Annotated in this window: 101 protein-coding genes and 4 pseudogenes (1 of these 105 cut by a window edge); 41 read left to right on the forward strand and 64 right to left on the reverse strand. The window is 73.0% G+C overall.

Annotation, left to right across the window (positions count from 1 at the left end):
- From C2142_RS39885 to C2142_RS16010, 13 genes and pseudogenes are all read right to left on the reverse strand, one after another.
- Positions 1 to 124, reverse strand: a pseudogene (locus C2142_RS39885) (NADH-quinone oxidoreductase subunit K); the annotation flags it as partial.
- A 260-nt stretch (positions 125 to 384) separates the two neighbouring features.
- Positions 385 to 1,176, reverse strand: a pseudogene (locus C2142_RS15955) (NADH-quinone oxidoreductase subunit J); the annotation flags it as partial.
- Between the two features lie 14 nt (positions 1,177 to 1,190).
- Positions 1,191 to 1,802, reverse strand: coding sequence for an NADH-quinone oxidoreductase subunit NuoI (gene nuoI / locus C2142_RS15960; RefSeq protein ID WP_148643262.1), 612 nt, complete (start codon positions 1,800 to 1,802; stop codon positions 1,191 to 1,193).
- A 6-nt stretch (positions 1,803 to 1,808) separates the two neighbouring features.
- A complete protein-coding gene (gene nuoH, locus C2142_RS15965; RefSeq protein ID WP_148643263.1) occupies positions 1,809 to 3,140 on the reverse strand; it encodes an NADH-quinone oxidoreductase subunit NuoH in 1,332 nt (443 codons plus the stop codon).
- On the reverse strand, positions 3,137 to 5,707 hold the full coding sequence (locus C2142_RS15970) for an NADH-quinone oxidoreductase subunit G (RefSeq protein ID WP_148643264.1): 2,571 nt from the start codon (positions 5,705 to 5,707) through the stop codon (positions 3,137 to 3,139). The genes nuoH and C2142_RS15970 overlap by 4 nt, the downstream gene beginning before the upstream one ends.
- A complete protein-coding gene (gene nuoF / locus C2142_RS15975; RefSeq protein WP_148643265.1) occupies positions 5,704 to 7,065 on the reverse strand; it encodes an NADH-quinone oxidoreductase subunit NuoF in 1,362 nt (453 codons plus the stop codon). Before nuoF ends, C2142_RS15970 begins: the two co-directional genes overlap by 4 nt.
- A complete protein-coding gene (gene nuoE, locus C2142_RS15980) occupies positions 7,065 to 7,865 on the reverse strand; it encodes an NADH-quinone oxidoreductase subunit NuoE (RefSeq protein ID WP_148643266.1) in 801 nt (266 codons plus the stop codon). Before nuoE ends, nuoF begins: the two co-directional genes overlap by 1 nt.
- Complete coding sequence (locus C2142_RS15985) at positions 7,862 to 9,244, reverse strand: NADH-quinone oxidoreductase subunit D (RefSeq protein ID WP_148643267.1); 1,383 nt, start codon at positions 9,242 to 9,244, stop codon at positions 7,862 to 7,864. The genes nuoE and C2142_RS15985 overlap by 4 nt, the downstream gene beginning before the upstream one ends.
- Positions 9,244 to 9,957, reverse strand: coding sequence for an NADH-quinone oxidoreductase subunit C (locus tag C2142_RS15990; RefSeq protein WP_148643268.1), 714 nt, complete (start codon positions 9,955 to 9,957; stop codon positions 9,244 to 9,246). Before C2142_RS15990 ends, C2142_RS15985 begins: the two co-directional genes overlap by 1 nt.
- Entirely contained in the window at positions 9,954 to 10,508 is a 555-nt protein-coding gene (locus C2142_RS15995; RefSeq protein ID WP_148643269.1) for an NADH-quinone oxidoreductase subunit B, read from the reverse strand. Before C2142_RS15995 ends, C2142_RS15990 begins: the two co-directional genes overlap by 4 nt.
- A gap of 115 nt (positions 10,509 to 10,623) precedes the next feature.
- Complete coding sequence (locus C2142_RS16000) at positions 10,624 to 10,983, reverse strand: NADH-quinone oxidoreductase subunit A (protein ID WP_014137597.1); 360 nt, start codon at positions 10,981 to 10,983, stop codon at positions 10,624 to 10,626.
- 677 nt (positions 10,984 to 11,660) lie between these two features.
- Positions 11,661 to 12,374 carry a response regulator transcription factor gene (locus C2142_RS16005; RefSeq protein WP_148643270.1) on the reverse strand — a complete coding sequence of 238 codons (714 nt, stop codon included), beginning with the start codon at positions 12,372 to 12,374 and terminating at the stop codon, positions 11,661 to 11,663.
- On the reverse strand, positions 12,371 to 13,453 hold the full coding sequence (locus C2142_RS16010; RefSeq protein ID WP_148643271.1) for an ATP-binding protein: 1,083 nt from the start codon (positions 13,451 to 13,453) through the stop codon (positions 12,371 to 12,373). Before C2142_RS16010 ends, C2142_RS16005 begins: the two co-directional genes overlap by 4 nt.
- Before the next feature lie 190 nt (positions 13,454 to 13,643).
- Here C2142_RS16010 and C2142_RS16015 point away from each other — a divergent pair, with 190 nt between their 5' ends.
- Positions 13,644 to 14,252 carry a hypothetical protein gene (locus tag C2142_RS16015; RefSeq protein WP_241002608.1) on the forward strand — a complete coding sequence of 203 codons (609 nt, stop codon included), beginning with the start codon at positions 13,644 to 13,646 and terminating at the stop codon, positions 14,250 to 14,252.
- 13 nt (positions 14,253 to 14,265) lie between these two features.
- On the opposite strand, the gene C2142_RS16020 is transcribed toward C2142_RS16015, so the two are convergent.
- A complete protein-coding gene (locus C2142_RS16020; protein ID WP_148643272.1) occupies positions 14,266 to 15,243 on the reverse strand; it encodes a DMT family transporter in 978 nt (325 codons plus the stop codon).
- Between the two features lie 233 nt (positions 15,244 to 15,476).
- Positions 15,477 to 16,139: a CatB-related O-acetyltransferase gene (locus C2142_RS16025; RefSeq protein ID WP_148643273.1), complete on the reverse strand. Its 663-nt coding sequence runs from the start codon at positions 16,137 to 16,139 to the stop codon at positions 15,477 to 15,479.
- A gap of 112 nt (positions 16,140 to 16,251) precedes the next feature.
- On the opposite strand from C2142_RS16025, the gene C2142_RS16030 reads away from it, so the two are divergent.
- The 4 genes from C2142_RS16030 to C2142_RS16045 all read left to right on the forward strand — a co-directional run bounded on the left by C2142_RS16030 (position 16,252) and on the right by C2142_RS16045 (position 18,919).
- The gene (locus C2142_RS16030) at positions 16,252 to 16,869 is read left to right on the forward strand and encodes a TetR/AcrR family transcriptional regulator (protein WP_241002609.1); all 618 of its coding nucleotides are present in this window, start codon (positions 16,252 to 16,254) and stop codon (positions 16,867 to 16,869) included.
- Positions 16,870 to 17,046: 177 nt separating this feature from the next.
- Complete coding sequence (locus tag C2142_RS16035; protein WP_148643275.1) at positions 17,047 to 17,766, forward strand: peptidylprolyl isomerase; 720 nt, start codon at positions 17,047 to 17,049, stop codon at positions 17,764 to 17,766.
- Between the two features lie 73 nt (positions 17,767 to 17,839).
- Positions 17,840 to 18,169 carry a MazG-like family protein gene (locus C2142_RS16040; protein ID WP_148643276.1) on the forward strand — a complete coding sequence of 110 codons (330 nt, stop codon included), beginning with the start codon at positions 17,840 to 17,842 and terminating at the stop codon, positions 18,167 to 18,169.
- A 210-nt stretch (positions 18,170 to 18,379) separates the two neighbouring features.
- The gene (locus C2142_RS16045) at positions 18,380 to 18,919 is read left to right on the forward strand and encodes a hypothetical protein (protein WP_148643277.1); all 540 of its coding nucleotides are present in this window, start codon (positions 18,380 to 18,382) and stop codon (positions 18,917 to 18,919) included.
- Positions 18,920 to 19,026: 107 nt separating this feature from the next.
- Here the strand turns inward: C2142_RS16045 and C2142_RS16050 are convergent, their stop codons facing one another.
- Entirely contained in the window at positions 19,027 to 20,316 is a 1,290-nt protein-coding gene (locus tag C2142_RS16050; RefSeq protein WP_148644817.1) for a geranylgeranyl reductase family protein, read from the reverse strand.
- Positions 20,317 to 20,520: 204 nt separating this feature from the next.
- Between C2142_RS16050 and C2142_RS16055 the strand changes: the two are divergent.
- Positions 20,521 to 20,817 (forward strand): annotated as a pseudogene (locus C2142_RS16055) (MarR family transcriptional regulator); the annotation flags it as partial.
- Between the two features lie 228 nt (positions 20,818 to 21,045).
- On the opposite strand, the gene C2142_RS16060 reads toward C2142_RS16055, so the two are convergent.
- From C2142_RS16060 to C2142_RS16085, 6 genes are all read right to left on the reverse strand, one after another.
- Positions 21,046 to 21,744, reverse strand: a complete 699-nt coding sequence (locus C2142_RS16060; protein WP_148643279.1) for a demethylmenaquinone methyltransferase — start codon at positions 21,742 to 21,744, stop codon at positions 21,046 to 21,048.
- A 169-nt stretch (positions 21,745 to 21,913) separates the two neighbouring features.
- Positions 21,914 to 22,501, reverse strand: coding sequence for a hypothetical protein (locus C2142_RS16065; RefSeq protein WP_148643280.1), 588 nt, complete (start codon positions 22,499 to 22,501; stop codon positions 21,914 to 21,916).
- Positions 22,502 to 22,842: 341 nt separating this feature from the next.
- Positions 22,843 to 23,490 (reverse strand): hypothetical protein, encoded by a 648-nt coding sequence (locus C2142_RS16070; protein ID WP_148643281.1) that lies wholly within the window; start codon positions 23,488 to 23,490, stop codon positions 22,843 to 22,845.
- A gap of 49 nt (positions 23,491 to 23,539) precedes the next feature.
- Positions 23,540 to 24,763 carry a cyclic dehypoxanthinyl futalosine synthase gene (gene mqnC / locus C2142_RS16075; RefSeq protein WP_148643282.1) on the reverse strand — a complete coding sequence of 408 codons (1,224 nt, stop codon included), beginning with the start codon at positions 24,761 to 24,763 and terminating at the stop codon, positions 23,540 to 23,542.
- A gap of 227 nt (positions 24,764 to 24,990) precedes the next feature.
- Complete coding sequence (locus C2142_RS16080) at positions 24,991 to 26,778, reverse strand: serine/threonine-protein kinase (protein ID WP_148643283.1); 1,788 nt, start codon at positions 26,776 to 26,778, stop codon at positions 24,991 to 24,993.
- A 266-nt stretch (positions 26,779 to 27,044) separates the two neighbouring features.
- The gene (locus C2142_RS16085; RefSeq protein WP_148643284.1) at positions 27,045 to 27,959 is read right to left on the reverse strand and encodes a menaquinone biosynthesis protein; all 915 of its coding nucleotides are present in this window, start codon (positions 27,957 to 27,959) and stop codon (positions 27,045 to 27,047) included.
- Between the two features lie 322 nt (positions 27,960 to 28,281).
- Here C2142_RS16085 and C2142_RS16090 point away from each other — a divergent pair, with 322 nt between their 5' ends.
- Complete coding sequence (locus tag C2142_RS16090; protein WP_057227626.1) at positions 28,282 to 28,485, forward strand: cold-shock protein; 204 nt, start codon at positions 28,282 to 28,284, stop codon at positions 28,483 to 28,485.
- 1,081 nt (positions 28,486 to 29,566) lie between these two features.
- On the opposite strand, the gene C2142_RS16095 is transcribed toward C2142_RS16090, so the two are convergent.
- Both C2142_RS16095 and C2142_RS16100 read right to left on the reverse strand, forming a co-directional pair.
- Positions 29,567 to 30,025 (reverse strand): hypothetical protein, encoded by a 459-nt coding sequence (locus C2142_RS16095; RefSeq protein ID WP_148643285.1) that lies wholly within the window; start codon positions 30,023 to 30,025, stop codon positions 29,567 to 29,569.
- A 291-nt stretch (positions 30,026 to 30,316) separates the two neighbouring features.
- Entirely contained in the window at positions 30,317 to 31,678 is a 1,362-nt protein-coding gene (locus C2142_RS16100; RefSeq protein WP_148643286.1) for a dicarboxylate/amino acid:cation symporter, read from the reverse strand.
- Between the two features lie 457 nt (positions 31,679 to 32,135).
- Here C2142_RS16100 and C2142_RS16105 point away from each other — a divergent pair, with 457 nt between their 5' ends.
- The gene (locus C2142_RS16105; protein WP_148643287.1) at positions 32,136 to 33,350 is read left to right on the forward strand and encodes an MFS transporter; all 1,215 of its coding nucleotides are present in this window, start codon (positions 32,136 to 32,138) and stop codon (positions 33,348 to 33,350) included.
- Between the two features lie 168 nt (positions 33,351 to 33,518).
- Here the strand turns inward: C2142_RS16105 and C2142_RS16110 are convergent, their stop codons facing one another.
- The 5 genes from C2142_RS16110 to C2142_RS16130 all read right to left on the reverse strand — a co-directional run bounded on the left by C2142_RS16110 (position 33,519) and on the right by C2142_RS16130 (position 37,522).
- A complete protein-coding gene (locus tag C2142_RS16110) occupies positions 33,519 to 33,758 on the reverse strand; it encodes a hypothetical protein (protein WP_148643288.1) in 240 nt (79 codons plus the stop codon).
- 132 nt (positions 33,759 to 33,890) lie between these two features.
- Positions 33,891 to 35,135: a LacI family DNA-binding transcriptional regulator gene (locus tag C2142_RS16115; RefSeq protein WP_148643289.1), complete on the reverse strand. Its 1,245-nt coding sequence runs from the start codon at positions 35,133 to 35,135 to the stop codon at positions 33,891 to 33,893.
- Positions 35,136 to 35,172: 37 nt separating this feature from the next.
- A complete protein-coding gene (locus C2142_RS16120; RefSeq protein WP_241002610.1) occupies positions 35,173 to 35,508 on the reverse strand; it encodes a DUF4229 domain-containing protein in 336 nt (111 codons plus the stop codon).
- Between the two features lie 153 nt (positions 35,509 to 35,661).
- A complete protein-coding gene (locus tag C2142_RS16125; protein ID WP_148643290.1) occupies positions 35,662 to 36,189 on the reverse strand; it encodes a GNAT family N-acetyltransferase in 528 nt (175 codons plus the stop codon).
- 22 nt (positions 36,190 to 36,211) lie between these two features.
- On the reverse strand, positions 36,212 to 37,522 hold the full coding sequence (locus C2142_RS16130) for an MFS transporter (protein WP_148643291.1): 1,311 nt from the start codon (positions 37,520 to 37,522) through the stop codon (positions 36,212 to 36,214).
- 124 nt (positions 37,523 to 37,646) lie between these two features.
- On the opposite strand from C2142_RS16130, the gene C2142_RS16135 reads away from it, so the two are divergent.
- Positions 37,647 to 38,624: a helix-turn-helix domain-containing protein gene (locus tag C2142_RS16135; protein ID WP_148643292.1), complete on the forward strand. Its 978-nt coding sequence runs from the start codon at positions 37,647 to 37,649 to the stop codon at positions 38,622 to 38,624.
- Between the two features lie 374 nt (positions 38,625 to 38,998).
- On the opposite strand, the gene C2142_RS16140 is transcribed toward C2142_RS16135, so the two are convergent.
- A complete protein-coding gene (locus tag C2142_RS16140; RefSeq protein WP_148643293.1) occupies positions 38,999 to 39,541 on the reverse strand; it encodes an ATP-binding protein in 543 nt (180 codons plus the stop codon).
- A gap of 584 nt (positions 39,542 to 40,125) precedes the next feature.
- Here C2142_RS16140 and C2142_RS16145 point away from each other — a divergent pair.
- The gene (locus tag C2142_RS16145) at positions 40,126 to 40,962 is read left to right on the forward strand and encodes a sigma-70 family RNA polymerase sigma factor (protein WP_208693250.1); all 837 of its coding nucleotides are present in this window, start codon (positions 40,126 to 40,128) and stop codon (positions 40,960 to 40,962) included.
- On the forward strand, positions 40,959 to 42,140 hold the full coding sequence (locus C2142_RS16150; RefSeq protein ID WP_148643294.1) for a zf-HC2 domain-containing protein: 1,182 nt from the start codon (positions 40,959 to 40,961) through the stop codon (positions 42,138 to 42,140). Before C2142_RS16145 ends, C2142_RS16150 begins: the two co-directional genes overlap by 4 nt.
- Before the next feature lie 50 nt (positions 42,141 to 42,190).
- Here the strand turns inward: C2142_RS16150 and purU are convergent, their stop codons facing one another.
- Together purU and C2142_RS16160 are read right to left on the reverse strand one after the other, a co-directional pair.
- Positions 42,191 to 43,057, reverse strand: a complete 867-nt coding sequence (gene purU, locus C2142_RS16155; protein WP_148643295.1) for a formyltetrahydrofolate deformylase — start codon at positions 43,055 to 43,057, stop codon at positions 42,191 to 42,193.
- Positions 43,058 to 43,281: 224 nt separating this feature from the next.
- A complete protein-coding gene (locus C2142_RS16160) occupies positions 43,282 to 43,716 on the reverse strand; it encodes a hypothetical protein (RefSeq protein ID WP_241002611.1) in 435 nt (144 codons plus the stop codon).
- A 341-nt stretch (positions 43,717 to 44,057) separates the two neighbouring features.
- Here C2142_RS16160 and C2142_RS16165 point away from each other — a divergent pair, with 341 nt between their 5' ends.
- Positions 44,058 to 45,272, forward strand: coding sequence for an ABC transporter substrate-binding protein (locus C2142_RS16165; RefSeq protein ID WP_162002484.1), 1,215 nt, complete (start codon positions 44,058 to 44,060; stop codon positions 45,270 to 45,272).
- A gap of 155 nt (positions 45,273 to 45,427) precedes the next feature.
- On the opposite strand, the gene C2142_RS16170 is transcribed toward C2142_RS16165, so the two are convergent.
- Positions 45,428 to 46,549 carry a hypothetical protein gene (locus C2142_RS16170; protein ID WP_148643298.1) on the reverse strand — a complete coding sequence of 374 codons (1,122 nt, stop codon included), beginning with the start codon at positions 46,547 to 46,549 and terminating at the stop codon, positions 45,428 to 45,430.
- A 184-nt stretch (positions 46,550 to 46,733) separates the two neighbouring features.
- On the reverse strand, positions 46,734 to 48,110 hold the full coding sequence (locus C2142_RS16175) for a transcriptional regulator (protein ID WP_148643299.1): 1,377 nt from the start codon (positions 48,108 to 48,110) through the stop codon (positions 46,734 to 46,736).
- Positions 48,111 to 48,433: 323 nt separating this feature from the next.
- Between C2142_RS16175 and C2142_RS16180 the strand changes: the two genes are divergently transcribed.
- Positions 48,434 to 49,132 carry a bifunctional DNA primase/polymerase gene (locus C2142_RS16180; protein ID WP_174315707.1) on the forward strand — a complete coding sequence of 233 codons (699 nt, stop codon included), beginning with the start codon at positions 48,434 to 48,436 and terminating at the stop codon, positions 49,130 to 49,132.
- 501 nt (positions 49,133 to 49,633) lie between these two features.
- Here C2142_RS16180 and C2142_RS16185 read toward each other — a convergent pair.
- Entirely contained in the window at positions 49,634 to 50,326 is a 693-nt protein-coding gene (locus tag C2142_RS16185; protein WP_148643301.1) for a metal-dependent transcriptional regulator, read from the reverse strand.
- A gap of 221 nt (positions 50,327 to 50,547) precedes the next feature.
- On the opposite strand from C2142_RS16185, the gene C2142_RS16190 reads away from it, so the two are divergent.
- The 3 genes from C2142_RS16190 to C2142_RS16200 all read left to right on the forward strand — a co-directional run bounded on the left by C2142_RS16190 (position 50,548) and on the right by C2142_RS16200 (position 53,392).
- Complete coding sequence (locus tag C2142_RS16190; RefSeq protein WP_148643302.1) at positions 50,548 to 51,312, forward strand: SIS domain-containing protein; 765 nt, start codon at positions 50,548 to 50,550, stop codon at positions 51,310 to 51,312.
- Between the two features lie 177 nt (positions 51,313 to 51,489).
- Positions 51,490 to 52,407: a DUF4231 domain-containing protein gene (locus tag C2142_RS16195; RefSeq protein WP_162002485.1), complete on the forward strand. Its 918-nt coding sequence runs from the start codon at positions 51,490 to 51,492 to the stop codon at positions 52,405 to 52,407.
- A 103-nt stretch (positions 52,408 to 52,510) separates the two neighbouring features.
- Positions 52,511 to 53,392, forward strand: coding sequence for an alpha/beta hydrolase (locus C2142_RS16200; protein WP_148644819.1), 882 nt, complete (start codon positions 52,511 to 52,513; stop codon positions 53,390 to 53,392).
- Between the two features lie 15 nt (positions 53,393 to 53,407).
- On the opposite strand, the gene C2142_RS16205 is transcribed toward C2142_RS16200, so the two are convergent.
- The 12 genes and pseudogenes from C2142_RS16205 to pdxH form a co-directional block, all read right to left on the reverse strand.
- Positions 53,408 to 54,373, reverse strand: a complete 966-nt coding sequence (locus C2142_RS16205; protein WP_206670981.1) for a D-glycerate dehydrogenase — start codon at positions 54,371 to 54,373, stop codon at positions 53,408 to 53,410.
- 43 nt (positions 54,374 to 54,416) lie between these two features.
- Entirely contained in the window at positions 54,417 to 55,478 is a 1,062-nt protein-coding gene (fxsT, locus tag C2142_RS39890; protein ID WP_241002612.1) for an FxSxx-COOH system tetratricopeptide repeat protein, read from the reverse strand.
- Positions 55,420 to 58,404 (reverse strand): annotated as a pseudogene (gene fxsT, locus C2142_RS16210) (FxSxx-COOH system tetratricopeptide repeat protein); the annotation flags it as partial. The pseudogene fxsT (C2142_RS16210) and the gene fxsT (C2142_RS39890), both read right to left, overlap by 59 nt.
- Positions 58,401 to 58,559 carry a hypothetical protein gene (locus C2142_RS16215; protein WP_153882785.1) on the reverse strand — a complete coding sequence of 53 codons (159 nt, stop codon included), beginning with the start codon at positions 58,557 to 58,559 and terminating at the stop codon, positions 58,401 to 58,403. The pseudogene fxsT (C2142_RS16210) and the gene C2142_RS16215, both read right to left, overlap by 4 nt.
- The gene (locus C2142_RS16220; RefSeq protein ID WP_148643304.1) at positions 58,556 to 59,920 is read right to left on the reverse strand and encodes a TIR-like protein FxsC; all 1,365 of its coding nucleotides are present in this window, start codon (positions 59,918 to 59,920) and stop codon (positions 58,556 to 58,558) included. The genes C2142_RS16215 and C2142_RS16220 overlap by 4 nt, the downstream gene beginning before the upstream one ends.
- A 147-nt stretch (positions 59,921 to 60,067) precedes the next feature.
- Entirely contained in the window at positions 60,068 to 60,868 is an 801-nt protein-coding gene (locus C2142_RS16225; RefSeq protein ID WP_148643305.1) for an AAC(3) family N-acetyltransferase, read from the reverse strand.
- Positions 60,869 to 61,262: 394 nt separating this feature from the next.
- The gene (locus C2142_RS16230) at positions 61,263 to 63,710 is read right to left on the reverse strand and encodes an FxsB family cyclophane-forming radical SAM/SPASM peptide maturase (protein ID WP_148643306.1); all 2,448 of its coding nucleotides are present in this window, start codon (positions 63,708 to 63,710) and stop codon (positions 61,263 to 61,265) included.
- A gap of 41 nt (positions 63,711 to 63,751) precedes the next feature.
- A complete protein-coding gene (locus C2142_RS16235; RefSeq protein WP_148643307.1) occupies positions 63,752 to 63,934 on the reverse strand; it encodes a hypothetical protein in 183 nt (60 codons plus the stop codon).
- A gap of 223 nt (positions 63,935 to 64,157) precedes the next feature.
- A complete protein-coding gene (gene fxsT / locus C2142_RS16240) occupies positions 64,158 to 68,216 on the reverse strand; it encodes an FxSxx-COOH system tetratricopeptide repeat protein (protein ID WP_148643308.1) in 4,059 nt (1,352 codons plus the stop codon).
- Positions 68,213 to 69,613: a TIR-like protein FxsC gene (locus C2142_RS16245; RefSeq protein ID WP_162002486.1), complete on the reverse strand. Its 1,401-nt coding sequence runs from the start codon at positions 69,611 to 69,613 to the stop codon at positions 68,213 to 68,215. Before C2142_RS16245 ends, fxsT (C2142_RS16240) begins: the two co-directional genes overlap by 4 nt.
- Positions 69,614 to 69,707: 94 nt before the next feature.
- Positions 69,708 to 69,893 carry a hypothetical protein gene (locus tag C2142_RS16250; RefSeq protein ID WP_162002487.1) on the reverse strand — a complete coding sequence of 62 codons (186 nt, stop codon included), beginning with the start codon at positions 69,891 to 69,893 and terminating at the stop codon, positions 69,708 to 69,710.
- 166 nt (positions 69,894 to 70,059) lie between these two features.
- Positions 70,060 to 70,692: a pyridoxamine 5'-phosphate oxidase gene (gene pdxH / locus C2142_RS16255; RefSeq protein WP_148644821.1), complete on the reverse strand. Its 633-nt coding sequence runs from the start codon at positions 70,690 to 70,692 to the stop codon at positions 70,060 to 70,062.
- A gap of 416 nt (positions 70,693 to 71,108) precedes the next feature.
- On the opposite strand from pdxH, the gene C2142_RS16260 reads away from it, so the two are divergent.
- Together C2142_RS16260 and serC are read left to right on the forward strand one after the other, a co-directional pair.
- A complete protein-coding gene (locus C2142_RS16260) occupies positions 71,109 to 72,209 on the forward strand; it encodes a citrate synthase 2 (protein ID WP_148643310.1) in 1,101 nt (366 codons plus the stop codon).
- 133 nt (positions 72,210 to 72,342) lie between these two features.
- The gene (gene serC, locus C2142_RS16265) at positions 72,343 to 73,461 is read left to right on the forward strand and encodes a phosphoserine transaminase (RefSeq protein WP_148643311.1); all 1,119 of its coding nucleotides are present in this window, start codon (positions 72,343 to 72,345) and stop codon (positions 73,459 to 73,461) included.
- A gap of 213 nt (positions 73,462 to 73,674) precedes the next feature.
- Here serC and C2142_RS16270 read toward each other — a convergent pair whose 3' ends face one another.
- Positions 73,675 to 74,442: an SDR family oxidoreductase gene (locus tag C2142_RS16270; RefSeq protein ID WP_148643312.1), complete on the reverse strand. Its 768-nt coding sequence runs from the start codon at positions 74,440 to 74,442 to the stop codon at positions 73,675 to 73,677.
- A gap of 84 nt (positions 74,443 to 74,526) precedes the next feature.
- Here C2142_RS16270 and C2142_RS16275 point away from each other — a divergent pair, with 84 nt between their 5' ends.
- Entirely contained in the window at positions 74,527 to 75,135 is a 609-nt protein-coding gene (locus tag C2142_RS16275; protein ID WP_148643313.1) for a TetR/AcrR family transcriptional regulator, read from the forward strand.
- A 233-nt stretch (positions 75,136 to 75,368) separates the two neighbouring features.
- Here C2142_RS16275 and thpR read toward each other — a convergent pair whose 3' ends face one another.
- Positions 75,369 to 75,956 carry an RNA 2',3'-cyclic phosphodiesterase gene (gene thpR / locus C2142_RS16280; protein ID WP_148643314.1) on the reverse strand — a complete coding sequence of 196 codons (588 nt, stop codon included), beginning with the start codon at positions 75,954 to 75,956 and terminating at the stop codon, positions 75,369 to 75,371.
- 113 nt (positions 75,957 to 76,069) lie between these two features.
- Here thpR and C2142_RS16285 point away from each other — a divergent pair, with 113 nt between their 5' ends.
- Positions 76,070 to 76,588 carry a GNAT family N-acetyltransferase gene (locus C2142_RS16285; protein ID WP_148643315.1) on the forward strand — a complete coding sequence of 173 codons (519 nt, stop codon included), beginning with the start codon at positions 76,070 to 76,072 and terminating at the stop codon, positions 76,586 to 76,588.
- Positions 76,589 to 76,686: 98 nt separating this feature from the next.
- On the opposite strand, the gene C2142_RS16290 is transcribed toward C2142_RS16285, so the two are convergent.
- Positions 76,687 to 77,976 carry an MFS transporter gene (locus tag C2142_RS16290; RefSeq protein WP_148644822.1) on the reverse strand — a complete coding sequence of 430 codons (1,290 nt, stop codon included), beginning with the start codon at positions 77,974 to 77,976 and terminating at the stop codon, positions 76,687 to 76,689.
- 358 nt (positions 77,977 to 78,334) lie between these two features.
- Complete coding sequence (locus C2142_RS16295) at positions 78,335 to 78,769, reverse strand: MarR family transcriptional regulator (RefSeq protein WP_148643316.1); 435 nt, start codon at positions 78,767 to 78,769, stop codon at positions 78,335 to 78,337.
- 126 nt (positions 78,770 to 78,895) lie between these two features.
- Between C2142_RS16295 and C2142_RS16300 the strand changes: the two genes are divergently transcribed.
- Both C2142_RS16300 and C2142_RS16305 read left to right on the forward strand, forming a co-directional pair.
- Entirely contained in the window at positions 78,896 to 79,345 is a 450-nt protein-coding gene (locus C2142_RS16300; protein WP_241002613.1) for a VOC family protein, read from the forward strand.
- A 329-nt stretch (positions 79,346 to 79,674) separates the two neighbouring features.
- Positions 79,675 to 80,457: an MHYT domain-containing protein gene (locus C2142_RS16305; protein ID WP_148643317.1), complete on the forward strand. Its 783-nt coding sequence runs from the start codon at positions 79,675 to 79,677 to the stop codon at positions 80,455 to 80,457.
- 66 nt (positions 80,458 to 80,523) lie between these two features.
- Here C2142_RS16305 and C2142_RS16310 read toward each other — a convergent pair whose 3' ends face one another.
- Entirely contained in the window at positions 80,524 to 82,236 is a 1,713-nt protein-coding gene (locus C2142_RS16310; RefSeq protein WP_148643318.1) for a hydrogenase maturation protein, read from the reverse strand.
- A gap of 206 nt (positions 82,237 to 82,442) precedes the next feature.
- The gene (locus C2142_RS16315) at positions 82,443 to 83,345 is read right to left on the reverse strand and encodes a DUF4231 domain-containing protein (protein ID WP_162002488.1); all 903 of its coding nucleotides are present in this window, start codon (positions 83,343 to 83,345) and stop codon (positions 82,443 to 82,445) included.
- Between the two features lie 284 nt (positions 83,346 to 83,629).
- On the opposite strand from C2142_RS16315, the gene C2142_RS16320 reads away from it, so the two are divergent.
- Genes C2142_RS16320 through C2142_RS16330 form a run of 3 tightly spaced genes read left to right on the forward strand, consistent with a single transcriptional unit; the run spans position 83,630 to position 85,814 of the window.
- Positions 83,630 to 83,959 (forward strand): hypothetical protein, encoded by a 330-nt coding sequence (locus C2142_RS16320; protein ID WP_206670982.1) that lies wholly within the window; start codon positions 83,630 to 83,632, stop codon positions 83,957 to 83,959.
- Positions 83,959 to 85,296, forward strand: coding sequence for a putative T7SS-secreted protein (locus C2142_RS16325; protein WP_148643320.1), 1,338 nt, complete (start codon positions 83,959 to 83,961; stop codon positions 85,294 to 85,296). The genes C2142_RS16320 and C2142_RS16325 overlap by 1 nt, the downstream gene beginning before the upstream one ends.
- A 23-nt stretch (positions 85,297 to 85,319) precedes the next feature.
- Positions 85,320 to 85,814 (forward strand): SitI3 family protein, encoded by a 495-nt coding sequence (locus C2142_RS16330; protein WP_148643321.1) that lies wholly within the window; start codon positions 85,320 to 85,322, stop codon positions 85,812 to 85,814.
- A 181-nt stretch (positions 85,815 to 85,995) separates the two neighbouring features.
- Here C2142_RS16330 and C2142_RS16335 read toward each other — a convergent pair whose 3' ends face one another.
- The 3 genes from C2142_RS16335 to C2142_RS16345 all read right to left on the reverse strand — a co-directional run bounded on the left by C2142_RS16335 (position 85,996) and on the right by C2142_RS16345 (position 88,188).
- Positions 85,996 to 86,415: a PIN domain nuclease gene (locus C2142_RS16335; RefSeq protein WP_148643322.1), complete on the reverse strand. Its 420-nt coding sequence runs from the start codon at positions 86,413 to 86,415 to the stop codon at positions 85,996 to 85,998.
- Positions 86,412 to 86,612 (reverse strand): type II toxin-antitoxin system VapB family antitoxin, encoded by a 201-nt coding sequence (locus tag C2142_RS16340; protein WP_148643323.1) that lies wholly within the window; start codon positions 86,610 to 86,612, stop codon positions 86,412 to 86,414. The genes C2142_RS16335 and C2142_RS16340 overlap by 4 nt, the downstream gene beginning before the upstream one ends.
- Positions 86,613 to 86,727: 115 nt before the next feature.
- Complete coding sequence (locus C2142_RS16345; RefSeq protein WP_148643324.1) at positions 86,728 to 88,188, reverse strand: NCS2 family permease; 1,461 nt, start codon at positions 88,186 to 88,188, stop codon at positions 86,728 to 86,730.
- Between the two features lie 245 nt (positions 88,189 to 88,433).
- Between C2142_RS16345 and C2142_RS16350 the strand changes: the two genes are divergently transcribed.
- From C2142_RS16350 to C2142_RS16360, 3 genes are read left to right on the forward strand one after another with little or no spacing between them, the layout of a single operon-like run.
- On the forward strand, positions 88,434 to 88,760 hold the full coding sequence (locus C2142_RS16350; protein WP_148643325.1) for a DUF2530 domain-containing protein: 327 nt from the start codon (positions 88,434 to 88,436) through the stop codon (positions 88,758 to 88,760).
- A 52-nt stretch (positions 88,761 to 88,812) separates the two neighbouring features.
- Positions 88,813 to 91,371: an HAD-IC family P-type ATPase gene (locus C2142_RS16355; RefSeq protein WP_148643326.1), complete on the forward strand. Its 2,559-nt coding sequence runs from the start codon at positions 88,813 to 88,815 to the stop codon at positions 91,369 to 91,371.
- 19 nt (positions 91,372 to 91,390) lie between these two features.
- Positions 91,391 to 91,615 (forward strand): hypothetical protein, encoded by a 225-nt coding sequence (locus C2142_RS16360; protein ID WP_148643327.1) that lies wholly within the window; start codon positions 91,391 to 91,393, stop codon positions 91,613 to 91,615.
- 37 nt (positions 91,616 to 91,652) lie between these two features.
- Here C2142_RS16360 and C2142_RS16365 read toward each other — a convergent pair whose 3' ends face one another.
- The gene (locus tag C2142_RS16365; protein WP_241002614.1) at positions 91,653 to 94,958 is read right to left on the reverse strand and encodes a molecular chaperone Hsp90; all 3,306 of its coding nucleotides are present in this window, start codon (positions 94,956 to 94,958) and stop codon (positions 91,653 to 91,655) included.
- A gap of 154 nt (positions 94,959 to 95,112) precedes the next feature.
- On the opposite strand from C2142_RS16365, the gene C2142_RS16370 reads away from it, so the two are divergent.
- Positions 95,113 to 95,490: a hypothetical protein gene (locus tag C2142_RS16370; RefSeq protein ID WP_148643328.1), complete on the forward strand. Its 378-nt coding sequence runs from the start codon at positions 95,113 to 95,115 to the stop codon at positions 95,488 to 95,490.
- A 52-nt stretch (positions 95,491 to 95,542) separates the two neighbouring features.
- On the opposite strand, the gene C2142_RS16375 is transcribed toward C2142_RS16370, so the two are convergent.
- Positions 95,543 to 96,424 carry a DUF3027 domain-containing protein gene (locus C2142_RS16375; protein ID WP_148644826.1) on the reverse strand — a complete coding sequence of 294 codons (882 nt, stop codon included), beginning with the start codon at positions 96,422 to 96,424 and terminating at the stop codon, positions 95,543 to 95,545.
- A 297-nt stretch (positions 96,425 to 96,721) separates the two neighbouring features.
- Here C2142_RS16375 and C2142_RS16380 point away from each other — a divergent pair, with 297 nt between their 5' ends.
- The 4 genes from C2142_RS16380 to C2142_RS16395 all read left to right on the forward strand — a co-directional run bounded on the left by C2142_RS16380 (position 96,722) and on the right by C2142_RS16395 (position 100,638).
- Positions 96,722 to 98,392 carry an MFS transporter gene (locus tag C2142_RS16380; RefSeq protein ID WP_241002615.1) on the forward strand — a complete coding sequence of 557 codons (1,671 nt, stop codon included), beginning with the start codon at positions 96,722 to 96,724 and terminating at the stop codon, positions 98,390 to 98,392.
- 117 nt (positions 98,393 to 98,509) lie between these two features.
- Positions 98,510 to 99,043 carry a hypothetical protein gene (locus tag C2142_RS16385; RefSeq protein ID WP_148643329.1) on the forward strand — a complete coding sequence of 178 codons (534 nt, stop codon included), beginning with the start codon at positions 98,510 to 98,512 and terminating at the stop codon, positions 99,041 to 99,043.
- A 10-nt stretch (positions 99,044 to 99,053) separates the two neighbouring features.
- Positions 99,054 to 99,800, forward strand: a complete 747-nt coding sequence (locus C2142_RS16390) for a futalosine hydrolase (RefSeq protein ID WP_148643330.1) — start codon at positions 99,054 to 99,056, stop codon at positions 99,798 to 99,800.
- Positions 99,793 to 100,638, forward strand: coding sequence for a 1,4-dihydroxy-6-naphthoate synthase (locus C2142_RS16395; protein WP_148643331.1), 846 nt, complete (start codon positions 99,793 to 99,795; stop codon positions 100,636 to 100,638). The genes C2142_RS16390 and C2142_RS16395 overlap by 8 nt, the downstream gene beginning before the upstream one ends.
- 69 nt (positions 100,639 to 100,707) lie before the next feature.
- Here the strand turns inward: C2142_RS16395 and C2142_RS41585 are convergent, their stop codons facing one another.
- The gene (locus C2142_RS41585; protein WP_148643332.1) at positions 100,708 to 101,091 is read right to left on the reverse strand and encodes a cold-shock protein; all 384 of its coding nucleotides are present in this window, start codon (positions 101,089 to 101,091) and stop codon (positions 100,708 to 100,710) included.
- Positions 101,092 to 101,554: 463 nt separating this feature from the next.
- On the opposite strand from C2142_RS41585, the gene C2142_RS16405 reads away from it, so the two are divergent.
- A complete protein-coding gene (locus C2142_RS16405) occupies positions 101,555 to 101,788 on the forward strand; it encodes a hypothetical protein (RefSeq protein WP_148643333.1) in 234 nt (77 codons plus the stop codon).
- Between the two features lie 83 nt (positions 101,789 to 101,871).
- Here C2142_RS16405 and C2142_RS16410 read toward each other — a convergent pair whose 3' ends face one another.
- Positions 101,872 to 102,504, reverse strand: a complete 633-nt coding sequence (locus tag C2142_RS16410; protein WP_148643334.1) for an HAD family hydrolase — start codon at positions 102,502 to 102,504, stop codon at positions 101,872 to 101,874.
- Between the two features lie 90 nt (positions 102,505 to 102,594).
- Here C2142_RS16410 and C2142_RS16415 point away from each other — a divergent pair, with 90 nt between their 5' ends.
- The 4 genes from C2142_RS16415 (at position 102,595) to C2142_RS16430 (ending at position 106,763) form a co-directional block, all read left to right on the forward strand.
- Positions 102,595 to 103,647, forward strand: a complete 1,053-nt coding sequence (locus C2142_RS16415; RefSeq protein ID WP_148643335.1) for an iron ABC transporter permease — start codon at positions 102,595 to 102,597, stop codon at positions 103,645 to 103,647.
- A 218-nt stretch (positions 103,648 to 103,865) separates the two neighbouring features.
- Positions 103,866 to 104,912: an iron chelate uptake ABC transporter family permease subunit gene (locus tag C2142_RS16420; RefSeq protein ID WP_148643336.1), complete on the forward strand. Its 1,047-nt coding sequence runs from the start codon at positions 103,866 to 103,868 to the stop codon at positions 104,910 to 104,912.
- Entirely contained in the window at positions 104,912 to 105,733 is an 822-nt protein-coding gene (locus C2142_RS16425) for an ABC transporter ATP-binding protein (protein ID WP_148643337.1), read from the forward strand. Before C2142_RS16420 ends, C2142_RS16425 begins: the two co-directional genes overlap by 1 nt.
- Positions 105,734 to 105,794: 61 nt before the next feature.
- Positions 105,795 to 106,763, forward strand: coding sequence for an iron-siderophore ABC transporter substrate-binding protein (locus C2142_RS16430; protein WP_148643338.1), 969 nt, complete (start codon positions 105,795 to 105,797; stop codon positions 106,761 to 106,763).
- A 122-nt stretch (positions 106,764 to 106,885) separates the two neighbouring features.
- Here the strand turns inward: C2142_RS16430 and C2142_RS16435 are convergent, their stop codons facing one another.
- The 3 genes from C2142_RS16435 to C2142_RS16445 are packed head-to-tail and all read right to left on the reverse strand — an operon-like array spanning position 106,886 to position 109,568.
- Positions 106,886 to 107,326, reverse strand: a complete 441-nt coding sequence (locus C2142_RS16435; RefSeq protein ID WP_241002616.1) for an NUDIX domain-containing protein — start codon at positions 107,324 to 107,326, stop codon at positions 106,886 to 106,888.
- Positions 107,323 to 108,579, reverse strand: coding sequence for a DegT/DnrJ/EryC1/StrS family aminotransferase (locus C2142_RS16440; RefSeq protein WP_148643339.1), 1,257 nt, complete (start codon positions 108,577 to 108,579; stop codon positions 107,323 to 107,325). The genes C2142_RS16435 and C2142_RS16440 overlap by 4 nt, the downstream gene beginning before the upstream one ends.
- Positions 108,576 to 109,568, reverse strand: coding sequence for a Gfo/Idh/MocA family oxidoreductase (locus C2142_RS16445; protein ID WP_148643340.1), 993 nt, complete (start codon positions 109,566 to 109,568; stop codon positions 108,576 to 108,578). Before C2142_RS16445 ends, C2142_RS16440 begins: the two co-directional genes overlap by 4 nt.
- A 154-nt stretch (positions 109,569 to 109,722) precedes the next feature.
- On the opposite strand from C2142_RS16445, the gene C2142_RS16450 reads away from it, so the two are divergent.
- The 3 genes from C2142_RS16450 (at position 109,723) to C2142_RS16460 (ending at position 112,360) form a co-directional block, all read left to right on the forward strand.
- A complete protein-coding gene (locus C2142_RS16450; RefSeq protein WP_148643341.1) occupies positions 109,723 to 111,036 on the forward strand; it encodes a helix-turn-helix transcriptional regulator in 1,314 nt (437 codons plus the stop codon).
- Positions 111,037 to 111,284: 248 nt separating this feature from the next.
- Entirely contained in the window at positions 111,285 to 112,145 is an 861-nt protein-coding gene (locus tag C2142_RS16455; protein ID WP_148643342.1) for a helix-turn-helix transcriptional regulator, read from the forward strand.
- An 11-nt stretch (positions 112,146 to 112,156) separates the two neighbouring features.
- Positions 112,157 to 112,360 (forward strand): DUF397 domain-containing protein, encoded by a 204-nt coding sequence (locus C2142_RS16460; RefSeq protein ID WP_148643343.1) that lies wholly within the window; start codon positions 112,157 to 112,159, stop codon positions 112,358 to 112,360.
- A gap of 223 nt (positions 112,361 to 112,583) precedes the next feature.
- Here the strand turns inward: C2142_RS16460 and C2142_RS16465 are convergent, their stop codons facing one another.
- Positions 112,584 to 113,256: the 3' portion of a hypothetical protein gene (locus tag C2142_RS16465; RefSeq protein ID WP_148643344.1), read on the reverse strand. Its footprint extends 212 nt past the window's final position; 673 of the gene's 885 nt are visible here — the last part of the coding sequence; the start codon falls outside the window, past its right edge — the gene reads right to left on this strand; its stop codon occupies positions 112,584 to 112,586.

Genomic DNA, 113,256 nt, shown 5'->3' on the forward strand with positions numbered 1-113,256 from the left:
CAGGTTCGAGGCGTATCAGCTCGACGCACATGAACAGGACGATCGCGTTCCGCCGGATCAGCACGCCGGAGGCGCCGATGGTGAACAACAGGGCGGAGAGATAGAGGTAGTTGACCGGATTCACTCCGCGCCCTCCTCGTCGTGGCCGTTCGACGCGGTGTGGTTGTTGGTCCCCGCCGGTTCCAGCTCCTTGTGCGGGCCCTTGCCGGGGCCGTTGCCCGGGCCGTTGCCGGGGCCGTTGCCCGGGCCGTTGCCCGGGCCGTTGCCCGGGCCGTTGCCCGGGCCGTTGCCCGGACCGTTGCGCGGGCCGTTGCCCGGACCGTTGCCCGGGCCGTTGCCCGGACCGTTGCGCGGGCCGGTCACCGACGGGCGCTCGGACGGCGCGCGGCCCAGCCAGTCGGCGGTGGTCGACTCCAGCTCGGCCATCCGCCGGAGCATCTCCTGGCTGACGTCGCGGATCTGGCCGCGCTCGCGCAGCGTCCCCATCACCGAGTCCTCGGCGGCCGTGCCGTCCGGCAGCAGGCCGGGGACGTCCACCGCGTTGTGCCGGGCGTAGACGCCGGGCGCGGGCAGCGGCGGGACCTGGATGTTGTCCAGGATCCGCTGGGCCGCCAGCTCGCGCTGGGTCTTCGGGGCCTTCACGTGCTCGCGGTGGGTCAGCACCATGGCGCCGATCGCGGCCGTGATCAGCAGCGCGCCGGTGACCTCGAAGGCCCAGACGTACTTGGTGAAGATCAGCCGGGCCAGGCCCTGGACGTTGCCCTCGGCGTTGGCCTCGGCGAGGCCGGTGAAGGTGTCCAGCTTGGCGTTGGCGATGCCCGCCATCAGCAGCACGCCGAAGCCCAGCCCGCAGAGCACCGCGGCGAACCGCTGGCCCTTGAGCTGCTCCTTCAGCGAGTCGGCGCTGGTGACACCGACCAGCATGACCACGAAGAGGAAGAGCATCATGATCGCGCCGGTGTAGACGACGATCTGCACCACACCCAGGAAGACCGCGCCCTGGGCCATGTAACAGACCGCCAGGGCGAGCATGGTGGCCGCCAGGCAAAGCGCGCTGTGCACGGCCTTCTTCATCAGCAGCATGCCCAGCGCGCCGCCGACGGCGATCACCGCGAGCACCCAGAACTGGACGGCCTCGCCGGTGGAGGTCGCGCCCGTCACGGCGGCGAGGTTCAGCGTGGAGGAGGCGGTCACTGCTGGGCCTCCTTCTCCCGGTCGGTGCGCTCCTGCTGGACCGTCCCCGGCGCCGCCGCGGTGATCTCGCCCCGGTAGTAGGCGCCCTCGTCGGCGCCGGGGAAGATCGCGTGCGGGCTGTCGACCATGCCCTCGGAGAGGCCGACCAGCAGCTGCTCCTTGGTGAAGATGAGGTCCCGGCGGGAGGAGTCCGCGAGCTCGTACTCGTTGGTCATGGTGAGCGCGCGGGTCGGACAGGCCTCGATGCAGAGGCCGCAGAGGATGCAGCGGGCGTAGTTGATCTGGTAGACCGCGCCGTACCGCTCGCCGGGCGAGTAGCGCTCGTCCTCGCGGTTGTCCGCGCCCTCGACGTAGATCGCGTCGGCCGGGCAGGCCCACGCGCAGAGCTCGCAGCCGATGCACTTCTCCAGGCCGTCCGGGTGCCGGTTCAGCTGGTGGCGGCCGTGGAAGCGCGGAGCGGTGGGCTTCTTCTGCTCCGGGTACTGCTCGGTGAGCCGCTTCTTGAACATGGCCTGGAAGGTCACGCCGAAGCCGGCGGCCGGCCCGAGGACGGAAGGCTTGTCGGGCCGGTCTGGCCGGTCGCCGCTGCCGTTCTGGTCGGACGACATCTCGGTTCAGCTCCCTTCGGAATGGTCGGCCCCGTTGAGGGCGTCCTGGAGTTGCTTCGGGGCGCGGCTGCGCCGGCGCGGGACCGGCTGGAGCTCCTGGCCGGGCAGCGGCGGCACCGGGTACCCGCCCGCCATCGGGTCGAACTTCCCCGCGGACGGGGCCGCCTCCTCCGGCTCGGGCTTGCGCTTCACGACGTCCCGCACCAGGGCGAGCAGCAGGATCGCGCCGGCCGGGGCACCGACGTACAGCACCACCTCGCCGAAGTCGTAGCCCTCGTTCCGCAGCGCCCGGACGCTGGAGACCATGACCAGCCAGACCAGCGAGACCGGGATCAGCACCTTCCAGCCCAGCTTCATGAACTGGTCGTAGCGGAGCCGGGGCAGGGTGCCGCGCAGCCAGATGAAGAAGAAGAGCAGCAGCTGGATCTTGAGGATGATCCAGAGCATCGGCCACCAGCCGTGGTTGGCCCCCTCCCAGAAGGTGGAGACCGGCCAGGGCGCGCGCCAGCCGCCCAGGAAGAGGGTGGACGCGACCGCCGAGACGGTGACCATGTTGACGTACTCGGCCAGCATGAACATCGCGAACTTCAGCGAGGAGTACTCGGTGTTGAATCCGCCGACCAGCTCGCCCTCGGCCTCCGGGAGGTCGAACGGCGCCCGGTTGGTCTCCCCGACCATCGCGATGATGTAGACGATGAAGGAGACCGGCAGCAGCACCGCGAACCAGGTCGGCTGCTGCGAGGCGACGATCTCCGAGGTGGACATCGACCCCGAGTAGATGAACACCGCCGCGAAGGAGAGGCCCATCGCGATCTCGTAGCTGATCATCTGCGCGGACGAACGGATCCCGCCGAGCAGCGGGTACGTCGAACCGGACGACCAGCCGGCCAGCACGATGCCGTAGATGCCGACCGAGGCCGTCGCCAGGATGTAGAGCAGCGCCACCGGGAAGTCGGTCAGCTGGAGCGGCGTCCGGGTGCCGAAGATCGACACCTCGTCACCGGCCGGGCCGAACGGGATCACCGCGAAGGCCATGAACGCGGGGATGGCGCAGACGATCGGGGCCAGGACGTAGACCGCCTTGTCGGCGCCCGTGACCACCAGGTCTTCCTTGAGCGCCAGCTTCACGCCGTCCGCGAGCGACTGCAGCATGCCCCAGGGGCCGTGCCGGTTGGGGCCGATGCGCAGCTGCATCCAGGCCACGACCTTGCGCTCCCAGACGATCGCGATCAGCACCGTACCGACCAGGAAGGCGAAGCAGAAGACCGCCTTCAGCAGCACCAGCCACCAGGGGTCGCGGCCGAAGAAGCCCAGGGTCTCGTACGCGGCGAGGTTCACAGCTCCTCCTCCGGGGTCGGGTCGGCCTCAGTGCTGGGGGCGTTGGGGGCCGCGGTGTCGGCCGCGGTGTCGGCCGCGACGGTGGCGGCGACGGTGGCGGCGGCGATGGTGACCAGGTGGCCCACGGTGGTGCCGAGGGTGCGATGGGCGCCGCCCGGAGTGGAGTTGAGCGGGATCCAGACCGTGCGGTCCGGGATGTCCTTGGTGATCTCCAGCGGCAGCGTCAGCGACCCGGCCGGACCGGTCAGCCGCAGGGCGGCGGACGGCCCCTCCGTCACGCCGACCTCCTCCGCGGTGACCGGCGAGATCCGGGCGACCGCCCGGTGCCTGGTCCCCGCGAGGTGCGGGTCCCCCTGCTGGAGCGTGCCGTTGTCCAACAGCTGCCGCCAACCCGCGAGCACCGCCTGGCCGGTGGCCGGCCGGGGCAGCAGCCCCGGGTGGGTGGCCGGGTCGGTGGCCCGGTCCCCCGCCCACGGCGCGAACCGGTCCAGCTCCAGCCGAGCGGCCCGGACGTCGGGCAGACCGAGCCGGTGGCCCAGCGCGTCGGCCAGCATGTTCAGCACCCGGCCGTCCGGGTGGAGGTGACGGCCCATCTGCTGGTCGGGCTTGAGCGCGGCCTCGAACATCCGCACCCGGCCCTCCCAGTCCAGGAAGGTGCCGGCCTTCTCGGCGACCGCGGCCACCGGCAGCACCACGTCGGCGTGCGCGGTGACGGCGGACGGGCGCAGCTCCAGCGAGACCACGAACGGCACGGCGGCCAGCGCCTCCTCGGCGAGCGCCGGGTCCGGCAGGTCGTCCGGGTCGACACCGCCGACGAGCAGCGCGCCGAGTTCGCCGCCGAAGGCCGCGGCGAGGATGTCCTCGGTGTCCCGGCCGGGCCGGGCGGGGAGTTCGGCCACCCCCCAGGCGGCGGCGGCCTCGGCCCGCGCGGCCGGCGCGGAGACCGGACGACCGCCGGGCAGCAGCCCCGGCAGTGCGCCGGCCTCGACCGCGCCGCGCTCGCCGGCCCGGCGCGGGACCCAGGCGAGCCGGGCGCCGGTGGCGTGGGACAGCCGCAGGACGGCGGTCAGTGCGCCGGGGGTGGCGGCCAGCCGCTCGCCGGCCAGGATGACGGCGCCGGGGGTGCGCAGCAGCTCGGCGGCGCGGCCGGCGTCGTCGTTCAGCGGCTCGTCGGCGGCGAGCGCGGCCAGCCACTCGGCCTCGGTGCCGGGGGCTGCGGGCAGCAGCGCGCCGCGCAGCTTGGTCAGGCCCCGGGAGCCGTAGGCGGCGATCGAGAACACCTTGAGGCCGCCGGCGCGGGTGGCCTTGCGCAGCCGCAGGAAGACGATCGGCGACTCCTCCTCGGGCTCGAAGCCCGCGAGCAGGACGGCCGGGGCGCCCTCCAGCTCCTGGTAGGTGACGCCGTCGCCGTCGAGATCGGTGCCGTGCCCGGCCACGACGGCGGCCAGGAAGGCCGCCTCCTCGCCGCTGTGCGGGCGGGACCGGAAGTCGACATCGTTGGTGCCGAGCACCACCCGGGCGAACTTGGCGTAGGCGTAGGCGTCCTCGACGGTGACCCGGCCGCCCGTGAGCACACCGGCCCGGGCGCCGCGCAGACCCTCGGCCGCCTTGGCCAGCGCCTCCGGCCAGGAGGCCGGGGCCAGTTCACCGGTGCCGGCGTCGCGGACGAGCGGGGTGGTGAACCGGTCGCGCTGCTGGGCGTAGCGGAAGGCGAACCGGCCCTTGTCGCAGCTCCACTCCTCGTTGACCGCCGGGTCCTCCCCCGCCAGCCGGCGCAGCACCTTGCCGCGCCGGTGGTCGGTGCGCTGGGCGCAGCCGGAGGAGCAGTGCTCGCAGACGCTCGGCGAGGAGACCAGGTCGAACGGGCGGGAGCGGAAACGATAAGCCGCCGAGGTGAGAGCACCGACCGGGCAGATCTGGATGGTGTTGCCGGAGAAGTAGGAGTCGAGCGGCTCGGCGTCGCCGGTGCCGACCTGCTGGAGGGCGCCGCGCTCGACCAGGTCGATGAACGGGTCCCCGGCGATCTGCTGCGAGAAGCGGGTGCAGCGGGCGCAGAGCACGCAGCGCTCGCGGTCCAGCAGCACCTGGGTGCTGAGCGGGATCGGCTTCTCGTAGGTGCGCTTCATCCCCTCGAAGCGGGAGTCGGTGTCGCCGGTCGACATCGCCTGGTTCTGCAGCGGGCACTCGCCGCCCTTGTCGCAGACCGGGCAGTCCAGCGGGTGGTTGATCAGCAGCAGCTCCATCACGCCGCGCTGCGCCTTCTCGGCCACCGGGGAGCTGACCTGCGTACGGACCACCATGCCCTCGGCCACCGGGATGGTGCAGGAGGCGACCGGCTTTCGCTGGCCCTCGATCTCGACGATGCACTGCCGGCAGGCGCCGACCGGATCGAGCAGCGGGTGGTCGCAGAAGCGCGGGATCTGGGTGCCGATCTGCTCGGCGGCCCTGATCACCAACGTCCCCTTGGGGACCTGCACTTCGACGCCGTCGATGGTGAGCGTGACCAGCTCGACCGCGGGCTTGTCGCCCGTGTCGCCCGTGGAGGTGGATGGCTCTGTGATCGTCACGCGTGCACCTCCCTTTCGGTGGCGGACTGGTGGCCGGGGCGGGGGCCGTCGGCCCAGACGGTGGAGGCGGCCGGGTCGAACGGGCAGCGGCGCTCGGCGAGGTGCTGCTCGTACTCGGCCCGGAAGTGCTGGAGCGAGGAGACGATCGGGCTGGCCGCGCCGTCGCCCAGGGCGCAGAAGGACTTGCCGTTGATGTTGTCGGCGATGTCGAGCAGCTTCTCCAGGTCGCCGTCGACGCCCTCCCCGGACTCGATCCGCTTGAGCAGCTGGACCAGCCAGTACGTGCCCTCGCGGCACGGCGTGCACTTGCCGCAGGACTCGTGGGCGTAGAACTCCGTCCAGCGGGTCACGGCCCGGACGACGCAGGTGGTCTCGTCGAAGATCTGCAGCGCCTTGGTGCCGAGCATCGAGCCGGCCGCGCCGACCCCCTCGTAGTCGAGCGGGACGTCGAGGTGCTCGTCGGTGAACATCGGGGTGGACGAGCCGCCCGGCGTCCAGAACTTGAGCCGGTGCCCGGCCCGGATGCCGCCGCTGATGTCCAGCAGCTGGCGCAGGGTGATGCCGAGCGGGGCCTCGTACTGGCCGGGGTTGGTGACGTGGCCGGAGAGCGAGTAGAGCGTGAAGCCCGGGGACTTCTCGGTGCCCAGGCCCTTGAACCACTCCTTGCCCCTGGCCAGGATCGGCGGCACCGAGGCGATCGACTCGACGTTGTTGACCACCGTCGGGCAGGCGTAGAGGCCGGCGATGGCCGGGAACGGCGGGCGCAGCCGGGGCTGGCCGCGGCGCCCCTCCAGCGAGTCCAGCAGGGCGGTCTCCTCGCCGCAGATGTACGCGCCGGCGCCGGCGTGCACGGTGATGTCGAGGTTGGTGCCGGAGCCCAGGATGTCCTTGCCGAGCAGCCCGGCCCCGTACGCCTCGGCGACGGCGGCCTGGAGGCGGCGGAGCACCGGGACGACCTCGCCGCGCAGGTAGACGAACGCGTGGTCGCAGCGGATCGCGTAGGACGCGATGATCATGCCCTCGATCAGCGAGTGCGGGTTGGCGAACAGCAGCGGGATGTCCTTGCAGGTGCCCGGCTCGGACTCGTCCGCGTTCACCACCAGGTAGTGCGGCTTGCCGTCGTTCTGCGGGATGAACTGCCACTTCATGCCGGTGGGGAAGCCGGCGCCGCCGCGGCCGCGCAGGCCGGAGTCCTTGACCAGGGCGATCACGTCGTCCGGGGGCATGGCGAGGGCGGCCTTCAGGCCCTCGTAGCCGGCGTGACGGCGGTAGGTGGCGAGCGTCCAGGGGCGGCTGTCGTCCCAGGACGCGGAGAGCACGGGGGTGAGCAGCTTCTCGGCCGGCTCGGCTGAGGTCATCACGCTTCGGTCCCTTCGTGGCCGGTGCCGTCGCGGTGTGTGCCGTCGTTGCGGGTGCCGTCGCTGCGAGTGCCCTCGTGGCGGGGGGAGACGACCTTGGTGCCGGCGGTGCCGGGCAGGGCCTCGCCCTTGGCCAGGCGCAGCCCGGCCAGCGACGGCGCGCCGCCCGCTCCGGACTCGTCCACGACGCCGGCGCGCTCGTCGGCGAAGCCGGCCAGGATCCGGGCGGACTCCTTGAAGCTGCAGAGCCGGGCGCCACGGGTGGGCCGGACCTCCTCGCCCGCGCGCAGGTCGTCGACCAGCTGACGGGCGCTCTCCGGAGTCTGGTTGTCGAAGAACTCCCAGTTGACCATCACCACGGGGGCGTAGTCGCAGGCGGCGTTGCACTCGATGTGCTCGATCGAGATCTCGCCGTCCTCGGTGGTCTCGTTGTTGCGGATGCCGAGGTGCTGCTGGAGCTCGTCGAAGATCTGGTCGCCGCCGAGCACCGCGCAGAGGGTGTTGGTGCAGACCCCGAGGTGGTACTTCCCGGCCGGCCGGCGCCGGTACATGGTGTAGAAGGTCGCGACGGCGGTCACCTCGGCGGTGGTGAGGTCCAGCTGCTCGGCGCAGAACCGGATGCCGGTCGCGCTGACGAAGCCCTCCTCCGCCTGCACGAGGTGCAGCAGCGGGAGCAGCGCGGACCGGGCCACCGGGTAGCGGCCGATCAGCTCCGCGGCGTCGGCGGCGAGACGCGCGTGCACCTCCTCGGGGTACGGCCTGGCCGGCAGTGCCGGCAGTCCGAGTTCCACGTTGCTCACCGGTCCACGCCTCCCATCACCGGGTCGATCCCGGCCACCGCGACGATCACGTCGGCGACCTGGCCGCCCTCGCACATCGCCGCCATCGTCTGCAGATTGGTGAACGACGGGTCCCTGAAGTGGACCCGGTACGGGCGCGTCCCGCCGTCGCTGACCACGTGCACGCCCAGCTCGCCCTTGGGCGACTCGACCGCCGCGTACGCCTGGCCGACCGGGACCCGGAAGCCCTCGGTGACCAGCTTGAAGTGGTGGATCAGCGCCTCCATCGAGGTGCCCATGATCTTGCGGATGTGGTCGAGGGAGTTGCCCATCCCGTCCGGGCCGACGGCCAGTTGGGCGGGCCAGGCGATCTTCTTGTCGGCCACCATGACCGGGCCTGGACGCAGCCGGTCCAGGCACTGCTCGACGATCCTCAGCGACTGGCGCATCTCCTCCAGCCGGATCAGGAAGCGGCCGTAGGAGTCGGCGCTCTCGGCGATCGCGACCTCGAAGTCGTAGTCCTCGTAGCCGCAGTACGGGTCGGTCTTACGCAGGTCGTGCGGCAGGCCGGTGGCGCGCAGGATCGGGCCGGTGGCACCGAGGGCCAGGCAGCCGGGCAGGTCGAGGAAGCCGACGTCGACCAGGCGGGCCTTGAACACCGGGTTGCCGGTGGCCAGCTTGTCGTACTCGTGCATCCGCGAGCGGAGCGTCCTGACCGCCTCGCGGATCTGGTCGACCGCGCCGGGCGGGAGGTCCTGGGCGAGGCCGCCGGGACGGACGTAGGCGTGGTTCATCCGCAGGCCGGTGACCAGCTCGAAGACGTCCAGGATGAGCTCGCGGTCGCGGAACCCGTAGATCATCAGGGTGGTGGAGCCGATCTCCATGCCGCCGGTGGCCAGGCAGACCAGGTGGGAGGAGATCCGGTTGAGCTCCATCATCAGGACGCGGATGACGCTGGCGCGGTCCGGGACGTCGTCGGTGATGCCGAGCAGCTTCTCGACCGCCAGACAGTAGGCGGTCTCGTTGAACAGCGGGGTCAGGTAGTCCATCCGCGTCACGAAGGTGGTGCCCTGGACCCAGCTGCGGAACTCCATGTTCTTCTCGATGCCGGTGTGGAGGTAGCCGATGCCGCAGCGCGCCTCCGTCACCGTCTCGCCGTCGATCTCCAGGATCAACCGCAACACGCCGTGGGTGGACGGGTGCTGGGGGCCCATGTTGACGATGATGCGCTCGTCGTCGGCCCGGCCGACCGCCTCGACCACCTCGCCCCAGTCCCCGCCGGTGACGGTGAAGACCCGGCCCTCGGTGGTCTCGCGGGACGCCGCGGCCTCCGCCGCCGCCTCCTCGGCCGCCGCTGCCGCCGCCGCCTCTTCGGCCTTCTCGTAGTGCTGAGTACTCATCAGCTGTACGACCTCCGCTGGTCGGGTGCCGGGATCTGGGCGCCCTTGTACTCGACGGGGATGCCGCCGAGCGGGTAGTCCTTGCGCTGCGGGTGGCCCAGCCAGTCGTCCGGCATCATGATCCGGGTGAGCGCGGGGTGCCCCTCGAAGACCAGGCCGAAGAAGTCGTAGGCCTCCCGCTCGTGCCAGTCGTTGGTCGGGTAGACGCTGACCACGGACGGGATGCGCGGGTCGGCGTCCGGAGCGGTCACCTCCAGCCGGAGCAGCCGGCCGTGGGTGATCGAGCGCAGGTGGTAGACCGCGTGCAGCTCACGGCCCTGGTCGCCCGGGTAGTGGACGCCGCTCACGCCGAGGCAGAGCTCGAAGCGGAGCGCGGGGTCGTCGCGCAGCGTGCGGACGGTCTTCAGAAGGTGCTCGCGGGCGACGTGGAAGGTGAGCTCGGCACGGTCGACGACGGTCTTCTCGATCACCTCCGCCGGGTCGAGGCCCTGCTCCTCCAGCGCCCCCTCCAGCTCGTCCGCGACCTCGTCGAACCAGCCCCCGTAGGGGCGTTGGCTCGCGGGCGGCAGGGCGATCGGGGCCGCGAGGCCGCCGAAGCCGGAGGTGTCACCGCTGCCCTTGGCGCCGAACATGCCCTGGCGCCGGCCGACCACCTCGACCGGGATCTCGCGGTGCGGCTTCTCGCGCCGGGTCTCGGGTACCTGGTCGTTCATCGCAGCTGCCCCCGCATCTCGCTCACCGGGGTGGCCTTCAGGGCGAGCGCCTCGCCCAACTCCTCGGCGCGGCGGCGGTTCGCGCCCAGCGGCTCGTGCTGGATCTTGTCGTGCAGCTTCAGGATCGCGTCCATCAGCATCTCCGGGCGGGGCGGGCAGCCGGGCAGGTAGATGTCCACCGGGACGATGTGGTCGACGCCCTGCACGATCGCGTAGTTGTTGAACATGCCGCCCGAGGAGGCGCAGACACCCATCGAGATGACCCACTTCGGGTTGGCCATCTGGTCGTACACCTGGCGCAGCACCGGGGCCATCTTCTGGCTCACCCGCCCCGCCACGATCATCAGATCGGCCTGCCGGGGGGAGCCCCGGAAGACCTCCATGCCGAACCGGGCCAGGTCGTAGCGGCCGGCGCCGGTGGTCATCATCTCGATCGCGCAGCAGGCCAGTCCGAAGGTGGCCGGGAAGAGCGACGCCTTGCGCACCCAGCCCGCGGCCGTCTCCACACTCGTGAGCAGAAAGCCGCTCGGCAGCTTCTCCTCGATTCCCATCAGATCCCTCTCAATGCCCTCGGTGCCCTCAAGTCCTGTGGTTCGTCCGTTCGTTCGGGTCGCTGCACCCCGCCGGGCTTGTCCGCCCGTTCACAAAGTCAGCGGCGCCCCGCGCTCAGTCCCACTCCAGGCCGCCGCGACGCCAGACGTAGGCGTAGGCGACGAAGACGGTGGCGATGAACAGGAGCATCTCGACCAGCCCGAAGATCCCCAGGGCGTCGAAGCTCACCGCCCACGGGTAGAGGAAGACGATCTCGATGTCGAAGACGATGAAGAGCATCGCCGTCAGGTAGTACTTGATCGGGAACCGACCGCCGCCCACGGGCTGCGGGGTCGGCTCGATGCCGCACTCGTACGCCTCCAACTTGGCCCGGTTGTAGCGCTTCGGGCCGGTCAGTGAGGCCATCACGACCGAGCCGACCGCGAACGCCGCCGCGATGGCACCGAGTACGAGGATCGGCGCGTAGGCATTCATAGCCCCCGCTCCCTCCGTCCAGTCGTCCTTGACTGCAGATCGGAACCGACGGGTCACGCTGTGGTGGACCCGCGATCCAGTTCCCGAGATCCACCTCATGTGAGGCAGTTCACAAAGCCTGGAACGAGCGCATCCTATGCCCGTCGGCTTGTGATCTGCGACACGCAGTTCACGACGATCTTTGTGATCTACGCCACCCCTGGAATGGTGGCGAAAGTGAACATGCCCAGAGTTGTCAACACAAAGAAGTCAAACAGTCACAACCAGTCGCATTTCTCTGCGAAGCGGCTGGTCAGGGCCGCACTCCTATATCAACTATGCTCCGCTCAACGCAAATTTCTGGGCGCAATGTTGACGTGTTATAGCGCCTCACTCGCAGGGGTGGCAGGCCTCCGAACGCCCGCTTGACCCTTCGTTCACAAGCGCGCGAGCGGGCCCCGGGGCGGGTGCGGTGGCGGTGTGGTGGCGCCTGCTGCTGGATGCGGTGGCGGGTCGGGTCGGGTGCGCTGGCGGGTGCGCTGGCGCCTGCTGCTGGGTGCCATTGCCGAGTGCCGGGTGTCTGCTTCGCTGGCTGCCGGCTTCGTCGGCGCTCGCTGTACGGATGCGCGGCGGCAGGGCGGCAGGGTGGGTGGTGGAGGGCAGGGTGGGACGGTGGGGACCGTCAGACCAGGGCTTGGCTAGGAACCGGCCTCCCAGACCCAGGCGGCGATGCCAACGCGGTTCCGGGCACCGATCTTGCGCTGGATTGTGGCCAGGTGGTTCTTCACCGTCCCGGCAGTGATGAACAACTGCGCGCCGATCTCCGCGTTGGTCGCCCCGCCGGCGACGAGCTGGGCGATCTCCCTCTCTCTCGGAGTGAGTTCCTCGATGAACTCGGGGCCCGGCCGGTCCTGCCCGCCCTGCGTCTCCCTCCTCTCCTGCCTGCCCCTTCTCCCCTGGTCCAGGCGTCCCGGTCCCTGGCGATCGTGCTCCTGCCCCTGCTGCGACAGCTGCCGCAGCAGGCGGACGGTCACCTGCGGGCTGACCAACGCGTCCCCGGCGACCGCCGCCCGGACCGCCTCCGCGAGCAGCGCCGGGCCCGAGCGCTTCAGCAGGAACCCGGCCGCACCGGCGCGGATCGCCGTGTGCACGTACTCGTCCAGGTCGAAGGTGGTGACCACGACCACCCGGAACTCCCCGCCCAATTGCCTGGTCAACTCCAGCCCGTCCAATCGGGGCATCCGGATGTCCGCGAGGATCACGTCCGGCCGCAGCCGACGAGCCTCCTCCACCGCCACCGCACCGTCCTCGGCCTCACCCACCACCTCGATGTCCGGCTGAGCGTCCAGAATGATCCGGTACGCGCTGCGGATCGCCTCGTCGTCATCGGCGAGAAGGACTCGGATGCTCATCGGCCCTCCAAGGGCATCGTTGCGGTGACTCGCCAGCCGCCGGTCTTCTCCCGCCCGGAGGAGAGCGTCCCGCCCAGCGCCTCGACCCTGGCCGCCAGCCCGGCCAGTCCGCTGCCGCCGCGACGGACCTCCCCGAGGCGCGGCCCGGTTGTCTGCGGACCGCCACCGTCGTCCTGCACCATGACCTCCAACCGCCGGCCCTCGCGCCGTACCTTGACGTCCACCACTCGCGCGGCGGGCGCGTGGCGCCGGACGTTCGTCAGCGCCTCGACCACGATCCGGTACGCCGTCGCCGCCACCTCCCGGGGTACGCCGACCTGTTCCGCCGGGGTGTCCAGCCGGACCGTGGCACCACCGGACTCCGCGAACCGATCAGTGAGATCGGTGAGTTCGGCCAGGCCCGGCTGCGGCCCTCGCTCCGGACCGTCCGGCTCCTCGCTGCGCAGCAGGTGGACCGTCCGGTCGAGCGAGGCCAGCGCCTGCAGCCCGGCCTTCTCTATCCGCTCGAACAGGGCTGCCGCCCGGGCCGGGTCGGAGGCGGCCAGCACCATGCCCGCCTGCGCCTGGGCGACCATGCCACTGACATCGTGCGCGACGAAGTCGTGCAGGTCATGGGCGAGTTCCAGCCGCTGGACACGACGGGCAGCGGCCACCGAGCGCCGCCTGGTCTCGTCCAGTCCTCGCAGGTACAGCCCGGCCAGCACCACCGGCAGCGTGAAGGCCGAACCGAACCCGAAGAGGGTCAGTGCGTCCAGCGGGCCACCGACGATCACGTCGAACCGGGACGGCCAGAGCGCGACCGCGCCGCCGACCATCCAGGCCGCCACCGCCGACCGCCTCCCGTCCTCGGCCCGCAGCGCCAGCACCACCAACAGGAGCAGGGAGGCGAGTTCGAGCAGGCCGACCAGGCCGGGCCAGCGGTCCGCCTCGGCCCACCGGCCGGCGGCCCAGACGCCCGCCGTGGTCGCCACCGAAACCGCACCGGCCGCACCGGTCACGGCCACCACCCCGTACCGCCCGCGTCCCGCCCAACCGATCAGCAGGACCACCGGGACCGCCAACGCCAGGATCTGACTCATCGTCGCCTCCTTTCCTGCGGTCAGCCTACGGACTTCAACTCCCGGCCGCCTGTGCCGATCGGCATATTTGCGCACACCTTCTGAGCAGCGAGAACAGCCCGATCGGCATCTGCCGCAGACCGCAACGGACCGCCAGGCTTGACCCCATCGAACCGGCCGCAGGGGCCGGTCGAGAGGGGAGCCCACAGCCATGAGCACCGTCACCCGCACCCCGGCCGCGCATCCGAACAGGGCCGGGACCACGACCGATGCCGCCGCCGTTTCCGGCGGGCGCGCGTCGGCCACCACCAAGGCCCCCGTTCCGCGGTGGGCCGAGCTGGCCGCCAAGGCCACCGTCTGGACCACCGTGCCCTCCGGGCTCTGGCGGATCGTGTTCGGTCTCGGCATCCCGGTCGGCTTCAGCGGCGGAACCGCAGAGTTGGCCGCCCGGTACAACCCCGGCTGGGGCACCGTGTACGTGGTGGTCCTGAGCGCCCTGGCCGAATCGCTCGCCTTCCTCACCGTCGGCCTGGTCCGCCCCTGGGGCGAGGTGGTGCCCGGCTGGATCCCGCTGATAGGAGGCCGCAGGGTCCACCCGCTCGCCGCGATCGTCCCGGCCGTACTCGGCTCCGTGATCCTGACCCGGCTCGGCATGGCGGCCCTGTTCGGCGGCTGGAGCAGCAGCATGAGCGACCCCGAAGCCCCGCACGGCTTTGCCGGGCTCGTCATGACCCTCTGCTACCTGCCGCTGGTCGCCTGGGGTCCGCTGCTCGCGCTCGTCACCTTCGCCTACGCCCGCCGCACGCTGGGGCGCCGATGACGAAGACGTCGCGCTATACCGCAGCCGAAGCCGAAGTCGGCTCCGTCTCCTCCTCGGCCACCGCCGCCCGTGCTGCACCCCGCGCTTCGTCCCCGACCGCGTCCCGGGCCGGGGCGACGGCGGTACGGCGCCCCCATTCGGTGGCGACCAGGACGAGAGCGCCGCCCAGGAGCGCGAGCGGGCCGAGGTGGTTGCCGGCGAGCGCGATGCCAAAGACGGCGGCCCAGAGCGGTTCGGTGCCGAGCAGCAGGCTGACCCTGGACGGCGAGGTGGTGCGGACGGCCCACATCTGCACGAAGAAGGCGAACAGCGTGCAGAGCAGGGCGAGATGCAGCAGCCAAGCCCACTGGGCGGGGCCGTACGAGGCGGCGACCGTCCACGGCAGTGGCCCGGCGAACGGCGCGACGACGGCGAAGACCACTGTCGCGGTCGCAAGTTGGACCCAGGTGAGGGCCAACGAGTCGGTGTCCCGGATGGACCGGAGGCGAGCCATCGTCAGTACGTGCACGGTCCGCACCACCGCGGCACCGAGCACCAGCAGATCGCCCAGCGACGGCGTCTTCAGCCCACCGCCCCCGGTGAGCAGGGCGACGCCGATCACCGCCAGCCCGGCCGCGGCAAGGAAGGCCCGCGGCAGCGGCGTCCGGGCAAGCGCGCTCTCCGCGAGAGGAGTGAACACCATGGTGAGACTGATGATCAGACCAGCATTGGTGGCCGAGGTGTGCACCGCGCCGTAGGTCTCCAGCAGAAAGACGCCGCCGAGCACCAGCCCCAGCACCGCGCCGCCCAGCCACTCGGCCCGGCCCATCCCCCGCAGCCCCCGCCACGCCGCCAGTCCCAGCACCGGCAGCACCAGGCCGAACCTCAGCACCAGCATCGCCACCACCGTCCCCGGCTCGGCCACCTGCTGGACGGCCAGAAAGCTCGATCCCCACACCACTGCCACCAGCAGTACAGGCACATCACGCAGGAAGGACGACGAACCACGCATGGACAGGAACCCTCCGGAGCGAACGGAACCGACGAGGAGATTCCCGTACGACATCGGACGGATCTCGGGCCAGGACAGGCCCCCCACCAAGGGCCCGCCATCTTCGCGCACCCGACCGCCGGCGATCAACGGTTTTCGGGCGCCGTCCGTCGCCGGACCCTTGCGCTCCCGCGCTGCGCGTATCCCGTTCCGAGCGCCCGACCTCCCATCGCCCGACCGCCCACCGCCCGACCTCAGCGGGCCAGCAGACCGTGGGCTGCGGCGATGGCCTCGATGTCGGCGGGAGTGCCGGACATGACGGCGCGGACGTGTTCGGTGACGAGTTCGACCGGCCAGTCCCACCAGGCGGCGCGCAGCAGGCGGTCGACGTCCGCATCGTCGAAGCGCCGGCGGATCGGGCGGGCGGGGTTTCCGCCGACGACGGTGTACGGCTCGACATCGGAGGTGACCACGGAACCGGCGGCGATGATCGCGCCGTCGCCAATCCGGACACCGGGCAGGACGGTGGCGCCGTAGCCGAACCAGACGTCGTTGCCGACCATGGTGTCACCCCGGCTCGGGAGGCCCGTGACGATGTCCAGCGTCCGCTCGGTCCAGGTGCCGCCGAACATGGTGAAGGGAAAGGTGGAGACTCCGACGGTGGGGTGAGCGGCGCCGGCCATCAGGAATCGGGTGCCGGTGGCGATCGCGCAGTACTTGCCGATCACCAGCCGCTCGGGCCCGTAGGCATAGAGGACGTTGCGCTCCTCGAACCGGGTGGCACCGTCCGGGTCGTCGAAGTAGGTGTACTCGCCGACCTGGATGCGCGGGTCGGTGACCAGTGGGCGCAGGAGCACGACGCGGTCGTGGCCGGCGAGCGGGTGAAGCACGGTGTGGTCGGGGATGGTGGCAGCCATGGAACTCCTTGGGCAGCTCGACGAACATCGCAAAATGCGACATGAGTCGCATTAAGATGAGAATGACATGGCGGCACCGCCACAGCAAGTCTTAATGCGACTGGAGTCGACTTTGAGCAATGAAGCCCGAACCCCCACCCCTCGCCCCGGCGGGCGCAGCACCCGGGTGCGCGAGAACGTCGTCGCCGCCACGCTGGCCGAGGTCACCGAGAAGGGTTACGACGGCCTGACCGTCGACGCGGTCGCAGCCCGCTCCGGCGTCCACAAGGCCACCCTGTACCGCCGCTGGAACGGGGTGGACGGTCTGGTCGCGGATGCACTCACCGCCTCCGCCGACCAGCACTGGCCACTCCCCGACACCGGCGACCTCGCCGGTGACCTCCGCCGCATCACCCACGAGGTCTACGCCGTCTTCACCGACCCCGAACTCGGCCCGACCCCGACCGCACTGATCACCGCCGCCCAGCACTCCGACATCGGCGCAACCGCCCTCCGCGCATTCTTCGCAGCACGCCACCGACAAGCCGCCACGGTGGCCGAACGCGCCGTCGAACGCGGCGAGCTGCCCGCCGGCACCGACGGCGCCGAGGTGATCCGGGCTGCCACCGCACCGCTCTACTACCGCCTGTTCGTCACCGGCGAGCCACTGGACGCCCGCACCGCCGAGCGAGCAGCCGACGCCGCCACCCTCGCCGCCCGCGCAGGCCTGTTCGCCGCAGAGGCCGACTGACCCCACACCGCCCGCCCCGCACCACCCACCCCAGCCCATCCGCCCCAGCCCATCCGCCCCGGCCCGCCCCGCACCACCCACCCCGCACCATCCACCCCGGCCCGCTCGCGCCCCCCGCGCTGCGCCGCCCGCCCCCGACGTCTACCGGAACCACCCTGCGCCGTGGATGATGTCGCCATGACAACATCGCCGTCCACCACCCCCCGGAAGGCCCGTCAAGTGAAGCGCAAGCACTGGGCGTTGTTCGCCGTCGCCACCGTCCTCCCGCTCGTCGCGACCACCGGCACCGCCGCCGCGGAGACCCCGCCGGGCGCGGCCCAGACTCCGGCCGCGCCCGCCACTTGCACGTACACCCCGGCAGTGCCGGCCGACAACTTCAAGGGCATCCCGGTCTTCGACGCGAAGAAGGCCGCCAAGCCCTACAGTGCGACGCTGAAGACCAGCCAGGGGGCGATCACCTTCCAGGCCCTGACCGCGGAAGCCCCCTGCACCACCTTCTCGTTCCGTTTCCTCGCCGAGCACGACTACTTCGACCGCAGCCACTGCCACCGCCTCACCACGCAGCGGATCTTCGTCCTCCAGTGCGGCGATCCGACCGGGACCGGCAGCGGCGGCCCCGGCTACTCCTTCCCGGACGAGAACCTGACCGGCGCCACCTACCCCGCCGGCACCGTGGCCATGGCCAACGCCGGTCCGAACACCAACGGCAGCCAGTTCTTCTTCGTCTGGAAGGACACCAAGCTCTCCCCCGCCTACACCCCGTTCGGGCGGATCACCGCCGGCCTCGACGTCCTGCAGAAGATCGCGGCGGGCGGCGAGGACGACCAGAACAATCCGGGCGACGGGTTCCCCACCCTCCCGGTGAACATCCGCAACGTGAAGATCAGCTCCCGCTGAACCGGCCCGCCCGGCGACCGCCAGGCTCCCGTACGGTGGTCAGCGTCACCGAAGCCGTACGGGAGCCGCGCGCATGGACAACAGGATCTGGGAGAGCGTCGACCACCTGGTCGCCTGGCTGGACGACGAGAGCCGGCTCTCCACCCAGGAGGAACGGCTGCTCCGCATCCTCAAGCTGTCCGAGGAGGTCGGCGAGGTCGGCGCCGCAGTGGTAGGAGCCACCGGGCAGAACCCCCGCAAGGGGGTCACCCACACCTGGGAGGACGTCCAGAACGAACTCTGCGATGTCGTCTTCTCCGCCCTCGTCGCCCTCCGCACCCTCACTCCGGACGCCGCCCAGGTCTTCGCCGACCGCCTCGCGTACGTCGAGCAGCGCTCCGCCGCCAGCCGCCGCCCGGAGTAGCCACGCGCACGGCGAGCACGGCGATCACTGCACACACACCTCGCGCCCGGCCAACGCCACGGACATCCCGCGCACCCCGGCCGTCGTGGCCGCGGGCACCTCGCGGCCCAGCACCACCGCGCAGCCCGCAATCTGAGTAGTTCTACGGATGACCCGGCCCCGCCAGGCCCCCTACGGTCGTCGGTAGCGGACGAATCCTGGGGGCATCGGATGGCGGCCAAGACCGGCGGGTGGATCGGCGAAGCGGTGCCCGGGGCGCGGCGGCGGCCCGGGATCCGGCGGGCGCTGGTGTGGGGAATCGGGGTCTGCCTGGCATTCACCGTCGTCGCCGTCGGCTGGATCGCGCAGGTGATGATGGCGACCGTCCACCCACCCGAGACCGACGCCGACCGGGCCGAGAAACTGGCAACCCTGCACTACCGGCAGCACCCGGGCAAGGGGCGGTACTACGTCCCGGCGGAGGCCGTGTTCGGTCGACTGCCCGACGGAACGCGGGCGGGCTACCTCCACTACCAGGTGCAGGCCGGCCCGGACTCCAACGTGGACGACTTCCTCCGGGTCTACGACCTCCCGCAGCCCGGCGCACCGGTGCCACTCCCGGACGATCTGCGGGCGGCGTTTCCCGGGGAGGAGCCGGCAGAGGCTCCTCTGGTGCGGCAGGCGGGGACGGACAAGCGGCAGATCTTCGTCGTCACCGCGGCAGCCGGCTCACCACAAGGCGCCGACATCTACGTACGTGCCACCGGCTGAACCGCCCCCGCCCCTGCCCTGGCCCTGGCCCCGCCCCGGCCCTGGCCCAGCCGGGGCCGGGGGACGGCGGCGGCACCCGTCACCAGTCACCCGTCACGCGTCACGCGTCACGCGTTCGGGGCGACCCGGGCGAGGCCGTTGATGATGCGGTCCATGGCGTCGCCACCCTGCGGGTCGGTCAGATTGGCGAGCATCTTGAGGACGAACTTCATCAGCATCGGGTGGGTCAGGCCGCGCTGGGTGGCGAGCTGCATGACCTTGGGGTTGCCGATGAGCTTCACGAAGGCGCGGCCCATCGTGTAGTAGCCGCCGTAGACGTCCTTGAGGATGCGCGGGTAGGCCTGGAGGGCGCGCTCACGACCGGCGTCGGTGACCCGGGCGTTGGCCTGGACGATGACGCCGGCGGCGATCTGCCCGGATTCCATCGCGTAGGCGATGCCCTCGCCGTTGAACGGGTTGACCATGCCGCCGGCGTCGCCGACGAGCAGCAGGCCGCGGGTGTAGTGCGGCTGCCGGTTGAAGGCCATCGGCAGGGCGGCGCCGCGGATCGGGTCGGTCATGTTCTCCGGGGTGTAGCCCCACTCCTCCGGCATGCTCGCGCACCAGGCCTTGAGCACCTCGCGCCAGTCCAGCTCGCCGAAGGCGGGCGAGGAGTTGAGGATGCCGAGGCCGACGTTGGAGGTGCCGTCGCCCATGCCGAACACCCAGCCGTAGCCGGGCAGCAGCTTGCGCTCGCCGCCGCGGGTGTCCCACAGCTCCAGCCAGGACTCGAGGTAGTCGTCGTCGTGGCGCGGGGAGGTGAAGTACGTCCGGTAGGCGACGCCCATCGGGCGGTCCTCGCGGCGGTGCAGGCCCATGGCGAGCGAGAGCCGGGTGGAGTTGCCGTCGGCGGCGACGACCAGCGGGGCCCGGAACGTCACCTCGCGCTTCTCCTCCCCGAGCCGGGCAGTGACGCCGACGATCCGGCCGGTCCGGTCATCCAGCACCGGGCCGCTGACGTTGCACCGCTCGTACAGCCGCGCACCCGCCTTCTCGGCCTGACGGGCGAGCAGCTCGTCGAAGTCGGCGCGCTTGCGCACCAGGCCGTAGTCGGGGAAGGCCGACAGCTCCGGCCAGTCGAGTTCGAGCCGGACGCCACCGCCGATGATCCGCAGGCCCTTGTTGTGCAGCCAGCCGTTCTCCACCGACACGTCGATGCCCATGTCGACCAGCTGCTTGGTGGCGCGCGGGGTCAGGCCGTCACCGCAGACCTTCTCGCGCGGGAACGAGGTCTTCTCCAGCAGCAGGACGTCGAGGCCGGCCTGGGCCAGGTAGTACGCGGTGGTGGAGCCGGCCGGGCCTGCGCCGACCACGATGACGTCCGCGGTGCTCTCCACGGGGCTGTCCGGCTTCGTCAGGTCGGCTGCGGTCTCGGACACGGTGGGTACTCTCCTGGAGCTGCGGCTGGGGGACGGCGGCTGTCCCCGGCAGTCTAGTTGCCGTCCTCGGGACCGGATCCGACGGCGGCACCAGCCGCGGACGAACGGCCGGACGCCGAACCGACTCCCGAACCGGCTCCCCAAGCGGCTCCCGAACCACCACCCGTCCCAGCACCGGATCAGCAGCTCGCGGAGGTGTTCCAACTGGACGCCTCCACCGTGAACCGGCAGGCGGCGGCGATGCTGCGCGCCGGCGTGGTCCAGCGGATCCCGGACCCGGACAGCGGGGTGGCCCGCAAGTTCGCCATCACCCCGGCCGGGGACGAGGCCCTCACGGCGGACCGCAGCCGTCACCAGGACGGACTCGACCGGGTGCTGAAGGGCTGGACGGAAGCCGAGGTGGCCGAGCTGGCCAGGGCACTGACCCGGCTCAACCGCTCGATCGAGGACCTTCAGGGCGTGGTCTGGCCCCGCGGCTGACCAGCTCCCCCCGGCCACGCCCACCGGGCCGACCGCCGACCGCCGACCGCCGACCGCCGACCGCCGACCGCACACGGTCTCACCGGCCCCCGCCCAACGGGACCCGGCCAACGCGATCCACCCAACGGGACCCGGCCGGCAAGACACGGCCGACGGGACCCCGCCAGCAAGACGCGACCGGCGGGCCCGCCACAAGGCGCCGGGCCCGCCGGAAAGCGCAGGGACGTCCTACGCGGAGACCTTGTAAGCGCGGTGCAGCGCGACGATCCCGCCGGTCAGGTTGCGCCAGGCGACCTTGGACCAGCCGGCCTCCTGGAGCTTCGCGGCCAGCTCGGGCTGGTCCGGCCAGGCGCGGATGGACTCGGCAAGGTAGACGTACGCGTCCGGGTTGCTGCTGACCGCGGTGGCGACCGGCGGCAGCGCGCGCATCAGGTACTCGGTGTAGACCGTGCGGAACGGCGTCCAGGTCGGCGTCGAGAACTCGCAGATCACCAGCTTGCCGCCGGGCTTGGTGACCCGGAACATCTCGCTCAGCGCGGCGTCGGTGTCGTGGACGTTGCGCAGCGCGAAGGAGATCGTCACCGCGTCGAAGGTGTCGTCCGCGAACGGCAGGCTGGTGGCGTCCCCGGCGGTCAGCGGAAGCTCGGGGTGGCGGCGCTTGCCCTCGGTGAGCATGCCCACCGAGAAGTCGCACGGGACGACCTTGGCCCCGGCCTCGACGAAGGGCAGCGAGGAGGTGCCGGTGCCGGCACCGAGGTCGAGCACGAGGTCCCCCGGTCCAGCGGCCACCGCCTCGGCCACCGCCCGGCGCCAGGCGCGCGCCTGGCCGAGGGAGATCACGTCGTTGGTGCGGTCGTACTTGGCCGCGACGTCGTCGAACATGGCGGCGACTTCGTGCGGCTGCTTGTCCAGAGAGGCTCGGGTCACGCCCCCATTGTTCACCCTGGCACCGACGACCCGGGCAAGGGGGCACGCCGCCCGGCGCACAAGACCCCGGCGCCCGGCCCCGGCACCGGCCCCAGGCCCAGCCCCACAGCGGGCCCCGGTCCCGGCGCCGACCCCAGCACTGGCCCCAGCACAGGCGTCAGCGCAGGCCTCAGTGCAGGCCGCGCCGCCCGCCCGCACGGCGCTTGCGGCGCGAGCGCTTGCCCTGCGTTATCGCGGGCATCCCGTCCGGCAGCGCGCCCGCGGCGAGCGCGACGGTGGTGGCGAAGCGGCCCTGACCGCTCCGGATGGCGACCGCCCGGCGGTGCCGGCGGATCCGCAGCACGCAGACGAGGAAGAGCAGCCCGGCCACCGGCACACTGATCCGGGCCAGGCCGACCCCGACCGGCTGCGGGTAGGTGTCGCCGCAGATCCGGACCGCGCCCGGGTCGTCGGCGGCGTGCTCCAGGCAGACCGCGTCGCCGACCTTGGTGCCGTCGGCCAACGGCAGCGCGGCCGCGGTGTGCGACTGGCCGGCGGCCCGGTAGCTGACGGTGGAGTACGAGCCGCCGCCGGTGGGCAGCTGGGTGACGACGCCGTCCACTCTCACCGGGTTGGCGCCAATCCGGTCGGCCTGCTCGGCCTGACGCCAACCGAGCAGGCACATGCCGACGGCCAGCACGGCGCTGAGCACGGCGGTGAGGTACCAGCCACGGCCCAACCGCGGGGAGCGCGGCGGGGGGACGGTCGCGGATCGCATGGTTCCTGTCCTGGCTTGCCTTCGGGACCTGGGACGGGGCCCCGCCACCCGCGGGGGCGGGCGGTGTGTGGTGAGGGTACGGAGTGAGCTGTCCGGGATCGTATCCGCTGGCGGGCCCTCAGGTCACGGCGAAGGGTGAATCAGGCGATATGGCCGGAAGAGGAGTTCGACGGCACACGAAGGAAGTCCCCTGTACTGCACGGGAGTCCGGCTACCCGCGGGTAGCCGGAGACTGCCGGACAACTCTCGACCAACGCCCGACACTCGACCGGCACTCGACCCTCGACCAGCAGCCACCAGCGCCCAGCACCCAGCCACCGGCTCCCGCCCGCCACCGGCGATCAGCGCCGCCGGTACACCAACCGCCCGGCCAGCACGGTGGCCAGACACCCACCGGGGCGCAGCGCATCCCCACCGGCCGCCGCCGCGCCCTGCCCCGCAGTCAGCGCGAACACCGCGAAGTCCGCCGGCCCGTCATCCGTCAGCCGGCCGTGCGCCGCCGCCCCGAGCGGCAGCACGGCGAGCGGGTCCAGCGGGCCCTCGTCCCCGACCGAGCCGGGCAGCGCAGCCAGCCCCGAGCGGGCTACCGCCGTCCGCACCGAGGCGCGCTCGAACGGGCCGGCCACCGCGGTCACCCCGAACCCGAGCATCCGCTGCAGCCCGCGCCGGGCGCTCGCGCCACAACGCGCCTCGTCCGTCGTACCGGCCAGGCCCCCGAACACCGGCTCGTCCCCGACCCCCTCGCGCGGGTCCGGGTGGTACGCGCACTCCAGCAGCCAGTGTCCGTACGGGTTGCGCAGACCGGCCGTGAGCAGGGCGTCGCCCCAGTCCCGCAGCCGCGCCCCCGGGTGGGCGGCGGCCAGCGCCCGGTACGGGCCGAGGGCGGCGATCCGCCCGTCACGCACCAGCACCGCCCCGTCGGAGAGCGGCGGGGCGGTGGGGTCGGCCGGGTCGGGCAGCACGAGGGCCGCCCGGTGCAGGGTCAACACGGCAGCACGGTCAACATGACGGCGGGATCAAAACGGACGAGGGAAGCCCTCAGCCGTTGTTGAGGATCTTCAGCTCGGGGTGCGCGGTGCCGCCCTCGATCGCGGTGGAGGCGATGTGCGAGGCGACCCGCGGGTCGACCGGGTCGTTGGCCGGGTCGTCCAGCACCCGCAGGTGCTCGTACGTGGTGGAACGCTGGGCCGGGACGCGGTCGGCGGAGCGGATCAGGTGGATCAGCTCGGTGAGGTTGGAGCGGTGCTTGGCGCCGGCCGCCGAGACCACGTTCTCCTCCAGCATGACCGAGCCCAGGTCGTCGGCGCCGTAGTGCAGCGACAGCTGGCCGGCCTCCTTGCCGGTGGTCAGCCAGGAGCCCTGGATGTGGGCGACGTTGTCGAGGAACAGCCGCGCGATCGCGATCATCCGCAGGTACTCGAAGACCGTCGCCTGGGTCGAGCCCTTCAGGTGGTTGTTCTGCGGCTGGTAGGTGTACGGGATGAAGGCCCGGAAGCCGCCGGTGCGGTCCTGCACGTCGCGGATCATCCGCAGGTGCTCGATCCGCTCGGCGTTGGTCTCGCCGGTGCCCATCAGCATGGTGGAGGTGGACTCCACGCCCAGGCCGTGGGAGACCTCCATGATCTCCAGCCAGCGTTCGCCGGACTCCTTGAGCGGCGCGATCGCCTTGCGCGGCCGCTCCGGGAGCAGCTCGGCGCCGGCGCCCGCGAAGGAGTCCAGGCCCGCCTTGTGGATCCGGGTGATGGCCTCCTCGATGGAGACGCCCGAGATCCGCGACATGTGCTCGACCTCGGACGCGCCGAGCGAGTGGATCACCAGCTGCGGGAAGTCCGCCTTGATGGCCGCGAAGGCGCGCTCGTAGTACTCCACGCCGTAGTCCGGGTGGTGGCCGCCCTGGAACATGACCTGGGTGCCGCCCAGCTCGACCGTCTCCGCGCAACGGCGCAGGATCTCGTCGAGATCGCGGGACCAGCCCTTGTCGCTCTTCGGCGGCACGTAGAAGGCGCAGAACTTGCACGCCGTCACGCAGACGTTGGTGTAGTTGATGTTGCGCTCGATGATGTACGTCGCGATGTGCTCGGTGCCGGCGTAGCGGCGGCGGCGCACCGCGTCGGCGGCGGAGCCGAGCGCGTGCAGCGGCGCCGAGCGGTACAGCTCCAGCGCCTCCTCCGGAGTGATCCGGCCGCCGGCCGCGGCCCGGTCGAGCACGGCCTGCAGGTCGGTGCTGGGCGCATCGAGGGTGGTCGCTGCGAGCTCGGACACCTGGCGGCCTTCTCTCTCTCGGGTACTGCTGCGTGTTCCAGTGCTTCCGGAGGCTTCCGGGTACGGCCGAACCAGCCTACGCCAGGGCATTCCGGCCGCTGCGTCAGCCCGCTGCCCCGGCTCGCGCCGACCCGTCGCCCGGTCACGCAGGCACACCGGCACACCGGCACACCGGCACCCCGCCCCGCCCGCCCTTCAGCCCGCGTGCCGCTCCACCCGCCCTCCCCTCAACCCGCCCTCCGCATCGTCCCGGCTGGGTTCCCGGCGGGCGGGTCGGCAGAGGTGAAGCGGATGGTCCCGTCGCTCTGGAGGGTGAGCGTCTCCGTGTTGGACCCGCCGGTACACGCTCCCGGGATCGAGGAGCGGACCAGCCGGGAGGTGAACACCAGCTTCTCCGGCGACGCCGAGTTGAGCGTCCAGGCCCCCTCGCAGGCGATGGAGAGCAGGCCGGTGACGGCGTTGCGGCTGGTGGTGTTCTCCTGCCCGATCGCGGCCGGGCCGATCACCAGCGTGGTGGTGCCGGCGGGCAGCCCCTTCTCGCTGGTCATCTCCCCGCTCCACGTGCCGAGGAAGACGGCCGGCACGACGCTGGGGCCCCCGGGCTTGGCGGCGGTGGACGCGGCGGCCGCCGACGGGGTGGTCGCGGGCGGGGTGGTCGCGGGCGGCGGCTGGGTGACGCCGGTCGTGCCGGCCGGCGTGGAGGCGGCCGTAGTGGTGGGCGTGGTCGCCAGGTCCTGACTCCCCGACCAGTCGAAGAGCCCGAACTCGAAGGCCACGAACGCCAGTACGGCCGCCGTCACCCCCACGACCGCGACCGCCCAGCGCGGCGCCTGCCGCTCCTTCACCCACTGCGCCCGTTGTTCGGGCAGCGGCAACGGCCCCGTCCAGGGCCCCAGCCCGACCGGTCCCCCGGCACCGACCTGTCCTCCGGCACCGACCGGTACCCCGCCGCCGACCGGTACCCCGCTGCCGGCCGTGGGGGTCCACAGCGGCGGCACCTCCGCCGGAGCGCCGGCCGGAGCGCCGAGCGGCGCGACGGGAGCAGCCGGAGGAGCCGGAGAAACCGGAGAGGCCGGAGCGCCGACCGGAGCAGCGGGTCCGTCCTCCGGATCCCCCTCCAGGTCCAGCAGCCCGACCGCGCTGCGTCCGACCGCCGCCGCCAGGGCGGGCGGCAGCCAGCCGCCCCGCCCCAGCCGGACGGTGGCCCCGCCGTCGGCGTCCAGCCGGTCCCGCAGCTGCCGCGGGGTCGGACGGGCCGCCGGATCCTTGGCCAGAGAGGCGAGCACGACGGAGCGGAGGGGTTCGGCCAGCCCGGAGAGGTCCGGCTCCTCGTGCAGCACCCGGTAGAGCAGCACCGCCACGCTCACGCCCTCGCCGAAGGGGTGGACCCCGGTGGCCGCGAAGGCGAGCACCGCGCCGAGCGAGAACACGTCGCTGGGCGCCCCTGCGGGCAGCCCGTTCGCCTGTTCCGGCGACATGAAGCCGGGCGAGCCCACCACGTAACCGGACCGGGTGAACCCACTGGTCGCGTCCAGCGCCCGGGCGATGCCGAAGTCGATCAGCCGGGGCCCGTCCAGGGTGAGCAGCACGTTCGACGGTTTGACGTCCCGGTGCACCAGGCCCAGCCCGTGCACGTGCTCCAGCGCCTCGGCCAGCCCGACCCCGAGCGCCCGCGTGGCGGCTTCCGACAGCGGCCCGAACTCCCGGACGGCGCCGCCGAGCGCCGGCCCGGCCACGTACCCGGTGGCCACCCACGGGTGCTCGCCCTCGGTGTCCGCGTCCAGCACGGGCGCGGTCCAGGCTCCGCCGACCCGGCGGGCCGCGGCGACCTCCTGCCGGAACCGGGCCCGGAACTCGGCGTCCTCGGCCAGCTCGCCGCGGACCACCTTGACCGCCACCGTGCGCCCGCCGGCCGTCCGGCCGAGGTAGACCCGGCCCATCCCGCCCGCGCCGAGCCGCCGCAGCAACCGGTACCCGCCCACCTGGCGCGGGTCGTCCGCCCCCAGTGCCTGCATCCCGCACGCTCCCCTCGCCCGCCGGCCCGACCGGCCGCCCGGCATCGCCGCAGCCGCCGATGCCGCGTGCAGACGCTACCGGGCGGCAAGGCTCCGAAGTGCCACATCCCGTGGCACTTCCGGCGGGCAGGGGCCGGCCCCCGGCCGAAGCAGCCGGGGCCGGGCCACGACCGCCGCGGCCAGGGTCAGGCCTCGACCAACACGTCCCGGGGTCAGGCCAGGGCCAACTCGGCCCGGGGTCAGGCCACGGCCAACTTGGCCTGGGGTCAGGCCACGACCGCCGCAGGCTCGGGCTCCAGCAGCCGGACCTCGACGTCCGGGGCGAAGCCGCTGTCGTGGGCGACCCGGCGGGCGAACTCGGCCACGCCGGCCAGCTGCCGCTCACCGAGCGAGAAGTCCAGCGCCTCGCTGAAGTACCGCTCCAACACCCCGGCGTCGAACGCCTCCCAGCGGGCCGCGTGCTCGGCCACCTCGCCGGCCTCGACCAGGGAGAGGTCGCGGGACTCCAGGAAGGCCCGGTGCACCGCCGCCGTCAGTTCGGGGCGGCGCTCGGCGAAGTCGCGGCGGGCGGCCCAGACGGCGAAGACGAAGGGCAGGCCGGTCCACTCCTTCCACATCTCGCCGAGGTCGTGCACCGCGAGCCCCTTCGCGGCCGCCTGGCCCAGGTACGCACGCAGCGCCGGGTCGCCGATCAGGACGGCGGCGTCGGCCTCGGCGAGCATGGCGTCCAGGTCGGGCGGGCAGCTGAAGTACTCCGGCCGCACCCCCTCACGCTCCTCCAGCAGCAGCCGCGCCAGCCGCACCGAGGTCCGGCTGGTGGAGCCGAGGGCGACCTTGCGGCCGTCCAGCTCGGCCAGCGGCAGCTTGCTGACGATCACGCAGGACATCACCGGGCCGTCGCTGCCGACCGCGATGTCGGGGAGGACGAGCAGTTCGTCCGCGTGCCGCAGGTACTCCACGCAGGTGATCGGACCGATGTCCAGCGAGCCGCCGACCAGCTGGTCGCTCAGCTTCTCCGGGGTGTCCTTGGTGAGGTCCAGATCGAGCAGATTGCCGGTTCTGGCCAGGCCCCAGTAGAGGGGGACGCAGTTCAGGAACTGAATATGTCCGACCCGCGGCCTGACCGGGGTGTTCTCCCGGTGCTCCCGGTGCTCCTGCGTCTCCGCATCCGCTACCGCCACTGCGCCGCTCCCTTGCTGTTCGTGCGCCTCCACGCACCGTACGCCTGCCGTTCGGGAAGCCTCGCACCGGCCTTACGACACGCCCGATCCACCCCTCAAGTCACCTCTGGTCGTGACAGCGCACGCATGCTAGCGTTGCTGTCAGTTGCAGTTTGATTCCCCTTGCAGTACTTGAAGCCTGCGGAGCATGTAACCGCAGGCTTTTTGTAGTTTTTCAGCAATATCGAAAAACTCCGGACCCGTCCGGAGGCAGGGCGATCAGCGCAGCGGACCGGGTGCCACACGGTGTGGCCCCCAATACGTCCCTCGCAAGGAGAACGGCATGGCTCAGGGAACCGTCAAGTGGTTCAACGCTGAGAAGGGCTTCGGCTTCATCGCCCAGGAGGGCGGCGGCCCCGACGTCTTCGTCCACTACTCCGCCATCAACGCGAACGGTTTCCGCTCGCTGGAGGAGAACCAGGCGGTCAGCTTCGACGTCACCCAGGGTCCGAAGGGCCCGCAGGCGGAGAACGTCACCGCTATCTGATCATCCTCTGATGACCTGATCGCTCGGGACCCCTCGGGTCCGCCGGCGGCCCTCTGGCCGTCACCATGAGCACAAGAGCAGTACCCAAGGGGGCCCGACCATCTGTCGGGCCCCCTGCCTCTTGTCCGGTCGAGGACGCCGGCCCGCCACCGCCACCGTCCACGGTCACTCGCCGCGGTCCGGCAGCCGCGGGCCCTCCCGGATCTCACGCACCCCGGATCTCACGTACCCCGGATCTGACGCCCCGGATCTCACGCGGTGACCTCCCGGCCAAGCCCGCCGCCGAAGCCCCGCCTCCCCTGCGACCGCCCGGAGCCGACGCCTCCAGGCCTGGCGCTTGGCCCGCCGACGGAGTCGGAAAGGCAAGGGGTGCGGCCGCACTTCACCCGGAACGCGCCATTCACAACACTCGGCAGTCACCGACGGTCATTGAAATGCCGGAGGGGCCGCCGCAAACTGCGGGCGTGAAGGTGGCCCAATCGGCCACAAAGAACAACAGCAAAGACGCGAACAGCAACTTCAGGTCAAGAATTACACTTCCCGGACTGAGGCCTTCGAACTCATTCCGACTTCAGCGAGTGGTGACCACGTCAGAACCGGACGCCGCGGTGGCGCGCGCCACGGCCTGCGAACCTCCCGTCAGAACGGAGGAGGACCCTGAGGCGCCGGTCCCCGGCAGCTTCGAGGAAGCCGCCGATTGGATCACTGGGGCGCAGGCGTGGCTCAACGACGCCATGAAGACGGTCGCCGAACACCCGTCATCGGATGCACTGAAGGATTTCGCGCTCGCCGCAGCCCCCACGGGCGACGCAGACCAGGTGGGCGGGCACGTCACCGGGTGCCGGAGCTGCCAGGAGGCGGTCACCCACGTCCGGAGCACGGGCGATTTCGCACAGCGGATCGCCCTCCCTGTACTAGCCGCCTCCCCGTACTGGTCGCTTCCCCGTTCCAGCGCCCGCTCTGCATCGTCCGGGGTGAGGCCGCATGAGACACGTACACATCGGCGCAGACGCACTCGGCCTGGGGCTGGTCGTCCGACTGACCGCCGGGAACAAGGCTCTCGATGTCGTCACGGCAGCACCTAGGCGATGCCGACCAGCTTGCGGACGATGTCGTCCTTGGGAGGCGCCTCAAGCTTGTCGTTCATCATCTGGGTGAATTCATTCACCAGATCGCGCACCTGAGCCTCGTCGTCGGCCTGGACGAACCTGTTGATGATCTCCGGTGAGGCCTGGCTGGCGTTCTCGGCGTTCTGCTTCTTGGCGTCTTCGATGGTCGAGTCCGACGCCACCTTCGCGGCCCAGAGGATCTTCTGGTCCTTCCCGAAGGAGATCGAGCTCGGCATCTGCCCGCTGACCGCCGAGAGCAGGAGCACGACGCCCACCACGAACAGCCCGCCGACCCCCACGCTGTTCGTGTCCTTCTTGAAGGTGGCGATTCCGCCGGCCACCAGGGCCACGACGCCCACCAGCCCCATCAGCCATCGAATCGCCGGGTGGATTTCGAATCGAAGGGGATTCCCGGAGGTCTGCTCCGACATTCCGTCCCGCCTTCCGCAACGGCAACTTCCCGGACGGCCGAGTTCGCGCCTTCCAGGCTCACCCGATACCGAATCTCCCACTCTTAACACGGGCGGTGACCCCCTCGGTCGTCGCCCCGCCCTGCCCCCGGGCACACGTCCGGGGATCCGTCAGGACAGCCCAGCAGCCACCTGGCCCTTGCACGCCCGCAGCGGGAGCAGCGGCTCCCCCGCCCCACGACGAAGCCGCCTCCACGACGAAGCCCGCCCCCGTGCCGGAAGGCGTGGGGGCGGGCTCCAGCGGTACGGGCGTCAGGCGGCGGCGGGCGCCTTCACGGAGGCCTGGGCCGGGATGACGGCCGACTGGGCATCCTCGTAGAGGTCGCCGTGCGGGTTGTTGTAGGCGGCCAGGTCGAGGGTCTTCTCGCGGGCCGCGACCAGGATCGGGACGACAGCTTGACCGGCGACGTTGGTGGCGGTCCTCATCATGTCGAGGATCGGGTCGATGGCGAGCAGCAGGCCGACGCCCTCCAGGGGCAGGCCCAGCGTCGACAGGGTCAGGGTCAGCATGACGATCGCGCCGGTCAGACCGGCCGTGGCGGCCGAGCCGATGACCGAGACGAAGGCGATCAGCAGGTAGTCCTTGATGCCGAGGTCGATGCCGTAGACCTGGGCGACGAAGATCGCGGCCAGCGACGGGTAGATCGCGGCGCAACCGTCCATCTTGGTCGTGGCGCCGAACGGGACGGCGAACGAGGCGTACTCGCCCGGGACGCCGAGGCGCTCGGTGACGCGGCGGGTGACCGGCAGGGTGCCGACGGAGGAGCGGGAGACGAAGGCCAGCTGGATGGCGGGCCAGGCGCCCTTGAAGAAGTTGACCGGGTTGAGGCCGCCGGCGAACTTCAGGAGCAGGGAGTAGACGACGAACAGCACCAGCGCGCAGCCGACGTAGATGTCGACGGTCAGCGTCGCGAACGGCTTCAGCAGGTCCCAGCCGTACTTGGCGACGGACTTGCCGATCAGGCCGAGGGTGCCGAGCGGGGAGAGCCGGATGACCCACCAGAGGGCGGTCTGCACCAGTTCCAGCACGGACTCGTTGAGCTTGAGGATCGGCTCGGCCTTGGCGCCGAGCTTGATGATCGCCGCGCCGACCACGACCGCCAGGAAGACGATCTGGAGGACGTTCACCTGGGTGAAGGCGTCGACGATGTTGGTCGGGAAGATGCCGGTGAGGAAGTCGATCCAGGTGCCGGTGGACTTCGGCGGCTTGAGGCCCTCGGTCTTGAGGTTGGTGCCCTCGCCCGGGTTGGTCAGCAGGCCCAGGCCCAGGCCGATCGCGACCGCGATCAGCGAGGTGACCAGGAACCAGAGCAGGGTGCGGACGGCGAGGCGGGCCGCGTTGGTGACGTTCCGCAGGTTGGCGACGGACACCACGATCGCGGTGAAGACCAGCGGCGGGACGGCCAGCTTCAGCAGCTGGACGAAGATCCTGCCGATCGTCTCCAGGGTGGTGGCCAGCCAGGAGATGTCGGCCGCGCGGGCCAGGTAGCCGAGACCGATGCCGAGCACGAGGCCGGCGACGATCTGGACCCAGAAGGGGGTCTTGCCAAGCTTCGAGCTTCGCAGCCTGGCGAGCACGGACGGCGACGAGGTCGCCTCGGGCGCTGTGGACATGACGGTGCGACTCCGGGGGAGGGCGTTGCTGACGGTGAAGTGAGGCGGGGAAGGCGGCACGGCGCGCGGGCCGGACGGGGAGGGGTCGGCCCCCGGTCAGGGGCGTGCCGCCTGAATACAGCTCATGGCGCGACAACGGCGCGGGCTGTCCACAGCACCCGGCAGGCAGCACCGGCGGGCGGCGCCGGGCATCGAGCCCTGGCCGTTCGTCCGGGGTGCTCCTGAGGTGGTCATGGCCGACACGTTAGCAGTAAAGGTTTGAGATGTTCAAAGTAGTTGTTTGAGATACAGGCGGCGGTGCGATCAATTCCGGACACGAACGAGGCTGACGCACCATCAGATCTTCCGCCGGCCCGACGGCCGCCCCGGCAGTCACCTCGATTGACCGACGCCGGTTATACGTATAACTTGGCAGGACAGCCCCCACCCCTCCCTGCCCGGAACCGGAGAACCGTCCATGGGCTATGTCGCCCTGCTCCGCGCCCCGCACGTCAGCCGCCTCCTCTTCGGCACCCTGCTCGGCCGTCTCCCCGCCGGCATGACCGCCCTGGTGATCGCGCTCGCGCTGCGTGAGGCCGACGCGCCGTACAGCCGGATCGGGCTGGCCACCGCCGCCTACGCGATCTCGGCCGCCGTCGGCGGGCCGGTCCTGGGGCGGATCGTGGACCGCACCGGACAGCCGCGGGTGCTGCTCGCCTCGGCCGTGGTCGCCGGCGGCGGCTACGCACTGCTCGCGCTCGCGCCCGGCTCGGCCGTGGCCGCACCGCTCGGCGCCGCGATCGCCGGCCTGGCCATGCCGCCGCTCGAACCCTGCCTCCGCTCGCTCTGGCCGGACGTCGTCGAGGAGAAGCAGCTCGACACCGCGTACGCCTTCGACTCCGCCTCGCAGCAGATCCTCTACGTCGCCGGACCGCTCGCGGTGGCCGGCATCGCGGGCGCGGTCAGCCCGGTCGCGGCGCTCTGGGTGGCCGCCGGCCTGGGGCTGGCCGGGGCACTGATCGTGGCCACCGCCGGACCGGCCCGGGCCTGGCAGGCGCCGCCGCGCGCCCACTCGGCCGGCCTGCTCGGACCACTCCGCTCACCCGGGCTGGTCCTGCTGCTGGTCGGCCTGGCCGGCGCCGGCTGGGCGGTCGGCGCGCAGAACGTGCTCTTCATCGCCTACGCCGAGGCCCACGACGGCGCGCTGCCCGGCGGCGCGGGAACCCTGCTGGCTCTGGCAGCGCTCGGCGGCCTGCTCGGAGCGCTCGCCTACGGCGCGGTGCAGTGGCGCAGCAGCACGGCCACCCGGACCTGGGTGATGGCGCTCGGGATGGCCGTCAGCTACCTGCCGCTGGTGCTGCTTCCCGGGCCGTACGCGATGGCCGGGCTGGCGTTCCTCTCCGGGATCGGTCTGGCGCCGCTGCTGGCCGCCGCGTTCGTCCTGGTCGCCGAACTGGCGCCGGCCGGCACCGTGACCGAGGCGTTCGCCTGGCTGGTGACGCTGTTCGCGACCGGAAACTCGCTCGGCTACGCCGTCTCCGGCAGCCTCGCCGAGGGGTCGCTGCGCTCGGTGGCGCTCTGCGCGGCGGGCGGGATCGCCCTGGGCGGGCTGCTGCTCTTCGGCGCCCGCCGCTGGTTCCAGCCCGCGCCTGCCGCCGCAGTCCCGGCGGCGGAGCCGGTGCCGGTGGGCTGAGCCCGTACCGGTGGGCTGAGCCGGTCCTGGTGGACCGAGCCCGCCGGCGGAGGCGGGCCGGGCCCGCCACAGAGACGTGACTGCGCCCGTCGGACCGGGTGGTCTGGCCGACGGGCGCAGTCACTTGTTCACTCCCTCACCCGGCACCGCCCGGCACGGACGTCCCGATCAGCCGTGGCGGCTGCGGCCTCCCCGGGCGACCGGGGCCCACCGGTGGACGAGGACGCGCTCGGCGAAGGTGACCACGTCGGTGACCAGGACGGTGACCAGGACGGTGAGGGGCTCACCGTGGGCGACGGCGAGGCCGTCGGAGATGCCTTCGGCGAGGCCGTCGGAGAAGGCGTCGGAGAGGTCGTCGGCGTTAGTCGTCTCGTCGGTGTGGCGCGAGACGAGGTGGTGATCTTTCACCCGTTCGGGTGAGCGGACATACCCGGGACGGCCTGACGGCGCGGCAGTCCCGGGCGCGGCAGTCCCGGGCGCGGCCTTCCGGACAGGGGCGCCCGGCGACAGGCCGGGCGGGAGCAGCCGGGCGGTCGGCCGTCAGGACCGGGTGGAGGCCGCGGTCGAGGAGCGCAGCACCAGCGAGGTGGCCAGCGGCGCGACGGGGGCCACCGGCTCACCGCGGAGCAGATCGGCGAGGGCGGAGACGCCGGCCCGGCCCAGCTCCTCGCCGGGCAGGTCCACGGTGGTCAGCGGCGGGGCGAGCAGCGCGGCCACCGGGACGTTGTCGATGCCGACCACCGAGAGGTCGCCGGGCACCCGCAGTCCGAGTTCGGCGGCGGCCTGGTAGACCCCGGAGGCCACCACGTCGTCGTCGCAGATCACCGCGTGCGGGCGGTCCGGGCGCTCCAGCAGCAGCCGGGCGACGCTGCGGGCCGCGGGCTGGCCCTCGTTGAGGCTGACGCCGAGCTCGACGACGTCCAGGCCGAGTGCGCGGGCGGCCTCCTCGAAGGCGGCCTGGCGGACCCGGAAGGTGTACGCGGAGTGGGTGGAGCGCAGTCGGCCGAGGCGTCGGTGGCCCAGTCCGGCCAGGTGCTCGACGGCGGCGCGCATGCCGCCGGCCACGTCCAGCTCGATGGTCGGGCGGGCCCGGTCGGTGCCCGGGTCGGCGTCCAGGAAGACGGCGGGGGTGTCGGCGGGCAGCTCGCCGAGCTGGCTGTCGTCCGGGGAGCAGATCAGCAGGCCGTCGAAGCGGCTGGTGGTGGCGGCGTCGGCCAGGGTGGCGCTCCCCCAGCCGGAGCTGACCACGACGGCCAGGCCGTGTCTGCCGGCCTCGGCGTGGACGCCCTCCAGTACCCGGCCGAAGAACGGGCCGAGGATGTTCGGCACGGCCAGCAGGATCATGCCGCTGCGGCCGAGGCGGAGCTGACGGCCGGCCGCCTGCGGGCGGTAGCCGAGGCTGCGGGCGGCCTCGCGGACGCGCTCGCGGGTGGCGTCGGAGACCCGGCGGCCCGCCTCGGAGCCGGAGAACACCAGCGAGACGGTGGCCTGGGAGACCCCGGCGAGACGGGCGACGTCCCTTCCGGTGGGTCTGCGCACCGGCGCCGGCCAGGTGCCGCCGGTCACCTCACCCGTCGCGGCAGCGGGCACGGCGGACGCGCCCGGCGCACTCGGCGCGGCGGCCGCACCGGACCTGCCGGAGACACGGGACGTCGGACCGGCCGACTTCTCGTGCGTGGACTCGTCGTTCCGGGGCGCGGAACCGGAGGCGGGCGCGGACTCGTCGTTCCGGGGCGCGGAACCGGAGGCGGGCGCGGGCCCGGGCGCGGACGCGGGGGTGGACACGGCGGCGGTGCGGGCCGGTTCCAGCGGGCCGCCGCGGCTACCGGGCCGCCGCGCGGGCGGCCTCGTCGGCGGCGTCCTCCTCGGCGTTCTGCGCCGCGATCCGGTCGGCCGTCCGGTTGCGCAGGTCGTTGACCTTGCCGGAGATCTGGGCCGACATCTCGTTCCGCTGCTTGTTCAGCAGGACGTAGCTGAGCGGCGCCGAGACCATCGCGGCCAGCAGGAAGAGGAAGATCACCCCGAGCTCGCCCGCGACCGGGATCACCTTGAAGTGGCCGAGGAGGAGGGCCACCAGCAGGCAGCCGAGGAAGATGCTGACCCGCAGGGACGTGTAACGGAGCGTGGCGTGCGACTTGCTGCTCACATTGCTGCTCACCGGGAACACATCCTTCTCTGTGCGGGGCTCGGCCGGTCTCCCAGTGAAGCATGCCCAACGGACCGCGCGGGGAACGGGTCGCCCGTCCCCCGCGTCCGGACGACCACCGCACCCCCGTCGGTCACGTCGCCGCCCCCGTCGCCGGGCCCGTCGTCAGCGCAGGTCGAGCCACATGGTGACGTCGTCGCGGTCGTCCCCGGGGGCGACCCGGATCGCCGCCGGGACCCGGCCGGCCTCCGTCCAGCCGCAGCGCCCGTAGAACGCCTCCAGGCCGAGCCCGCCGCGCAGGGTGAGCCGCAGGCTCTCCAGCCCCCAGTCCCGGGCCACCCGCTCGGCCTCGGCCATCAGCTCGGCGCCGTAGCCGCGCCCCTGGAAGTCCGGGTGCACCATGACCCGCTTGAGCAGCCGCCAGTGGTCCATCGGCCCGAACCGCATCGACTCGAAGAACAGCAGGCCGGCGAGGCGGCCGGTCTCCGCCTCGTGGGCGACCAGCAGGCGGTCCGGCTCGCCCGGCCCGACACCCGCGAACTGCACGTCGGCGGTCTTCCAGACCTCGTCCTCCGTCACCGGCGCGACGAAGCCGACCGCGCCCCCGGCGTTGGTGACGTCCGTCCAGAGCCGGACGACGGCGGCCCGCAGCCCGGGGCCGAGGTCGGGGTCCAGGGTGAAGGCGAGTGTCATGGGCGCGGAGCCTACCCGCCGCCTACGACAGTGCCGGGGCCGGCCGGGCCGCCCCGCTCCCCCGCAGTGCCAGGCAGAGCACGACGGCGACCGCGCAGAGCCCGCCGGCCGCGTACCAGGTCAGGTCGTAGCTGCCGAGCGCGTCCCGGGTCAGGCCCGCCAGGCCGGCCACCACGGCCGCGCCGATCTGGTGGCAGGCCAGCACCCAGCCGAAGACGATCGGCGCGTCCTCGCCGAAGTGGCGGCGGCAGAGCGCGACGGTCGGCGGCACCGTGGCCACCCAGTCCAGCCCGTAGAAGATCACGAAGGCCAGGATCGGCGGCTCCAGCGAGCCCGCGAACAGCTGCGGCAGCAGGAGCAGCGAGAGCCCGCGCAGCGCGTAGTAGACGACCAGCAGCAGCCGGGAGTCGACGCGGTCGGTGAACCAGCCGCTGGCGATCGTGCCGACCACGTCGAAGACGCCGATCAGCGCCAGCAGGCTCGCGGCCGTGGTGACGGGCAGGCCGTGGTCGTGGGCGGCCGGGATGAAGTGGGTGCCGACCAGCCCGGCGGTGGTCGCGCCGCAGATCGCGAAGGAGCCGGCCAGCAGCCAGAACGCCCGGCTGCGCACCGCTTCGCGGAGCACCCGCAGCGAGCGCGCCAGTGCCCGCCCGCCGACCGCCGCGGGCGGCTCCTCGGTGGCCCCGTACGGGAGCAGGCCGAGGTCGGCCGGGCGCTCGCGCATCAGCAGCAACACCGGGACGGCCACCGCGCTGGCGGCCAACGAGACGACCACCACCGCCGAGCGCCAGCCGTGCTCCTCCACCAGCCAGGCGCCGAGCGGCAGGAAGACCAGGTTGCCGGCCGCGCCGGCCGCGGTGAGCACGCCGGTGACCAGCCCCTGCCGGGCCCGGAACCAGCGGCCGGTGATCGTGGTGGCGAAGGCCCCGGCCATCGAACCGCTCCCGAGGCCGACCAACACGCCCCAGCAGAGCACCAGTTGCCAGGGCTCGCGCATCAGCATGGTGAGGCCGGCGCCGACCGAGATGGTGAGCAGCGCGCAGACCACCACGAGCCGGACGCCGAACCGGTCCATCAGGGCGGCGGCGAAGGGGGCGGTGAGTCCGTAGAGGGTGAGGTTGACCGAGGTGGCGCTGGAGATCGTCCCCATCGACCAGCCGAACTCGTTGTGCAGCGCGTCCATCATCAGGCTCGGCGTGGAGCGGAACCCGGCCGAGCCGAGCAGCACCAGCAGCGAGACGCCGGCCACCACCCACGCGTAGTGCAGCCGGGGCCGGCCGGCTGCGGGCGGGACGGGCGGGGACTCGATCGTGGGGGCGTTCCGTTCGTTCACCCGGCCGAGTCTCCCGAACGGCCCCGGCACCCACGAGTGGCCTGACTGCCAGGTTTCGCAAGAATCGGGCCAGCGGCCCGGCGTACGCTGGGACCCCTGATCGGGCACGGGACGGGAGACCGGGGTGGCGCACAAGGTCGCGGTACTGGCCCTCGACGGGGTGATCGCCTTCGAACTGGGCATCCCCGCAAGGATCTTCGAGTCCGCCAAGGACGCCGCCGGCGTCCCGTACTACCAGGTGGCCACCTGCACCGTGGACGGCCGGCCGGTCGCCACCAGCACCGACTTCCGGGTCGCCGTCGACCACGGGCCCGAACTGCTGGAGTGGGCGGACACCGTGGTCGTTCCGGCCTCCACCGACGCGGGGCCCCAGCAGGTGGACGCCCGGCTCGGCCCCGCGCTGACCGCCGCGCTGGCCCGGATCCGGCCCGGCACCCGGCTGGTCTCGATCTGCACCGCCTCGTTCGTCCTGGCCGCCGCCGGTCTGCTCGACGGCCGCCCGGCCACCACCCACTGGAGCTACACCGGCCGGTTCGCCGCGCTCTTCCCGAAGGTCCGGCTCGACCCGGACGTGCTGTTCACGGACGACGGGGACGTGCTCACCTCGGGCGGGGTGGCCGCCGGCGTCGACCTCTGCCTGCACATCGTGCGCCGCGACCACGGCAGCGCCGTGGCCAACGCGGTGGCCCGCACCTGCCTGGTGCCGCCGTGGCGCGAGGGCGGCCAGAAGCAGTACGTGGCGCTCCCCCGCCCGGCCGCCGAGAGCGGCCCGGGCACCGCCGCCGTCCGGGCCTGGGCGCTGGAGCACCTGGACGAGCCGCTGCCGCTGCGCCTGCTCGCCGGCCGGGCGGGGATGAGCGTGCGGACCTTCACCCGGCGGTTCCGCGAGGAGACCGGCGCCAGCCCCGGCCAGTGGCTGACGGTGCAGCGCACCGAACGGGCCCGGCAGTTGCTGGAGCGCACCGACCTGACGATCGACCAGGTGGCCCGGGAGTCCGGATTCGGGACGGCCGCCTCGCTCCGGCTCCAGCTGCGCGGCCGGCTGGACGTCGCGCCGAGCGCGTACCGGCGCACGTTCCGGGCCCCGGAGCAGGTGGGCTGACAGGTGGCCGAAAGCCGCCCCCGGCCGTGGACGGATTGGATGGCGGCGGGCCGCACGCACCCCGAGCACGGCACGGCAGGCCGCCATCCAACCGCCTCGCACGGGCCCCTGAACCCGCGCAACCGCACTCCGCACTCGCCAAGGAGTCACCGCGCGACCGGCAGACCACGGCCCCCCTGCTGACACGATCCCCCTGGACAGCAGCACCGCAGCGGCGTTCGGGTGTTCCCTCGGCGTCCCCTCGCGACGGAGAGCTGCTCCCAAGAGTGATCAGTCGGATACGTCACGTCAATGGGTTGTCGGAAATTCGGAATGGTTGCGTCAGCTTTCGGCCCGATGATCGCCGGGTGACCGCCCGGTGTCCGCAGGGAGGGTCACTGCGCCAGCGTGGCCCAGTCCACGGCGGCCAACGGGTCCACCGGCCGGGCGTCCGCGCCGATTTCGCACCATACGCGCTTGCCCGAACCGTCCGGATACCAACCCCAGCGGTCACAGAGCAGTTCGACCAGCTCCAGGCCGCGGCCGTTGGTGGCGTCGGTGTCCGCGCCCGCGTGCCGCGGGGCGGGGGCGGCCTGGCTGGCGTCCGCGACCTCGACCCGGAGCGGGCCGACGGCGGCCGACTCGCGCACCAGGCACCCGGAACCGTCCGGGCCGGCGCCGTTCGCGATGCCGCCCCGCGCCGGGTCGCCGCCCGCAGCGGAGCCGTCCATCGGGAAGCAGAGCCGCAGCACGGCAGGACAACCGGTGTGCACCACGGCGTTGGTCACCAGCTCGGAGACCACCAGCACGACCGTCTCGGCGATCGGGGCGTCCGGGTCCACGCCGTGGTTGAGCAGACGCGAGCGCACCCACCGGCGGGCCCGGCCGACCTCGGCGGGGTCCGCCTGCACCGCCAGCTGTACCTGAAGAACCTGCACCGCTCCACCACCCGCACTCGCAGTTCGGCCGTCGTCTCGATCAGGCCGGATCGTCCAGCCGGCCGGCCCTGGCGCGCGCCGGGCCACCGCATGCCGGGCCGCGCCGCACGTCAGCCCGGTACGTCGTGCCCGCGCCGTCTCGTCCGTCGCGCACAGGCTGCGACACGAATACGCCTCAGGATGAGTCGGCGGACGGAGCGCAGCAAGCGCTTCGGGCATATTCCAGCGATCGGGGGACAGGGCAGTGCATACTGTCCCGTTCACTCACGCGAGCCTCGTACCGGCGCTCGTCCGACCGGCGGCCGACCGGCCGGACACGCAGTGGCGAACCTACCGCCGGACACCCCCGCGGCCCGGCCCGCCACTCGCGAACGCCCCTTGCGACATATGTCCACCGGCCCTCGAACAGCGGGACCGGCGGCAGATCCCACGATGTGACGATCCGGCACGAGGCCCGCAGCACCGGCCCCGGACGACGATCCGAAACTGCGGACTCCGTTCTCCCCGGAATCCACCCGTCCCCGGAAGACCGCAAGATACCGTTGAGTAAGGCGGCGAATCCCACGGCAGGAGGGTGGTTGACGATGGCCACCCCCGGCAGCGCCCCGCGCTGGGACGAGCAGCTCCGACTCCGGCTGGCCCGGGGCGAGGAGACCGCTCTCGGCGAACTCTACGACCAGCTGGCGCCGATGGTGCACGGGCTGGCCGGGCGGATCCTCGCCGACCAGGCCGCAGCCGCCCAACTGACCCGCGAGATATTCGCCCACGTCTGGGAGCACCCCGAGGCCTTCGACCCCGCCCAGGGCTCGCTCCGCTCCTGGATCGGCTCGCTGACCCACCGCCGCGCGGTGGACCGGCTCCGGATCCGGCGCGCCGCCGAGGTCCCGGCCTTCGGCGACGGCTACCGGGACGGCCCCGGCGGCGAGGCCTTCAACCGCTCTTCCGACAGCGGCACTTACGGCGAGGACTCACCGGTCGAGGAGGAGATCCGGACGGTGGCCACCGCCGCCCGGATCCAGGTCGCGGTCGACTCCCTGCCGCACAGCCTGCGTGAGACGATCACGGTGTCGTACTACGGCGGCCGCACCTACCAGGAGACGGCCCGCCGGCTCGGCATCAGCGAGCAGGCCGCCAAGCAGCGGATGCGGCTCGGCCTGGAGCTGCTGGCCACCGAACTCGCCGAGGAGCGCGAGCGCCAGCGACGGGCCCGGAACAGCCGCGGCCGCAGTGGTGGCGACCGGAGCGGCAACGGCCGGGGCAGCAACGACAGAGCCGGCGACGGCCGGCCTCACGAGGAACGGCACCCCGGGGAACGACCGGGCGAGCAGGACGAGCCACAGACGCGGCGCGGGCACGACGACCGGCACCACGACAGGCACCATGACGGACCGCGGCACCGGAACGAGGACGGGGGCACGTGACGACCACCGAGGAGCAGCACGAGGCCCTGCGCTCGCTGCTCGGCACCTGGGCCCTGGGTGCCTGCCCGCATCCCGAGGCCGCCGAGCTGGAACTCCACCTCAAGGCCTGCCCGGACTGCGCCGAGGAGGCCGCCCGGCTGCGCGAGGCCGCCGGCTGGCTCGCCGTCGACGAGCCGCTCGACCAGCCCGGCCCGCTGCGCCAGCAGGTGCTCGACTGGTGTCTCGCCCGGCGCCCGGCCGAACTGCCCGTCCCGGCCTGGGGCGCGCCCTACACCGCCGAGACCGCCAAGCTCGACGCGCTGCTGCGCGACCTCGGGCCGGAGGAGTGGCAGGAGGTGGCCGAACTCCCCTGGCACGGCGGCACCGAGTACCTGCGCCCGGCCGAGGTGCTCTGCCACCTCGCCGCCGTGGACGGCTACCTCGCCCTCGCCCTCGGCCTGCCCGACCCCGTCCCCGGTGGCGGCACGCCTCCGGCCGGCCGCCGGGTGCCGCCGCAGGACCCGGCCCCGCCCGTGCCCCGGGTGCCGCCGCAGAGCCGCCCGCCGTTCGCCGCGATCGCCGAGCGCACCGCCCGGCTGACCGCCGAACAGGCCGGCCTGCCGCCGCAGACGGTGCGCGCCCGCTGGCGCCGGCACTGCCACGAGCTGGTCCGCACCGCGGCGTTGGCCCCGCAGGGCAACACGCCCGTCGACTACGGCTTCGCGACCGTCCCGCTGCGCGACGCCTTCGTCGACCGGGCCTTCGAGTGCTTCGTCCACGGCGAGGACGTGGCCCGCGCGGTGGCGTACCCGTACGACCCGCCGGCGCCGCAGCACCTCCGGCAGATGGTCGACCTGGCCGTCCGGATGCTCCCGCCGGTGCTGGCCGGGCTGCGCGCGGCGCGGCCCGAGCACGCCGGTGCGCCCCCGGCCGCACCGGGCGCGGACGGCCGGACGGTCCGGCGGGTCCGGCTGGTGATCGACGGCCCGGCGGCCGGTGAGTGGCTGATCCCCCTGGACGGCCCGGAGAGCGGCCCGCCCGGCGGGGACCCGGTGGCCGCGCTGGTGCTGGACGGGCTGGAGTTCTGCCAGCTGGCGGCCGCGCACCGCGACCCGGACCGGCTGCCGGTGGGCGCCCACGGCGACCGGGCGGCGATCCACGAGGTGCTCCACGCGGTCCCGCTGCTCTCCCGGCCGTAGGAACCCCGGGGCCGCAGGGGCACGGAGCCGGGGGCCGGGGGGTCAGGGACTCAGGCGAAGACCACCGTGCGGGTGCCGTTGAGCAGGACCCGGTGCTCGCTGTGCCACTTCACCGCGCGGGCCAGCGCCTGGCACTCGACGTCCCGGCCGAGCGCGACCAGCTGGTCCGGGGTGATGTCGTGGGTCACCCGGGCCACCTCCTGCTCGATGATCGGGCCCTCGTCGAGGTCGGCGGTGACGTAGTGCGCGGTGGCGCCGATCAGCTTCACGCCGCGGGCGTGCGCTTGGTGGTACGGCTTGGCGCCCTTGAAGCTCGGCAGGAAGGAGTGGTGGATGTTGATCACCTTGCCGGACAGCGCGGTGCAGAGCTGGTCCGAGAGCACCTGCATGTAGCGGGCCAGGACGACCAGCTCGACCTTCTCCTTGGCGACCAGGTCCAGCAGCTGCTGCTCGGCCTCGGCCTTGGTGTCCCGGGTCACCGGGATGTGGTGGAACGGGATGCCGTAGCTCTCGGTCAGGCCGCGCAGGTCGGTGTGGTTGGAGACCACCGCGGCGATCTCCACCGGCAGGGCGCCGATCCGGGTGCGGTAGAGCAGGTCGTTCAGGCAGTGCCCGAACTTGCTGACCATCAGGACGATCCGCATCCGCTCCTCGGTCGGGTGGATCTGCCACTCCATCCCGAAGGAGGCCCCGATCGCGGCGAAGCTGGCCCGCAGCTTGTCCACGGTGACCGGCTCGACGGCGGAGAAGTGCACCCGCATGAAGAACAGCCCGCTGTCACCGTCGCCGAACTGCTGGCTGTCGATGATGTTGCACCCGGTCATGAAGAGGTAGCTGGAGACCGCGTGGACGATGCCCTGCTTGTCGGGCGAGGACAGCGTGAGGACGTACTGGGCGCTGGCCGGCTGCTGTTCCACGGTGGGGGGTCTCCCGTCCTGGGGTCGTGCTCCTGGTGAGTGCTCCAGCGTGTCACATCCTGGACAGCCGCCGTCCCGCTGCCCGCACTGCGGGACGGCCCGGTCCGGCCGCGGGGCACGGAGCCCCGGCCGGCACCGCGCGGCACCGCCCCGGAACCGGGCCAAAGCGGGTCAAGGCGGCGTCGAAGCAGGTCAGGGCCGGGGCAGGACGGACCGGCCCGGGGTCAGGACGAGGTCAGGATGCGCAGCACGTCCAGCGAGCGCGGCGGGGCGTCCGGGTCCTCGCCGTCGTTGACGGCCAGCTTGACGTGGGCCTCGCGGGCCGCCCGGACCGCCTCCGGCCAGCCGTGGTGGCCGAGGTAGGCGGAGGCCGGGGCGTCCGCGCCGACCTGGTGCAGGATGCGGACCACCCGGAGCACCGCGACGTCCACCACCGCGGCCTCGGCCGAGTCCCGGAAGATCGTGCCGACGTACTTCTCGGCCGACCACCGGTCCAGCCAGGTGTCCTCCACCAGCCGGTACACGGCGTCGGTCACGTCGCCGAAGCCCTCACGGCCGGCCAGCCAGGTCTCCTGCTGGAACCCGGGGTCGGACAGCATGTGCAACGCCGAGCGCAGTCGGGCACGCCAGCGCCACCAGGGCAGGTCGTTGAGCGGCATGCCGCCCATCGTGCTGGAGCGGTGGCCCGGACGAGAAGGGTTTCGGGCAGACCGATACGAAGAATCTGTGCTGGCGGACATGGTGAACGATCGTACGTTCCCCAAAGGTTCGTACTCCACTCCGGCTCTACACGCGTCCAAACCCGGAGTTCGGCCGCCATTTGCCATCCGTTCCCTTTTCGGCCCTCTCGGCGTGTGGCGCCGGGGCTTGGCTGGTGCCGGTGCGCCGCAGAGCGCCCCGGGAGGGAAGACCGATGACCGGCCGAAAGGGCTCGTCCCAGACTCAGAATCCGATCGCGACACGGCGCCACCGCCGCCCGATCGCCGCAGCCGCCACCGCCGTGGCACTGCTCCCAACCCTCTTCTCGGCCTCCGCGTGCGGCGGACCGGCCGATGCCGCCACCAGTGCCGGCGACCTGACCGTGATGACCTGGGCGCCGTCCGGCACCGGGTCCGCCGACCGGCCCGGCATGACCGCCCTCGCCGATGCGATCGGCCGGGACGTCAACACCAAGGGCGGCCTGAACGGCCGCAAGCTGCGCGTCCTCACCTGCAACGAGCACAACACCGCGGACGGCGCCACGGCCTGCGCCCAGCAGGCGGTGAGCGCCCAGGCGGTCGCGGTGATCGGCTCGTACAGCCAGTACGGCGACCGTTTCATGCCGATCCTGGAGCGGGCCGGCATCCCCCTGATCGGCGGGTACGGACTCTCCCAGCCCGAGTTCAGCAGCCCGCTGTCGTACCCGGTGGCCGGCGGCATGCCAGCCCTGATCGGGGGCAGCGGCCGGCAGCTGGTGGAGGCCGGCTGTAAGGCCGTCTCGCTGGTCCGCCCGGACACCCCGGCCGGTGACAACCTGCTCGGCTACCTCGCCAACGCGCTCAAGCCGGCCGGGATCAAGCTGCTGGACGTCAAGGCGCCGGAGCAGTCCTCGGACTACACGCCGGTGGCCCGCAAGGCGATCGGCAAGGACGAGGCGGGCAACTGCCTGACGTCCGCGCTGGGCGCTGAGCCGACCGGCAACCTGCTCGACTCCTACCGCCGGCTGGGGCCGCGGAACACCAGGATCGCCTCGGTCATCGGCAGCGTCCAGCAGTCGGTGGTCGACTCCACCGGCGGCGACAGCGGCCCGCTGGCCGGTGCCTACGTGACCGGCTGGTACCCGCCCGAGTCGGCCAAGACCTGGGACTCGCTGCGCGCGGTGGTCCGCAGTGACGCCGCCGACGGCCGCAGCATCGACGTCTCCGACCCCGGGGTGCAGACCACCTGGGTCGCGTACGAGGTGTTCCGGCAGGTGGCCGACCGGCTGAACGCGGCCGGCCGGCCGGTCAGCTCGAAGACGGTCACCGGGCTGCTGGACAGCGGCGAGCAGGTGGACGTCGGCCTGACCCCGCCGCTGAACTGGGGCACCACCAACATGCTGCCGAGCACCGAGTCGCCGCGGCTGGTGAACACCTGGGTGACGTACCAGGTGGTCAAGGGCGGGCGGATGACCCTGCAGCAGCCCGGCTTCGTGGACGTGCGCTGGGTGCTCACCGGGAGCAGGCCGCCGGCCTGACCCGGGCCCGGGCCCGCGTGGGCGGGCCCCGGGGCTCACCCACAGGGGCCGGCCCCGCGAGGGGTCGTACCGGGCAGCCGGCGCGGCCCCTCGGCACAGGTCCCGCGGGCACAGGTCCCTCAGCCACAGGTCCCGTCGCGGCCGCGGGCCCCGTGCTACAGGTCCCCGTCGCCGCGGGTCGGCAGGCCGGTCTGCCCGGCGATGGTGTTCCAGAGGCCGGAGGCCTGCTTCTTCGCGGTGGTGGCCGTACCACTGGCCTGGACCGCGTTCTTGTAGTGCTGGTTGTCGGCCTTCTTGGCGTCGCAGGCGGCCTGCATGTCCGTGGCCCAGGACGCGTACTCGTCGTCGGCGGTCGCCGAGGCCGTCCAGGCGGCGTTCAGCTGCTCGACCAGCTGGGGCCCGCCCGGCAGCTTGTCCGTCTTCAGCGCCGCCAGCTTGGTCTGCAGATCCCGGCGCTTGCCCGCGGCGTCGGCCAGCGCCTGCTGGGACTCGGGCAGCTTGTCGCACTTCTGCACCGCGGCCACCGCGCCGATCACGGCCTGGCGGCTGTCGTTGGCCGTGCCCAGCAGATCGGAGAGCGGCTGGGCCTGCGCCTTGACCTCCGGGTTGACCGTCGCCGCCGACGCGCTCGCGGTCGCCGGGCCACCGCTCGCGGCGGCGCTGCCGGTGGCCACCGGGTTGGCCTTCTTCTCCTTGCCGGCGGACTGGTCGTCGCCGCCGCTCAGCAGGACGGCGACCAGGATGCCGGCCGCCGCACAACCGGCCACCACGCCGCCGATGATCAGCTTGCCGGACGAACGCCCGCCGTCGCCACCCCGCGCGGGGACCGGGCCGGTCGGGTAGTCCGGCCCCGCGTACTCCGGCTGGACCGGGTACTCCTGCGGGGCCGGCTGGTAGCCCTGCTGCGCCTGCGGGTAGGCCTGCGCCGGAGCGGGCTGCTGGTAGCCGGGCCGGGCCGGATAGCCGGCCGCCTGCGGGTCCGCGGTGGGGTAGGGCGGCAGGTACTGCGTCGCCGGGGCCGGATCGGCCTGCGGAGCGCCGTACCCGGGTTGCGGAGCGCCGCCCCACGGGGCGCCCTGGGCCGGGATGGCCTGGGTCGGCAGCGCGTGCGCGCCCTCGCCGAGGTACTCCGGCTGACCGTCCGGCGGCAGGTACTGCTGACCGGGCCCGGCCTGGCCGGGAGCACCGCCCTGGCCCTGCGGCTGGCCGGGCTCCGGGCGGAACAGGTCGTCCAGGTTGAAGTCACCCGAGTTCGGGTACGAGCGGCGCTGACTCAACGCGATTCCTCACCTGTGCAGGACCGCGCGCTGACGGCGGACCACATCTCGTCGGTTCTTGGGAGCATCACAGTTCCTTGGACGTCGCGCCCACGCTACCGGTTCGCCGAACCGGGTGACCACGTGGGCGGTCCATCCTCACCGGCCCCTCACGTACGCGCCGACGACGCGCCCCCGCTCCAGGTCAGGCTGCCTCCGCCTCCGCCCGGGCCTGGAACTCGCGGACCACCCGCTGCTCCCGGAACGGCTCCAGCCGCCGCCGGAACTCGTCCAGGTACTCCACGCCCCGGTTGGACCGGAGCCCGCTCAGCAGCCGCACCGCCTGGGCGCCGGTCTCGCAGGCCCGTTCCAGGTCCCGCTGCTGGAGCTGGGCCGTGGCCAGCAGGACGAGGTCGACCGCCCGGCGCCGCACCCTGGTCGGGGGGTGCAGGTCGAGCGCCCGGCGCGCGTAGTGCTCGGCCTGGCCGGCCTGCTCCAGGTCCCGGTGGCAGTGGGCCAGCTCGTCCGCCAGGTAGGCGTCGTCGAAGTGGACGATCCAGTCCGGGTCGTCCTCCGGGCGGCGCTTCTCCATCGCCTCCAGTGCCTTGGCGGCCACCGCCTCGCACGACCGGGCGTCGCCGAGCAGGGCGTGGCCGCGCGCCTCGGCCGCGTAGAACATCGCCATCGCCGTCGGGGTGGCCACCGAGCGGGCGCCCTCCTGCGCGGCGCGGGCGAGCTGGGCGATCTCCCGCGGGTTGCCCAGCGTCGCCGCCAGGTGGCTCATCGAGGCCGCCAGCACGTACCCGCCGTAGCCGCGGTCGTCGGCGGCCTGGGCGAGCCGCAGCGCCTGGATGTAGTAGCGCTGGGCCAGGCCCGGCTGCCCGGTGTCCACCGCCATGTAGCCGGCCAGCTCGGTCAACCGGGCCACCGCCGCGAAGAGTTGCCGGCCGGTCTCCTCCCGGTAGGCGCCGCCCAGCAGGCCGGAGACCACACTGTTGAGGTAGTGGACCACCACCGGGCGGACGTGCCCGCTGCCGAAGCGGTGGTCGAGGTCGACCAGCATCGCCGTGGTCGCCCGGATCGCCGCGACGTCCGTCGGGCCGACCCGCGGGCCGCCGGTACGGGCCACCACCGGGTCGGGCGGGGTGATCAGCCAGTCCCGGCTGGGCTCGACGAGGGCGGAGGCCGCCACCGTCGCCCCGGTCAGGAAGTCCCGGCGGCCGACGTCGCTGCGCCACAGCTCGCACACCTGCTCCAGTGCGGCGTTCAGCGTCGGCGCGAACTGCAGCCCGATCCCGGAGCTGAGGTTCTTGCCGTCCGCCATGCCGATCTCCTCGACCGACACGCTCCGCCCCAGCTTGCGGCCGAGGGCCTCGGCGATCACCGCCGGGGCCTGCCCGCGCGGCTGCTGGCCGCGGAGCCAGCGGGCGACGGACGTCTTGTCGTACCGCAGGTCCAGGCCGTGCTCCGCACCGCACAGGTTGACTCTCCGCGCCAGGCCGGCGTTGGAGCAGCTGGCCTCCTGGATCAGCTGCTGCAGACGCTCGTTGGGCTGTCGTGCGACAAGTGGTCTCGCGGCCATTGGGCTTCGCCTCCCCACACCCTCCGGCCCGGCCGGTGGGCGACGATTCTGCTGATCTGTTGCCGACTGTCCGACCATCCAAGGAATCTGACACAAGGTTAGCGATCAGCAACGCCACCGGGATACCCACGGTGACGATCCCCACCCCCCGCGCGCCCTGGGAAATGCTCCCGTGCGCCCCCACTGCGCCCACCCCCGTCCACCCGGTCCGCTCCAACTCGGTTGCCTCACCGGTTCGGGTGACATTGCCACCGCGCGCAAGACCCGCCCCCGCCCGGCCGTAACCAGCCTCACGCACGGTAGTTGTGCACCGCGTGGAAGACATCCCAGACTCCCCCGACCAGGGCGGCACCGCCGGACTGCCCCCGCTGCTCATCGAAGCCGTCGGCTACGCCGAGAGCCGGCACTGGGAGGTCGCGCCGGGCGCCTGGCTGATCGACGGCGACGGGCCGGCCCGCTGCTCCTGCGGCGACGCCCGCTGCCCGATGCCCGGTGCGCACCCGATCGACGCGGACTGGGCACGCAAGGCGAGCGCCGGCCCGGGCGCGGTGCGGCGCTGGTGGACCGAGCGCCCGGAGGCCTCGATCCTGCTGCCCACCGGCCGTTCCTTCGACGTGCTGGACGTACCGGAGGTGGCCGGCTGTCTGGCGCTGGCCCGGATGGAGCGGATGGACCTCCAGCTCGGCCCGGTGGTCGCCGTCCCGGCCGCACCCGGCCGCTCCGGCCGGCGGCTGCACTTCCTGGTACTGCCCGGGGTGGCCGCCAAGCTGCCCGAGATGCTGCGCAAGCTCGGCTGGCCGCCCGGCCGGCTGGACCTGGTGGCCCGCGGCGAGGGCGACTGGACGGTGGCCCCGCCGTCCCGGGTCGGCCCGACCGGCTTCGCCCAGTGGGCCCGCTCGCCCTCCGCACTGAACCGCTGGCTGCCGGACGCCGCCGAGCTGATCAGCCCGCTGGCCTACGCGTGCGGGCGCGAGGCGCCGTCGGCCCGCCTCCAGCCGGCCCAGCCGGCGGCGGTGCGCTGACCCCCCTGAGCCGGACGGTCCCCGGCACCGGCCCGGAGGTTCACCGTCCCGTGGACGGCCGCCCTACGCCTATCGGGTGAGGGCGTGCACAGCGCGACACCCCGCGCGCGGCTGACGGGCCTTGTCTCCCACCGGAGACAAGGCCCGTCACACGCATGTGCGGATAAGGCTTCGGTGTACCCGCTGGTCAACGGCGAAAGCCCCTCGTACGAGTGACAACGCTCAAGGATTGCCTTGATCTGCCGAGGGGAGAAATTCCACCGTGAGGGGACGCCGGAAGGGGCGCTCGGACGGGGAAGCCGGGCGGGGCGGTCGGGAGGGAACCGGGAGGGAACGGAGGGGACAGGGAGGGACGGGAGGGAACGGAGGGGCCGTGGCACCGGCCGGGTTCGGGGAGGCCGGTGCCACGGAAGCAGGGAGGAACAGGGAGGGACGGGGAGGACGAGCAGGGCCCGGTGCACGGGGATGCACCGGGCCCTGCTCATTCGCCTGCCCGGGGGCTCAGGCCTGCGCGACGAAGACGTGCGCGGCGATCTCCTTGCCCAGCTCGGCCGCGGTCTCCCCGCTGCCGACCAGCACCCCGCCGACCCCGGCGGTGACCCGCACCGTCGAGCCCGGCCGGATCCCGGCCCGGCGCAGCGTGCGCATCAGCTCGCCGTCGGTCTGGATCGGCTCGCCGATCCGGCGGACCACGACGTCCGCGCCCGCCTCGCCCGGGCGGACCGTGTCCAGCGGGACGAGCGCCGCGTCGAAGCCCTCGCCCTCGGCCTTGGCATCGCCCAGCTCGTCCAGGCCCGGGATCGGGTTCCCGTACGGGGACTGGGTGGGGTGGCCGAGCATGGCGAGCACCTTGCGCTCGACCGTCTCGCTCATCACGTGCTCCCAGCGGCAGGCCTCCTCGTGGACCTGCTCCCACTCCAGACCGATCACGTCGACCAGCAGGCACTCGGCGATGCGGTGCTTGCGCATCACCCGCACCGCGAGCCGGCGGCCGTCCTCGGTGAGTTCGAGGTGACGGTCGCCCGCGACCCGGAGCAGCCCGTCGCGCTCCATCCGGCCGACCGTCTGGCTGACCGTGGGGCCGCTCTGCTCCAGACGCTCGGCGATGCGGGCGCGCATCGGTGTGATGCCCTCCTCCTCCAGCTCCAGGATGGTGCGAAGGTACATCTCAGTGGTGTCGATCAGCCCAGACATCGCCGCTGGTTCCCTTCTTCGGTGTCCTCACCGCCAATTCTGACGTACCGCACCGACTGCCGAGCCCGCGCAGGGGCCCCGGGGACCGTATTTCGTTCCTGTTGACAGCGGTACCGGTGAGGCAGCACGGTGCTGGCCGTAGCTTTCTCCATCGGCGGTCTGGACCACCCGGGCCGCCCCACCCGGCCGGCTCCCCCACCGGCAGAGAGCGAAGGCAACAGATGAGCGACCTGGTCGGCCGGTACTTCGACGCCGCGATCACCCACCTCCGGCGGGTCCGCACCGAGGAGGCCGACACCATCGAGGCGGCCGCCGCGCTGCTGGCCGAGGCGGTCGCCGAGGGGCGCCGGATCTTCACCTTCGGCTCCGGCCACTCCTCACTGGCCGCCCAGGACATCGTCTACCGGGCCGGCGGGCTCGTCCCGGTCAACCTGCTGGACGTCCCCGGGATGGCCGGGGTGACGGTGATGCCGGCCCCGCTCTCCAGCGCGCTGGAGAGGGTATCCGGCCTGGCCACCGCCACCCTGGACCTCACCCCGGCCACCTCGGGGGACCTGCTCTTCGTCATCTCCCTCTCCGGCCGCCAGGTGATGCCGGTCGAGCTCGCCCGCCACGCCCGGGACCGCGGACTGAAGGTGATCGGGGTGACCTCGCTGGCGTACCCGGAGCAGGTGCCCTCGGCGCACCCGTCCGGCACCTACCTCAAGGACCACTGCGACGTCGTCCTGGACAACAAGATCGCGGTCGGGGACGGCGAACTGACCCACCCGGCCGCCGAGACCTCGTTCGGCCCGGTCTCCACCATCGTGACCAGCGCGCTGATGCAGGCCGTGGTCGCCTCGGCGGTCGGCCGCCTCGCCGACGCGGCGGCGGCCGGCACCGGTGCCACCCCGCCGCTGTTCCGCTCCGGCAACGTGCCCGGCGGCACCGAGTGGAACGCCAAGCAGATGGCCGACAACGCGGACCGGGTCTTCTACACGTACTGAGCCGCGGGCGGCGGCCGCCGCCGGAGGGCCGCGATATGGGACAACCTCCGGCGGCATCCCGGCCAATGCGGCCGGAGCCGGCCCGGGCCAGGCGTACCGGCACGGCGGGCGGGGCAGGAGAGCGGGTGCGACCGGAGCGACGGGTGGGGGCCGAGGATGGCATCGGGTGCGGGTCCGATGGGAAGAGTGCGCGAGCAGGAGCTGATGCCCGCGCTGTTCTGGTCCGCCGACTCCGCCTCCCTGCAGGGGCAGCGGCGGTCCGTCCTGCTCTCCGCGTGGGAGCTGGTGCTGCTGGTCGCGGCCGCCGCGTTCGGCTCCGCCGACGGCGCGCCCTGGGCCTGGCCGGCCGCCGCCGCCTACCTCGGTGCGATCGCCCTCGCCCTGGTGATCAGCCGGCAGAACCCGCAGGGCCTCTGGTACGAGGGCCGGGCGGCCGCGGAGTCGGTCAAGACGCTGGCCTGGAAGTTCAGCGTCCGGGCCGACGCGTACCAGCCGCCGCCGCGCAGCCTGCCGGACGCCGAGGGGCTGTACAGCTTCCAGCTCGGCCGGGTGCTGAACGCCTTCCGGGGCAGCCGTGCGGTCGGCGCCGCGGCGGAGGACTCCGGCGCGCGGATCACCGACGCGATGCGCGGCCTGCGCGACCAGCCGCTGGCGGTGCGCCGCGAGGTGTACCTGCGCGAGCGCATCCAGGTGCAGCACGACTGGTACCGGTCGAAGGCCCGCTACTGCGCCCGGGCCGGCTTCTGGACGGGCGTGCTGGGCGTGGTGCTGCCGCTGCTCGGCCTGGTACTGGCGGTGCTGCGCGCGATGGGCGAGTTCGGCTACGACGCGCTCGGCACCGTCTCGGCGGTGGCCGCCTCGGTCGCTGCCTGGGCACAGCTGCGCCAGTACCGGCCGCTGGCGGCCGCGTACGGCCTGGCCGCCGACGAGCTGGAGCTGATCCGCAGCCAGCTGGCCCAGCTGGACGTGACGTCCTCCGACGCCGAGGAGATCTGGTCCCGGCTGGCCCGCGACGCCGAGGACGCCGTCTCCCGCGAACACACCACCTGGCAGGCCCGCCGCGAGGTCCGCGGCACAACCGACCGGGACCACTGAAACCCGTAACCACGGGACCGGGACGGCCGGAGGACCGGCCCCCGAACAGACCGGCACCACGGAAGCAGCACCCGTACCGAGGAGGCCCCGCGTGTCATTACGGATGGTCAAGGCGCCGGACGGCCGCGCCATCGCCGTCGAGACCCTGGGCGACCCGCGCGGCCGGCCGGTGTTCCTGCTGCACGGCATGCCCGGCAGCCGGGTCGGCCCGCACCCGCGCAGCACCGTGCTGTACCGCCTGGGCGTCCGGCTGGTCTCCTTCGACCGGCCCGGCTACGGCGACTCCGCCCGGCTGCCCGGCCGCCGGGTGAGCGCGGCGGCGGCCGACGTGCGGACCATCGCGGACGAGCTCGGGATCGAGCGGTTCGCGGTGCTGGGCCGCTCGGGCGGCGGCCCGCACGCGCTGGCCTGCGCGGCGCTGCTGCCCGACCGGGTCAGCCGGGTCGCCGTGCTGGTGGGCCTGGCGCCCCGGGACGCGGCCGGGCTGGACTGGTACGGCGGAATGACCCCGTCCAACGTCCGCGCGTACCGGGAGGCCGAACGCGGGCACGACCGGATCGCCGCGGCGATGCGGTTCCGCTCCGAGCAGATCAAGGCCGACCCGGTCCGGCTGCTCAAGGGCCTGCGGCCGGAGCTGACGCCCAACGACCGGGAGGTGGTCGCCGACACCGGGCTGCGGCGGATGCTGCAGAGCAACTACCGCGAGGCGTTCCGGCACGGCGCCGACGGCTGGATCGACGACGTGCTGGCCTTCACCGCCGACTGGGGCTTCAAGGTGCAGGACATCACGGTCCCCGCCTGGCTCTGGCACGGCGCCGACGACCAGTTCTCGCCGGTCGAGCACTCCCGCTGGCTGGCCGACCACATCCCCGGCGCCGAGCTCTTCCTGGAGCCCGGCGCCGCGCACTTCGGGGCGTTCCGGGTGATGACCACCGCACTGGCCTGGGCGGCCGGCCACACCCCGGCCCCCGGGCGCAGGCCCTGAGCCCGGGCCCGGCCCTCAGGCCCCGACCGGGGTGACCGGCTCCCCGCCGGCCAGCACCGCCAGCACGTTCTCCACCGCGAGCCCGCCCATCGCCTGCCTGGTCCGCACGGTGGCACTGCCCAGGTGCGGGGCCAGCACCGCGCGCTCCTGGGCGAGCAGGGCCGGCGGCACCGCCGGTTCCCGCTCGAAGTTGTCCACCGCCGCGGCGAACAGCGCGCCCGACTCCAGCGCGGCGGCGAGCGCCTCCTCGTCCACCACCCCGGCAGTCATCGAGACCACGACCGCCCCGGCCGGCAGCAGGGCCAGCCGACGGGCGTCCAGCAGGTGCCGGGTGGCGGCGCCGAGCGGGCAGGTGACCACCAGCACGGTGGAGGTGGCGAGCAGTTCCTCCAGCGGCAGCCACTGCGCGCCCTCGGCCTTGCCGGGCGGCAGTTCGGAGCGGTTGTGGTAGCTCACCGGCATGTCGAAGGCCCGGGCGCGGCGGGCCACGGCCTGCCCGATCCGGCCCATGCCGAGGACGCCCAGCGGGGTGCCGGCCAGCTCCAGGCCGAGCATGAAGTTCGGGGCCCAGGCCCACGGCTCCCCGGAGCGCAGCAGGCGCTCCCCCTCGCCGAGCCGGCGGGTGGCGGCCAGCAGCAGCGCCCAGGCCATGTCGGCGGTGGCGGCGGTGAGCACGCCGGGGGTGTTGCTGACCAGGACGCCGCGTTCGGCGCAGGCGGCGAGGTCGACGTTGTGGTGGCCGACCGCGTGGTTGGCGACGATCCGCAGGCCCGGGCCGGCCGCGTCCAGGAACGCGCCGTCCACCGCGTCGTCCAGCGTGGTGACCACCGCCGACCGGCCGCGGACGGCGGCCAGCAGCTCGGCGCGCGGCATCGGCAGGTCCGAGTCGTGCAGGGTCGCCGCGTGGTGGGCGGTGAGCCGCTCGATCACCCCGGGCGCGAGGCGGCGGGTGACCAGGACCGGGGGCAGCTGCTCGTTCATAGGTCCCGCAGCGTACCCGCCGGCCCCGGCCGGAGCCTCCCCGTCAGACCGGCTGCGGCTCCAGGTCGCGGTTGATCCGCTTCCAGCCGCGCGCCGAGACGGTGTTCGGGTGTTCCTCGCCGAACTGCCGGATCAGCTCGGAGATCGCCTTGGCCCGCAGCTCGGCCGCCTGGGTGTGCCGGCCGGCCGCGCGCAGGGTGACGGCCAGGTTGGCCTCGCAGGCCACCGCGTCCGGGTGCCGGGGCGTGTAGCGGTCGCACAGGCCCGCGTACGCGGTGCGGCCGAGCTCCTCGGCCCTGGCGATCTGGCCGTCCTCGCCGTAGGCGTTGGCCAGGTTGATCATCGCGTTCAGGGTGTACGGGTGCTCCGCGCCGACGGACTCGGTGAGCCCCTCGACGGTGGCGAGCCCGCGCGCGATGGCGCCCTGGACGTCACCGCTGCCCCGCAGGTAGATGCCGAGGTTGTTGGCGCAGGCCAGGGTGAACGGGTGCTCGTCGCCGAACAGCCGCCGGTGGCCCTCGTAGACGGTGGTGCAGAGGTCGCGGGCGGCCTCCTTGTCTCCGGAGGCGCTGTGGTCGGCGGCCAGGTTGAGCGCGCAGGCCAGCGCGTCGGGGGCGTCGGCGCCGTACCGCTCCAGGTAGCGCTCGTAGGTCTCCTTCGTGATCCGGCGGGCCTCGGCGAGCTGGCCGGTGCGGCGCAGCGAGACGGCCAGCGACTTGGCGTTGCGCAGGTTCTCCGGCAGGTCGGGGTCGAGCACGTCGCCGAGGTCGTTGGTCACCTCCTGGAGCAGCTCCACCGAGCCGCGGTAGTCGCCGAGTTCGCGCAGGTCACGGGCGAGGTTGGACTTGGTGGAGAGGGTGTACGGGTGGCGCGGGCCGAGGACGGCGGTGCGCCGGTCGAGGGTCTCCTGGTCGAGTTCGCGGGCGGCCTCGCTGTCGCCGACCAGCCGGTAGTCGATCGCCAGGTTGTTGGCCATGGAGAGCGTGCGCGGGTTGTCGTCGCCGAACAGCTCGCGGAACTGGTCGAGGATTTCGCGGTCGAGGTCGAGCGCGGCCTGGAACCGGCCGAGGGCCCGCCGGTCGGCGCCGAGCGAGCCGGCCGTCATCAGGGTGTACGTGCTCACCGAGCAGGGCCCGCTGGCGCTCCAGGGTGGCCTCGTCGAGGGCCAGCGCCTCGGCGTAGTTGCCCTGCGAGCGCAGCACGTTGGCGAGCTGGAAGCGCAGCAGCAGGGTCTGCCGGTCGTCCTCGCCGAGCTTGCCGGTCCACTCGGCGTCCAGGGCGTGGCCGAGGTCGCGGGCGCGGTCCAGTTCGCCGCGCTTCCACAGGTAGCGGACGCGGTCGATGAGCAGCTGCCGGGTGTCGGCCTCGTCGCAGTTGTGCGCCTTGGAGGGCGAGAGGTGCGGCCAGATCTCGTCGAAGGCGGGCCAGTTGGCCGGGTCGTCGGTGTCGCCGAGGACGGGCCGGGCGCCGGTGAGGATGCGGTGCACCTCGTGGATGGCGATCTCCTGCTCGTCATCGGTCATCTCGGCCCGGATGACCGCCTGGACCAGCCGGTGCACCTGGAAGCTGTTGGTGCCGGCGTCGACCTTGGCCAGCGCGTACCGGCCGATCGCCTGGATCACCTTGCCCAGCATGAACTTGTCGCTGAGGTCGGCGTCGTACTGGACGAGCGCGCGGATCATCTGGTCGCTGTAGAAGAGGTTCATCGAGATCGGCTCGGGCGCGAAGAACGCGCAGAGCTGGAGCAGCCGCACCGCCGCCGGGGACTGGGTGCGCAGCCGGGCGATCGAGACGTTCCAGGTGGCGCCGACCGGGGTCGGGTAGTCGGCCGGGCGGGCGCCGGCCAGGGCGCGGGCGGCCTCGGCCTGGAGCTGGGCGACGTAGGTGTCGACCGGGGTGCCGGTGGTGTCCAGCCAGGCGGCGGCGACCTCGACGGCCAGCGGGAGGTCCCCGACGGCCTCGGCGACCCGGTCGGCGTCGGGGCGGGAGAGGCCGCGGGCACGCCGGCAGAGGTGCTCGACGCTCTCGCCGCGGGTGAAGACGTCCACCTCCAGCGCCTCCGCGTGCCCGGACCAGGCCTGGTTGCGGGAGGTGACCAGGATGTGTCCGGAGCCGCCGGGGAAGAACCGGCGGATCTCGGACGGCTCGTCGGCGTTGTCGAAGATCAGCAGCCAGCGTGCGGTGGGCACCCCGCGGCGCAGCGCCTCGCGGGCCGCCTCGGCCGCCTCGGTGACGGAGTCGCCGACCCGCAGCCCGAGCCGGCGGGCCAGGTCGGCCAGGGCCGGGGCGACCAGCTCGGTCTGCTCGGCGTCGATCCACCAGACCAGGTCGTAGTCGGACATGAAGCGGTGCGCGTACTCCAGCGCCACCTGGGTCTTGCCGACGCCGCCGAGCCCGTACAGGGTCTGCGGGGTGGGCAGGACGGCGGCCATGCCGCCGCGCAGCTGGTTGCGCAGCTGCTCCAGGACGGCGGCGCGGCCGGTGAAGGACGGGTTGCGCGGCGGCACGTCCCAGACCTGCGGCTTGCTGCCGGGGAAGCGCGGGCCGGTGCCGGTGGTCTCGGCGAGCGGCACGTCGCCGCGGCCGAGAGCACGCAGCAGGGTCTGCACCGACTGCGTCTCGTCGCGGCCGACCAGGTCGACCGGGTTGCGGTTGCTGAACGGCGCCGTGAGGCGGACGTCGCCGACCCGGACCGGGACCAGCTGGCGGCGGGTGCCGGACGGGTCGGAGCTGACGACAGACTCCCAGAGCGCGCGGGCCTGCGGCGAACGCTGGTAGGCGGGCGAGAGCACCGCGACCGTCCGGTAGGCGGCGTCGATGCCGCGCTCGGTCTCGTGGCGCGGGTCCGAGCCGGCGCTGAGGTCCCTCGGCAGCACCCGGAAGCCGGCCCGGGTCAGGATCGACTCGATCCAGTCCGCCCACATCCGGTCCTCGGGCACGTAGGAGAGGTAGAGGTCGGCCGGCACCGACGGGCGGCGCCGGGTGAAGGCGTCCACGTAGCGCAGCCGGACCTCCTCGTCGACCGCGGGCAGCGAGGTGACCCGGCCCTCGGTGATGACGCCGGTCAGCCGCTCGCAGGCGGCGAGCATCGAGGTCTGGGTGCCGCCCTGGTCGCCGAAGGTGGCGAGGATCTCCTCGTAGGCGTAGAACGGCCGGTACGGGATCTCCACCGATCCCCAGTAGTGGGCGAGCTCCTCGCCGTTCAGCCCGGCCGGCAGGCCGTCGAAGCGGATCCGGGCGAGCGCCCGGCCGGCGTCGGCCTTCTCCTTCTCGCCCTCGTCGATGCGCATCGGCACCGGCAGGATGCGGATGCCGCGCTCGCGGTAGCGGTCGTGGATGTGCTGGGCGATCCGGGAGGCGCCGTCGATCGACTGGTCGCTGAGGGTGAAGCAGACGACCAGGTCGTCGGGCATCTGGACGGTGCAGATCTCGGCGATGTCGGAGAGGCCGGTCCGGGAGTCGATCAGCACGTAGTCGTAGCGCTTGCCCATGTCGGCGCGGAGCGCGTCGAAGAACTGCCCGCCGTCGAAGCGGTCGTAGAAGATGTCCCAGTCGAGGTGGGTGACGGCCTCGGAGTAGTCCCGGTTGAACTGGCCCGCGGAGAGGAAGTCCAGGCTGCCGCCGGAGGGGAACATCGGCCAGGAGAGCGACAGCGCGTGCGGGTGGACCCGGGCGAAGTCGAGGTGCCAACCGTCGGCGTGCTCGACCGGGCGCAGCGCCTCCTCCCGGTACTCGGCGATCAGGTCCATCATGCCGGTGGTTCCGGCCAGGACCGCCGGGTCGAGGAACGGGTGGAAGAACTTGGCCAGGCCCGGCGCCTCCAGGTCCCAGTCGACGGTGAGCACCCGGTAGCCGTTGGCGGCCAGGATCCAGGCGGTGTTGGCGAGCGCCATGGTGCGCCCGGTGCCGCCCTTGTACGAGTAGAAGGTGATGATCCGGCCCTGCCGGTCCTGCTCCGCCTCGCGCCGGGCGGCGAGTTCGGCTGCGGTCACGCCCCCGATGCGGAGGTTCCTGGTGCGGTTGTCGCTCATGCGCCCACCTCGCTGCGCTCGGCGGTCGCTTCGCGAAACGCGCAGCCCCCGATGATTCGCTCGCTCCGCTTGCTCATTGCGCCCACCTCGCTGCGCTCGGCGGTCGCTTCGCGAAACGCGCAGCCCCCGATGATTCGCTCGCTCCGCTCGCTCATGTGATTCCTCCCCCGGGCGGTGTCCCGTCGTCCGGGCGTTCGCCTAAGTCGCGTGGTGGCTGGTCGTCGTCGTAGGCGAAGGGTTCGGGCCCGTCCCGGCCGCGCCCGTACCGGAAAGCGTCCCGCAGGTTGGGCCGTGGTGGCGGTGGTTCCTCGGGTTCGGTCCTGGTGCGGCCCTCGAAGGCGTACTTGGCCTTCATGGCGGCCCGGGGCAGCGCGTCGTCGAACTCCTCCAGGCTGCCCAGCCCGGGCGGCCCGCCGGTGGCACCGAGGAAGCTCGGCCGGACGGACCGGTGGGTGAACCGCAGGACCCGGTCGCTGAGTTCGCCCAGCTCGCGGTGGTTCTCCACGCAGTCCGGGTCGTCGAGGTTCCACGGCTCCAGGACGCTCACCCAGGAGCAGTCGGAGCGGTCGAAGCGGCGGACCAGTTCGCTCCACCGCTCGTCCTGGAGCACCCAGCGGTCCAGCAGCAGTAGCCCCGGCGCGACCGGATCGCCGCCGGAGATGATCGCCTCGGCCTCGCCGTCGAACTCGTGCACGGTGGCCTGGAACCCCAGCTGCCGGGCGAGCCGCACCGCGTGCTCGGCCAGCGGGCGGGAGGCGGCCGGCCGGTACGGGTGCCAGTCGGTGCGCCTGGCACCGTAGTAGTCGGGGTTGCGGTCGGGCGGCACCTCGCCCCGGTGGTAGGCGAGGACGGAGATCCGCAGTTGCTTGGTGGGCGCGGTGACGTTGAAGGCGCTGGGCTGGGTGTTGAAGTCGAGGCGGCGCCCGACCGGGATCACCGTCTCCTCGGCCACCTCGACGATCCGCCGGGCCAGCCGGTGCACGGCCAGCTCGTAGGCGGAGCGGAAGTAGCTGAGCTTCATCAGCGCGTACAGGCCCTCGGTGGCGTAGTCGGGGCCGAAACTGGCGTGGTTGAACTGGAGTTCGCTCGCCACCGCGGGCAGTTTGTAGCGGCTCATCGGCGCCCAGAGCACCGGCACGATGCCGCTGGTCCGCTCCGAGTCGAGGTTGGCCGGGTAGACCGGCCGCTGGATGAAGGAGTGCCACTCCTGGCCGCACGGGAGGCTGTTGAAGTACCGCGGTGAGTAGAGCGGCACGAAGACCCGGCAGGTGGCCAGCTCCTCGGAGAGCCGGTCGGCCCACAACTCCCCCTGGTGCATGGACTCGTCCATGAACCCGACTTGTACGCCCGCGGGCACGGTGGTCAGTTGCAGCACGGCCTCGCAGAGGTCGCGGTACAGCTGCCGCACCCAGTGGTTGGGATCCCCGGCACCACGCGCGCCGGCCTTCGGGGTGTGGGCGTAACTGAGGAAGAAGTACGGCCGGGCGGCTTCCTCGTCCCAGCCATGATCGTTCACACGCGCCTCCCCCTGGCCCGCCGGCAACCTCTTTCCCGCGAGTCCCCGTACGCGGGGCTTCAGTGTAGGAACGACTGAGGGTCCAATGGAATAGCACAGCGGGCCATGCGAGTTGACATGACTGAAACGACCGCCCCCGTACGGCCCCTACGCCGTGGCCAGATCGGGCCTGAGCCAGCGCCGCTCGCGCAGGATGCCGACCGCGAGATCGACGGCCTCGCGCATCGGGAGGAGCCGGCAGTCCGCCCCGCCCACCCTGCCGTGTCGGACGCCGGTGGCGGAGCGGAGCACCTCCTCACCGAGCTCCCCGAAGTGCAGGTCGTCCAGGAGCGGGCCGTCGAAGTGGACCCAGCGGCTGCCGCCGCCCTCCTTGACCACGCAGCCGTAGTGGCGGACGGGGATGTCCGGCATCTGGAGGTCGGCCAGGTGGAAGGCGGTGAACCTGTCCATCCCCACCCCGATGCCGAGCACCTGTGCGCCGATCTCGTACAGCCGGCCGAGCGGCGACGCCATGCCGAGGTGGCAGGTGAGTTCGTGCAGCTCCGTGACGTCCTTGGCGCGGGCCCCCACCGCGGCGAAGGACGACTGCGGATGGTTGCTGCGCACCGCGTCCGGGTGGATGCGGATCAGCTCCGAGAGCCTGCCCATGGTCGGCGAGGCCGGTGTCGTGTACGGGTCGAAGGGGGGCATGCCCGCACGCCACTCGTCCACCTGCTCGGGCAGCCAGTCCTGCATCATCTCCCTGACCATCCGGGAGGTGTCCGAGTTCTCCGGGGTGCCGGTGTACGCGGCCAGGGTGCCCCGTCCGGGGCCGCCGAGCGCGTCCAGCAGCGCTTCGACGACGGTGGTTCCACCGCCCTCGACCGGGCCGAGCCGGCGCAGCGAGGCCTGGACGAGCAGCACCTGGCCCGGCCGCACGCCGAGCTCGGTGAACTGCTCCGCGAGCATCGTTCGAGTCAACTTATTTGGCGATATGTCCTGCCGGGACGGCACGGGACTCGGTTCGGTAAGGATGGCGGTTCCCGAGGGTGATGGGCCCGGAGGAAGGCTCCGGTGCCGGCGGGGGGATGAGCGCGAGCCTACAACCCCGAGGGGCGCACACGGCGGAAGGCGCCAGGGCAACCACCGGTCGTGGTCGGCCGGTTCTGCGCCCCGGGTCGTGGCTCACGCCCCTGCTAACAGTCGGTTCTGGGCGACCGTCACGTCACCGGCCCCGACGGAGGCCGGACGAGGCGTCGTGGGCGGGTCAGGCGTCGTGCGCGGCCCGGGTGTCGCGGGCGGGTCGGGCGTCGTGGGCGGCCCGGGCGTCGTGCGCGGGTCAGGTGTCGTGAGCGGGTCGCGGTCAGCCGGTGGGCGCGGCCGGACGCCTGGCCTGCCGGGCCTGCCGGGCGGTGTCCTCGGCCGCCTTCGGCAGGGCCACGTCCAGCCAGGGCCCGACCGTCTCCCGCATGCCGTCGGCGAAGCGCAGGCCGACCGGGGTCAGCGACCCCGAACCGGCCAGCCGCTCGACCGCCTCGGCGGTGTACCGGCGCCAGAGCGCGAACTGCGCCCGGGCGTGCTCGGCGGCCGTCCCGGGCAGGCCGTCGTAGATGGCGGCCCGGGTGCCCCAGAAGGCGGTCACCGCGAGGTGGGCGTAGGTGCCCTGGAGCAGGCCCTCGATCGGGCGCGGGTCGGGCCGCCAGGGCGCGTCGTACTGCGCGGTGTCGGCGGGGTCGTAGAGGTCCACCAGGTCCAGCACTGCGCCCAGTTTGACGTGCTGGAACTCGTGCGCGAGCAGCAGCGCCAGGGTCGGCGCGGTGGCCGGGCGGGCGATCCCGACCGCACCGAAGGCCTGCCGGGCGGCGGCGCTGACGTCCCGTCCGGGCGGGCCGGGGCGCAGCGGGGTGACGGTGGTCAGTCCGGTCCGCAGGCCCTGGGCGTAGGCCGGCAGGTCCCGGTCGAGCAGCTCGACGGCCTCGCGCAGCGCCCCGGTCCAGGCGTGCAGTTCGGCCTCGCCCAGCCGGTCGCCGACCGGCCACTGGTGGCTGTCGCGCTGCGGGTCGGTGTCCTCCAGGGCGAGCGTCCAGCCGCCGGCCGGGCGGACCAGCCGGACCGGCTCCCAGCGCGGGTCCCGGTGGCCCGCGCCGAGGGCGAGCACCTCGCCGCCGACCGTGCGGACGGTGAACCCGTCGCCGGTGCCGGTGACGAGCGCCTCCCCGCCCCCGGTGAGGGTGAGCCGGCCGAGGGTCGGCAGGTGCAGGGCGCCCTCCCGGACCGGGACGGCCACGGCGTCGCCCCGCCCGGCCCGGACGGCCGCGGCGCCGGCCAGCTCGGCCAGCCGCCCGAGCCCGGCGCCGGGGTCGCCGCCGAGCCTCCGGGCCGCCCAGGCCCGGGCGTACGGGTGGCCGAGCACCGTGTCCAGCGCGGCCGGTGCGGCGGAGTCGAGGTCGGCGAGGAGGTCCCAGGCGGCCGAGGAGCGCAGCCCGGAGGTGCCCCGGACGGCCGCCAGCATCGCCCGGGTGAGGGCGAGTTGGGAGCGGACGAGGGCCCGGACGGTGTCCGCGTCGCCGTGGCCGCGGGCCAGCTGGCCGAGCTGGCGGTCGGTGAGGCCGGCGGGCACGGCCGGCTCGCCGGCCTGCGCGGGAACGGCCTGGCCGGCTGCCGCCCGCGGGGCCGTGCCGGCCCCGGGGTCCGGCTCGCCGCGGTCGGCGATGCCGTTGATGAGTGTCATGAGATCCCCGCAGTAGACGGAGGGGTTGTCGAATCCACCATCGGCCCGGTAGCGGTGGGCGTACAGACCGCCACCGCAGGAGCGGACGACGGGGCAGCCGCGGCAGGTGGCGCTCAGGCCGGCCAGCCCGGACTGCCGGGCGGCCATGCCGGGGTGCCGGGCGACCTCGTCCAGGCTGTGCCGGAAGACGTCGAGGCCGGTGGCGGGAGCGCCGTCGTACGCGGTCTTCAGGCTGTCGGCCTGCTCGAACGTGCCGTCGGTCTCCAGCACCACCAGTGCGGCGGGCTCCAGGCCGAGCGACTCGGTGAGGCTGGAGAGCCCGTGCAGGGTGCGGTGGACCGAGTCGAAGGTCCGGACGGCGAACGGCCGGCCGTCCTCCTCCCAGTGGTCGTAGACGGCCAGCAGCCATGCGGCGTACGGGTTCTCCCCCTGGCCGGCGGGGCGTCTCGGCGGCTGCTCCCAGGTGGCGTGCGGGAGCAGGAAGTCGACGGCCGGGGGCTCCAGTGCGGCCAGTGCGCGGTAGACGGCGGCCGGGTCGTTGTCGACGTCGACGGTGCAGAGCAGGCCGGCGTAGAGGTGCCGGTACCCGGGCCGGCGGAGCAGGGCCACCGCCCGCAGCACCTGGGGGTGGCTGCTGCGGCCGTCGGCGAACCGGCGGTGCCGGTCGTTGGCCGCGCGGTCGCCGTCCAGGGAGACGCCGACCTTGATGTCCTGCTGGTCGAAGAGGTCGCAGAAGGCGGGGCTCAGCAGCACCCCGTTGGTGTGGATCCGCAGGTCGAGCGCACAGCCGGGCGGGAGTGCGGCCCTGAACTCCTCGGCGGCACGGCGCAGTCGGTCCGGGCCGGCCAGCAGGGGCTCTCCCCCGTGCAGGACGACCCGGACGACGGTGAGGCCGTGGGCGGCCGCGTGCTCGCCGATCCGTTCGGCGGCCTTGGCCAGGACCTCGTCGCCGATGACCTTGGGCCGGGCGCGCCAACTGGTGTCGGCGTGCTCGTAGACGTAGCAGTGGTCACAGGCGAGATCGCACCGGCTGTGGACCTTCACAACGAACTGCGTGAACGGAAGCAGGGATCGCGTCATGGTCAGTCGTTTTCAGCCGGAGCCGATGGTCGATCGGCTGGTCAGATGGAGGAGTTGAAGGCCGCGACCGGCACCAGACCGGTATCGGAGCCTGGCAGGGCGCGTCGGAGTCGCGTGGCCAGCTCGTCGGCCCCGAGCGAGGCCAGATCGGCCAGGGTCGGCCGGTCCGACTGGTGATGATCCGTCAGGTCAAGCTTGGGCTTGGTGTCCAGTGCGGGTGTCATGTTCGATTCTCTTCCACGATGGGGGTTAGAGAGAGCCGACTCCGGGTATACCCCGGCGCCTTTCGACCAATGTAGTGGCAGCACGGGGGCAACACCGCGCTGTTCCACGAGCCTCCGTGTCCTCTACCCCGCCATCCAGCGAAGTCTTGCGGAAAGTTCACCCACTCGGCGGTCGCGTAGCGGCACCTGCACGGCGCACCGCCCCCGGTGACGGCCTGCCGACTCACACCGGTCGCACCTCGATGTCGCTCTCCAGCCGCCGGCCCTCCCTGATCGCCACCGTCACCGGATGGGTCTCGCCCATCGACTCCCGGGCCCGTGCGAGCGCGTCCGCCACCAGCCGCCCGGCCCGGGCGGTGTCGCCGGTGGCGGCGAGGCCGAGCGACAGGTTGGAGACCGCCGCGAGGGTGTCGGGGTGGTCCGGGCCGAGGGCGTCGGCCAGCAGCTGTGCGGCCTGTTCGTCCAGGGCCAGTGCCGCCGCCGGGTCACCGGCCAGGGCCAGGTGGTCGGCGTGGTTCAGCATCGCGATCCCGACGTACGGGTGGCGGTCCCCGAGCGCCGCGCCCAGACCGTCCAGGGCCCGGCCGGAGAGCTGCCGGGCCTCGGCGGTGCGGCCGGCCCGGCGCAGCGCCACGGCGAGGTTCACGGCCGAGACCGAGGTGGTCGGGTGGTCCTCGCCGAGGTGGGTGCGGCAGTACCCGAACGCCTCCTCGGCCAGCGGGACGGCCCGCCCGGTCTCGCCCAGCACGCCGAGGGAGCCGGCCAGGTTGCCGGCGGCCGCCGCGGTGCCGTGGTGGTCGGCGCCGTTGAGGGCGTGCAGGCGCCGGTGGACGTCCTCGTCGTTCGCCAGCGCCTCCCGGTACCGGCCGAGCCGGCGCAGCACGACCCCGAGGCTCCGGCGGGCGCGCAACGTGTCGTCGTGGTCGTCCCCGACGATCTCCCGGTAGCTCCGCACGACGTGCTCCAGGAGTTCCAGGGCCTCCTGGAACCGCCCGTTCCCGCTCAGGTCGCGGGCGTAGTTGACGCCGAACAGCAGCGCGTAGGGGTTGTGCTCGCCCAGTACCGCGCGCTGGCGGCGGTAGACGTCCTGGTGGCCGGCCAGCGCCGCCCGGTAGTCGCCGGTCATGAAGGCCGAGACGGCCAGGTTGTTCATGCTCATGAACGTGCGCGGGTGGTCGGGGCCCAGCACCCGCAGCGCGGTCTCCAGGGTCTGCTCGTCCAGCGCCCGGGCCTGCGCGTAGTGCCCGAGGTGGCGCAGGTCGCCGCCGAGGCTGTTGGCGACGGCGATGGTGTGCAGGTGGTCCGGGCCGAGCACCGCGCGCAGCCGCTCCAGCGCGTCCCGGTCGAGCTCGTAGGCCGCCTGCACGGCTCCCTGGGAACGCCGGATGTTGCCGAGCTGGACGCGCATCAGCAGGGCCGGCACGTCGCCTGCGCCGTCGTCACCGCCGTCCCGGCCGGGCCCGTCGTCGCCGTCGGGGGACCACTGCGCCAGGGCGCGTTCGGCGAGGTCGCGGCCGGCGTCGAGCAGGCCCCGGTGCCAGAGGTAGCGGACCGATTCGACGATCCACCGCCGGACCGCCGGGTCGGCGCTCGCGGTGGCTCCGGACGGCCCGAGGTGGGGCAGCAGTTCGGCGTACCGGGTCCAGTTGTCCGGGGTGTCGGGGTCGCCCGGGGAGTCCAGGGCGAGCGCGCGGTGCACGACGGCCCGCACCCGGGCCCGGTCGGCCTCGGTGACCTGGTCGCGCAGCAGCGCCTGGGTGATCCGGTGCACGCTCAGCGTCCCGCCGGCCTGGTCGTACCGGGCGAGGTTGAACTGGTTGACGGTGCGCAGGATCTCGCCCGTCGCGAGCTGGCCGTCCGTGCCCGGGGGCAGCCCGACGGCCTCGGTCACGGGCGCGCTGTAGAGCAGCCGGATCGGGATGGCGTCCGGGCCGAGGAAGCCGCAGACCTCCAGCAGCCGGGCGGCGGGGGCGTTGATCCGGCGCAGGTCGGCGCCGGCGATCCGCCAGGTGGCCGCGGCGACGGTCGAGTACTCGGCGTCCGCCTGGACCGACCGGTCGAGGATGTCGGTGAGCGTCTCGTCCAGCAGTTCGGCGTAGGTGGCGGCCGGCATCGGGGTCTCGTGCAGCCAGGCGGCGGCCTGGCCGACGGCGAGCGGCAGGTCCCCGAGGAGTTCGGCGATCCGCTCGGCGTCGGCGGCCCCGACCCCGGCGTTGAAGCGGCGGACCAGCTCGACGCTCTCCGCCCGGTCGAAGACCTCGACCTCGGTCCGTCCGCGGTGCCGGGCCCAGCGCCGGTCGCGCGAGGTCACCAGGACGTGGCCGTCGGCGGTGCCCGCCGGAAGCCAGGCGGCGAGCTGCTCCGGGTCCTCCGCGTTGTCGAAGACCAGGAGCCAGCGCCGGTGCGGCAGGCCCCGGCCGAGCGCGTCCAGGACGGCCCGGGCGGTCCGGGCCACGTCGCCGCCGCCCTCCAGGCCGAGTTCGGCGGCGAGTTCGGCGAGCCGCTGCGGGACGCCGGCCGGATCCTCGGCCGGCACCCACCAGACCACCTCGTACGCGGGCGCGAACCGGTGGGCGTACTCGACCGCGGCCTGCGACTTGCCGACCCCGCCCATGCCGTACAGGACCTGCACGGGTTCGGCCGCCGGGCCGAGCGTGAAGCCGTCCCGCAGGGTCTCCAGCAGCCGGCCGCGGCCGGTGAAGGAGGGCAGCCGGGGCGGGAGGTTCTCCACCGCGGGCCGGCCCGTCGGGAAACGGGCGGGGGCGGGCGCGGCCTCCTCGTCGGCCTCCAGCCAGCGGCCGGCGCCGGGCGGCGGGCCGAGCAGCTCGAAGAGCTGGGTCTCGGCCTGCTCGGCGGAGCCCCGGGCCAGCTCGGGCAGCCGGTGACCGGCGAACGGCTCGGGCAGCCGCTCGCCGGGCGCCGTCAGGGTGAGCGCCAGCAGGCCGGCCGAACCGCCGTCCTGCTCGGCGGAGGTGAGTCTGCGCCAGATCTCCCGGCCGCGGGGCAGTTCCGCGTACTCGGGCGAGAGCAGCACCAGGACCCGGCCGTCGCCGTCCAGCGGCCCGGCGGCCTCGGGCAGGGCGGCGTCGCCGGGTGGTCCGGCGTCCATCGGCGCCGCGGCGCTGTGCAGCGAGGCGAGGTAGCCGAAGCCGGCCAGGGCGGCGGCGGCCCACTCGGCCCAGATCCGGTCCCCCGGGGCGTAACTCACGTGCACCTGGCGGGACCTCGTGCGGCCGGTGCGCAGGTAGGCCGCGTACAGCCGGCGGCGGGCGCGGTCGGGGACGGGCCGCAGCGCGCGGACCCGGCCCTCGGTGAGCCACTCGGCCAGCCGTTCGAACGCGCCGAGCAGGCTGCGGCCCTGCTGCGGCCGGTCGACGATGGTGGCCGGCACCTCCTCGTACGCGTAGAAGGGCTTGTACGGGACCTCGACGTCCCGCCAGTAGTCGGCCCGGCGCTCGGCACTCAGCCAGCGGTCCAGGTACGGGGCGAAGGCGTCGTGGGCGAGGTCGCGCCCGGCGGCCAGCCCGGCCCGCTCGGCGTCCTCGACCCGCATCGGGACGGGCAGCACCCGGATGTCGCGCTCGTCGGCGTCCACGATCGCGCGGGCCGCGTCGACGCCGCCGCGGATGCTCTGGGCGCCGAGGGTGAAGCAGTCCACCACGGTGTCGGGCATCAGCACGGTGCAGATGCCCGAGGTGTCGCTGACCCCGGTCCGGCTGTCGATCAGCACGTAGTCGTACGAGCCGGTCCACTGCTCGCGCAGCGCGTACAGGAACTCGGCGCCCCGGATGTCCGCGCGGGTGTAGAAGCTGCGCCAGTTGAAGCTGGTCACGGCGGCCGAGTAGGAGGCGTTCTGCCGACCGGCCGGCATCAGGTCGAGCCGCCCGCCGGCCGGCAGGTCGAGCGCGAGGCCGCAGAGGTAGCGGTCGAGCCGGCCGGGCTCGGCCAGCCACTCCCGGGGGGCTGCCGCGGTGGCGTCGCCGGGGGCCGGCAGCGCCTGTTCGACGTAGGCCCGCAGCAGGTCGATCAGGCCGTCGGTGGCGTGCAGCTCGGGATCGATCAGCAGCGGGTGGTAGTACCGGTGCAGGCCGGGTGCTTCGAGGTCCCAGTCGACCACCAGGACGCGCAGGCCCTGGCTGGCCAGGATCCAGCCGAGGTTGGCCAGCGCCATGGTGCGGCCGGTGCCGCCCTTGTACGAGTAGAACGTGACGACCGACCCGGTCCCGGGTGTCGACGGGACGGCGGAGTCGGCGTCCGCCAGGGCCACCTGATCGGCGGTCATCGTTCGGAGTCTCCTTCGCGGGGCTCCCGGGGAGCCGGGGGCAGGGCTGCTTCAGGGGACACTGCCGGCGGCCACGCCGGGATCAACAGGGCAGGCATGGCCGCGACGCCGGGGCCCAGGCCGAACGCAGCCCGCGCGAGAACCGGATCGACTTCGTCCGTCTCGTCTAACAGTCGATTCTGGGCAACCGTAACGGTACGTAGCAGGTCCGTTTCGAAGCGTTCCCGCGGGACGCGCACCTTAAAGAGCGGCTCCGGCCCGGACCTGTGCAGCCAGTTGCGCGGGAAGACGTCGCGCACCCCTCCCCAGAGCCTGCTGCGCGCCGGTCCCTCGGGCGGGTCGTCGGTGCCGGCCGGCACCAGCACGCCGGTGACGGGGTGGTTCTGGTCGTCGAAGTCGCGCAGCGCCTGCCGGTAGGGCTCGGCGCCGGCCGCCCACGGGTCCACCAGCAGGACGCTGACCTCGTTGTTCTCGCGGGCGAGGTCCAGGCTGGCGGCCAGGCCCGGGCCGACCTCCTCCAGCGTGGTGCTGTGGCCGGCCTGGGTGATCGCCTGCTGGGCCTGCACCACCAGCGAGGGCAGCCGCGGCGGGTGGTAGGGCGCCCAGTCCCTGGGCCGGTCCCCGTACCAGCCGCCCCGGTACCGGTCCTCGTCCTGCCGCTGCGCCGGGATGCCGGGCACGGCGTACACGGCGGCGTCGGCCGTCCGCCCCCCGGCGCGGGACGGGTCGGCGGTGCGGCGGGCGGCCGCGCGGCCGGCGGCGACGAAGATCCGGACCATCCCGCTGCGCCCGGGCGGCGGCACGGCGTCCGGCACCGGGAAGCAGCCGTCCACCCGGCCCAGGTCGAGGTGGGGCAGCTCGGTCAGGGGCAGGCAGGCCGCCTCCCGCACCCGCTCGGCGATGGCCCGGACCACCCGGCGGTAGTCGGGTCCGTGCGGGTCGGCCCGCAGGAGGTCGCGCAGCCCGCCGGTGGCGTACGCCACGCCCAGGTCGTGCTGGCTGTACTGGATCCGCAGCACCTCGGCGGGCAGGCCGGCCGGGGGCGGCTCCCAGACCACCGGGATCAGGGCCGGCACCGCCTCGCCGGTCAGCTTCTGGTGCCGCCGCATCCGGCCGTCGAAGGCCGTCCACTCCTTGCCGCAGTACGAACTGGCGAAGTAGGCCGGGGAGTAGAGCGCCACCATGGTGCGGCTGACGGCCAGCATCCGGGAGAGCTGTTGCTCCCAGTCGTCGCCGACGCGCAGCCGTTCGGTGTCCCGGTAGGCGAGTTCGCCCGGCCCGGCCGCGGGCTCGATCCGGGCCAGCTCGTCCCGGAGGTCGCTGAAGAACTGGTCGACGAAGGCGCCGCCGGCCATGTGGTCCCGCCGCGCATAACTGAAGAAGAAGTACGGCCGCACTGCACCCCCCGGTCCCACCCCACCAACTCGGCTTAAGATACCGGTGAGTTGACGCAAAAGGAGCCGGGATCCAGGAAGATCCCAGCTCGTTGGGTCACGCCGCGGAGGAGAATCTGGCCACCGGGACGGCGCAGGACCTTCCCTCCTCCACTCCCGTCCGGCGCAGCAGCGCGCCGAGATCGGCCGCCGACATGCCGGCCAGCTCGCCCAGGGTCGGCCGGCGGGGGGCGTCGCCCGGGTCGGCGGGCCCGGCGGCGATAGGTGCGGCGGTGTCATCCATCAGATGCCTCACTCTCTCGGAAGAGTGCGACCCAGACCCCAGTCCGGGCCTTTCCGCCACGTTACACCGGCGAACCTGACGTTGACTCATATTCTAAGCATGACAAGGTAGTTCACCGGCCAAGATGCGCGACCTGGGCCGCCGCCCCACCCCGCCCACGCGGCACTCACGGACAGAGCCGCTCCACCCGCCAGCCGGACGGGGCCGACGGGTCGGCGAGGTAGTTCAGCCGGTCGTGCAGCCGGTTCTCCCGGCCCTGCCAGAACTCCACGCGCTCGGGGACCACCCGGTACCCGCCCCAGAACGGCGGCACCGGCACCCCCTCGCCCTCCGGGTAGCGCCGCTCCAGCTCCGCGTACCGCTGCTCCAGCACCTCCCGGCTGCCGACCGGGCTGGACTGCTCGCTGGCCCAGGCCCCGAGCTGCGAGCCGTGCGGGCGGGTGCGGAAGTAGGCGGCGGTCTCGTCCCGGCCGACCTTCTCCACCCGGCCCTGGACGATCACCTGGCGGGCCAGCGCGATCCACGGGAAGAGCAGCGCCGCATGCGGGTTGGCGGCCAGCTCGGCGCCCTTGCGCGAGCCGTAGTTGGTGAAGAAGACGAAGCCGCGCGCGTCGAAGCCCTTCAGGAGGACGGTCCGCGAGCTGGGCCGCCCCTCGGCGTCGGCCGTGGAGAGCACCATCGCGTTGGGCTCCACCACCCCGGCGTCGTCCGCCTCGTGGAACCAGCGGGTGAACAGGGCGATCGGCTCGGCGGTGAGCTGCCCCTCGACCAGGCCCTCGTGGGTGTAGTGCTTGCGCATCACGGTGAGGTCCGGCCCGGGCCGGGCCTCCTCGGCCAGGATCCGGGTGGCGGGGCTCGGGGGCGTCGACTGGGCGCGTTCCGGGGTCTGCACGTCAACATCATCCCGTACGACAAGCAACCGGCACCGCTACCTCCGGACAAACCCCGGTGGGAGATAAGGTGACTCGCCACCGCTTGACCGCCCGGCCTACGGTGAATTGTCCGGAACCTGGGGTTTGGTTCGGGAGATTTCCCTGGCACGACCGGCCTCCGGGCGAAAAGTCAAGCGGCCCCCAGGGCAACATCACCACGGTGGTGTATGGCGCAATGCACTCTGTGCCTGTGAGGATGGCACCGAGTGCCAACCACCATCGGTCACTGGCGTACCGCCCCACCACGGCGGCCCGCCGATCGCAGAACTGAAGGAGCCGTCGCATGTCCGACTTCGTACCCGGACTTGAGGGAGTCGTCGCGTTCGAGAGCGAGATCGCCGAACCCGACCGTGAAGGCGGCGCACTGCGGTACCGAGGCGTCGACATCGACGAGCTGGTCGGCCACGTCTCCTTCGGCCACGTCTGGGGCCTGCTGGTGGACGGCAAGTTCAACCCCGGCCTGCCCGCCGCCGAGCCGTTCCCGATCCCGGTGCACTCCGGCGACATCCGCGTCGACGTGCAGTCCGCCCTCGCCATGCTCGCCCCCGTCTGGGGCCTCAAGCCGCTGCTGGACATCTCCGCCGAGCAGGCCCGCGACGACCTCGCCCGCGCCGCCGTGATGGCGCTGTCCTACGTCGCCCAGTCCGCCCGCGGCCAGGGCCTGCCGATGGTCCCGCAGAGCGAGATCGACAAGGCCGAGACGGTCGTCGAGCGCTTCATGATCCGCTGGCGCGGCGAGCCGGACCCGAAGCACGTCAAGGCCATCGACGCCTACTGGACGTCCGCCGCCGAGCACGGCATGAACGCCTCCACCTTCACCGCCCGCGTCATCGCCTCCACCGGCGCCGACGTCGCGGCCGCGCTCTCCGGCGCCGTCGGCGCGATGTCCGGCCCGCTGCACGGCGGCGCGCCGTCCCGCGTGCTCGGCATGATCGAGGAGATCGAGCGCACCGGCGACGCCACCGCCTGGGTGAAGAACGCCCTGGACAAGGGCGAGCGCCTGATGGGCTTCGGCCACCGCGTCTACCGCGCCGAGGACCCGCGCGCCCGCGTGCTGCGCCGTACCGCCAAGGAGCTCGGGGCGCCGCGCTTCGAGGTCGCCGAGGCGCTGGAGAAGGCCGCGCTGGAGGAGCTGCACAACCGCCGCCCCGACCGCGTGCTGGCCACCAACGTCGAGTTCTGGGCCGCCATCATGCTGGACTTCGCCGAGGTCCCGGCGCACATGTTCACCTCGATGTTCACCTGTGCCCGCACCGCCGGCTGGTCGGCGCACATCCTGGAGCAGAAGCGCACGGGCCGGCTCGTGCGCCCCGCCGCGCGCTACATCGGCCCGGGCCCGCGCAGCCCGCGCGACATCGAGGGCTACGAGGCCATCGCGCACTGACGAAACCCCTGCTGAGCAGCGGGTCCGGCACCGTTCCGGGCCCGCTGCCGCCGCTTCCGGGAGCCGTGAAGATCACATCTCAGCGGGCGGACCGCCAGCACACCGGGGAGCGACCGGCCGGTAGGCTGCGCGCGTGGCTCAGATCCAGATCCCCGCTGACATCAAGCCCGCAGACGGCCGTTTCGGCTGCGGCCCGTCCAAGGTGCGCCCCGAGGCCCTGAGTGCCCTCGCCGCGACCGAGACCTCCCTGCTCGGCACCTCCCACCGCCAGGCCCCGGTGAAGAACCTGGTCAAGCGCGTGCGCGAGGGCGTGAGCAGCCTCTTCTCCCTCCCCGAGGGGTACGAGGTGGTGCTCGGCAACGGCGGCTCCACCGCCTTCTGGGACATCGCGGCCTTCGGCCTGGTGCGGGAGAAGTCCCAGCACCTCGACTTCGGCGAGTTCTCGTCCAAGTTCGCCTCCTCGGTCAAGGCCGCCCCGTGGCTGGCCGAGCCGACCGTGATCAAGACCGCCCCGGGCACCCACCCGCTGCCGGTCGCCGAGGCCGGCGTGGACGTCTACGGACTCACCCACAACGAGACCTCCACCGGCGTCGCGATGCCGATCAGGCGCCCGGCCGGCGCCGACCAGGGCTCGCTCGTCCTGGTGGACGCCACCTCGGGTGCCGGCGGCCTGCCGGTCGACATCACCGAGACGGACGTCTACTACTTCGCCCCGCAGAAGTCCTTCGCCTCCGAGGGCGGGCTCTGGCTGGCGGCCTTCTCCCCCGCCGCGCTGGAGCGCGCCGCCGAGATCGCCGGCTCCGGCCGCTACATCCCGCCGTTCTTCGACCTGCCGACGGCCATCGACAACTCGTCGAAGGACCAGACGTACAACACCCCGTCGATCGCCACGCTGTTCCTCCTCGCCGACCAGCTGGAGTGGCTGAACGGCAACGGCGGGCTCGACTGGGCCGTCGCCCGTACGGCTGATTCCTCGTCCCGCCTGTACGGCTGGGCCGAGAAGTCCCCGTACGCCAACCCGTTCGTGGCGAACCCGGCCGAGCGCTCGCAGGTCGTCGGCACGATCGACTTCGACGACTCGGTGGACGCCGCCGCCGTCGCCAAGGCACTGCGTGCCAACGGCATCGTCGACACCGAGCCGTACCGCAAGCTCGGCCGCAACCAGCTGCGCATCGCGATGTTCCCGGCGATCGACCCGGCGGACGTCGAGGCGCTCACCGCCTGCATCGACTACGTGGTCGGGCAGCTCTGACCGTCCGGCACACGCGTGAGGGCCACCGCCTGCGGGCGGTGGCCCTTCTGCGTGTCCGCGGGGGCCCCGGGCGTGCGCCGGGGCGGGTGCCCTAGCGGTTGACCAGTGAGCTGACCAGCACGACGACGAGCAGCAGCACCAGGGCACCGGTCACGATACGCATACGAGTCTTGGGATCCACGGTCAACGAGCGTACCCGGGCCCCGCACGGACCTAGACGCCGAGGTTGGACCCGCCGCTGACGTCCAGGTTCTGGCCGGTGACCCAGCGGGAGTCGCCGGAGGCGAGGAAGGCCACGACGTCCGCCACGTCGGCGGCCTCGCCGACCCGGCCGAAGGCCGAGTAGGCGGCCACCCGGGCGCGCGCCGCCGGCTCCTCCAGCCAGGGGTTGATGTCGGTGGCGACGACGCCCGGCAGCACCGCGTTGACGGTGATCCCGCGCGGGCCCAGCTCCTCCGCCAGGGTCAGCGTCAGGGTGTTCAGCGCACCCTTCGTCATCGCGTACGACACCGCACCGGGGAACGCCACCCGGGTGACGCCGGACGAGACGTTGATGATCCGCCCGCCGTCCCGCAGCCGGCCCAGGCCCTCCTGGACGATGAAGAACGGCGCCCTGGCGTTCACCGCGAACACCCGGTCGAAGTCGGCCTCGGCCACCTCGTGGACCCGCCCGAACTGGCCGATCCCGGCGTTGTTCACCAGGATGTCCAGGCCCTCTCCCCCACCGGCGGCCGCGAGCCCCTCGTCGAAGGCCGCCCAGAGCGCCTTCGCGTCGCCGGGGACGCCCAGCTCGGCGCCGATCGCGAAGGCCCGCCCGCCGGCCCGCCCGATCGCCTCGACGACCTCCTCGGCCGCCGCCGCGTTGCCGCCGTAGTGGACGGCGACCAGCGCGCCGTCCCGTCCCAGCCGCTCGGCGATGCCCCGTCCGATCCCCCGGCTGCCGCCCGTCACCAGTGCCGTCCTGCCCGCAAGCGCGCCCATGGCCACGCCCCCTCATTTCTGTATCGGTCACTAATGAAAGGAACCGTAGCACGCGTTTTGTAGTGCTCGATATAGAATCCCTCCATGGCCACGACCCCGGCGACGACCACCCCCCAGCGCGGACGCCCGCGCTCCTTCGACCGCGACGCCGCCCTGGAGCAGGCCCTGCGGCTGTTCTGGGAGCACGGCTACGAGGCGACCTCGGTCGCCGACCTCACCGCCGCCATGGGCATCCGCCCGCCGAGCCTGTACGCGGCCTTCGGCGACAAGCGGGCACTGTTCGAGGAGGTCGTCGCCCGCTACCGGGAGAGCCACGGCGCGTACGCCACCCACGCGCTGGCCGAGGAGCCCACCGCCCGGGCCGGCGTCGCCCGGATGCTGCGCGAGGCCGCCGCCCAGGCCACCGCCCCGGACCACCCCTGGGGCTGCCTGCTGATCAGCTCGACGGTGAACTGCACCTCACCGGAGGTCACCGAGGCCGTCCGGGAGCTGCGCAACGCCAACGTCCGCGCCCTGGAGTCCCTGATCCGCGCCGACGTCGCGGCCGGCCACGAGCCCGCCGGCACCGACCCGGCGGCACTGGCCCGGTTCACCGCCGCCGTGCTCCAGGGCATGTCCCAGCGCGCCCGCGACGGCGCGGACCGGGCCGAACTGGAACGCGTCGCCGCCGACGCGATGCGCGTGTGGCCGTGAGCGAACGCCCCTGGGCGGCGCCGCGATCCCGTCCACGTCCAACCTCAACTACGCCGGCGGCAAGGACACCGCCGCGATGACCGTCGTCCCGGTCGGCGCCGACGGCTGCATCGAGCTGTACAACCCGCACGGCAGCGTGGACCTGGTGGCCGACGTCCAGGGCTACTACACCGGCTGAGCCGACGGTCCGGCCGACCACGGGGCCGGGGGCGCGCGGTGCGGCGCCCCCGGCCTCAGCTCCAGTCGGCCAGCGGCCAGGCGCGGACCGTCTCGTAGTGCGTGACGCCGCCGTCCGGCTCGCTCTTCATCAGGTGCAGCTCGGCGGCCTCCCACTCCGGCCCCCGGTAGTCGCCGAGCGCCAGCGCCAGGGAGTCCAGCTCCGCCGCCGCCATCCGCTGCACCGCCCGCCGGTGGCCGCGCGAGGAGCCCGCCCGGGCCAGGGTCAGGTGCGGGTGGAAGGTGAACGCGTCCACCTCGCCGATCACGTCCGCGGTGGCCTCGTTCACCGCCTCGGCGAGCCGCCGCAACGCCCAGGTCTGGCCCTCCACCCCGGCCCAGAGCACCCGGTCGCCGAACCGGCCGGCCCCGGCGATCCGCAGCCGGTGCACGGCGTGCACCTCGGCCACCCCGGCCAGCCCGGCCTCCAGCTCGGGCAGCCGCTCGGCCGGCACCTCGCCGAGGAAGGCCAGGGTCAGGTGCCAGCCCTCGACCGTCGTCCAGCGCAACCGGTCCGCCCCGGGCAGCCCGCGCACCGGCTCCACCGCGTCGTAGAGCCCCTGCAACGCCTCGACCGGCGGCAGCACCGCCACAAAGAGCCTCATGGAGCCATTTTCCTTCCCCCGCGATCCCCCGCGATCCGCCCGGCCGTCCTCCCCCGCCCGGCGATCCGCCCACCGTCTTCCCGCGCGGAGCCGTTTGGGTTAGAACGGGTTCCATGAAGATCCGTACCGGCGGCCCCGACGACATCGCCGACATCCTCGCCCTGCTCGACGGAGCCGTCACCTGGCTCACCGGACAGGGCCGCACCGGCCAGTGGGGCGACCAGCCCTTCAGCGGCAACCCGACCAGGGTCGAGCACACCGAGAAGTACGGCCGTGAGCCCTTCCTGATCCGCCTCGCCGTGGACGACGAGGGCCGCACGGTGGGCTCCTGCGTCCTCTCCGAGGAGCGCGGCACCTACATCCCCGCGGTGGAGGAGCGCGAGCTGTACATCCGCAACCTGGTCACCGACCGGACCCGCAAGGGCTCGGGCATCGGCGCCGCGCTGATCGCCGACGCCCTGGACGAGGCCCGCCGCCGCGGCATCGGCCTGGTCCGGGTGGACTGCTACGGGGGTGCCGACCGCAAGCTGGTGGGCCAGTACCGTGCGCTCGGCTTCACCGAGACCGTGGCGTTCGAGGTCGAGCAGCCGGGCGGGACCTGGCCCGGCCAGGTGCTGGAGATCCGGCTCTGACGGCGAGTCCGGCAGCGGCCCGGCCGCCGCGGCACCGGCGGCGGCCGTGACCACCGACCCGGGGCGGGCGACCGCGCCCGCCCCGGGGCGACCGGCCGTCAGCAGGCGGCGGCCAGCTCCGACTTGGCCGTGGTGCGGACGCGCGGCACGAAGGCCACCACCCGCCCGCCGCGGCCCGGGTGCAGGTCGACCCGGACCTTCAGGTCGGCACTGCGTGCCAGCACCAGGCCGACCGTTGCGGCGGCCAGCGCCGAGACCAGCCCGCAGGCCAGCAGCCCGAGCCGCGGCCCGTACGAGGCCGTCACCCAGCCCACGACCGGCGCGCCGATCGGCGTGCCACCGGTGAAGACCAGCACCAGCAGGCCCATCACCCGGCCCCGCATCTCCGGGTCGGTGGCCAGCTGGAGCATGGAGTTGACCGAGGTGTTGAAGCTCAGCCCGAACACGCCGATCAGCGTCAGCAGCACCGCGAAGGTCCAGTAGCCGGGGGCGAACGCGGCCACCACCTCCAGCGTGCCGAAGGCCAGTGCCGCTCCCACCAGCCGGCGCAGCCTGGGCGCTCCCCGGCGGGCCGCGAGCAGGGCGCCGGCCAGCGAGCCGACCGCCATCGCGGTGTTCAGCAGGCCGTACTGCCCGGCGCCCACCTTGAAGGTGTCGTAGGCGAAGCCGGAGAGCAGCGTCGGGAAGTTGAACCCGAAGGTGCCGATGAACCCGGCCAGCACCATCGGCCAGAGCAGTTCGGGCCGCTCCTTCACGTACCGCAGCCCCTCCTTCAACTGCCCCTTCTCGCGGGCGATCGGCGCCGTCGGGCGCAGTTCGCCCGCGCGCATGGCGAGCAGTCCGCCGATCACGGCGGCGAAGGAGACGGCGTTCACCGCGAACGCCCAGCCGCTGCCGACCGCGGCGATCAGCAGGCCCGCGACGGCGGGACCGACCAGCCGGGCGGTCTGGAAGTTGGCGGCGTTCAGGCTGACGGCGTTGGCGAGGTCCTTCGGGCCGACCATCTCGGAGACGAAGGCCTGCCGGGTCGGGTTGTCGACCACGGTGACCAGGCCGAGCAGCAGCGCGAACGCGTACACGTAGTACGGCGTCACGACGCCGCCGATGGTCAGCGCGGCCAGGCCGGCGGCCAGCAGGCCCATAGCGCCCTGGGTGTAGACCAGCAGGCGGCGCTTGGGCATCCGGTCGGCGAGCACCCCGCCGAACAGGCCGAGCAGCAGCATCGGCAGGAACTGCATGGCGGTGGTGATGCCGACGGCCAGCGGGCTGCCGGTGAGGCTGAGGACTAGCCAGTCCTGTGCGATCCGCTGCATCCAGGTGCCGGTGTTGGAGACCACCTGGCCTGCGAAGTAGTAGCGGTAGTTGCGGACGCGCAGTGAGGAGAACATCCCCCCGGGCCGGGTGAAGCGGGCGCCGGTCGGGGACGTGGCCACGGTGCCGTGGCCTTGAGCGGCGGGGTCTACCGCCGCGGTGCGTTCGTCGGGGTCGTCGTCGCCGTTGCCCGGCAGCCCCGTGGGGGCGGGTGCCTGGGCGTCGGCGGCCGCGGCGGAGGCTGCGGCGGGGTCGGTGGTCGGCTCGTCGGTACGGATGGCGGCGGCGCTGGCTGCGGCCGGCGGTGTCACGGTGGTCTCCCCTCGCGGCGCGACGACCCGTCGAGGGGTCGTCGCGCTCCTGGTGTCGGTGGTCGGCGCTGCGGTGATGCGGTTCTCCTTCGTCCTCCGGCGGCTGACCGGAAACAGGTGTGCCTCAGAGATGTGCGAGCTTGTACAGCACGGGAGCGGCGTCCCGGAGGACGGCCCACTCCTCCTCGTCGAGCCCTTCGGCGAGCTCGGCGAGCCAGGCGTTGCGCCGACGGCGGCTCTCCTGGAGGATCACCTCCGCCTGCTCGGTGCTGCTGACGACCACCTGCCGGCGGTCCTCCGGGTGCGGTTCCCTCCGCACCAGGCCCTTCTCCTCCAGCATCGCGACGATCCTGGTCATGGAGGGCGGCTGGACGTGCTCCTTCCGGGCGAGCTCACCCGGCGTGGCCTTCCCGCAGCGCGCGAGGGTGCCCAGCACCCCCATCTCGGTAGGGCTGAGCGACTCCTCGACCCGCTGGTGACGCAGGCGACGGGAGAGGCGCATGGTGGACGACCGCAGCTGACTGATGGCTGCGAGGTCCTGCTCGGACATCTCGGGCATGTATTTAGACTACGTCATTACTCTCGCTAAGGAAAATTGGTTACCGGCGGCCCTTCGCCCACCCCTCCCCCCACCCTTCGCCGGCGGCTCCCCGCGCCGCGCGCGGCCCCGAGCGCGATGCTGGTCATGACGGGTTCCGCACCCACCCCTCAGGAGAAGGGCCGACCAGAAATGTCCGACCTCGCCGACCTCGCCCCCGAGCAGAACGACACCGGCTTCGCCCGCCTCGCCATGGTCACCATCGACTGCGCCGACCCGGTCGCGCTGGCCGCCTTCTACGGCGAGCTGCTCGGGTGGGAGACCCGGCACGTGGACGAGCACTTCGCCATCCTGGACAACCCGGAGGGCGGCAGCCCGCTCGGCTTCGGGCGGGTCACCGGCTACCGGCCGGAGCCGTGGACCGAGCCGGACGGCAGCAAGCACTTCCACCTGGACTTCTACGTCGACGACCTGGACGAGGCCACCGCCCGGGCACTCGCGCTCGGCGCCACCGAACCGCAGTACCAGCACGGCCGCACCCTCAAGGTGCTGATCGACCCGGCCGGCCACCCGTTCGGACTAGCTCCCCTGGAGTGACGGCCGGGAGGCCCTCACGGCCCCGTGGGGAGGCGGAGTGTGCATGCGCAGGCAGCGTCAGGGCTTGGTGCCGAGATCTTGCCGATCACGTAAAGAACGGCTCTGACCTGCGAGTTCACCAAAAATACGAACATTGTGCGACTCATCGGTAATGACTACTGTCCCCGTTGTCAGGGGCACCACACGCCAGGCTTCCCCCGGGCAGGGGCGCGACACCCGCGCGTACCGCGCACCCGGCTTCGCCACCCGTGACCGGGCCGCCCCACGGCCGGCGCGTCCGCCCGATCCTGGCGTCAGTCCTCCCCCCAAACCCGTCAGGGAGCTTCCTCGTGGGAGAGATCCATCATGCCGACCACGGCTGGCTGACGCCGGCGGTCTCGTACTTCGTCGCCTGCCTGGGCGCCTTCGTCGCCCTGCGCAGCACCCGCTGGGCGCTCGTCTCCACCGGCCGCACCCGCGTCTACTGGCTGCTGTTCGCGTCGACCTCGCTCGGCGCGGGCATCTGGTCGATGCACTTCATCGCGATGCTGGGCTTCTCCGTCACCGGCGTCGAGATCAGCTACCGCCCGGGGCCGACCGTGCTCAGCCTGCTCGTGGCGATCCTCGTGGTCGGCCTCGGCATGTTCGCCGTCGGCTACAGCCGCCACCGGGTCGCCGCGCTGCTCGCGGGCGGGCTGACCACCGGGCTCGGCGTCGCGGCCATGCACTACCTCGGCATGGCCGCCATGGTCCTGCCCGGCCACGTCGGCTACGACCAGACCACGGTGTGGCTCTCGGTCGGCATCGCGGTGTTCGCCGCGACGGCCGCGCTCTGGGCCGCACTGAACATCCGGGGCACCCTCGCGGTGCTCGCCGCGGCCCCGGTGATGGGCGTCGCGGTGTGCGCGATGCACTACACCGGGATGGCCGCCGTCTCCGTCCGGCTGGACGCCTCGCAGAGCACGGCGGACGGGGTGATGGCGCTCCAGTTCATCTTCCCGCTGGTGGTCGGGCTGGGCTGCTACATCTTCTTCGGCTCGCTGGCCTTCGCGGTGTCGCCGAGCCGCAGCACCGTCAACGCGCAGCCGGTCCTGGTCGGGCGGGCGGCACCGCTGGCCCCGCACGGACGCTGAGCACGGACAGGGCCCCGGACCCCGGTCTCCTCACCGGGCCCGGGGCCCTGCCGCCCGCGGGCCGTGCTACTCCGGCCTGCCGAGCAGCCCGGTCAGGTGCTCCGGCGTCGCGACCGGGCAGACCTTGTGCACGAAGTCGCGCCGCAGCCCGTGGTACGGCTCGCCGTCCCGGTAGAAGTTGCGGTGCATCAGGCGCAGTTCCTCCGCCCGGTACCCGGCGAGCGGCCTGGCGTCCTCGTCCTCGGCCCGGCGGCGCTTCTTCTCCACCAGCCGGCCGGTCAGCTCCGGCGAGCCCGCCAGCCGGGCCGCCTCCCGGGCCACCCAGCGGCGGAATTCGGCCGCGCTGCCGCCCGCCGTCCGGTCGACCAGGCCCAGCCGCTCGGCCTGTGCCGCGCCGACCGGCAGGGCCTGCGCGGTCAGCCGCCCGGCCTGCTCGGCGCCGACCCGACGGGGCAGCGTGTACGTCCAGTACTCGGAGCCGTGGAGGCCCATCAGCCGGTAGTGCGGGTTGAGGACGGCCGACTCGCGGCACCAGACCTCGTCGGCGGCGATCGCCAGCATCAGCCCGCCGGCCGCCGCGTTCCCGGCCAGGGCGGAGACGGTCAGCTTGTCGGTGGTGGTGAGGACCGCCTCGACCAGGTCGTCCATCGCGTTGATGTTCTCCCAGGACTCCAGCGCCGGGTACGACGCCCCCTCGATCACGTTGAGGTGGATGCCGTTGGAGAAGAAGTCCCGGGCCGGGCCGAGCACCAGCACCGAGGTCGGCCGGTCCACGGCCTCCCGGTAGGCGGCCAGCAGGCGGCGGCACTGCTCGGTGCTCATCGCCCCGCCGGCGAAGGCGAATTCGAGGAAGCCGACCTCGTCCTTCTCGTGGTACCGGATCTCCGCCCAGGTGTCCCGCCCGGCCGCCGAGGCCGGGGGGGCGGGCACCTCGCGGACCCGGCGGAGGTGGTCGGCGAGCACCGTCGCGGCCGGCCGTTTGAAGGTGGCCGGACCGCCGGGCGTGCGGCGCGGGCGCAGCTGCGGGATCCAGACCGCGCCGTCCACGGTGGCCCGGCAGATCGCGCCGTCCCGGGTCGCGATCACCGCGCCGGGCTCGCGGCCGCGCAGCTCGTCCTCGGGGTGGCCGCCGTGCAGGAAGTACTCGCGCCCGTACAGCTCGTCCAGGACGCCCGGCTGCGAGTCGGCGGCGCGCAGCTTGCGCAGCACGGTGGCGGTGGGGTCGGCGGACCAGTCGATCCGGCGGGTCTCCTGCCGGAGGAGGGGCCGCAGCTCGCCACGGACGTCCGGGCGGGCGTAGTCCAGCGGTTCGGGGGTGAACAGCCCGCCCTGGAACCGGCCGACGGCCAGCAGCACCGCCTCCACGGCGGCGTCCGCGACCTCGTTGCGGTAGATCTCGCTCTTGCCGCCGGCCGGGACGGGGAACTCGACGCAGGCCCAGATGTCCCCGGCGTCCATCTCCCCGACCGCCTGGAGCACGGTCACGCCCCAACGCTCGGCTCCCTCGGTGATCGCCCAGTCCAGCGAGGACGGGCCGCGGTCGCCCTTGGGGCCGGGGTGCACGATCAGGACGGTGCGGCGCGACCAGATGTCCTCGGGAACGGCCTTGGTGAGCATCGGGCAGAGGATCAACTCGGGGTCGGTCCGCTCCACCGCCGCCCGCATCTGCTCGTCGCCGAGCGCCAGCTGGACGGCCACCTGGTGCCCGCGGTCACGGAGTTCGGTGTGGACGCGCTGGGTCAGGCTGTTGAACGCGCTGGCGATCAGGAGAATGCGCAAGGGGGGCCTCCGAGCAGTGACTGACGTCGTGCGCGGAGGCGATGAAACCAGGGCATGGACACGCAATGATTACGGTCCGGGCTTGCGCGCCCGACCCTCACCCACCCCGCACACCTGTGCCCGGGGCGGCGCGCAGGCTCCGCCCGATCTCCCCACGACCTCCCGATCCACCCCGTGACAAAAGCCCCCTCGGGAACGCTGCGGCGTCAGCGCGGGAACGCCCGCCGGGCGCGCCAGGTGGTGTGCTCGCGCGAGACGGCGTCCTCCGCCTCGGCGGCCAGCCGGGCCCAGCGCTGCTCGGCGTCCGGGGCCTTCAGGTCGAGGTCGGAGAGCTGGTTGCCGACGTTCTCCAGCTCGCGCGCGGCCAGCTGGTACGCGGCGGCCAGCGGGCGCAGCTGCTTCAGCTGGGTCCAGGCGATCACCGCGGCGGCCGCCGCCGAACTGGCCCCGAAGACGTGCACCGACAGCGCGCCGGTCGCCTGGGCGATCGCCGCCGCCGCACCGATGATGATCAGCGCCGCTATCCCCAGCCCCCAGGACACCGCCTGCGACTCGCACGACTCGGCGCGCGAGCGGTACCACGTCCGCTGCCCCTCCACCCGGGTGCGCAGGTAGAGCGTCCGGCGGGCGACCAGGCTGGCGGAGCGGACGCGGCGCATCTCCGGGGTGATCTCCGGGATGGTGCCCGGCGGCACGATCTCCGGGTCCTCGAAGGCGCGCAGCACGTCCTCCAGCTGGAGCAGGTAGCCACGGTCCGTCTCCGCCGAGTCCGCGGCACCGTCGAACGGCCGGGCCCGCATCGAGTACTTCCAGGCGAGCGTCTTGACCGACTCGGCCGCCGCCCGCGCCTCGTACCACCGGCCCTGCGGGTTGCTGCGGCGCAGCCGCGACCAGAAGTAGCCGGCGACCAGGAACGCCACCACGGAGAAGAGCGGCGTGATGTCACCGTCCCCGCGGTGCTCCGGCCCCGGCAGCGACCCCACCGCCGCGGCGACCACCAGCATCGCGATCAGGCCGCGGTACCAGCGCAGCGTCTGCCGCTGCCCCTCCACCGACGCCCGGTCGGCCGTCCAGAACAGCTCCGGCAGCAGCCGTGCCTCGTCGCCCACGGGCGGATCTTCCTGCACCATCGGTCGAGCCCCCTCCCCGTCTCCCGTCCAGGCAGTATGCCCACCGTCAACTGGCCTACACAGCTCCCTTTTTGACACCTCCTGTGCGCCTGACGGTGCGCCGTCCGCCACCCAGCGGCCGTACGGCGGCGCTCCGACGGGTCCGAACGTTCACCGGGCTCACCCAACCGGTGGGGAACCACCCGTTCCGGTGCGGCCGTCCCCAGCATCGGCCCGCCGGCCCGCCCGGCGCTAGGGGGCCGGTGCACGACAGGGAGGGACCAATGGCAGGACAAGGCTTCAGCGTGGACCTGGGTGCGCTCGACGACGCGGCCTCGGGCATCACGGACACGCTGGCCAAGCTGCAGTTCAAGAAGGTCAGCGACCTCGACCCGCAGAAGGAGGACTTCGGCCACGACCACCTGGCCGGCGTGGTCGAGAAGTTCTGCACCCGCTGGGAGATCGGTGTGGAGAACCTGGCGAAGGACGCCCAGGAGGTCTCGAAGAGGCTGAACGCGAGCGTGAAGGCCTACCGGGAGATCGACGGCCACATCGTCGGCCACCTGAGCGGGACGCTCAGCCGCGACAGCGGCAAGGACCCGGGGGCGAACTGATGGCGAAGGAACTCGGCGAGACCTCCGACCCGAGGGAGCTCGTCCCCGGCAACCCCGAGGCGCTCGCCTCGACCAGCTCCTGGCTCAAGAGCTACGGCGACACCCTGCACTCGGCCGGCCTCGGCCTCAAGAGGATCGACACCACCGAGGGCTGGTCCGGGGAGGCCGGCGACGCCTTCCGCGAGGCCTTCGACGGCGAGCCCGCCAAGTGGGTGGAGGCCGGCGACTGCTTCCACGACGCCGCCACCGCCCTGACCTCGTACCAGACGACCCTGAACTGGGCACAGGGCCAGGCCCAGGACGCGATCCGGCAGTGGAACGAGGGCCAGGCTGCGACCAACAAGGCGAAGAGCGACCACCAGGACGCCGAGAAGAACGCCGGCCACGAGCTGCCGTTCACCGACCCGGGTGAGGGCACCCGCACCGCGGCGCGGCAGACCCTCTCCACCGCGCGCGGCCAGGTCAAGAGCGCGGGCGACACCGCGGCCGACAAGATCGGCAAGGCCCGCGACAAGGCGCCGGAGGAGCCGGGCTTCTGGGACGACGTCGGCGACTTCCTGTCCGACGCGGGCGACTTCCTGGCCGACGTCGGCCAGGTCGCGGTGGAGGACCTCGCCTCGGTCGGCAACGCCATGCTGCACAACCCGGGCGCGGCCCTGGAGGTCGCGGGCGGCCTCGCCCTGGCCACCGTCGGCGCGGGCGGCGAGGTCCTCGGCGTCGGCCTGGACCTCACCGGCGTGGGCGCCGTGGTCGGCGTCCCGGTCAACGTGCTCTCGGCCGGCCTCATCGCGACCGGTGTGGGCGTGGCCGGCATGGGCGCGAGCGACATCGCCAAGGACGCCATGGGCCAGGACCGGGTCCACATGGAGGGCGAGGGCGGAGGCGGCGGGGGCACCACCGAGGTCGGCACCAAGCCCACCGAGACACCCGACCCGACTGCCAAACCAGGTGGCCGGGTCACCAGCATCTCCAAGGACGACGACGCAACGACCGTCCGTGCGATCGGCAGGGAGAACGAGTCTGCCGAGATTCTGGCCAGGAACGGCTACAAGGTCGAACAGAACCCGAAGGTGCCCGGGGACAAGAACCCCGACTATCGCGTCGAGGGCGAGATCATGGACTGCTACGCACCCACAACGGACAAGCCGCGTGCGATCGCCACGAAGATCCAGGAGAAGGTGGATGACGGGCAGGCAGACCGCATAATCCTGAACATGTCCGACACGAACGTCGACATCAACGCCATGCGAAAGCAGCTGACCGAGTGGCCGATCAACGGCCTCAAGGAGGTCAAAGTGATCGACAAGGCCGGCAACATCCTCCACCTTTACCCGTAGACCCACGGAGAAAGACGGCCGACGTGGCTATTTCCTACAACCTCGACCTGATGACCTCTCTCACCCTGCCTGAGGTGGCAGAGCAACTCGACGCGGTCACTCACTCCCTCAGGCTGTCCGACGTGTCGGCGACCGTCGAAACACTGCTCGGCGAGGGCGCGCGCACACCGTACGGCACGTGGATCCGGGTGGTGCCGAGGAAGCCGATCCCCTGGGGGAATCCGCTCATCGGCGGTCGTGCCTTCACTCCGACGGTCTCAGTGGCCTTCCGCCTCGACAAGATGGCCGACATCTCCGGCCAGCAGGACGACGTGGTCCGGCTCACGGCCGGACTGTTGTCCCAAGTACCCGGCGACGCCGTTCTGCACTTCGACTACGAGGACGTCTGGCTGGTCCGCCAGGGCGGCGAGCTGAGCCTCAGCGAGCGCTCCGACCTCTGGCCGGCGCGCCGCCTGACGGGCCTCCCGCTGCCCTACCGCCGGCAGACCCGGGAGTTCGTCTTTCCCGAGGACGACTGAGCCCGCCCCCGCCGCACACCAACGGGCCCGCCCCCCCTGCTGGCGCTGAGGGGGGCGGGCCCGTTCCCGTACACCGCAGGGCACCCGGTCAGAGCAGGCCGAGTGCCGGCATCAGGTAGTAGAAGGCGAAGAAGCCGCAACCGATTCCGTTGGTGAGGCCACCATCGGCTCGGGCGGGAGCTCAGTCGGCCGAGCCGGCCTCCACGACCCAGCGGGTGGGCTGCCCGGTGATGGACGCGATCATGTCGTAGTCGCCGTCGTAGTGCAGGACCGTGACCCCGTGCCGCTCGGCCGTGGCGGCGATCAGCATGTCGGCCATCGACAGAGCGCGATGGTTACCCCGGAACAGAGCACGACGCTGGACGTCCTTCGCCCGGTCCCAGACCTCGTCCGTGCACGGCAGGTAGTCGAACCCCCTGAGCAGGTGGCTCAGCCGGTCCGCCTCCGCCGCGCTTCGGGCGCTGTGCAGAACCTCCATCTCGACCGCCGCGTTCACCGCCAAAAGAGCGCGCTGTGAGAGATCGTCGAGAACCGGCCGCACCGTCGGCTTCCCCCAGCGTGCCAAGGCCGACTTGTCGATCAGGTAACGCTCCCGGGTCACGCCGCAGCCGACTTGCCCGGCTCGTCGAGGAGGTCGAACTCCCCGCTGGCGATGGCATCGGCAAGCTCTATCCGGCGAGCCAGCTTCACGGCCTCCAGCAACGCCGCATTAACCGTGGCGACCTTGGTGGTCGTGCCGAACAGCCGCTGAGCCTCGGCCAGGAGGTCGTCGTCGAGGTCGATCACAGTCCGCGCCATGGCCACTCCTCCTTCGGGCGACAACAAGAAAACGATATCAGCGTTGGCGACCTCTCGATATCAAACGGCCCCGCGCTCCAGGAGGAGCACGGGGCCGCGGATGAACCGAAAGCCGTCAGAGCAGGCCAAGGGCCGGCATCAGGTAATAGAAGGCGAAGACGGCGGCCACCACGTACATCGCGGCGGGGACCTCGCGCCCGCGGCCGGCGGCGAGACGCAGGACGCAGAAGGCGATGAAGCCGAAACCTATGCCGTTGGTGATGGAGTAGGTGAACGGCATCATCACGATGGTCAGGAACGCCGGGATCGCGATGGTGTGGTCGGCCCAGTCGATCTCCTTGACCGAGTTGGCCAGGATCAGGAAGCCGACCGCGACCAGGGCCGGGGTGGCGGCCTGGGCGGGGACCATGGTGGCGAGCGGGGTCAGGAAGAGGGCCACCACGAAGAGCAGGCCGGTGACGATCGAGGCGAACCCGGTGCGGGCGCCCTCGCCAACGCCGGCGGTGGACTCGACGAAGCAGGTGTTGGCGGAGGAGGAGGTGGCGCCGCCTGCGGCGGTGGCGATGCCGTCGACCATCAGGATCTTGTTGATGCCGGGCAGGTCGCCCTTCTCGTCCAGCAGGTGGGCCTCGTCGGCGACGCCGAGGATGGTGCCCATCGCGTCGAAGAAGCACGACATGAGCACCGTGAAGACGAAGAGCACGCCGGTCAGCACGCCGACCTTCTCGAAGCCGCCGAACAGGCTGACCTTGCCGACCAGGCCGAAGTCGGGGGCGGCCACCGGGTTGCCGGGCCAGGCGGGGACGGTGAGGCCCCAGTTGAGGGCGGGGATGTCGGCGAGCTTGTCGATCACCGCGGCGAGGCCGGTCATCACCACGATGGAGATGAGGATCGCGCCGGGGACCTTGCGGACGATCAGGACCAGGGTGAGCAGCAGGCCGAGCACGAAGACCAGGACCGGCCAGCCGAGCAGGTGGCCGTTGCCGCCGAGCTGGAGCGGGACGGTGGTGTGGGCGGCGTCCGGGATGCGGCTGACGAAGCCGGAGTCCACCAGGCCGACGAGGCTGATGAACAGGCCGATGCCGATCGCGATGGCCTTGCGCAGGCCGAGCGGGACGGCGTTCATGACGCGCTCGCGCAGGCCGGTGGCGACCAGGATCATGATCGCGAAGCCGGCCAGCACCACCATGCCCATGGCGTCCGGCCAGGTCATCTTGGGGGCGAGCTGGAGGGCGACGATGGTGTTGACGCCGAGGCCGGCGGCGAGGCCGATCGGGACGTTGCCGATCACGCCCATCAGCAGGGTGGTGAGCCCGGCGGTGAGGGCGGTGGCGGTGACCAGCTGCGCGCTGTCCAGGTGGCTGCCGGTCATGTCCGTGGCGCTGGCCAGGATGATCGGGTTGAGCACCAGGATGTAGGCCATGGTGAAGAAGGTGGCGATGCCACCGCGGACCTCACGCGGCAGGGTGGAGCCGCGCTCGGTGATCCGGAAGTAGCGGTCCAGGGCGCCGGCGGGGGGCTTCGGCGCGGTGGAGGTGGGCTCGGGCGACTCGGTGGTCGGCTGGGCCACAGGCATGCGTGCGTCCTCTGGTGGGGGCTGAGGAGAGGGTGAACGCCCGGAGCGACGGTGGCCGGACGGACCCGGTGGGACGGGCACGAACTCAGGTGTCCTGGGCATGGCGCGGCCAACCGGAACGCCCAGTATGAATTCCCCGATCGCACACGCGCTATCTTCGCGCGTAGAACGAACGGGGACGAACGGCGCCGGACAACGGCGGCCGAAAGTCGGACGCGGAGCCCCGGCGCCGTACGCTAGGGCCCATGCCGAAGACCCCGCTGCACCCCTCGCCCCCGCCGCTGGAGGCCAACGACGTCGCCATCGTCGGCGGAGGCACGGTGCTGTGGTTCATCGCCTTCCTGGCGCTCCTCCCCTTTCAGGGCGCCCTCTCCGAACACGGCCACGGCAGCTGGCCGTGGATCTGCCTGTCCGGCGCCGGCCTGGGCGTGATCGGCCTCTGGTACTGCCGCGCCCGCCGGGACGCGATCGCCCGCAGCCGGGCCGCGGCCGAGGCGCAGGCCCCCGATGAAGGCGCACCCGGCAACGGCGCGGCCGGGAACGGCGCTGACCCGGCCACCCGGTCGGACTGAATAGTCCTTTAGTAGCACGCATCGGACATAAGGCGCCCGTAGAGTCGGTGCCATGACGCAGCCTGCGCAGCCCGCGGAAGAGACGCCCGGCGACCGGGAGCGTGACAGCGGCCGGGACGGCGGCGACACCCGGGAGCCCGACGGCGCCCACCCGCTCGGGCTGCTGCCCGGGCGGCGCGGCGGCCTCACCACCGCCGAGGTGGCCGAGCGGGTCGCCCGCGGGGACGTCAACGACGTCCCGGTGCGGTCCAGCCGCTCCACCCGGGAGATCGTCCGGGCCAACGTCTTCACCCGGTTCAACGCGATCATCGGCGTGATGTTCGGCATCATCCTGATCGTCGGCCCGATCCAGGACGGCCTCTTCGGCCTGGTCATCGTCGCCAACACCGCGATCGGCATCGTCCAGGAACTGCGGGCCAAGAAGACCCTCGACAGCCTCGCGCTGATCGGCGAGGCCAGACCGCAGGTCCGCCGGGACGGCACCGTCCAGCAGATCGCCACCGGCGCGATCGTGCTGGACGACACGGTGCTACTCGGCATCGGCGACAAGGTGATCGTCGACGGCGAGGTCACCGAGGCGGACGGCCTGGAGATCGACGAGTCGCTGCTCACCGGCGAGCCCGACCCCGTCCTCAAGCAGCCCGGCGACCAGGTGATGTCCGGCAGCTTCGTGGTGGCCGGCGCCGGCGCGTTCACCGCCACCAAGGTCGGCCGCGAGGCCTACGCGGCGCAGCTGGCCGAGGAGGCGAGCCGGTTCACCCTGGTCAGGTCGGAGCTGCGCAGCGGCATCGACAGCATCCTGCGGTTCATCACCTGGCTGCTCGTCCCGACCGCCATCGGCCTGATCATCAGCCAGCTGGCGGTGGAGGGGCGGGACTGGAAGGAGGCCGTCCGCCGGATGGTGGCCGGCATCGTGCCGATGGTCCCCGAGGGGCTGGTCCTGCTGACCTCGGTCGCCTTCGCGATCGGCGTGGTCCGGCTCGGCCGCAAGCAGTGCCTGGTGCAGGAGCTGCCCGCGATCGAGGGGCTGGCCCGGGTGGACACCGTCTGCCTGGACAAGACCGGCACCCTCACCGAGGGCGGCATGGACGTGGTCGAGCTGCGCACCCTGCCGGAGGTCGCCGGGGCCGACGGCCGCCTGCGCCCGGGCGCCCCGCCGGCCCGGCACGTCCCGGCCGACCCGGCGACCGTCAAACAGGCGCTCGGCGTGATGGCCGGCGCCGACGCCCGCCCCAACCCGTCGATGCAGGCCGTCATCGACGCCTACGGCACCGGCACCGGCACCGGCACCGGCACCGGCACCGATGGCAGCGGCGGCAGCGGCAGCGGCTGGCGGGTGATCGAGGCGATGCCGTTCTCGTCCGCCCGCAAGTGGAGCGGCGTGCAACTGCTGGAGCCGCAGGGCGGCGAGGCCAGCTGGCTGCTCGGCGCGCCCGACGTACTGCTGCCCACCGGGCACCCGGCCCTGGACGAGGTGGACGAGCTGGGCGCCAAGGGCCTGCGGGTGCTGCTGCTCGGCCGCACGCCCGTCCCGCTGGACGCCCCCGACCCGGCCGCCGACCTCCAGCCGCTCGCCCTGGTGGTGCTCCAGCAACGGCTGCGCGAGGACGCCGCCGACACCCTGCGCTACTTCGAGGGGCAGCAGGTCCGGGCAAAGGTGATCTCCGGCGACGCGGCCGTCTCGGTCGGCGCGGTCGCCGCCCACCTCGGCCTGCCCGGCGCCGACCACCCGCTGGACGCCCGGACGCTGCCCGCCGAGCCGGAGCGGTTCGCCGACGCCGCGGAACGCACCACCGTGTTCGGCCGGGTCACCCCGCAGCAGAAGCGCGAGCTGGTCGGCGCGATGCAGTCGCGCGGGCACACCGTGGCGATGACCGGCGACGGCGTCAACGACGTGCTGGCGCTCAAGGACGCCGACATCGGCGTGGCGATGGGCACCGGCAGCGACGCGACCAAGGCCGTCGCCCAGATCGTCCTGCTGAACGACTCCTTCGCCACCCTGCCCTCGGTGGTCGCCGAGGGCCGCCGGGTGATCGGCAACATCGAGCGGGTGGCCGGGCTCTTCCTGGTCAAGACGGTCTACTCGGTGCTGCTCGCCCTGCTGGTGATCTTCACCCACTCGCCGTACCCGTTCCTGCCCCGGCACTCGACGGTGCTCTCCACCCTCACCATCGGCGTGCCGGCCTTCTTCCTGGCGCTGGCGCCCAACAACGAGCGCGCCCGCACCGGCTTCGTCCGCCGGGTGCTGCGGCTGGCGATCCCCGGCGGGATCATCGCCGGCACCGCGACCTTCACCGCCTACGCCCTGGCCCGGGCCAACCACGCCACCGACCTGGAGTCGGACACCAGCGTGGCCACCCTGACGCTGTTCCTGGTGGCGATCTGGGTGCTGGCGATCGTGGCCCGGCCGTACAACTGGTGGCGGCTGCTGCTGATCGGGACGATGTGCGGGGCGTTCGCGCTGGTGCTGACCGTGCCGTGGCTGTCGGACTTCTTCGAGCTCTCCCTCTCCGGCACCCAGGACCCGTGGATCGGCGTCGGCATCGCGGTGACCGCCGGGCTGCTGCTGGAGGTCGTCTGGCGGATCATGCGGCGCAAGGTGGATGATTGACCCCGGAGGGGGTGGCCGGATGGCGCGCAGGGGTGGGGATTTGGAGGCGTTCACCGCCTTCCTGGGCGGGCTGCTGGCAGCCGGTCTGACGGCGCTGGCCGGCTACGGGGTGCTGACGTTCGCCGGGATCGAGGCCGGGCCGCTACTGCGGAAGGCCGCACTGGCCGCACTGCTGGCGCTCTGGGTGGCGGTCACGCTCACGCTCTACCTCCGTCTGACCGCGTCCGCGCGCACCCGCCCCTGAGCCGGAGCGGGTGCGCGGGCGGAGCGGCGAGGCCGGTCTAACCCTCGAAGTCCCGTGCCGCGGAGAGCTCGTAGGCGCGGTCCGGCTCGGTGAGCGCGGCCAGCACCTCGAACCGCCGGTGCCACTGCCCGACCGACCAGGCCAGGCCGGCGGCCAGACCCTCGGGGGTGGCGGCGTGCAGCAGCCCCGGCGCCGGCGGCAGCTCGAACTCGTCGTCCTCGTCCGCCTCTTCGGCCGAATCCGGGTCGTACGGCGCCTCCGGCGTGTCCGCCGCCGAGTCCCACCGCCAGTCCACCGCGGCCTCGTTGCCGTCGGGGCCGACCACCAGCAGCTCCTCGTGCTCCTCGTACGCCACCGGGCAGCCGGGCAGCAACTCCCGCACCACGGCGGGGACCCGGTGCAGCCGGCCCTCGGAGAGCACCCGGCCGCCGGCCACCTCGCTGGCCAGCGAGACGTGCAGCCGCTCGGCGAGGTCCGCGGCCAGCGCCGGGGCGACCGGCAGCAGCGGGTACGGGTGCAGGAGCTGGACCAGGTCGGGGGCGTCGGCGACGACCGCCTCGGCGGCGTCCACGATCACCGTGTGCGCCGGGCGGCGACCGGTCTCCGGGTCCAGCGGCGGCAGCGCCCGGACGACGTCGAGCGGCTCGATCCGCTCCGCCTCCACCCGGGCCAGCGCGCTGTGGATGCCGTGCAGTTGGCGGTGGCCGACCTCGGAGGCCGGATCGGTGAGCCGGTCCAGCACCTCGTCCGGCCCGTGCGGCTCGGCCAGCAGTGCGGTCAGCGTGGTGCGGACGCCCAGCGCGTGCAGGAACTGCTCGTCCAGCGTCGTCCGGGCCTCGTCGTAGAGGCCGCGCAGCAGCGGGTCGGCGCCGGCCGCGCGCAGGCCGGCCGGCTCGCGGCCGTCCAGCACCGGGTGGTCGCGCAGCCACCAGGCGGTGTACGGCGGCAGGTCCGCGTACGAGCCGTTCGGCAGCAGGGCGCGGACGGGCAGGACGACGGCGTCCCGGTACGGCGGGCGGGCCAGCGCGGCCAGCGCCTCGGGCCAGGCGTCGTCGTCCACCAGGTCGAGGTCACGGACGGCCAGCAGCTCGGCCGCGACCGGCGGTACGCCGACCGCGTCGGCGTCGTCGGCGTGCAGCGCCTCCAGGGCGTCCTCGGCCCACTCCGCGAGGCCGTCCGGCGCCTCGTCCAGCAGCCCGGTGGGGCGGCCTCCGGCGGCCCGGTCGGCGGGGACGGTCGGGTCGAGCCGCTCCAGGTCGTCCGGGTCGAGCACCACGTCCTCGGCGCGGACCAGCACGAAGTCCGCCAGCACTCCTGCCGCGGCGAGGACTTCGGGGCCCCAGCGGTCCACGAGTTCGTCGTCCAGCCAGCCGGCGTCGTCCTCCCGGGCCAGCCCGGCCAGCGGGCTGCCGGGCAGGATCAGCTCACCGGCGCGGGTCGGCTCGCCCTCGTCGTCCAGCAGCGCCAGCCGGGCCAGCCACGGGTGCTCGCCGACCGCCGGGGCGGCCGCCTTCACCAGGCCGAGGACGGACTCGGCGAGGTCGGCCGCGGCGTCCAGGTCGTCCTCGGCCAGCTCGTAGGAGCGGGCGACGGCGGCCCGCACCTCGGGGGTGTCCAGGACCCCGGCCGGGGTGGCGGTGCCGGCGCCGAGCTTGGCCAGCAGCGGGTGCGCGGCCTCCGGGTGGGCGAGGCGCAGGTCGAGCAGGGCCAGCGCACCGGCCAGCGACTCCGGGTAGCCGGGGAAGGCCGCCCAGTCGGCGTCGTCGGAGGGCAGCAGGACGCGGCGCGGACCGGTGACCGTCCGTCCGTCGGCCAGCGGCACCGGCAGCGCGCCGAGCGCCTCCGGGTCGGCCGCGCCGAGGGCCGCGTAGAGGTTGCGCCACCAGGCCGGCTCGCGGTCCAGGCCGCCGAGCTGGTCGACCACGTCGGCCAGCGGCACCCGGCGCACGCCCAGCACCCGCAGCTCGCTGCGGCGTTCCAGGCCGGCCGGCAGCAGCCCCGGGAAGACCGGCGCCAGCGCCTCGACCACCGAGCCGTCCGCGCCCTCCAGCAGCGTGGCGTCCCGCGGCCGCAGCGCCGGCGTGCCCTGCTCGACCGGCGCCGGGTGCGGCAGGAACGGCGTGCCGGGCAGCCGGGAGAGGATCTCGGCGCGCAGCGCGTTGTCCAGCGCGCCCTGGCCGAGCGGGCCGGGCACCAGGCCGAGCGAGCCGAGGTCGCCGCCGCGGGCACGCAGCAGATCGGCGTAGCTGTCGGCGGCGCGCCCGGTCAGGAAGTCGGCGAGCGGGCCGGGGGCGACGTGCCGGCGGGTGGAGTCCAGCGGATAGGAGGCGATCAGCAGCGCCGGCAGGCCGAGCGGCTCGTCGCTCGGCGTCGGCGCGTGCAGGACCGGGGCGATCCCGGGCTTCTGCGGTGCGCCGTCGGTGCCGACCGGGACGGCCCAGGTCACCGTCCAGTACGGGCGGGCGCGCTCCTCGGTGGGGCGGTCGGCGAGCAGCGCGGCGTCCAGCGTGCCGGAGGCGCCGGCGGTCTGCCAGACGGTCTGCCGCAGCCGCCCGCCCGCGTCGTCGGTGACGGTGACCTCGGTGACGCCGTCCGGGCGCGGCTCGGCGGCGGACCGGGTCAGTGTGCGGGTGCCGTCCGGGGTCTCCACCACGACCTCGGCGAGGCCGGGGAGGGTGAGCAGCAGCGCGTCGTCGATGCCGGCCAGCAGGCGGCGGGTGAGGTCCTCGGCGGCGGCGTCGCGCAGCGGCAGCACGACCACCGTGTCGTAGCCGTCGGGCGCCGGGCCCTCGGCGGCGAACGGCAGCCGCAGCAGTGGCACGTGGCCGTCCCGGCGGCGCAGTTCGTCGGCGAGCGCCGGCTGTGCCTCGGCCAGCGCGCGGGCCTCGCCGAGCGACCAGCGCACACCGCCGGCGGAGCCGAGCACGGCCGGCTCGTCGGTGACGGCGAGGACGGCGGCGAAGCCGACGCCGAAGCGGCCGACGGTGGGCTGCTCGTCCGCCCGCTTCGAGGAGGCGCGCAGGGTGGAGAGCGACTCGACGGCGGCGTCGTCCAGCGGCGCGCCGGTGTTGGCGGCCGCCAGCACACCGTCCGCCAGGGTGAGCCGCAGCCGGCCCGGGCCGCCGCCGGCGCGGGCCGCCGCGTCGGCGGCGTTCTGCGCCAACTCGACCACGAGGCGGTCACGGTAGCCGCCGAGGGCGAGCTCCTCCTCGGCGTTGGCGTCCTCCCGGAACCGGGCCGGGGAGGCGGCCCAGGCGTCCAGCACCCGGCGGCGCAGCCCGGCGCTGCCGAAGTGGTCCGCGAGGTGCTCGTCCGTGCCGCTGCCGATGATCCGAGGTTCCACTGGACCTGCCGCCTTCCGCCGCCCTGTACTTCGTACGGGGGGCATTCTCCCCCGCCCGGGCACCCCCGGCGGACCGGGGTGGGCCCGCGCCTATCCTGGGGCCGCTCCGATGGCCCGGCGAGGGGGGAATCCGATGGCGTCCGATCGTCCGCAGGTGTCCGACCGTTCGTGGTACGTCCTGATCGAACGCGACAGGCGGGACTACGGCGACTCCGTCTACTACCGCTGGCAGCTGGCCCCGCCCAAGGAGGCGCCGCTCGGCCGGGAGCAGGCGGTCGAGCTGGCGGAGGAGACGGCCCGCACGTACCTCCCGCGCGAGAGCGGGGAGCCGGCCGGGACACCGGCCCGGCGGGTCTTCCGGCTCCCCGACGGCGGCTTCCTGGTCCAGCTCCACTACCGCGGCTGGAAGCGTCACTTCCGGGTCTCCGTCGGCGAGCTGGTGCACGCCGAGGAGGAGGCCCCGCCGCCCAGCCCGGCGAACCCGCCACGGGACGCCGCGCCGCCAAGGCGCGGGCTGTTCGGCCGCCGCTGAACGCCGCCGGCCCGCCCCCTCGACGTGACGGGGCGGGCCGGTGGCGGATCGCTCAGGAGTGGCCGAGCTCCTCGGCCGGGGCGTCCGGCTCGACCGAGCCGGAGGTGCGGTCGGGATGCAGCTGGAGCGGCTCGACCACCAGCTCGTCCAGGATCAGCTCGGACGGCGCCGGCGGGGCCGGGATGACCGCCGCCTCGGAGTGACCGCCGCAGCCGTACGCGAAGGAGACGATCTGGCCGTCGGCCGGGCCGAACTCGTTGCCGCAGACACCGAACGCCTGGCCGAGCGAGCCGCCGATCGGGATCAGGAAGCCGCAGCTGTTGCACGAGGCCGGGGCCGACTGCGCCATCGGCGTCTGCGGGCCGTGCGCCTTCTCCCAGCGGTCCGCCGCCAGGTGCAGGCCGAGCCGCGAGAGCACCCGGCTGCGGCCCATGCCGAGTTCCTCGGCGACGGCGCCGATCTGCGCACGGACCGGGGCCGGCTGGATGTGCGGGTCGCTGACGACCACGTCCTCCTCGGCGGCCAGCGCCACCGCGGAGTTCGGCGCCGGCTCGTCCTCGCCGGACCAGCCCGGCTCCAGGCGCAGGTCGTCGGCGTCGGTGGGCAGCAGGTCGCCCGGGCCCATGTCGCCGGGGCGCAGCCGCTCGCTCCACGGCACCCACTGCGGGGCGAGGACGGCGTCGGGGCCGGGCAGCAGCACGACCTCGTCCAGGGTGACGTTCTTGGCGCGCGGGGCGCGGGCCACGGTGACGGCCCAGTTCCAGCCCCGGTAGGCGGCGTCCAGGCACTCGAAGGTGTGGGTGACGACGCGGTCGGCGTCCGCCTGGACTCCGAGGTGCGCACCGACGGTCTCTGCTCCGACGGCCTCGTCCGCCGCCTGCCGGGCGAGTTCGACGGCCTCGGCACAGAGCCGGTCGGGGGTACGGCTTCGCATCGCAGCACTCACGGCGTCGATTCTCTCCCAGTTCTTCTGTTGCCCACGGCGTGTTGCCTGTTCCGTCGCGGCTCGGTTTCCCTCGTCCATTCTGCGCGACCACGGGCCGCCTCGGGTACCGGCCGCGCCGCCCGTCCGCTCCGGCCGGCGCCCGGCCGGTCATCGGGCGGACCCTGGGCAGGCTACCCGCCGGTCGGCCACCCGGCACAGTCCGGGGCGGCGGCCGGCGCCGGAACGGCCGCGCCGAGCGAACCGGAATCCCGCGTCGTCGTCACGATTCTGGGGCAGGATGGGCTTGTGGCGGACGAAAACCCGTCGCAGCATGCACTGCGCGCCTCGCAGGCCGACGGCAGCCCCGACGAGGTGAATGCCGTGCCGCGACAGCAGCCTCCGGTCCTCGCTGCGGGCGAACCGCAGCCGGTGGACACCTCCACGACGCCCCGGGATTCCGCCGGGCACGTGAACCTCGACAAGCACCCCGCCGCGGCCGCGGACTCCCCGGACTCCCCCGGCCCGCTCGACGGCGTCGACGACCTCGACTCGCTCGACGAGGCGGAGGAGCCGCGCCGGCACTTCCTCGTCCGCACTGCCTCCGCCGCCGGCTCCCGCACCGGAAAGGTCGTCCACGGCACCGGCCGCCGCATCCGCAAGGCGACCTCCGCCGAGGGCGCCGGCGAGTCCGGCCTCGCCAAACTGATCGAGCTGCACGCGCTGAACTCGTTCGGCGACATGCTGATCACCGTCGCGCTGGCCTCCACCATCTTCTTCTCCGTCCCCACCGGCGAGGCCCGCGGCCGGGTGGCGCTCTACCTGCTGATCACAATGGCCCCGTTCGCCGTGCTGGCCCCGGTGATCGGCCCGCTGCTGGACCGCCTCCCGCACGGCCGCCGGGCCGCGATGGCGACGTCGATGCTGGCCCGCGCGGTGCTGGCGTGGACGATGGCCGGCACCGTGGTCGGCGGCGGACTGGCGCTCTACCCGGAGGCGCTGGGCGTCCTGGTGGCGTCCAAGGCCTACGGGGTGGTGCGCAGCGTCGTGGTGCCCCGGCTGCTGCCGAGCCGGCTTTCACTCGTGAAGGCGAACTCCCGGGTCACCCTGGCCGGGCTGCTGGCCACCATGGTGGCGGCCGGGGTGGGCGGGCTGCTGCACCTGATCGGGCCGGGGTGGCCGCTGCGCGGCGCCTTCCTGGTCTTCGTCGTCGGCACCCTGATGGCCTTCCACCTGCCGCACGCGGTGGACTCCGCCAAGGGCGAGCAGCGGGCCGTCCTGCACGCGCAGGCGCACGGCGAGGCCGCAGCCGTCCCCGCCGGATCCGGCACCGGCACCAGCGCCGGGACCGGGACCACGCAGGCCGCCAAGGCGCCGAAGGCGTCGCTGCGCACCGTCGGACCCTCGGTGATCCTGGCGCTGCGGGCGATGTCGGCACTGCGCTGGCTGGTCGGCTTCCTGGTGATGTTCCTGGCGTTCCTGCTCCGTGACGAGCCGATCGGCGGGCTCCAGCCGACCCTCGCGCTCGGCCTCGTCGCCCTCGCGGCCGGCACGGGCAACGCGCTGGGCTCGGTGCTCGGCTCCTGGCTGCGCACCCGGGGCTCGGAGGCGACGGTCACCGCGATGCTGCTGCTGGCCACGTGCACCACGGCGGCCGCCGCGCTCTGGTACGGCGCGGTGACGGTGATCCTGGTCGCCGCGGTGTCCGGGGTGGCGGCCTCGCTGGGCAAGCTGGCGCTGGACGCGCTGATCCAGCGGGACGTCCCGGAGTCGGTGCGGACGTCCGCCTTCGCCCGTTCGGAGACGCTGCTCCAGTTGTGCTGGGTGGCCGGGGGCGCGGTCGGCATCCTGCTGCCGCTGAACGGCGTGCTCGGCCTCTCGGTGGCGGCCGGGGTGCTGGGCGTGGTGCTGCTCTGGACGGTCCGTTCGCTGCTCCGGGTGGGGGTGCGGCGCCGCGCCGCGGCGCCGCGGGTGGCCTGAGGCCCCTCCCCGGCGGGGCAGGCGGGGCGGTCGTCCCGGGCCGTCGTCCTGCGGCCACAACACGCGGTTGCCCACCCCCGCGTAGCGTGATCGGCAAAGCCCGGTAGCCTCTGACGCATGAGCCTCAGCACCCGTGTCATCGCCGCCCTCGGCGCCGTCGTCGTGATCGGCGCGGCCACGGTCGGCACCTCCGTCGCCGTCGCGTCCGGCAGGGACGAGCCCGTCAGCCACCGCGCGACCCTCACCGTCGGCCGCTCCTCGATGGAGGTGGAGCCGTTCTGCTTCAACGACGGCAAGCCGCTCACCGAGGACCAGCAGAGCGAGTGCCAGGACAAGGCCAGCAAGGCCCTGGACGAGGGCAAGCTCCCCAAGTCCGACGTGGTCGCCAGTGACCGGATCGGCGTGGGCGTGACCCCGGGCGTGGCCGACCGCGGCTGGTGGGCCAACACCAACGGCGGCGGCCAGGCCTCCGGCGGCCGGTTCATCCTGGCCCCGGCGGCCAAGGGCTCCACGTACTCCGGCTCCGTCGCGGCCTCCCGGGCGCTCAACGCCTCGGGCAAGACCCTGATCACCGTGGTCGAGTCCGACCCGAAGCAGCCCGACGCGATCTACGGCGTCTGGTACTTCGAGCTGGACACCCAGAACGCCTGACGGTCACCCGGTGACCGAGCGACGCACCGGTGAGCAGCCGGCCCCCGAGCGGGGCCGGCTGCTCGTCGTCGTCGCGGTGGCCGCCGAGGCGGAGGCCGTCCTGCGCGGCCTCGGCGGGCCGGTACGGGCCCTGCCGCTGCCCGGCGGTGAACTGCACCGCGCCGCGCACCCCTCGGGCGTGACGGTGGACGTGCTGGCGGGCGGGGTCGGCCCGGCCGCCGCCGCTGCCGCCGCGTCCGCCGCGCTCTGCGCGCACCGCTACGACCTCGTGGTCTCGGCCGGCATCGGCGGCGGCTTCGCCCCGCAGGCGCCGGTCGGCTCGACGGTGCTCGCCGGGGCGATCGTCGCCGCCGACCTCGGGGCCGAGACCCCCGACGGCTTCGCGGACGTCACCGAACTGGGCTTCGGGACCGTCCGGCACACCCCCGCCCCGGCCGCCGTGGCGCTCGCCGCGGCCGCCCTGGGCGCCGTCACCGGCACCGTCCTGACCGTCTCCACGGTGACCGGCAGCGCCGGACGCGCCGCCGCGCTGACCGCCCGCCACCCCGGCGCGGTGGCCGAGGCGATGGAGGGTTTCGGGGTGGCCGAGGCCGCCGCCCGGCACGGCGTGCCGGCCTTCGAGCTGCGCACCGTCTCCAACCCGGTGGGCCCGCGCGACCGGGCCGCCTGGCGGATCGGCGAGGCGCTGGGCGCACTGGAACGGGCCTTCGCCGCGCTGCCCTACCCGGAGTTCCTGAAGGAGGCCCGCCATGGCTGAACAGCTGGGCATCGCCCACTCGCCCTGCCCGAACGACACCTTCGTCTTCCACGCCTGGACGCACGGCCTGGTGCCCGGCGCGGACGCCCCCGAGGTCACCTTCGCGGACATCGACGTCACCAACGGCCTGGCCGAGCAGGGCGGGCCGGACATCCTCAAGGTCAGCTACGCGGCCCTGCCCTGGGTACTGGACGAGTACGCCCTGCTGCCCTGCGGCGGCGCGCTCGGCCGCGGCTGCGGCCCGCTGGTGCTCACCCGCCCGGACACCGGCGGCGACCTCACCGGCCGGACCGTCGCCGTCCCGTCCGAGCGGTCCACCGCCTACCTGCTGTTCCGGCTCTGGGCCGCGAAGGCCGTGCCCGGCGGGTTCGGCGAGATCGTCGTCCTGCCGTTCCACGAGATCATGCCCGCCGTCCGGGACGGCCGGGTGGACGCCGGCCTGGTGATCCACGAGGCCCGCTTCACCTACCAGCAGTACGGACTGCACCGCCTCGCCGACATGGGCGAGGCCTGGGAGCAGGAGACCGGCCTGCCGATCCCGCTCGGCGCGATCATCGCCAAGCGCTCGCTCGGCACCGAGCGGCTGCACGCGATCGCCGACGCCATCCGCGCCTCCGTCCGGCAGGCCTGGGCGGACCCGTCGGCCAGCCGCGCGTACGTGCTGGCGAACGCCCAGGAGATGGACCCGGACGTCGCCGACCAGCACATCGGGCTGTACGTCAACGAGTTCACCGCGGACCTCGGCGAGGAGGGCTACGGCGCCGTCCGGGCGCTGCTCACCCGGGCCGCCGCCGAGGGGCTGGTGCCCCCGCTCGACCCGGGTGCGCTCGCCTTCTGAGCCCCGCGGCGTTGCGCGCCGCGCGGCGTCCGGGGCCCGCCCGCCGGAGCGCGGCGGGCCGTCCACGGACTACACGTCGAACTGGTCCGCCACCGCGCGCAGCAGCACGGCCAGCTTCTGGCCGGCCGGCTTGGCCGGGTAACGGCCGTGCTGGAGCCCAGGCAGCACCGAGTCCATCATCGTGATCAAGTCCTGGACGAGCGCCGCCATGTCGTCCGGGGTCTTGCGCTGGGCGGCCGCCACCGACGGCAGCGCGTCCAGCAACTGCACGGCCATCGCCTGGTCGCCGCGGTGACCCGCGACCACGCCGAACTCGACCCGCTGGCCCGGCTTGAGCACGGTGACACCGGCGGGCAGCGCCTTGGTGTGGACGAAGACGTCGCCGCCGTCGTCGCGCGACAGGAAGCCGAAGCCCTTCGTCTCGTTGAACCACTTGACCTGGCCGGTGGGCATCTCGAACAGTCCTCGATGTGGGTGTGAGGGATCCCGGCCCTGGCCGGGGATCACTGGGTGGAAGGGCGGGCCGACCTCGGCTCGGCGCCCGCGGGGCGCTCATGGTCAGCACGCTGTAGGGAGCAGACTAACGGTCCGTCACTGCCTCATCCGCGTTCCGCGAAGGATCCGTACGGGGCTCTCGCGGCCACGGGCGACCCGGTACTGGCATGGCCGGGGCGCGACTCGGCGCTTTCCACTGGCTCACACCCCCGGTCTGAGGAGACGGGGCGCACCTGTCGCACCCCTCGGCACAGCCTGCATACCCCCGCCCAACAGGGATCAAAACTCCCAGCGCCCGGAAAACTGCGCAACGTGACCGGACCGCTCGCCTGCGAAGCGGTGCGGCGCGGTCGCCGCCCGGGCGCTCTGCGAGACTGGGGCGGCAGACCGACTCCCCCAGGCCCGCAGAGGAGCAAGCCCAGTGAGCAGCCAGAGCGCCGACCACGGCGATGCCTACGTCAAGGCCGGAGCGATCGTCTTCGGGCTCGGCGCGCTCGCCACGCTCGTCACCTTCGTCCCGCTGTTCCTGCACCTCACGCCGCTGCCGACGGCCGCGTACTGGCTGAGCATGATGATGCCGCTGGGCTTCCTGCTGGCCCTGACCGGGCTGCTGCTCTCCGCCCGCGCCCAGCGCCGCCGGGTCCGCGGCTCCTAGGCGCTCGGACTCCCAGGCGTAGGCGCTCGGACTCCCAGGCGCTCGGACTCCCGGGCTTTCCAGGCTTCCAGGCTTCCAGGCCTCTAGGCCCGGCCGGCCAGGTGCCCGGCCAGCCAGGCCGGGAACCCGGTGAGGTCGGCCAGCACCACGTCCGCGCCCGCCGCCAGCAGCTCCTCGGCGCTGTACGGGCCGGTGGCCACGCCCACCGCGACGACGTCCGCGTGCTTGGCGCCGCGGATGTCCCCGAGGTGGTCGCCGACGTAGACGCTCGCGCCGTGCTCGCGCAGCGCGTCGCCCTTGGTCTCCGCCCAGAGGTCGCCCACCAGCGCGTCCGCGTGCAGGCCCGCGTGCTCCAGGTGCAGCCGGGCGTTCGGCTCGTACTTGCCGGTGATCACCGCGACCCGGCCGCCGTGGGCGCGGACCGCCTCGACGGCGGCGTGCGCGCCGGGCAGGGCGACGGTGGGAGCGAGGGCGTGGTCCCGGTACAGCTCGCGGTAGCGGTCGACGGCCGCCTGGAGCCGCTCGGCCGGGAACCAGTTGCCCATCTCGTCCGCGAGCGGCGGCCCGAGCCGGGTGACCACCAGGTCGGCATCGACGTACGCGCCGGTCTCGGCGGAGAGCGCGACGTAGGTGGCCCGGATCCCGGGCCGGGTGTCCAGCAGGGTCATGTCGAGGTCGAAGCCGACGGTGAGCGGAGCGACCGGGGTGGTGGGCATGCCGTCAGGCTATCCAACCGGGGTGCACAGGCGATTTGCCCCGGCTTCTCCAGGGAACTTAGGTTTGCCTCAGCTATCTGCGAGAGAGCCATGACCGACACCACCGCGCCGGCCGCGAGGTCGGCCACCGCTCCCGGCAAGCGGCGGCTGCTGCGCCGCCGAATACTCTGGCTCGTCGCCGCCCTCGCCCTGCTCGCCACGGCCGTCCTGCTGAGCCTGGCGGTCGGCAGCCGCACCATCCCGTTCGGCGAGACCCTCGACGCCCTGCTGCACGGCGGCGACACCACCAACGCCGTCGTCGTGCGCGAACTGCGGGTGCCGCGCACGGTGGTCGGCCTCGCGGTCGGCGCGGCGCTCGGCCTGGCCGGCGCCGTGATGCAGGGCATCACCCGCAACCCGATCGCCGACCCCGGCATCCTCGGCGTCAGCCAGGGCGCGGCGGCCGGCGTGGTGCTGGCCATCTCCGGCTTCGGCATCTCCACCCTCACCGGCTACGTCTGGTTCGGCTTCGCCGGGGCCGTCGTCGCCACCGTGCTGGTGTACGGGCTGGCCGGGCGCGGCCGGGGCGGGGCCACGCCGGTCAAGCTGGCACTGGCCGGCTCGGCGATGTCCGCGTTCATCGCCTCGCTCAACACCCTGGTGCTCACCACCGACGCCGCCGCCATGGACCGGTTCCGGTTCTGGCACGTCGGCTCGATCGAAGGCCGCACCGCCGACGTGGCCTGGCAGCTGCTGCCGTTCCTGCTGGTCGGCACGGTGCTGGTGTTCGCGGTGGCGCGCGGGCTGGACGCGCTGGCGCTCGGCGACGACACCGCCAGGGGCCTCGGTGCCAGGACCGGCGCCGTCCGGGCGGTCGGCGCGCTCGGCGCCACGGTGCTGACCGGTTCGGCGGTCGCCGCGGCCGGCCCGATCGCCTTCGTCGGCCTGGCCGTCCCGCACGCCGCCCGCGCGGTGGCCGGCGCGGACCACCGCTGGGTGCTCACGTTCTCCGCGGTGCTCGGCCCGGCGCTGCTGCTGCTCGCGGACGCGTTCGGCCGGGTGCTCTTCCCGCCGTCCGAGGTCCCCGCCGGTGTGATGACCGCACTGGTCGGGGTGCCGGTCCTGGTCGCCCTGGTCCGGCGGCGGAAGGTGGTGGCGGCGTGAGCGAGCGAACCGTCGAGAGGTGCGCGTTGAGCGAAGCGTCTGCCGGGCGCAGCGGGGTGGGCGCATGAGCGAGCGCAGCGAGCGAACCGTCGAGAGGTGCGCGTTGAGCGAAGCGTCTGCCGAGCGCAGCGAGGTGGGCGCATGAGCGAGCGCAGCGAGCGAACCGTCGAGAGGTGCGCGTTGAGCGAAGCGTCTGCCGAGCGCAGCGAGGTGGGCGCATGAGCGCCGTGGCTCTGCGCGGGTACACCGTGCTGCGCGCCGGGCGCGCGTCGTTCCTGCTGCACCGGCGTTCCGCCGTGGCGGCCTGCTGCCTGGCGCTGGTGCTCGCCGCCACCGTCGTCGCCTCGCTCTGCCTGGGCGAGTCCACGGTCTCCCCCGCCGAGGTGGTGAAGGTCCTGCTCGGGCGGCCCGGCCCGCACGAGCTGGTGGTCGGCGAGTTCCGGCTGCCCCGGGTGGTGGTCGGTCTGCTGGTCGGAACAGCGCTCGGCCTGGCCGGCGCGCTGATCCAGACCGTCGCCCGCAACCCGCTGGCCAGCCCCGACGTGGTCGGCGTCTCCTGGGGCGCCACCGCCACCGTGGTCGGCCTGATGGCGTACGGCGTGGTCGGCTCCGCCGGGCAGGTGCCGTACGCGGCGGTGGCCGGCGGCCTGGCGGCCGGCGTCCTGGTGTACCTGCTGGCCTGGCGGCGCGGACTGCACGCCCAGCGGTTCGTGCTGATCGGCATCGGCGTCTCGGTCGCGCTCTCCTCGCTCACCTTCGTCTTCCTCACCAAGGGGGACGGCTTCCAGGCGCAGGCGGCGAAGGTGTGGATGACCGGCAGCCTCAACGGCTCCGGCTACGACCAGGCCGGCGGGCTCGCCTGGGTGCTGCTGGCCGCCGCGCCGGTCGCGCTCTGGGCGGCGCGGGCACAGCGGTCGATCTCCTTCGACGACGCCACCGCCGTCGGCCTCGGCCTGCGGCTGGACCGGATCCGGCTCGGCATGGCGCTGCTCGGCATCGTGCTGGCCTCCTGCGCCGCGGGCGCGGCCGGTCCGGTGGACTTCGTCGCGCTGATGGCCCCGCAGATCGCGCTGCGGCTGGCCCGCTCGGCGCAGGTCCCGCTGCTCTGCTCGGCCCTGACCGGCGCGCTGGTCGTCGTCCTGGCCGACCTGCTGGCCCGGCGGCTGCTCGCGCCCACCGAGTTGCCGGTCGGCGTGGTGACCGGCCTGGTCGGCGCGCCGTACCTGATGTGGCTGCTGATCCGATCCCGCCGTGGAGGCTCCTGATGACCGTCCCCCCGGTGCCCGGCCACCATCTCGAAGCCCGCGGCCTGACCCTCGCCTACGAGGCGCGCACGGTCGTCGAGGGACTGGACCTCGTCGTCCCGGACGGCAGGGTGACGGTGATCGTCGGCCCGAACGCCTGCGGCAAGTCGACGCTGCTGCGCGCCCTCGGCCGGCTGCTGAAGCCGGTGCGCGGCGCGGTGCTGCTGGACGGCGCCGAGCTGGCCCGCGTCCCCACCAAGAGGATCGCCCAGCGGATCGGCCTGCTGCCGCAGTCCCCCACCGCGCCCGAGGGCATCTCGGTGGCGGACCTGGTCTCGCGCGGCCGCCAGCCGCACCAGAGCTGGTGGCAGCAGTGGTCGGCCGAGGACGAGCAGGCGGTGGCCGAGGCGCTGGAGCGCACCTCCACGGCCGAACTGGCCGAGCGCAGCGTCGACGAGCTGTCGGGCGGCCAGCGCCAGCGGGCCTGGATCGCGATGGCGCTCGCCCAGGGGACGGACATCCTGCTGCTGGACGAGCCGACCACCTTCCTGGACATCGCCCACCAGGTGGAGGTGCTGGACCTCGTCCGGCGGCTCAACGTCGAGCGCGGCAGGACGGTGGTCGCCGTCCTGCACGACCTCAACCAGGCGGCCCGGTACGCGGACCACCTGGTGGCCATGCGCGACGGACGGATCGTCGCCCAGGGCGCGCCGGGCGAGGTGGTGACGGCGGAGCTGGTGCGGGAGGTCTTCGGGCTGTCCTCGGTGGTCGTCCCGGACCCGGTGATCGGCACCCCGCTGGTCGTCCCGGGCGCGCCGTGGGCGGTGAAGGCGGACGCCTAGCGGGCAATTCGGACATAATCGACGCGCCCGCGCCCATGTGCCCATCCACCGAGGACCGCCGATGCCCCCGATCACCCGCCGCGCCCTGCTCGCGGGACTCGGCGCGGCCGCCCTCGGCGGCTGCGCCGTACGGCACGCCGCCCTGCCCGCCGACACCGCTGCGGGCACCGTGACCCCGAGCCCGGAAGCGGTGCCCGACGTCACCGTGAACACCGCGACGGGGCCGGTGGTCGTCCCGGGCGCGCCGATGCGGGTGGTCACCCTCGGCACGGCGGAGCTCGACTCGGCGCTCACCCTCGGCATCACCCCGGTCGGCGCGGCCCTGGCGCCGCTGGACTCCGGCTTCCCCGACTACTGGCCCCTGTCCCGGCTCAGCGGGATCACCCGGGTCGGCAGCATCGGCAGCCCGGACCTCGACGCCGTCCGCGCCCTGCGGCCGGACCTCGTCCTCTCCAACCAGAGCGGCGACGGCGGCCGGTACGACCAGCTCCGCGGGATCGCCCCCACGGTGCTCACGCAGACCACCGGCGCCCCCTGGAAGGCCAACTTCCAGGTGCACACCCAGGCGCTCAGCCGCCAGGAGGCGGCGGCGGCGTTCGTCGCGTCCTACCAGCGGCACGTCTCCCAGGTGGTCCAGGCGCTGTCCGGCGCCAGGGCCTCGGGCCGCAAGGTCGGCCTGGTGCGGTTCGTCGAGGGCGGCGGCATCCGGCTGTACGGCAGGCAGAACTTCCCCGGCACCGTCCTGGCCGACGTACAGCTCGGCCGGCCGGACGCGCAGAACGTCGACCAGTCCGACTTCGAGATCCCCGTCGACCAGCTCGCCAAGGCCGACGGCGACCTGCTGGTGTACGCCACCTACGGCAACCCGGCCGGCGCCGCCGCCGTCCTGGCCACCCCGGCCTGGCAGTCCCTCGGGGCGGTCCGCGCCCACCGGGCCTTCGAGGTGGACGACCAGCTCTGGTTCCAGGGCAACGGCTACACGGCCGCCAACTACGTCCTGGCGGAGTTGCAGCGGTTCCTGGGGGCGTGAGCAGCAGAGCTCAGGGGATCGTCACCCGGCTGAATGATCCGCGTCGCGGACAGCCCGAGGGGGCCCTGATCGGTGGATCGGGTCCCGAGGTTGCTCGGGACCCGATCCACCGACGGTTTCGACTACCGAGTGAGGAGCGCGCGCGTCTCGTCGCTGACAGCGGGGAGGGTTCGCCGGTCGGTCCAGGCGGATTCGTCATGCTCGGTGAGGACGATCGGCTTGGTCTGCTCGACGGTGACCGCGAAGGTGAACTGTCGGGTCTTCATGCCGTTGTCGGACTCGTAGTCGAAGGTGCCGAGGTAGCCGGTCACGCCGGTGATGGTGAGGCCGGTCTCCTCCGTGACCTCTCGACACAAGGCGTCTTCGAGCTGTTCACCGTGCTCGACGCCGCCGCCCGGCAGTTCCCAGAGCCCGCCGAGGAAGTCGTCGGCCCGCCGCTTGAGCAGAAGCACCTGCTCCTGCTCATCAGTGATCATTGCGCCGACGACAAATTGTGCGATGCCGTCCGCTCGGGCCTCGATCAGAAGGTCCTCGACAAGGGTGGAATCGGCGAAGAAAGTCACGTCAGCAGCTCCTCGTGGTGGTCGCTCACCTTGACGGCCGCGCGGACGTAACTCGCGGCCAACTCCAGGTCCTGCTCACGATGCCAGACAGGGAGCTTGATCATGTGAGTGTGGACGTGCTCGGCGACGGGGAAGTCGCCGGCCTTGTAGTGGCGTTGGGCGTCCGGATGGCCGGGAAACAGAAGGGACGGACCCTGGTACAACGGGAGCCGGTTCAGGGGACAGGTGGAGCCCGGCCGGTCGAACTCCGCCGCGCCCTCGGCCAGGAGTGCCTGGTGGAAGCGCTCGATGCCCAGACCCCCGAGTTCTTCCGGGTGGTAGACGAGCGTCAACCCGTACCAGGATGGCACCACCCCATCGGGCATCGGGATGACTTCGAGGCCGGGGATCCGCGCGAATTCGGCGGCGAGGTACGCGGCGATACCGGCCCGCCCGGCGAGGTAGGCGTCGAGATGTCCGAGCTGGTCGTGTGCGAGGGCCGCGGCCAGGGGGTGGATGCGAAGTTTGAGGCCGGCCCCGGTGACCGCGTACCGGGCGAGCGGATGGCGCTCGGGGATCTCCGACTTGGCCCGCTTGTTGTAGTGGGCGAAGGTCAGCAGCCTGTAGTACGTGTCGTCATCGTCGGTCAGGACGAAGCCGCCCTCGCCGCCGGACAGCGGTTTGGGGCCGTTGAGAGAGAATGCCCCGGCTCGGCCGAACGTGCCGATCTTCTTGCCGCTGTGGGAGGCTCCGTGGGCATGGGAGCCGTCCTCCAGCAGGGCCAAGCCGTGCGCGTCGGCAATGCCTTGCAGTGCGAGCATGGCGGCAGGCCTTCCCCACAGGTGGGTGACCATCAAGGCGCGGGTGCGGGGCGTGATCAGCTCCTCGACCCGGGTCGGGTCGATGTTGCCGTCCGGGCCGGTCTCGCAGAGCACCGGTGTTGCACGCAGATGGAACAGCGGAGAAGCAGTGGCGTGGAACGTCCAGGCGGGGACGATCACCTCGTCGCCGGGCTTGATACGAGCGGCGAAGTAGGCGGCGTGGAGAGCGGAGGTGCCGGAGCTGAGGGTGACCGCGTGCCGGGCACCGAAGTAGTCCTGTAGGGCATCCTCCAGCTCAGCGACGATGCCGGACCGGCCCGGGATCGAGACGGCTGTACGGAGCTGACCGAGGATCTTGCCCTCAGTGGCGCCGTCGATCGGCGGCCACACGAAGTGCGGGAGGCCGGCGCTCACCACGGGTTCGCCACCGAGCAGGGCGAGGGTATTGGTCACAGCATCTCCTTGGGGTCGATGTAGCGCCTGGCCTTCTTGGACTCGTAACAGGAGGCGACGAAGGCGGCGTGCGCGAGGTGCTGGTCGGGGCCGGACGTGTTGGGGCGCTCGCCGTCGAGGACTCGGCAGAAGTAGTCGATCTGGGCGGTGGCTGCACTGGAGGGCGCCTGTGGGCGGGTCAGTTCCTCAACCACGCTTCCGTGAAGATCGAGCCGCTGAACGTGCCCCTTGGTCAGCAGGACGGAGCCCCGGGTGCCGACCACGTGCAGCTTCTCCGTCTTCGGAGCCGCCCACCTCGACAGCAGGACCGAGCCGTACAGGTCACCGTCGTAGCCGAGTTGGATGACGGCGGTGTCCTCGGCGTCGTAGCCGGCCTCGGGCAAGGCTGCGGCGGAGAAGTCGGCGATGACCCGGCTTGGCATGCCGAAATACCACAACAGCAGGTCGATGAGGTGGTAACCCATGTCGATGATGCAGCCACCTCCTGCCTGTTTCACGTCCCCGCGCCACCCAGCCCCGGGGTCTTCGGTGTGGAAGGTGTACTGGCCGTCGATCAGAAACGGGGTGCCGATCTGGTCGAGGAGCTGCAACACGCTGGTGTAGATCGGGTTGAACCGCCTCTGGAGAGCGACCATCAGCTCGACCTGCCCGGCCTCGCAGATCGCGGCGAGCTCGCGAGCCTCGCTCAGCGAGGTGGCGAACGGCTTCTCCTTGAGGACGTGAACGCCTCGGGTGGAGCACTCCTCGATCACGCCCCGGCCTGCGTGGTGCGGGACGGCGACGATCACGAAGTCCGGCCTCACCGCGTCCAGCAGGTCGGCAGCCCGGGTGAAGGACGGCACCTGGAGCAACTCCTGCCACTCGTGCAGAAGCTCCGGGTTGCTGTCGCAGACCGCGACCAGCTCGGCCCTGCCCGAGCCGAGTAGGCCGGGCAGGTGGTCCTCCCGCGCCTGGTGGCCGAGGCCGATGACCGCAGCGCGTCGCTTCATGAGCAGACTCCTTCCGCTTCGCCAGAAAACTTGTCGATGCGTGTCGAGTACAGCCCAACAGACAGTCACTGAACAGTCGTTGTCTGTAGTCCCGGGGTTGTCCCGCGCTCGCTGGCAGTAGGCTCGCGGTCACTGTCGATGATGGGATTGGCCCGTGGACGACCTGATCCGGCACCCCCTCGCCTTCGCGCGCGAACTGCGCGGCTGGTCACAGGGCGACCTCGTCGCCCGACTCGACCGGACCGCCCGCCGCCACGGACTTCGCTCCGGCGCTGACAAGACCGCCGTCAGCCGGTGGGAGAACTGGCGCAAGACTCCGAGCCTCGACACCCAGCTCCTGCTCGCCGAAGCCTTCGACGTTCCGGTCTCCGACACGGAGGCGTACGGCTGGCCCTACTGGTTGCCCGGACGCGACGAACCGCTGCCGCTGGGGGCCGGCTACAACGTTCAAGCACTCCGAGATGCCCAGAGAGCCACCATGGACCGCCGCAGCTTCATGACTTACAGCGCCATCTCACTGGCCGGCCTTGCCGCCCAGTGGGCCGCGATCGAGCCCAATCGGCTCGCCTCAGCCCTCGACGGCCAGCAGGTGGACACCGAACTCGTGGACTGGCTGGAGGACACCAGTGGGAGGCTGGCTGCCCTGCCCACCGAACAACGCCAGCACACCATCCGGCTGATGGATGCCCACCTCGCCACAGTCACGGACCTGATCGAGGACGGGCGATACAGCGAGAGTGCCGGCCAGAGGCTCCACCTGCTGGCTGCCTCCCTCGCCGCCACCTGTGGCTGGCACCGGTTCGACCAAGGCCAGCACTGGGCAGCCGGAAAGCTGTGGGGCGCGGCCCTCCAGTCGGCGCACGCCGCCGGTGACCGCGACCTCGGCGCCGGAGTGCTGTCCGACTTCGCCTATCAGTCGAATTGGATGGGCAGACCCAAGGTCTCAGTGGACCAGCTCGGATACGCGCTGTCCGGCACCGGGCATCCAACCGCCCGGTCCTTGCTGTTCCTGCGCCGGGCCAGGGCCCACGCAGCCCTGGGCGACCGCTCCGCCTGCCACCGCGACCTGTCGGATGCCGAGGCCGCCCTCGCTGTGGAGGCTGCCGACCCGGCCCCGGGCTGGTGCTCGTGGATGGGCCCGGCCGACCTCGCCGTGGACTCCGGCCAGTGCCTTCTTGATCTCGGCCGCACCGGCGAGGCCCACACGCTGATGGCCGAAGGCCTCGCACTGCTGCCCCGAGCCAGAGACAAGACGCGCGGGATCTTCCTGACCTACCAGGCCAAGGGGTACCTCCAGTCGAACGAAATCGAGCAGGCGCTCGCCGTCACCACCGAATCGCTCGACCTTGCCGTGCGCATCGGCGCCCCACGGTGCGTCGCCCTCATCCGCGAGCTTGCTCCAGCTTTCAAGCCCTACCGCAACGTGGACGGCGTCCCGGAGCTCCTGGAGCGTCTGAAGGCCAGCTGAGCCGGGGTCGCATGACCGCCGTTGGCTCCGAACTCGGACGGTGAGGCGCTGCGCGACGGTGGCTGAGAGCGGTGGTTCGCGCGGCGAGGCCCACGCCCGGGGTGGGCGGGGGCCTTCGCGTGGACTGCTCAGCCGGGTATGCGGTGCCGGCCGCGAGTGGGGGTGGTGCGGTGCCGGCCGGGGGTGGGGGTGGTGGGTGGTGGGGGGAGTTCGGGGCGGGAGACTGCTTCGATACGGAAGGACGATCCTTGGCACTCAGGACCCAAGTCAGCGAGCGGCAGCGCCGGTTCGGCGCAGAACTGAGGCGGCTCCGCGAAGCGGCTGACATGGCCGTCAAGGACGCCGGCGCACTCGTTGGGATGGGTGGGCCGCAGCTGAGCCACATCGAAGCCGGCCGCACCGGGTTGGATCCGGTGCGGCTGGCTACCTTGCTGGCGTCCTACGGTCACACGGATGAGACCTATGCAGCTGCACTCCGGGAGATGGGACTCAGTGACGGCAAGGGCTGGTGGACCAAGTACAAGGGATTCGTCCACCCCTCAGCGCTGGATCTCGCAGAGTCCGAATCGACCGCGAGGTCCCTCGACAGTTACGAGACCCTCCTGATCCCCGGTCTTCTTCAAGTCCCTCGCTATAGCGAGATCATTCTTGACAACGATGTGAAGAAGGTCGAGTTCCGCCGCCATCGCCAACGAGCCATAAGCGGCACCGCAGCACTACCGTTCCACGCCGTGATCCACGAAGCAGCTCTGCATTCGCTCTTCGGCGGCCCCGCTGTGATGAGAGAACAACTGGACTACCTGGTAGCGGTCAGCGAACTCCCTCACGTCACGATTCAGGTCCTGCCGTTCCGCTGCACCGAGTACGTATCCACCGATACTTCCTTCATGATTGTGCGCGGCCCGCACAGTGATCTCGACACGGTACTGATGGAGCACCCGGGCGGCTCCGCGTATCTGGGAGAGCCGGAGGCCGTTGATGCGTACCGTGCGAAGTTCGAGCGCCTCAAGTCCCTCGCACTCCCGGCGCTGGACAACTCCCGTGCCCTGCAATCACGCGTCGAACACGACTCGTGGGGATTGATTCAGCACATCCGCTACACGCTCTAAGGGAGACGATCATGGCTCAGCTCAACTGGCAGAAATCAAGCTTCAGTGGCGACCAGGCCAACTGCGTCGAGGTCCGCAACCTCGACGGGCAGGTCGAACTCCGCGAGTCCGACTGCGGCGACATCATCGTCCGCACCACCCCCACCAAGTTCGCCAGGCTCCTCCAGGGCGTCAAGGCCGGCGAGTTCGACCACCACGCCGCCCCGCTCCACTGAGATCAACGCCGGAGTGGGAAGTCAGCCGATCCGACTTCCCACTCCTCAGACACTCGCCCCATGACACCAGTGCACCCACCCACGTCCCGATCGTTGGACGCGGTCAGGCAACGCAGCCTCCGGAAGGCGGCGAGTTCGGCTCCCGCGCCACCCCGTCCCCCTGAAATCCTGCGGCCCCTTGCTCAAGCCTTGAGCAAGGGGCCGCCTTGGAACTCTCAGCCATCTACAGGGAGTCCAGGCACTCGGCGAGCTGGGTGGCCGTCGGCCGGTTGCGCGGCTGGGGGTCGAGCGCCGGGGTGAGTGCGTCCAACAGTTCGGGCCACGCCGCCCCTCGCCTATCAAGGGGCACCGCACCCGCGCCGATTGCGGCCCGCAGTTCTGCCTGAGTCGCGGCTTGCGGACCCACCCCAGCCGCCGAGTAGTCGAGCGGCCAACGTCCTGTGGCCGCCGTCCACAACGATGCCGCGAGTGCGTACACATCGCTCGCGTACGTCGGCACCGCAGGACGACCGAGGGCGAGCATTGCAGCGAGCTCGGGAGCCTCCGGGTGAGCCATACCGCCTGCGAACTCACCGTTCAATTCCGTCTCCGGCAGCGGGCGCGGCCCCTGCGCGTTCGCGAAGTCGATCAGCTGGGCCCCATCGGCCGTGTGGATGCAGTGCGCTGCCTGGAGGTCGGCGTGCACCCATCCCAGGTGGTGCAGATCGGCAACCGCCCGGCAGAACTGCGCACCGCCGTCGAGCATCCCGCGCCGCGCCTCGGCTCCCGCCACGCTGTCTCTGCGTGCGGCGCCGAACAGCTCCCATGTTGACGGGCCCCCGAACCACGGCGTGACGGTGAAGCCGTCACCGTCGATCAGCCGTGTCCGGGCAGAGCGGGACTGGCGGGCGATGGCA

Source organism: Streptomyces sp. CB01881 (genome assembly GCF_002953255.1).
Lineage (GTDB): Bacteria > Actinomycetota > Actinomycetes > Streptomycetales > Streptomycetaceae > Kitasatospora.

Bases quoted from the DNA above. Each gene is read 5' to 3' on its own strand.
- nuoI (WP_148643262.1), bottom strand. From the start codon at position 1,802: ATGTCGTCCGACCAGAACGGCAGCGGCGACCGGCCAGACCGGCCCGAC.
- nuoF (WP_148643265.1), bottom strand. From the start codon at position 7,065: ATGACCTCAGCCGAGCCGGCCGAGAAGCTGCTCACCCCCGTGCTCTCC.
- C2142_RS15985 (WP_148643267.1), bottom strand. From the start codon at position 9,244: ATGAGTACTCAGCACTACGAGAAGGCCGAAGAGGCGGCGGCGGCAGCG.
- C2142_RS15990 (WP_148643268.1), bottom strand. From the start codon at position 9,957: ATGAACGACCAGGTACCCGAGACCCGGCGCGAGAAGCCGCACCGCGAG.
- C2142_RS15995 (WP_148643269.1), bottom strand. From the start codon at position 10,508: ATGGGAATCGAGGAGAAGCTGCCGAGCGGCTTTCTGCTCACGAGTGTG.
- C2142_RS16000 (WP_014137597.1), bottom strand. From the start codon at position 10,983: ATGAATGCCTACGCGCCGATCCTCGTACTCGGTGCCATCGCGGCGGCG.
- C2142_RS16005 (WP_148643270.1), bottom strand. From the start codon at position 12,374: ATGAGCATCCGAGTCCTTCTCGCCGATGACGACGAGGCGATCCGCAGC.
- C2142_RS16010 (WP_148643271.1), bottom strand. From the start codon at position 13,453: ATGAGTCAGATCCTGGCGTTGGCGGTCCCGGTGGTCCTGCTGATCGGT.
- C2142_RS16015 (WP_241002608.1), top strand. From the start codon at position 13,644: ATGAGCACCGTCACCCGCACCCCGGCCGCGCATCCGAACAGGGCCGGG.
- C2142_RS16020 (WP_148643272.1), bottom strand. From the start codon at position 15,243: ATGCGTGGTTCGTCGTCCTTCCTGCGTGATGTGCCTGTACTGCTGGTG.
- C2142_RS16025 (WP_148643273.1), bottom strand. From the start codon at position 16,139: ATGGCTGCCACCATCCCCGACCACACCGTGCTTCACCCGCTCGCCGGC.
- C2142_RS16035 (WP_148643275.1), top strand. From the start codon at position 17,047: ATGACAACATCGCCGTCCACCACCCCCCGGAAGGCCCGTCAAGTGAAG.
- C2142_RS16040 (WP_148643276.1), top strand. From the start codon at position 17,840: ATGGACAACAGGATCTGGGAGAGCGTCGACCACCTGGTCGCCTGGCTG.
- C2142_RS16045 (WP_148643277.1), top strand. From the start codon at position 18,380: ATGGCGGCCAAGACCGGCGGGTGGATCGGCGAAGCGGTGCCCGGGGCG.
- C2142_RS16065 (WP_148643280.1), bottom strand. From the start codon at position 22,501: ATGCGATCCGCGACCGTCCCCCCGCCGCGCTCCCCGCGGTTGGGCCGT.
- C2142_RS16080 (WP_148643283.1), bottom strand. From the start codon at position 26,778: ATGCAGGCACTGGGGGCGGACGACCCGCGCCAGGTGGGCGGGTACCGG.
- C2142_RS16090 (WP_057227626.1), top strand. From the start codon at position 28,282: ATGGCTCAGGGAACCGTCAAGTGGTTCAACGCTGAGAAGGGCTTCGGC.
- C2142_RS16095 (WP_148643285.1), bottom strand. From the start codon at position 30,025: ATGTCGGAGCAGACCTCCGGGAATCCCCTTCGATTCGAAATCCACCCG.
- C2142_RS16100 (WP_148643286.1), bottom strand. From the start codon at position 31,678: ATGTCCACAGCGCCCGAGGCGACCTCGTCGCCGTCCGTGCTCGCCAGG.
- C2142_RS16105 (WP_148643287.1), top strand. From the start codon at position 32,136: ATGGGCTATGTCGCCCTGCTCCGCGCCCCGCACGTCAGCCGCCTCCTC.
- C2142_RS16125 (WP_148643290.1), bottom strand. From the start codon at position 36,189: ATGACACTCGCCTTCACCCTGGACCCCGACCTCGGCCCCGGGCTGCGG.
- C2142_RS16145 (WP_208693250.1), top strand. From the start codon at position 40,126: ATGGCCACCCCCGGCAGCGCCCCGCGCTGGGACGAGCAGCTCCGACTC.
- C2142_RS16160 (WP_241002611.1), bottom strand. From the start codon at position 43,716: ATGCCGCTCAACGACCTGCCCTGGTGGCGCTGGCGTGCCCGACTGCGC.
- C2142_RS16175 (WP_148643299.1), bottom strand. From the start codon at position 48,110: ATGGCCGCGAGACCACTTGTCGCACGACAGCCCAACGAGCGTCTGCAG.
- C2142_RS16185 (WP_148643301.1), bottom strand. From the start codon at position 50,326: ATGTCTGGGCTGATCGACACCACTGAGATGTACCTTCGCACCATCCTG.
- C2142_RS16190 (WP_148643302.1), top strand. From the start codon at position 50,548: ATGAGCGACCTGGTCGGCCGGTACTTCGACGCCGCGATCACCCACCTC.
- C2142_RS16195 (WP_162002485.1), top strand. From the start codon at position 51,490: ATGGGAAGAGTGCGCGAGCAGGAGCTGATGCCCGCGCTGTTCTGGTCC.
- C2142_RS16200 (WP_148644819.1), top strand. From the start codon at position 52,511: ATGGTCAAGGCGCCGGACGGCCGCGCCATCGCCGTCGAGACCCTGGGC.
- C2142_RS16205 (WP_206670981.1), bottom strand. From the start codon at position 54,373: ATGAACGAGCAGCTGCCCCCGGTCCTGGTCACCCGCCGCCTCGCGCCC.
- fxsT (WP_241002612.1), bottom strand. From the start codon at position 55,478: ATGACGGCCGGCTCGCTCGGCGCCGACCGGCGGGCCCTCGGCCGGTTC.
- C2142_RS16215 (WP_153882785.1), bottom strand. From the start codon at position 58,559: ATGAGCGAGCGGAGCGAGCGAATCATCGGGGGCTGCGCGTTTCGCGAA.
- C2142_RS16225 (WP_148643305.1), bottom strand. From the start codon at position 60,868: ATGCTCGCGGAGCAGTTCACCGAGCTCGGCGTGCGGCCGGGCCAGGTG.
- C2142_RS16230 (WP_148643306.1), bottom strand. From the start codon at position 63,710: ATGACGCGATCCCTGCTTCCGTTCACGCAGTTCGTTGTGAAGGTCCAC.
- C2142_RS16235 (WP_148643307.1), bottom strand. From the start codon at position 63,934: ATGACACCCGCACTGGACACCAAGCCCAAGCTTGACCTGACGGATCAT.
- fxsT (WP_148643308.1), bottom strand. From the start codon at position 68,216: ATGACCGCCGATCAGGTGGCCCTGGCGGACGCCGACTCCGCCGTCCCG.
- C2142_RS16250 (WP_162002487.1), bottom strand. From the start codon at position 69,893: ATGGATGACACCGCCGCACCTATCGCCGCCGGGCCCGCCGACCCGGGC.
- pdxH (WP_148644821.1), bottom strand. From the start codon at position 70,692: ATGCGCAAGCACTACACCCACGAGGGCCTGGTCGAGGGGCAGCTCACC.
- C2142_RS16260 (WP_148643310.1), top strand. From the start codon at position 71,109: ATGTCCGACTTCGTACCCGGACTTGAGGGAGTCGTCGCGTTCGAGAGC.
- C2142_RS16270 (WP_148643312.1), bottom strand. From the start codon at position 74,442: ATGGGCGCGCTTGCGGGCAGGACGGCACTGGTGACGGGCGGCAGCCGG.
- C2142_RS16275 (WP_148643313.1), top strand. From the start codon at position 74,527: ATGGCCACGACCCCGGCGACGACCACCCCCCAGCGCGGACGCCCGCGC.
- thpR (WP_148643314.1), bottom strand. From the start codon at position 75,956: ATGAGGCTCTTTGTGGCGGTGCTGCCGCCGGTCGAGGCGTTGCAGGGG.
- C2142_RS16285 (WP_148643315.1), top strand. From the start codon at position 76,070: ATGAAGATCCGTACCGGCGGCCCCGACGACATCGCCGACATCCTCGCC.
- C2142_RS16290 (WP_148644822.1), bottom strand. From the start codon at position 77,976: ATGTTCTCCTCACTGCGCGTCCGCAACTACCGCTACTACTTCGCAGGC.
- C2142_RS16295 (WP_148643316.1), bottom strand. From the start codon at position 78,769: ATGCCCGAGATGTCCGAGCAGGACCTCGCAGCCATCAGTCAGCTGCGG.
- C2142_RS16300 (WP_241002613.1), top strand. From the start codon at position 78,896: ATGACGGGTTCCGCACCCACCCCTCAGGAGAAGGGCCGACCAGAAATG.
- C2142_RS16320 (WP_206670982.1), top strand. From the start codon at position 83,630: ATGGCAGGACAAGGCTTCAGCGTGGACCTGGGTGCGCTCGACGACGCG.
- C2142_RS16325 (WP_148643320.1), top strand. From the start codon at position 83,959: ATGGCGAAGGAACTCGGCGAGACCTCCGACCCGAGGGAGCTCGTCCCC.
- C2142_RS16340 (WP_148643323.1), bottom strand. From the start codon at position 86,612: ATGGCGCGGACTGTGATCGACCTCGACGACGACCTCCTGGCCGAGGCT.
- C2142_RS16345 (WP_148643324.1), bottom strand. From the start codon at position 88,188: ATGCCTGTGGCCCAGCCGACCACCGAGTCGCCCGAGCCCACCTCCACC.
- C2142_RS16350 (WP_148643325.1), top strand. From the start codon at position 88,434: ATGCCGAAGACCCCGCTGCACCCCTCGCCCCCGCCGCTGGAGGCCAAC.
- C2142_RS16355 (WP_148643326.1), top strand. From the start codon at position 88,813: ATGACGCAGCCTGCGCAGCCCGCGGAAGAGACGCCCGGCGACCGGGAG.
- C2142_RS16360 (WP_148643327.1), top strand. From the start codon at position 91,391: ATGGCGCGCAGGGGTGGGGATTTGGAGGCGTTCACCGCCTTCCTGGGC.
- C2142_RS16375 (WP_148644826.1), bottom strand. From the start codon at position 96,424: ATGCGAAGCCGTACCCCCGACCGGCTCTGTGCCGAGGCCGTCGAACTC.
- C2142_RS16385 (WP_148643329.1), top strand. From the start codon at position 98,510: ATGAGCCTCAGCACCCGTGTCATCGCCGCCCTCGGCGCCGTCGTCGTG.
- C2142_RS16395 (WP_148643331.1), top strand. From the start codon at position 99,793: ATGGCTGAACAGCTGGGCATCGCCCACTCGCCCTGCCCGAACGACACC.
- C2142_RS41585 (WP_148643332.1), bottom strand. From the start codon at position 101,091: ATGCCCACCGGCCAGGTCAAGTGGTTCAACGAGACGAAGGGCTTCGGC.
- C2142_RS16410 (WP_148643334.1), bottom strand. From the start codon at position 102,504: ATGCCCACCACCCCGGTCGCTCCGCTCACCGTCGGCTTCGACCTCGAC.
- C2142_RS16415 (WP_148643335.1), top strand. From the start codon at position 102,595: ATGACCGACACCACCGCGCCGGCCGCGAGGTCGGCCACCGCTCCCGGC.
- C2142_RS16420 (WP_148643336.1), top strand. From the start codon at position 103,866: ATGAGCGCCGTGGCTCTGCGCGGGTACACCGTGCTGCGCGCCGGGCGC.
- C2142_RS16425 (WP_148643337.1), top strand. From the start codon at position 104,912: ATGACCGTCCCCCCGGTGCCCGGCCACCATCTCGAAGCCCGCGGCCTG.
- C2142_RS16430 (WP_148643338.1), top strand. From the start codon at position 105,795: ATGCCCCCGATCACCCGCCGCGCCCTGCTCGCGGGACTCGGCGCGGCC.
- C2142_RS16445 (WP_148643340.1), bottom strand. From the start codon at position 109,568: ATGAAGCGACGCGCTGCGGTCATCGGCCTCGGCCACCAGGCGCGGGAG.
- C2142_RS16460 (WP_148643343.1), top strand. From the start codon at position 112,157: ATGGCTCAGCTCAACTGGCAGAAATCAAGCTTCAGTGGCGACCAGGCC.